Here is a 112312-nt window from a genome sequence, read left to right as displayed (position 1 = left end):
GGCTGATCATGGTCTGTTTCATCGGGAGGAAGCGGAAATTTGATGGGGAGTGCTTCCTGTTCTACTTCTTCTGGTACGGCATCGGCCGGACCTGGATCGAGGGCCTGCGCACCGACAGCTTGTACCTCTTCGGCTGGGAGCTGTTCGGCGCGCCCATCCGGGTGTCCCAGCTCTTCGCGTTGATCACCGCCGTGATCGCCGGCGGAACGCTGGCGGCGGCGATGTGGAAGTACAGGGGAAAGAAGCAGGAGCTGTTTGTGGACCGTCTGGCTGCCCGGGCGGCAGAAGAGACAGAGGAGGAATGAGCCATGGCGGCAGTTGTGATGGACGGAAAGGGCCTTGCGGCCAAGCTCAAGGAGACGGTCCGGCTCCAGGTGGAGCGGATGGAGCGCAGGCCGGGGCTGGCTGTGGTGCTGGTGGGGGATGACCCCGCCGCGCTGTCCTACGAGGCCGGCAAGCGGAAGGACTGCCAGCAGTGCGGCATCTACTACGACGCCTTCCGCCTGCCGGAGAACACCTCCCAGGCGGAGCTGATGGACGTGATCGGCATCCTCAACGGCCGGGCGGAGATCGACGGCATCCTGCTCCTGCTCCCCCTGCCCAGGCATCTGGATGGGCGGGCGGCGGTGCTGGCCATCCGGCCGGACAAGGATGTGGACTGTGTCCACCCGGTGAACATGGGGGACCTGGCGCTGGGGATGGAGTCCTTCCGGCCCTGTACCCCGGCGGGAGTGATGCGCCTGCTGGAGGAGTACCGCATCGATCCGGCGGGGAAGCGGTGCGTGGTGGTGGGCCGGTCCAACATTGTGGGCAAGCCCCAGGCCATGCTGCTGCTGCAGAAGCACGGCACCGTCACCATATGCCACACCAGGACTCCCGACCTGGAGGCGGAGTGCCGCCGGGCAGATATTCTGGTCAGCGCCGCCGGCCGCCCCGGTCTGATCACCGGGGATATGGTGAAGGAGGGGGCGGTGGTCATTGACGTGTCCATCAACCGGGACGCCCAGGGCCGGCTGCGGGGGGACGTGGACTACGCCGCAGCGGCGGAAAGGGCCGCGTATATCACTCCGGTCCCCGGCGGGACGGGTCCTGTCACACGGGCGGTGCTGATGGAAAACACGCTGGCTGCCGCCCTGCGGCACGGAAAAGGATGACCTGTGCGGCTCGGCCTCGGAGGAGGCGGAGCCGCAAAAAAATTTTTCGGGGGCCCTTGCGAACGGAAGGAAAATTTAGTATAATAATCCTGCCAGCTTTTATTTTAAGAAGGAGGTGTCCGCAATGTCAGCCATTGGAGCATTTATGAGCTACGGCAGCATGAGCGGTTACAATTCCATCTACCAGAATAGAAACGCCAATCAGAACCAGAACGTCCGCCCCACCAGCACCGAGCCGGTGAGCGCGGTGTCCCGGGCCCAGACCACTCCAGTGCCCCCGGTGGACCGGACGCCCACCGTTCAGCGGGGCGCGGACCAGACTATTCAGAAGGACAGTCCCTTCCTCTTCCCCACCATGCGGGAGGGAGCCGACCCCGCTGAAATGGCGGTGCGGTCCCGCATCCAGTACCTGGACAACAAGGTGGATGACCTGGAGCAGGAGCTGCTGGGCCTGAACCAGTCTGACGGGCTGGAGAAGCTGCTGAACAGGGCCCGGGAGCGGGACAGCCTGGAGTCCAATCCGGAACAGGACGTGGTGAAGACCGAGCAGGAGGAGGCCAAGTCCCCCCAGGAGGTCGTGGAGGAGTCTGAGTGCGAGACCTGCAAGAACCGCAAGTATCAGGACGGTTCCGACGACCCCGGCGTCTCCTTCAAGACCGCCACCAACGTGGACCCCGAGCAGGCGGCGGCCGCCGTCCGGGGCCATGAGCAGGAGCACGTGGTCCGGGAGCAGGCCAAGGCCGTGCGGGAGGACCGGAAGGTGGTCAGCCAGTCGGTGACCCTCCACACGGATATCTGTCCCGAGTGCGGGGACGTGTACGTCTCCGGCGGCACCACCCGTACCGTCACTAAGGCCAACCCCGCTCAGGAGCCCCAGCAGGACAACCGTCAGAAGTCCGGCTTTGAGGCGATGGCCTGATCCAATGACAGAACAGCGAACAGCCGGCCCAGCGGGCCGGTTGTTTATATATGGTACAAAAAGTCGCCGGAAAGAATGAAAATCGCCTCGGATTAAACTCCAGAGGCGATTATTTTTTCTCTTGCAATTATGAGCGTGTTCCGCTATAATATCATGGAATGATTATCGATTTGGCCCTCTGGAGCCAGACGGTACAGGAGAGTGTTTGCATTGAAGTACGATTTTACCGCCATTGAGAAGAAGTGGCAGACCAAATGGAAGGATGAAAAAACCTTCGCCTGCCAAAACGGCGACACCAGCAAGCCCAAGTTCTACGGCCTGGTGGAGTTTCCCTATCCATCCGGAGCGGGCCTGCACGTGGGCCATCCCCGGCCCTACACCGCCATGGACGTCATCGCCCGGAAGAAGCGGATGGACGGCTATAACGTCCTGTTCCCCATCGGCTACGACGCCTTCGGCCTGCCTACCGAGAACTTCGCCATCAAGAACCACATCCACCCCGCCGTCATCACCAAGCAGAACATCGAAAACTTCACCCGGCAGCTCCACATGCTGGGCTACTCCTTCGATTGGGACCGGTGCGTGGACACCACCGACCCCAGCTACTACAAGTGGACCCAGTGGATCTTCCTCCAGCTGTACAAGCACGGCCTGGCCTACAAGACCACCATGCCGGTGAACTGGTGTACCTCCTGCAAGTGCGTGCTGGCTAACGAGGAGGTGGTGGAGGGCGTCTGCGAGCGGTGCGGCGCTCCTGTAGTCCGCAAGGAAAAATCCCAGTGGATGCTGAAGATCACCGCCTACGCCCAGAAGCTCATCGACGGGCTGGACACCGTGGACTTTATCGACCGGGTCAAGACCCAGCAGCGCAACTGGATTGGCCGCTCCACCGGCGCGGAGGTCACCTTCAAGGCCACCACCGGGGACGACATCGTGGTGTTCACCACCCGGCCCGACACCCTCTTCGGCGCGACCTACATGGTCATTTCTCCGGAGCACCGCTTTGTGAAGGAGTGGAAGGACAAGCTGCAAAATTGGGACGAGGTGGCCGCCTACGTGGAGGAGGCAGGCCGCAAGTCCGACTTTGAGCGCACCGAGCTGGCCGCCGACAAGGAGAAGACCGGCGTGGAGCTGAAGGGCGTCCGGGCGGTCAACCCGGTGAACGGCCGGGAGATCCCCATCTTCATCTCCGACTATGTGCTGGCCTCCTACGGCACCGGGGCCATCATGGCCGTCCCCGCCCACGACACCCGCGACTGGGCCTTCGCCAAGAAGTTCGGCTGTGAGATCATCGAGGTGGTCTCCGGCGGCGAGGACGTGCAGAAGGAGGCATTCACCGCCAAGGACGACACCGGCATCATGGTCAACTCCGATTTTCTGGACGGCATGACGGTGAAGGACGCCATCCCCGCCATCACCAAATGGCTGGAGGAGAAGGGCATCGGCCATGAGCAGGTAAACTACAAGCTCCGGGACTGGGTGTTCTCCCGCCAGCGGTACTGGGGGGAGCCCATCCCCATGATCTGGTGCGACAAGTGCGGCTGGCAGCCCCTCGGCGAGGATCAGCTGCCCCTGCTGCTCCCCGAGGTGGCCAGCTACGAGCCCACCGACAACGGCGAGTCCCCCATCGCCAAGATGACCGACTGGGTGAACACCACCTGTCCCTGCTGCGGCGGTCCCGCCAAGCGGGAGACCGACACCATGCCCCAGTGGGCCGGGTCCAGCTGGTACTTTTTGCGGTATATGGACCCCCATAACGACAAGGCCCTGGCCTCCAAGAAGGCTCTGGACTACTGGGGCCAGGTGGACTGGTACAACGGCGGCATGGAGCACACCACCCTCCACCTGCTCTACTCCCGGTTCTGGAACAACTTCCTCCACGACATCGGGGTCATCCCCCACGCCGAGCCCTACGCCAAGCGCACCAGCCACGGCATGATTCTGGGCAAGAACCCCCACTATGTGGGCAATGTGGAGACGGAGGAGGAGAAGCAGGCCCTCATCGATAAATACGGCTCTCAGGCCATGCGCCCCTCGGTGAAGATGTCCAAGTCCCTGGGCAACGTGGTCAACCCGGATGACGTGATTCGGGACTACGGCGCGGACACCATGCGGCTGTATATCATGTTCATTGGCGACTTCGAGAAGACCGCCACCTGGTCGGACGAGTCGGTCCGGGGGTGTAAGAAGTTCCTGGACCGGGTGTGGAACCTGAACGAGAAGCTGAAGGACGGGGAGGGCTACTCCGCCGGAAACGAGAGCGCCATCCACAAGGCCATCAAGAAGGTGTCCAGCGACATTGAGGCCATGAAGTTCAATACTGCCATCGCCGCCCTCATGGCCCTGGTCAACGACTTCTACACCAAGGGGGCTGCCAAGGGAGACTACAAGGCTCTGCTGCTGATGCTGTCCCCCTTCGCCCCCCATCTGTGCGAGGAGCTGTGGGAGATGAACGGCTTCGGCGGACAGGTGTGCCTCCAGCCCTGGCCCGAGTACGACGAGAGCAAGACGGTGGCAGCCACCGCCAGGATGGCCGTTCAGGTGGGCGGCAAGGTGAAGGCCAATATCGTGGTGGACGCCGGCGCCTCCGACGAGGAGGTAGTGGCCGCCGCCCTGGCCGAGCCCAAGATTGCCAAGCTGGCCGAAGGGATGCAGCTGGTCAAGTCCATCGTGGTCAAGGGCAAGCTGGTCAGCCTGATCTTCAAGCCCCAGGCGTGATATAAAATGAAAACGTCAGGGCGGTGGATATCACCGTCCTGACGTTTTGCCAACATGGTTTTTCTTGACTTTGCGGTCCGAACATGGTATTTTTTATATGGGTACTGTCCAATACAGGCGAGGCGGTTCAGCTGCACCACCCGAAAGGGGGTGAGCGTATGCCAGTTACGGTGACATTTCATATCTTCGGTTTAACCGTGACGATACGTATTAAACGCTGAAAACCGCCACCCCGCAACGGTGACGGTTTTCTTTTGAAAATCCAAACCACGGGCTGAACCGTCTTGTGGACAGTACCCTTTATCATTAATATACCACTGCCTTGGTGTTTTGTCAAGTTGGTTCTGCTGTTTTGGAGGTTTCAGTATGATTGCCTACTCGGTGCTGATGTTTGTCATAGCGGCCTTATTCTTTGGAATAGCGGTCTCTATATCTAGAGGAAATATAAATTTGATTCATTCTTATCATTGGAAGCATGTGAAGGAAGTGGATCAGAAAGCCTATGGGAAATCATTTTCAAAAGGATTATTTGTGCTTGCTGCGTCGCTGATTTTGAGTGGAGTGGCTGCCTTGTTTGGAGAGACTGCGCCCGTTGTGATGATTTCACTGGGCGTTTTGCTGGTTGGAATGATAATCGCCTTCACCGTTCTTGCAAAGACGCAAACGAAATATAATAGCGGGTTCTAAGATTCACAGGCTGTTTACAAATCTACTCTTGACATTTGCGGGGAAAGGCCATATAATAACAATGTTAAAGCCATAAAAATGGCCCTTACGTGAGCGGGAACACCCCGCCGCGCGCGGAGGGAGGGAAATATAAATGTCGGAAGTCCGAGTGAGAGAAAACGAGTCTCTGGAAAGCGCCCTGAAGCGCTTCAAGCGCAGCTGCGCCAAGTCCGGAGTGCTGGCCGAGGTCCGCAAGCGTGAGCACTACGAGAGTCCCAGCGTCAAGCGCCGCAAGAAGTCTGAGGCTGCCCGCAAGAACCGCAAGAAGTTCTACTAAGTCATCAAATGCCGCCGGAGTTAGCGCTTCGGCGGCGTTTCATTCCAGTTTACAGAAGGAGGCTTGCCGGATGGAGCGGCGGGAAACCATCATCCGCCTCTGGTTCGACATGTGGCTGCAAGGTAAGGACGCGGGGATTTGGGATATCTTCGCGGAGGACGCGGTCTATGTGGAAAGCTGGGGACCGGAATACCGGGGCGCAGGGAACATCAAGCTGTGGTTCGACGAGTGGAACACCCGGGGAAGGGTGCAGCAATGGGAGATCCAGCAGTTCTTCCACCGGGAGGACCAGACGGTGGTCCAGTGGTACTTCCAAAACCGAATGAATCATGGAGCGGTGGAGGCATTCGACGGTATGTCGCTGGTGAAGTGGACGCAGGACGGTAAAATATCCTTTTTGCAGGAGTTTGGCTGCAATGTAAACCGCTACAATCCCTACCGGAACGGGAGCGTCCCCCAATTCCGGCAGGAACCGCCAATATGGTTTTAGGAGGACTGTGATGGACGTATCAAATTTCAGCTGGACGAGAGAGCCAGAGCGCTGCACCATCGGCCCCGAACGCATAGAGGTTGTCACCAGGCCCCGCACCGACCTGTGGCAGAGGACCTACTACCACTTCCAAAACGACAACGCCCCGGTCTTCCAAATGGAGACGGAGGAGAAGTTTTTCAGCTTTGTGGTCAGGACGGAGTTCCAGGACAGCTGCCGCCGCTTTGACCAGTGCGGGATCGTCATGTACCTGGACAGCGAAAATTGGCTGAAGGCTTCCGTTGAGTTTGAGAACGAGGCGTTTCAGCATTTGGGCAGCGTGGTGACCAACCATGGCTGGTCCGACTGGGCCACAACGGCGATTGACGCCTCGGTGAAGTCCATGTGGTACCGCCTCAGCCGCCGGGAGGACGACTATTGTATCGAGTGCTCCCCGGACGGGGAGATGTGGCGGCAGATGCGGGTGTGTCACATGCACGAGGGCGGGGGAAGGATACGTTTTGGGATCTACGCCTGTTCCCCGGAGGACTCCTCCTTCAAAGCGGTGTTCTCCCAGTTACAGCTTACGGACTGCCAGTGGAAGGCCCACAACGGGCAGCAGCCGGATTAAACAGAGGCAGGAGCGGCAACAGTGTGTGCCGCTCCTGCTTTTCAGGTTACGCCCAGGGCAGCCAGCTGCCGCTGCTGCGGGCGCTCATCATGTCCAGCGCGCCGTCCAGCATCTCGGCAGCGTCGGCCATGGTGAGGGTGTCGGCCAGCTGGACAGCTCCGGCGGTGTCCGCCCGGATGATCCCCGAGGCAGACAGATTCGCCGCCGCCTGGGCGGCCCAGTGGCCCTCATCCGGGGAGAAGACCGCCACCGGCACGTCGGTGATCTCCAGCAGGTTGTCCAGCATTACCGCCGCTTCCGCCCGGGAGATGCTGTCCCCCGCGCCGAAGATGGGCGCGCCGCTCGCATCCCGGGAGCCCTGAACCACCCCCGCCTTCAGGGCGGCGGAGACGGCCCCTTTGGCCCAGGTGGGGATGGCGTTGTCGTCGGAGAAGCCGGTGAGGGTGACCCCCTCCAGATCCTCCAGTCCGGCCACCGACATGGCCATGGTCAGAAACTGGGCCCGGGTGACGGTCTGGTCCGGGTCAAAGAAGTAGCGGCCGTCCACGTACCGGCCCACATAGATGCCCTCCTCCGCCAGACGGATGGCGGATTTCTGGATGGGATGGCCCTCCAGGTCGGAGTAGGTCACCTTGGTGTCCGGCTTGTCGATGCGCAGGGACACCTTGGCCTCGGGGGAGGTGTTGCCCGCCGGGTCGATGGCCACGTAGGTGAAGGAGTCGGAGCCCGTCTTGTTCTCATAGGGGGTGTAGACGAACTGGCTGGAGCCGTCCTCCGCCAGGGTGACCGCCCCGCGGGCGGGGGTGGAGGTGAGCTGGAAGGTAAGAGCGTCCCCCTCGCCGTCCACCGCATCGAAGTAGCCGGTGATGGCCACGTTTTTATAGGTGGTCAGCTCCATATTCCGGGCCACCGGCGGGTTGTTTTGCTGGGTGAGGAGATAGAGGGTGGCGGTAGCCTGGGGGACCTCCTGCACAGAGGCGAAGGACGGGGTGAACACCAGCGTGGTGGTGGTGACGGTTGGCCGCTGCGCGCTCTGGAAGCGCAGGCCGGACAGGGCGGTGGCGTCCACATAGGTCCCAATGGCCACAGGCATGTCACCCATGCACAGCGTACCCGCTCCAGGGTCGGGGAGCACGTCGATGGTGATGCCGCTGAGGGCGGTCTTGCCGTCGGGCTTAACGGCAAAGTCCCCGGCAGTAAAGGCGATGGTGGAGCCAATCAGGCCGTTTTTGGAAAAATCCGCCACATAGGGGTCCTCCGTCTTTTTGCTCCAGAAGAAGGCGGAGGTGGGGAGCGCCAGGGAGAACGCCAGAGCCAGCATGAGCAGCGGCGCAGCGGCCCGGCGGAGGGAAATGCGTTTCATGGGGATACCTCCTTTAAAATGAGTGTATCCCTATTGTGCTGCGGTTTCCGGAAAATTATGCGTTTGGATCGATGTACTCCTCCTCGCCGGCCAGCGACATGATGGACACCTCAAAGGCGGTGCGCTCCTGGGTCTGGCCGTCGATCTCCTTGGTGTAGATCCGGCTCTGGAGGCGGCCCTCCAGGGCCAGGCGGCCGCCCACCTCCATGGCCCCGCAGCGGTAGGCCAGACTGCCCCAGGCGATGCAGGGCAGATAGTCTGCCCGGCCATAACGGCGGTTGGCGGCCAAGATCATGTCGCAGATGGTGCGGCCAAGGGGGGTGGTCCGCAGGACGGGCGGCTTGCATATGGTTCCGGACAGCTCCAGATGGTTTTCGTCCTCACCCTCCTCCTGGGACAGGCTCCGGGCGAAGATGCTGATCACCAGCCGGCTGCCAACGCCGCTGCGGTTGTTGAAGGTGCGCACCTCTCCGGAGACGGTGAGGGGACTGCCGGCGTCCAGAGGGGGCAGGGCGCTCAGCTGTTCCCGGGAGGCGATCACGTGGAGGGTGTCCTCCGCCCCGGACAGGCGGCACACCGACAGGGGGAGCAGCATGTACTCCACTCCGTGGTTGGTGTGGGAGAGGGAGGGGGGAGCGGCCAGCCGCCCCCGGAGAAAAATTTTGTTGTTGTTTGTCTGCATGGAAGCAACACTCCTATCGTCAAACGACCAAGGGTCTGTTGCTTCCATCCTATGCGGCCTTCGGGCGGGGTATGTCCATAAACAGCAAAAAGGAAGGGAAAAAACCTCTCCCGGAGAGGGAGAGGTCAGGGGCGGTCCAGGATGGCCCGGACCTGCTCGCCGGGCAGCATTCCAATGGGAGTCAACGGGGCGGGCGGCACATCGCAGGGGGCGATGGCCTTCTCGAACCAGAGCAGGTCGATCCAGCGGCCGTTTTTGTAGCCCGCGTTCCGCTGGACGCCCATCACCCGGAAGCCCAGGGAGGCGTGAAGCCGCTCGCTGGCGGGGTTGGGGCTTGCCACCAGCCCGTAGACCGTCCGCACGCCCTGGAGCCGCAGCAGATCCATCAGCGCCCGGTACATCCGGGCGCCCAGCCCCTTTCCGGCGGCGCTGGGGTGGAGGTAAATGGAGAGTTCCGCCCCCCAGGCGTAGGCGGCCCGCTCCGCAATGCGGTGGGCATAGGCGTAGCCGGTCACAGCGCCCTCCTCCTCTGCGGCCAGATAGGGGTAGATGCGGGAGATGGAGTCCACCCGCCGGGCGAATTCCTCCACGGAGGGCAGCTCGTATTCAAAGGTGATGCTGGTGGGGATGGCGTGCTGGTAGACAGCCAGCAGGGCGGGGACGTCCCCCTGTCCGGCAAAGCGCAATGTCATGATGCGTTCTCCTCCTCCCGGAGCGCGGGGAGCACGGCGGTGATCCGGGTACCCACGTCGGGGCGGGACGCCACCTCAAACCAGCCGCCATGGCGCTCCACGATCCATTTTGCGATGGACAGCCCCAGGCCGGTGCCGCCGGTCTTCCGGTCCCGGGACAGATCGGTGCGGTAAAACCGGTCGAAAATGTGGGGGATGCCGTCCGGGGGGATGCCCATGCCCTCGTCCTGCACGGTGACCCGGACCTGCTCCCCGCTTCCCGACACCCGCAGATACACCCGGCCCTCGGCGGGACTGTACTTCAGGCTGTTGTCCATCAGGATGCGCAGGACCTGCTTGATCAGGCCGGGGTCAGCATATATGCTGACGGGGTCCTCCCCCCAGCGGGGGAGGAAGGTGCGCTCCGGATGGATCATCTCCTCCTCCCGCAGCACCTCGCCGGCCAGATCGGTGAGGTCCAGCCGCTCCATCTTCACCGGCTGGGAGTCGTTGTCCCCCCGGGCCAGGAAGAGCAGCTGCTCCACCAGCCGCTCCATGGAGGCGGCCTCCCCGCGGATGGCGTCGATGGACTCCTGCAGAGCCTCCGGATCGCTCTTTCCCCACCGGTCCAGCAGGGCGGAGTAACCCTGGATGACGGCGATGGGGGTGCGCAGCTCGTGGCTGGCGTCGGAGACAAAGCGCATCTGGGCGCTGTAGGCCTGGTTCACCCGGTCCATCATCTCATTGATGGACTGGGCCAGGGAGCGCAGCTCCTTCTGGGTGGGGGGCAGATCGATGCGGCTGTCCAGATGGGTGGCGTCGATCTTGTCCAGCTCCCCGGCCAGGCTCTCGATCTCCCGCTTGGACATGTGGGCCATGGAGTTCAGCCGGGCGGCGGCAGCGGCCAGGTCCTGAATGGGCCGCAGCACCTTGCGGATGGAGCGGCCTCCCCGGAACAGGTTAGAGATCAGAGACAGCCCCTGGCAGATCAGAATGACGACGCCCGCCCAGTACATGCTGGCAAAGATGCCGGAGGTGTCCACCGTGACGGCGTAGGGCTGACCGCCGTTGGGCATTTCGATGGTATAGTAGCTTGACACGTCCCAGGAGCGCAGGCCCGGCTCTGTCTCATAACGGGGCAGATAGGGGGGTTCCAGACCCTCCGGCTCCCGGTCCAGGGCGGTGATCGTGTAATCACTGGCCTCCATCCAGGCGATGGTGTCCGCAGAGGGGACCCCCCGGATGGCTACCAGGTTCACCACATCGGCGCAGCGGTTTTCAGCGTAGAGAAAGATCCCCAGCATGGCCAGCGTCAGCAGCAGCAGGTCCATCGCGATGAAAATGCCCAGCTGCCGCAGGAAAAATCCGATGTTCAGCCGCAGAGCCAGGGAGGAGTCCCGGGCGGCGGCGATGGGGTCCGCCGGGGGCGGGGTCTGAAAGCGGTGCTGAATGCGGGGCATAGGATTCACCTCCTGAAAGGCCCCCTTCGCAAAGGGGCGCCGCCCCCGGGGCGGTGGAGGGCTTCTCCTGCCGGGACGCATCTGTCTCCTCAGGGAAAACCCTCCGGCATTTGCTTCGCAATTGCCGCCTCCCTTTGCAAAGGGGGCTTTTATACGTTTTTCATCCAGTCTCTTATGGCCTCCAGGTTTTCGAAGGCCACATAGCTGCCGCCGTGGAGCAGGAAATCCAGATAGCGGTTCTCCTCCGGGGTGCGGCGGCTGCCCTTGTCCTGGAGGGCCTCCCGGGTGGACCGGGTGACCATGTTCACCATGCGGCGTTTCAGCCAGCCCACTTTTTTGGGCGCCCAGCCGCCTTGAAGGTAGAAGATAGGCGCGCCGGGGACATAGTTGGCTTTGGCCAGCGTCTCCAGCACCTGCTGGGAGGCGGGGGACATGCCCACGCCGCAGACCCCCTGGACGGCAAAGGCTTTGACCGCCTGGTCGATGCCGGAGATGTGGCCCGCCATCAGGGGGCCCATGTAGAAGACGGGCTCGCTGACCTTACCCGCCGCCCCGGCCAGGGGGAGAACCTTCATCTGCGCCGCCCTGCCCAGCATGGCGGCGTATTCCTGAGTAAAGCCGGTGTTGGAACGGTATACGATCACCATGGTTCGTTTTCTCCTTATTCCTCTTTGATCACGTAGCCTACGCCCCGGACAGTATGGATGAGCTTCAGCCCGAAGGCGTCGTCCAGCTTGGAGCGCAGGAAGCGGATGTAGACGTCCACCGAGTTGGTCTCCCCCACAAAGTCGAAGCCCCACACCGCGTCCAGCAGGCTCTCCCGGGTGAGCACCCGGTCCTTGTTCTCCAGCAGGCAGCGGAGCAGATCGAACTCCTTCTTGGTCAGCTCCACGTTCTGCCCCCGGACGGTGACCTGATGCTTGTCCACGTCCATGACCAGCGGTCCCGCTGCCAGGGGGACGCTGGGTCCGCTGGGACCGCTTTTGCCGCGCAGGGCGGCCCGGATGCGGGCCAGCAGCTCCTCAATGGCAAAGGGCTTTGTGATATAGTCGTCCGCGCCGGAGTCCAGTCCGGACACCTTATCCACCACGCTGTCCCGGGCCGTCAGCATGATGACCGGCACCTGGCTCTCCCGCCGCAGGCGGCGGAGCACCTCCATCCCGGACAGTTGGGGCAGCATGATGTCCAGCAACACCAGATCGAAGCCTCCGCTCAGGGCCAGCTCCAGTCCGCTCCGGCCGTCCAGCGCCTTTTTGACCTGATAGCCCTCGTAGCTCAGCTCCAGCTCCACCATCCGAGCCAGCTTTTCCTCGTCCTCCACCAAAAGAATGCGTTCCGCCATTTGTCCTCACCTCATGATTGTTTTACGGCTCGTCGGAGTGCCAGTCGTGCTTCAGCTCCTCCATGATCTTGTGCCCCAGGTCGGCGGCGGTGTTGGCCACAGACCCCATGGCGTTGTTGATGTCCTCCCGCTCCAGGTCCGGGCCGGAGAACCGGTAACGGATGCCGAACAGGAGGGCAAACAGCATCACCGGGAGGGTGAACCAGAAGGCGCAGAGCAGCAGCAGGAGCAGGATCAGCACCGGCAGCGCGGTGATGGGCTGGTCGCGGCGCCAGATCTCCAGCTCGTTGTCGATGAGCCAGCGGCGCAGGGTGGTGACAAAGCTCCGCCGGCCCTCCCGTCTGGTCCGGGGCGGCTTGCTTCCCTTCTGCTTTTTCTCTGCCGCCGGCTGAACGGCCAGCGGCTCCGGCGGGGGCGGAGGCGTCTCGCTCCGGGTGGAGTAGTAAGCCCCCTCATCCCTGGGGATGGCCCCCTTCTCCTCCAGATAAATCAGCGCGTCCAGCAGATTGCCGCCGCTGTACTCCAGCGCCTCTTTGGCCTGGCTGTAGCTGACCTTTGCCTTGTCCTTCAAACGTTCCACCATTTCCAATGTGATCTCCATCATAAGGCTCCTTTCTGCGGGCCGGATTCCATTTTGACACTGCTATCATAGCATTGCCGGGTTGAAAGACCGTTTAGCAAAGATTAAGATTTCCTTAAAAATAGAATCAAATAAAGCTGGACAGATAGGATTAGAGGGAAGTAGGCCCGTCAAAACTTACTTCCCTCTAGCCGATTTCGATGTTGCGATCGCCGGGGGCGACATTTGTTTTAATGGCAATGACCACATGTGGTGTAGCCTTGATTTAGTAACTTGCCTTCAGACAAATTAGATGTTGCATAGTTTTGAGGAGCTATTTTAGGGACATCCCGACAATTTGGATAATGTATTTTTTTTGTGCTGGTGTTTAATACCCACTGAGCGCTTGTTTGTTGCTGGTTTTGATTGTTATATGTGTTGAAATTATTTCCATTTCCCGATGATTGGTTGCCGGACGTTGTTTCGTTCACAGAAGGCAATGTCGCTGCCCCGTTGGAGTTTACCTTGTCGCTGGTGTTGGGCGATTGCGCAGGCCCGCTGGTCTGCTCGGACCCTCCGGTGTTGGGAGCCGGTTCCACTGGAGTCTGGGCGGGGGCGGACGGAGCCGCTTCCGGCTGGCTTGCGGCTGGCTGGGTGACGGCGGGAGCCGCCGGCTGCTGATCAAGTACGCTGGCTGGATTGGATGGCCACGTGGTGCTCAGCCAAATGATCGTGCCGTAGTCCTCCTGGACGTTCGGCCCCCGAGCGATTCCGGCGGCAGAAGCGCCCGCGGACTGCTGATTATCTGCGGCGGGCGGGCTCTGGACCGGCTGATCCGCGGTGCCATACACCACCCGCCCCACTCCAAAACCAGCGCCAAAGCCTCCAACGCTGATTGCCGCCGCTGTAACCACCGAAAGTAGGACCGGCAGAACGATGCCGCCGCCTTTCTCGGAGCCTTTTGCCATAAAAACAACCTCTTTCTCTCTATATTCCGAGTAGTTGCTGTTTCTTTAACTCAAAGTCACGCTATATACGATATATGCCCCCTTTCACCTTACTCATGTTATCATAAGTGATTCGCTTAGTAAAGAGAATAGGTCACAAAAATAGTGGTTCGCTTTTGCACAGCATACCAAATTAAAGTGAATCGCTTGATCCGTTTATAATGACAGTAAACCAAAAATGCCGCCGGGCCAGGCGCTTGCTCAAATGATTATACTATGTTATAATCAGAAGCACAACCGGAAGGGGGGAGTTTTATGGAGAAAAAACGCCGTCTTCTTCTGCTGCTGGCGGCGGCGGCGCTGTTTCTGGGCCTCTATCAGCCCATGCCCGCGTCGGCGGCCGCCATCTACTTCACTGGCGTCAACGACAGCGTGGTCCCGCTGACGTCGGACACCATGCCATGCTGGTCGGGGGGGACGCTCTATGTGCCCTACACGGTGTTCAACGCCAACACAAACGGAATCCGGGTGAGCCTGGGACTGGAGACCACCTACAACCGCAATACGAACACCGTCTCCATCTTCAATCTCCGTCAGATGCTCACCTTTGACCTGAATACCGGCATCTGCCGGAATGATATGACGGGAGCCACCTACACCGCCCGGGCCATCATGCGCAACGGAAAGCCCTACGTGGCCCTGAATATTGTGTGCTCTACCTTTGGGATGGAGTACAGCTACACCCAGTTGCCCTATATCTCCCAGGGCTATCTGGTGCGGATCAAGGGGCCTGACACGGTGCTGGATGACGCCACCTTTATCGATGCGGCCCAGCGCCTGCTCAACGACCGCCTGCGGGACTATACCCAGAGCCTCAGCCCTGCGGAGGCGGCCATCCCACCGGGGGGGTCGTCCACCCCCAATCCGGGGACCAGCGCTCCGGATGAGTTGGAGGGAGGCGGCGCCGCCGCATATCTGGCCTTCCGCTGTGAGAGCGCCGGCAGCCTGTCCGCTATCCTGAACACGTTGGACGGAGCCGGTCAGTACGCTCTGTTTTTCCTGTCCCCCCAGGTGATCGAGGAGGAGGGGGATCTGGTCCGCCGGGTGCTGGGCACCGGCCATCTGATCGGCGTTCTGGCCCAGGACGGAGAGGAGGAGACGCTGGAGCGGGGCCGTCTGGCGCTGGAGGAGCTGGTCCACACCCGCACCACCCTGGCCTATGTCCCGGACGGAGCCAGAGCCGGTCTGGAGGAGAAGGGCTGGGTGTGCTGGAAGGAGACGCTGCTCCTGGAGCCGGGGGACGGAGTGGGCGCTACCGCCTTTGCCGGCACGGCGCTGAGCCGTCTGGGGACCCGCCGCCGGGCCGTTTACCTCACCCTGGAGGGGAGCGGCAATACCGCCCGGGTGCTGTCCGCCCTGCTGCGGCAGCTGGAGAGCAGCTACTATACCGTGACGATCCCCCTGGAAACCAAGCTGTAACAAGACCGCCGGCCCTGCCGGCGGCTTTTTTTGGAATCCGCCTTGTCTTTTTCCGGATAAACTGGTATAATAGCTGGAACAATCAACCTAAAATGGGGAGGTGGGCCCTTGGAGGCACCCATTTACCACCTGGAAGGGGTGGTGAAGGCAAAGGAGGAGCACATGGAGGACTTTGTGGGTCCGCTGGACCTGATCCTCCACCTGCTGAGCAAAAACAAGCTGGAGATTAAGGACATCCAGATCGCCCTCATCCTGGACCAGTACATGGAGTGGATGAACCGGCGGAAGGAGCTGGACCTGGAGGTGGCCAGCGACTTTGTGACCATGGCCTCCCACCTGGTTTATATCAAGACCCGCATGCTCCTCTCCATCCACGACGAGGAGGCCATCAGCGAGATGGAGCAGCTCATCGCCACCCTGGAGGCCCACCAGCGCAATGAGAATTATTTGAAGATCAAGGCGGTGGCCCCCGCCCTGGACAGCCGCTACCAGATCGGCCGGGACTATCTGACCAAGCAGCCCGAGGCGGTCCAGCCCGATAAGATTTACCGCTACGTCCACGACCGGGCGGACCTGCTGAAGGCCATGGCCGCCGTGTTGGGCCGGCTGGACAACAAGCTGCCGCCGCCGGTGTCCGCCTTCCAGGGCATTGTGGGCCGGGAGCCATACCCCGTGGCCGATAAAGCGGGGGAGATCATCCACAAGCTGATTCAGTTCGGCGTCACCCGGTTCCGGGCCCTGTTCAAGGGCAGCCGCAGCCGGTCGGAGGTGGTAGCCACCTTCCTGGCGGTGCTGGAGCTGTGCAAGGCCCGCCGCCTGCTGCTGGCGGGGACGGAGTCGGACTGCACCGTCACCTGTACCCAGGAGGAGGGCGCGGTGGAGTTTACGTCGGAGAATTATTGAGTGTCAGGAGGTGCCCCTGCGTGGAAGTGAAAGAGTTGGAATCCGCTCTGGAAGGGGTGCTGTTTGCCGCCGGGGAGCCGGTGCCGGTGGAGCGGCTGTGTCTGGGCCTGGAGGTGGACCGGCCCACCCTGGACGCGGTGGCCCAGCGGCTGATGGACCGGTACAGCTATGACCGCCGGGGGATCCGGCTGGTGAGGCTGGATACCAGCTACCAGCTGTGCTCTGCACCGGAGTTCGCCGGATACATCCGAAAAACTCTGGAGAGCCGCAAGCCCGCCCGGCTGTCCCAGCCGGCGCTGGAGGTGCTGTCCATCATCGCCTACTACCAGCCCGTCACCCGGGCCTACGTGGACCAGGTGCGGGGAGTGGACAGCTCCTACACCATGGGCCTGCTGCTGGAGCGGGAGCTCATTGAAGAGGCGGGCCGTCTGGCGGTGCCTGGCCGGCCGGTGCAGTTCAAGACCACCAAAAATTTCCTGCGCTCCTTTGGTCTGTCCAGCCTGGAGGAGCTGCCCGAGCTGCCCAACCAGTCCCAGGAGGGCAGCCAGCTCACCCTGGAGCTGGAGGCCAGCCTGGCCCGCCTCCGGGGGGCGGAGACGCTGGAGGAGGACGAAGCTGTTCCTCCCTCTGAGCCGCCGGAGGAACCGGCGGAGGGGACGTGAAGGCCGTCTTTATCCTGGCTGTGATCCTCCTGGTCCTGCTCCTGCTGGGACAGGTCCGGGTGGGCGGCCGGGCGGAGTTTAACGCGGAGGGATTTTTCCTGTGGCTTCGCCTGGGGCGGTTCCGCATCAAAATCCTTCCGATGAAGCCAAGAGCGGAGCGGCCGGCAAAGCCCAGGAAAGCGAAAAAACCAAAACAGCCGGAGCCGGAAAAGCCCCCCGTGCCGCTGCCGGAGAAGCTGGGCGGCGCGCTGGAGTACGCAAAAGCTCTGCTGCCGGTGGCGCTGGAGGCGGCTGGCAGGATGTGGCGGGGCCTGCGGGTGGACGTTCTGGAGCTGGAGCTGACTGCCGGCGGGTCCGATCCGGCGGACGCGGCCATGCTCTACGGCTATGCCAACGCCGCGCTGGGCGGGCTGTGGTTCCCGCTGACCACCGCCTTCCGCGTGAAGGACGGCGCCGCCCGGGTGAAACTGGACTTCGACGCCCCGGGTATGACGGTGTACGGCACAGCGGAGCTGTCCATCAAGATCGGGACGGCGGTATGGACCGGCCTGCGGGCCGGCTGGAACGCATTGTTCAGGGTTCTTGCCGCAAAGAAGCGGCTGAAATTAAAACGACGGCAGAGAAAGGCGGCATGACCGATGGAACAGGAGAAGAAAAATTCCCTGGGCGAGCTGATGAAGATCACCATGGAGCATATCAAGACGATGGCGGACGCCAACACCATTATCGGGACCCCGATTCACGCCGAGGGGGTCACGCTGATCCCCGTGTCCCGCATGTCCTTTGGCATGGGGGGCGGCGGCAGCGAGTTCACCACCAAGGCAGGCGCCCCGAAGGAGAACTTCGGCGGCGGCAGCGCGGCCAGCGCCAAGCTGGAGCCGGTGGCCTTTCTGGTGGTCCGGGAGGACGGCAGCGTAAAGCTGCTCCCCGTCTTCCCGCCCGCCGCCACCACGGTGGACCGGGTCATTGAGACGGTGCCCGAGGTTGTGGACAAGGTGACCGGATTTATCGAGAAGCAGCAGGAGAAGAAGGCTCGGAAGGAGCCGGAAGGGGATTTTGCAGAATAAAAAATTCCCTGGAAACAAAGGTCAAAAGCCGCTCCATACTATTGCTATCTACGAAAAAGAAGGTGGCAGTGTTGAAGCGACTTTTTTCCGCGGCCCTGATTGGGGCGCTGCTGTGGTGGACTCCCCCCGCCGTCCGGGCGGAGGGGGCTCCTCCTGCGGTCTCCGCCGCCAGCGCCGTTCTGATGGACGGGGAGACCGGGCGGGTGCTCTGCGAAAAGGACGGCCGCACCCCCCGGCTCATCGCCAGCACCACCAAGCTGATGACCGCTCTGGTGGCGCTGGAGTGGGGATGCGATCTGGAGGAGCCGGTGGTTATCCTCCCGGAGTGGACGGGCATCGAGGGCTCCTCCGTCTATCTGCGCCCTGGGGAGGAGATCACCCTGGAGGCGCTGCTCTACGGCCTGCTCCTGCGCTCGGGCAACGACGCGGCTCTGGCCATTGCCGGGCACTGTGGCGGGACGGTGGAGCATTTTGTGGCCCGAATGAACCAAAAGGCCCGGGAACTGGGGATGACGGACAGCTCCTTTGCCAATCCCAACGGCCTGGACGCGGAGGGGCACTGCGCCAGCGCCTACGACATGGCTCTGCTGGCCCGGGCCTGTCTGGAAAACCAGGAGCTGGCCAAAATTGCCGCCACCAGATCCATCACCTTGGGTACCCGCACCTTTACCAATCATAACAAGCTGCTGTGGCGGTATGAGGGCTGTGTCGGCCTGAAGACGGGCTACACCGAGCATGCGGGCCGGACCCTGGTGTCCGCCGCCCGGCGGGACGGGGTCACGCTGATCTGCGTCACCCTCAACGCCCCCAGCGACTGGGCCGACCATACCGCCCTCTTCGACTGGGGCTTTTCCAGCTATGAGGCCCGTACCCTGGTCCAGGCGGGGGAGCGGGTGGGCCAGCTGCCGGTGTCCGGCGGGCTGATCCCCGTCTGCTCCGTCCAAACGGCGGAGGGGCGGACCGCCGCCCTGGCCCCCGGCGAGCCGGTGGAAGCGGCCTACGAGCTGACCGAACAGGTGCTCGCCGCGCCGGTGTCCGCCGGGACGCAGGTGGGGGAGGCGGTCTATTCGGTGAACGGGACCGAGCTTGCCCGGGTGCCGCTGGTGGCCGGAGAGCAAGTCCCGGACGCGTCAGCGCCCGAGAGAGGAGTACGCCTGTGGAGGAACGTCTTCAAAAACTGATTTCCGCCTGTGGTCTGGCCTCCCGCCGGGCGGCGGAGGGGTGGATCGCCGCTGGCCGGGTGACCGTCAACGGGGAGAAGGCCCACCTGGGGGACCGGGCGGACCTGGGCCGGGACACCGTCCTGGTGGACGGCAGGCCCCTGGAGCCGGGCGGCGGCCGGACCTACCTGATGCTGAACAAGCCCAGAGGATATGTCACCACCCTGTCCGACGAGAAGGGACGGAAGACAGTATCTGATCTGGTGGAGGGCTGTGGCGTCCGGGTGTGGCCGGTGGGACGGCTGGATATGGATTCCGAGGGCCTGCTCCTGCTCACCGACGACGGCGCCCTCACCCATCAGCTCCTCCACCCCAGCCATGAGGTGGAGAAGGAGTATCTGGTGTGGGTGTCGGGCAATGTGAACAAGGCCCTCCCCATCCTGTCCGCCCCCATGACGCTGGACGGCGAACGGCTGGCACCCGCCAGGGTGCGGCGGGGCCGGGACAGCGGCGGGGTGCACCAGCTTTCGGTCACCATCTGCCAGGGAAAGAACCGGCAGGTGCGGCGGATGTGCGCCCAGGCGGGGCTGGAAGTCCTGCGGCTCAAGCGCATCCGGGAGGGGACCCTCCCCCTGGACCGGGGACTGAAAGCGGGCCAGTGGCGGCCTCTCACCCGGGAGGAGCTGCTGGCGCTCACCGGGCCGTTAAGCGACACCTGAGCGCCCTTGGGGAACAGGATACGAAGCCCCTTGGAAAATCTCTTGCATTTTGCCCGGAAATCGGGTATGATGATGGGTGTTGATATGACTGGGAGGGGACGCGCCATGAACCGAGATATTTTGACCGTCATACAGGAAAATGTGCATGCCTTTTCCAAGGGCCAGCGGAAGATCGCCAGCTTTATCCTGGAGTCCTACGACAAGGCCGCCTTTATGACCGCCAGCCGTCTGGGCAAGCGGGTGGGGGTGAGCGAATCCACCGTGGTCCGCTTCGCCTTTGAGCTGGGCTACGACGGCTATCCGGACATGCAGCGGTCCCTCCAGAAGATGATCCGCAACCGGCTGACCACCGTTCAGCGCATCGAGGTGACCAACGACCGGCTGGGCGACCGGGACCTGCTGTCCATGGTGCTCCAGTCGGACATCGAAAAAATCCGGCAGACCCTGGAGGAGCTGGACCGGGAGAGCTTCGACCGGGCGGTGGAGGCCATCGTGTCCGCCCGGAAAATCTATGTGATCGGGGTGCGTTCCTCCGCGTCCATCGCCTCTTTCCTGTATTTTTATTGCAATCTGATCTTTGAAAATGTGGTGCTGGTCTCGGCCAACACCGCCAGCGAGATCTTTGAGAGCCTGCTCCGGGTGGGGGAGGGCGACGTGGTGGTGGGGATCAGCTTTCCCCGGTACTCCAGCCGCACCGTTCAGGCCATGAGCTTTGCGCGGGACCGGGGAGCCACCACTGTGGCCATTACCGACAGCGAATCCTCCCCTCTGGCCCCTATTTCCAGCTATACCCTGATGGCCCGCAGTGACATGGCCTCCTTTGTGGACTCCCTGGTGGCCCCGCTGTCCCTGGTGAACGCCCTGCTGGTGGCGGTAAGCCAGCGGAAAAATGAGGATGTGGCCCACACGTTCCATACGCTGGAGAAGATCTGGGACGAGTACAACGTCTACGAGAAGGTGCCCGAATGAAGCGCCCTGATATCGTGGTAGTGGGGGGCGGAGCCGCCGGCATGATGGCGGCCATCTGCGCCGCCCGGCAGGGGGCGTCTGTCACGCTGGTCGAGCGCAACCAGAAGGTGGGCCGCAAGCTGTACATCACCGGCAAGGGCCGGTGCAACGTGACCAACCACTGTTCCCCCGAGGAGGTGCGCGCCGCCACGCCCCGGAACGGGAAGTTTCTCTGCAGCGCCCTGGAGCGCACCCCTCCCGCCTGGGTGGAGGCGTTCTTTGAGGAACTGGGGGTTAAGCTGAAGGTGGAGCGGGGCAGTCGGGTCTTTCCCGCCTCCGACAAGTCCGCCGATATCATCGACGCGCTGTTTTTCGAGCTGAAGCGGCTGAACGTGTCCATCGTCCATGACAGGGTATCGGGCCTCTGCCTCCAGGACGGCAGAGTGCGCGCCGTGGAGATGGGGGAAGGCAGGGAGCTAAGCGGCATCCCCTGCAAGGTGGTCATCCTGGCCACCGGCGGGCTGTCCTACCCCGCCACCGGCTCCACCGGCGACGGCCTGTGGATGGCGGAGGAGCTGGGCCACACCTTGGTTGACATAAAGCCCTCCCTGGCGCCCCTGGAGTCCCCCGACCCTTTCTGCGCCCAGATGCAGGGCCTGGCCCTGAAAAACGTGGTGCTGACCGTCAAAAATCAGAAAAAAAAGACGGTTTTTCAGGAGCAGGGGGAGCTGCTGTTCACCCACTTCGGCCTGTCCGGGCCGCTGGTGCTGTCGGCCAGCGCCCATATGCGGAATTTTGACAAGGAGCAGTACACCTGCGCCATCGACTTGAAGCCCGCCCTGGACGAGGCCACCCTGGACGCCCGCCTGGTGCGGGAGCTGTCCGCCGGGGCCAACAAGGACATGGACAATCTCCTGGGCGCGCTGGCACCCCGCCTGCTGGTGCCCGTCCTGCTGGAGCGGGCGGATATCCCAGGAAATAAAAAGGCTCACGACCTGACAAAACAGGAGCGCCGCCGGCTGCTGGAGCTGTTTAAGTGTTTCCCCGTGGCGGTGTCCGGCCCCAGGCCGATAGACGAGGCTATCATCACCTCCGGAGGGGTGAAGGTGTCCGAGGTGGACCCCAAAACCATGCAGTCCAAAAACGTCCCTGGCCTGTTCTTCGCTGGGGAGATGCTGGATGTGGACGCCTACACCGGCGGGTTTAACCTGCAGATCGCCTGGGCCACCGGCCGGGCGGCGGGGGAGGGCGCGGTCAAGTATTTGGAGGAGACCCATGGAGCAAAGGAATTCTGATGTGAAGCTGGGCCGGTTTTTGAGCCTGGTCCTGCGCCACGACCCCGGCGCGGCGGGGATCACTCTGGATGAGCACGGCTGGGCGGATGTGAATGAGCTGCTGGCCGGGGTGAACCGGACCGGACGGCGCATCGACCTGCCCACCCTGGAGCGCATCGTCCGGGAGAACAACAAGCGGCGCTACGCCTTCAGCGAGGACCACACCAAGATCCGGGCGAATCAGGGCCACTCCATTCCGGTGGATGTGGAGCTGAGGGAGGAGAAGCCGCCCCGGTATCTGTACCACGGCACCGCCACCCGGTTCCTCCCCGCCATCCAGGGGGAGGGCATCCGGCGCATGGGCCGCCAGTATGTCCACCTCTCCGGGGACTTTGAAACTGCTATGGCGGTGGGAAAGCGCCACGGCATCCCTGTGGTCATTACCATCGACGCGGCGGCGATGGCCCGGGACGGCGTGACCTTCTACCGTTCTGAAAACGGCGTCTGGTTGTGCGAGCATGTGCCCGCCCGGTATTTTTTGACGTAGGGCGGTTCTGGAATGGCGGTACATCCATTGGAATCTAACGTTTCAGTGGCTGAGAGGACTTTTTATGGATACAAGCGTGCCGCTTGAGGTATACGTATTCGCCGGTTCTTCCGGCGTGACCACCCACTGCCTGCTGGGCCGGAACGAGGCATCAGCGGGGCGCGAAGGAAGGCTTAGGAAACGGAGCGGTCATCATGAAGGTTAAGAGCATTGCCATCGACGGGCCCGCCGGGGCGGGGAAGAGCACCCTGGCCCGGAGGCTGGCAGAAAAGCTGGGCTATATCTATGTGGACACCGGGGCCATCTACCGCACGGTGGCGCTGAAAGTGCTGTGGGAGAAGGCGGACCCCGCTGATCCGGCCCAGGTGGTCCCTCTGCTGGAGGGGCTGGAGATTCACGTGGGCTACGAGGACGGGGTGCAGAAGATGTACCTGGAGGGGGAGGACGTGAGCGGGGCCATCCGGCGGCACAAGGTGTCCGGGGCGGCCTCCCAGGTCTCCGCCATCCCGGAGGTGCGCTCCTTCCTGTTGGAGTTCCAGCGGAAGCTGGCCCGGGAGAGCAGCGTGGTCATGGACGGCCGGGACATTGGTACGGTGGTGCTGCCCAATGCCGATGTAAAGATCTTCCTTACCGCCGCCCCGGAGGCCCGGGCCCGCCGCCGCCTGCTGGAGCTGGAGCAGCGGGGAGAGCCGGCGGACTATGAGTCCATCCTCCGCGACATCCGGGCGCGGGACTATCAGGACGAGCACCGCCCCATCGCCCCCCTGAAACAGGCGGCGGACGCCGTCCTGCTGGACACCACCCGGCTGAATCTGGACCAAAGCCTGGATAGGCTGCTGTCCCTGGTAAAGGAGAAGATTGCCCTGTGAGCGAAGAGACAACGGTTCAAAAGGCCGCGCCCAAGGAGACGCCTGAGCAGCGGAAGAGGCGGATGGACTGGTTTTTCCACTTTTTGTACATTATCATCTGGCCCTACTTCCGCCTGATCCACCCGGTTCACGCGGTGGGCCGGGAGAACATCCCGGAGGGCGCGGCGGTGGTCTGTCCCAACCACACCACCGCCGGAGACCCCTTCTATGCCGTCTTCGCCTTCGGCTACAGGTGGCCCATGCGGGCCATGGCCAAGGTCCAGATCATGCGGGTGCCCTTCATCGGCTGGATCTTGAGCAAGGCGGGGGTTTTTGGCGTGGACCGGGACACCACCGATGTGCGGGCGGTGCGCACCGCCATGAAGTTCCTGAAGGAGGGCGACAAGCTGCTTATGTTCCCCGAGGGCACCCGGGTCCACGACGGAGAGGACGTCCAGGCCAAGGTGGGGGCGGCCCTGTTTGCCACCCGGACGGGCGTGCCCCTGCTGCCGGTGTACATACAGCGAAAAAAAAAGCGGTTCCGGCGTAATACCGTGGTGATTGGGGAACCCTATTATCCGAAGTATGAGGGCCGTAAGCCCTCGGCAGAGGAGCTCCAGGTCATGGCACAGGAGCTGATGGACCGGGTCCAGGCCCTTGGGGAGGGCGTGGGATGAGGAAAATCGTGCTGGCCAAGTCTGCCGGCTTCTGCTACGGCGTCCGCCGGGCGGTGGAGCTGGCGGAGGAGAAGGCCGCCCAGGGCATTCCCTGCGTCATGCTGGGCCCCATCATCCACAACAGGGATGTGATCGACCGTCTGGCCGCCCAGGGGCTGCGGGTGGTGGACCGTCCGGAGCAGGTTCCCGACGGCTCCGCCGTCATTATCCGCTCCCACGGGGAGAGCCGGGCCGTCCACGAGCATTTCGCATGGCGGTGGATCGAGGTCTTCGACGCCACCTGTCCCAACGTCACCCACATCCATCAGATTGTGGAGGAGGCGGAACTCCGGGGCCGTCAGCCTGTGATCGTGGGCACGCCGGACCATCCGGAGGTGCTGGCCATCGCGGGATGGTGTAAGGCGCCAGTGGTACTTTCCGGAGAAAAAGATCTGGAAAAATGGCTGGAAAGTGGGGAAAACCGCAACAATTTACCCCTTACGTTTGTTTCTCAAACCACATCCACTCAGAAAATTTGGGAAAATTGCGTGAAAAAAGCAAAAAAACTATGTACAAACGCGGAATTTTTTGATACAATATGCGGAGCGACGTCCAAACGCCAGGAGGAGGCCCGCCAGCTGGCCGCGCAATGCGGCCTGATGGTAGTGGTGGGCGACAGGCAGAGCTCCAACACCAAACGGCTCGGGGAGATCTGCCGGGAGTCCTGTCCCGAGGTCCTGCTGATTGAGCGGGCCGGGGACATTGAACTTGACCGGCTGCCTCAAGCGGATATGGTCGGCATCACGGCGGGCGCATCTACGCCTGCGTGGATAATAAAGGAGGTCTTTGACAAAATGAGCGAAGAAATTTTAGAGATGGACAAATCTTTCCAGGAGATGCTGGAGGAGTCGTTCAAAACTTTGAATAATGGAGATAAGGTTACCGGCACCGTTGTGGCCATCACGCCCACCGAAGTCCAGGTGGAGCTGGGCATCAAGTACCCCGGCTACATTGCCCTGACCGAGCTGAGCGACGATCCCACCGTGAAGGTCGAGGACATCGTGAAGGTGGGCGACGAGATCGAGTCCATCGTCATGCAGGTCAGCGACCGGGACTGCATGGTCAAGCTGTCCAAGCGCCGCCTGGACATCAACAAGGGCTGGGAGGAAATCGAGGCCGCCCGGGAGAACGAGACCGTGGTGGAGGGCTTCGTCACCGAGGACAACAAGGGCGGCGTGGTCGTGTCTGTCAAGGGCGTGCGGGTGTTCGTCCCCGCCTCCCAGACCGGTCTGCCCCGTGAGACTCCCATGAGCGCGCTGCTCAAGCAGAAGGTCCGCCTGGTCATCACCGAGGTTAACCGGGCCCGCCGCCGGGTGGTGGGCTCCATCAGCCGGGTCACCCGTGCCGAGCGGGCCGCCGCCGCCGAGAAGGTCTGGGCCGAGATCGAGGACGGCAAGCGCTACACCGGCACCGTGAAGTCGCTGACTTCCTACGGCGCTTTCGTAGACATCGGCGGCGTGGACGGTATGGTCCACATCTCTGAGCTGTCCTGGAGCCGCATCAAGCACCCCTCCGAGGTGGTCAAGGTGGGCGACACCGTGGATGTGTACGTCATCTCTGCCGACAAGGAGAAGAAGAAGATTTCCCTGGGCATGAAGGACCACAGCCAGGACCCCTGGACCGTGTTTACCACCACCTATCAGGTCGGCGACACCGCCAATGTGCGGGTGGTCAAGCTGATGACCTTCGGCGCCTTTGCCGAGGTGGTCCCCGGTGTGGACGGCCTGATTCACATCTCCCAGCTGGCGGACCACCGGGTGGAGAAGCCCGGCGACGTGGTGGCCGAGGGGGACAAGGTGGACGTGAAGATCACCGATGTGGATATGGAGAACAAGAAGATCTCCCTGTCCATCCGCGCCCTGCTGGAGCCCTCCTACGATGAGGAGGGTGAGGAGCCTTCCATCGAGGAGTAAGCCGGCCCTTTCGCGCAATGATCGACAATAAAGCCCTCAGCACCGAAGCGGCCCGAGCCGCTTTCTGGTGTTGAGGGCTTTTCGTATCAGCTCAGGCGTTTTGGTTCGAGCCGAAGGACAGAACGTCCTCCAGTTCCGCCTGAAACAGTGCTGTTCTGTGAAGGCGGCTGGAAATTAGCGGAAAAAATTTTGGAAATCGTTTGTTTTTCTCTTGCAAAAACAGGATAAAATTGTTATAATGTAACTGGATTCATATAGACAGAACTGGAAAAAGCCGAGAGTCGGATGAGAGAAAGTGAGGTAAGAGGTGTTCCAGATCGGGGATAAGGTGGTCCATCCCATGTATGGGGGCGGCGTTGTGGAGAGTATCGTCCAGAAGACGGTGGATAATGTGGTGCGGGATTATTACATCCTCCAGCTGCCCAACCGGTCTATGGTGGTGATGGTCCCCACAGAGAATTGCGAGGAGATTGGTGTGCGTCCGGTGGTGGATGAGGAGCAGGCGGATAAGGTCCTGGCCGCCATCCCAGAGATTCAGGTGGAGATGACAGCGAACTGGAACCATCGTTACCGGGAAAATATGGAGCGCATGAAGAGCGGCGACCTGTTTGAGGTGGCCCGGGTGATCAAGGGCCTGACCATCCGGGACCAGAACCGGGGCCTTTCCACCGGGGAGCGGAAGATGCTTCACTCCGCCAAGCAGATCCTGATCTCAGAGCTGGTGCTGTCCAAGAGCGCCAGCTACGAGTCGGTGGAGGAAGAGCTGAATACTGCGCTGGCATAAATATGCGAACAGATCCGGGCGGCCATTTGTTCCGAATTGGAATAAAATGGCCGCTCTGTTTTAGTTGTTTCGCCTGCCGCGTCTGTGCTATAATGGATGCAGAGACGGAAATTGTCGGATAAGGAGCGAGGATCATGGGGCTGTTGTCTCGATTCAGACGGAAGAAAACGGAGGAGGAGGCCAGGTGCTCGGCGGTGATTGTCTCCGCCGGACTGGCCCGGAGGATGGGCGGCATCGACAAGGTGCTGGCCCCCCTGGGGGAGCTGCCGGTGCTGGCGCACACCCTGTACGCCTTTCAGGACTGCGCCGTGATCCACGAGATCATTGTGGTGGCCAGGGAGGACCTGGTGGTGGAAGTCGGACGGCTGTGCAGGGAGTTTGACCTGAACAAGGTGAGAAAGGTGGTAGTAGGCGGGAAGGAGCGCATCCATTCCGTCCAGGCCGGCCTGCAGGAGGTGGACCCGGAGGCCGAGCTGATCGCCATCCATGACGGGGCCCGGCCGCTGGTGACCCAGGCGGTCATCCGGGACGCCGTGACTCGGGCTATGCTGACCGGCGCCGCCGCCCCTGCGCTCCCGCTTACGGACACCATCAAGCGCACCGAGGACGGCCTGGTGGTGGAGACGGTGGACCGCTCCCAGCTGTGGGCGGTCCAGACCCCCCAGGTCTTTGAGGCCGGACTGATACGGGCGGCCACCCAGAAGGCCGTTGAGGACGGGGAGCTGCTCACCGACGACTGCGGCGCGGTGGAGCGGTTGGGCATGAAGGTCACCCTCACCAGCGGCAGCCCGGAGAACATCAAGATCACCACCCCTCTGGATCTGATCCTGGGGGAGGCCATCCTCCAGGCCAGGGTGGACGAGAGCCTGTGGAGGTGCAAGGAATGAGGATCGGCCACGGTTACGACGTCCACCGGCTGACCGAGGGCAGAAGGCTGATCCTGGGCGGGGTGGAAATTCCCTGGGAAAAAGGTCTGCTGGGCCACTCGGACGCCGATGTGCTCACCCATGCCGTGATGGACGCCCTGCTGGGGGCGGCGGGCCTGGGGGATATCGGACGGCATTTTCCCGATACCGATCCCGCCTATGCCGGGGCGGACAGCCTGAAGCTGCTGGCCCATGTGATGGAGCTGCTAGGGGAGCGGGGGTTTTCCGTGGGCAATGTGGACGCCGCCATCCTGGCCCAGCGGCCCAAGCTGGCCCCCTACCTCGCCCAGATGGGGGAAAACCTGGCCCAGGTCATGGGAGTTTCCCCTGACCGGGTCAACGTAAAGGCTACCACCGAGGAGGGGCTGGGCTTCACCGGCTCCGGGGAGGGCATGGCGGTCCATGCGGTGTGCCTGCTGGAGGAGTAGGATCGTGCCCGGCGCCTGCGCGCCGGGCATTGCGCTGCCGGTGTCAACCGCCGGGGCGGCTGCATAAGCTGGTTACGAGAGGGGAACGCCGAGCTCCCCTCCCGGCTATTTCTGCGGGGCGGAACAGTCCCGTCCCAGGAAAGGAACCATGCCATGCTCTATTATCTGATTGTATGCCGCTCGCTGACCTACGCCCAGCGCACCGCCGCGGCGCTGGAGCGGGCGGGCATCACCGCCCGGGTCCTGCGTTCCCCCAAGAGCATCTCGGGAGAGGGGTGCAGTCACTCGGTAAAGATATCCCAGCGCAATCTTCCGGACTCCCTGCGCATCCTCCAGCGGGTGGGCCTGACGCCCAAGCGCATCTTCATCACCGCCGGGGATGGCAGCTACCAGGAGGTGGCGCTGTGATCTATCTGGACAGTGCCGCTACCACCCTGCAAAAGCCCGCCTCAGTAGCCACGGCCAGCGCCTGGGCCATTAACCATCTGGCCAGTCCCGGCCGGGGGGGACACCGTCCCGCTATGGCCGCGGCGGCCAAAGCCTTCGCATGCCGGGAGGCGGCGGCCCGGCTGTTCCATGTGGAAACCCCGGAGCAGGTGGTGTTTACCAGCAACGCTACCCACGGGCTGAACATCGCCATCAAGACCCTGGCCCGGCCAGGGAGCCGGGTGGTGATCTCCGGCTATGAGCACAACGCCGTTACCCGCCCCCTCAACGCCCTGGATGTATCCCTGCGGGTGGCCCGCGGCCCCCTCTTCCAGTGGGAGGCCGTTCTGGAGTCCTTCCGCCGGGAGCTGGACCGGGGCGCCGATCTGGCGGTTTGTACCCACGTGTCCAATGTCTTCGGCTTCATCCTGCCCATTGAGGAGATCGCCCGGCTGTGCCGGGAGCGGGAGGTGCCCCTGATCGTGGACGCCTCCCAGTCCGCCGGCGTTCTGCCGCTGGACTTTACCGCCCTGGGCGCGGCCTTTGCCGCCATGCCGGGACATAAGGGGCTGTACGGCCCTCAGGGGACCGGCCTCCTGCTGTGCGGAGTGGACCCGGCCCCCCTGCTGGAGGGAGGGACCGGGAGCGAATCCAAGCGCCAGTCCATGCCCGAGTTCCTCCCCGACCGGCTGGAGGCAGGCACCCATAACATCGCCGGCATTGCCGGACTGCTGGAGGGCCTGCGCTTCCTGGAGCGCCGGGGGGTGGAGGAGATCGCCGCCCACGAGGCCCGGCTCATCCGCCGCATGGGGGCGGGACTGGGCGAGATCCCCGGAGCGGAGCCCTTCCTGTCCCCGGACCCGGCGGTCCAGGCGGGGGTGCTCTCCTTCCGGCTGGCGGGCCGGGACTGCGAGGAGGTGGGAGAGCTTCTGGGCAGCCGGGGGATGGCCCTCCGGGCGGGACTCCACTGCGCCCCCCTGGCCCATGAGACCGCAGGTACGCTGGAGACCGGCACCCTGCGGGCCAGCGTCTCCGCCTTCAACACCGGCCGGGAAATCGACCGTTTCCTCCAGGCTGTCCAGGAGCTTGCAAGCCGGTAGCGCTTCCCAGCCTCCCTCCTTGAGGGAGGCTTTTTCAGGGAATCTGTTCATAAAATTTTCATCTTGGAATTTGTCTTTTCGGTTGCCAAACCGTTGGAAATATCGTATAATACCATGATGAAGTATTTTGCGCACCAAACGCGGAAATGAGGTGAGTCCATGTGACAGAACTGATCCACAGCTTTCAAATGTTCTGGCAGTCTACCTTCCCGCTGCTGCAGATTCAGCTGACCGACCTTCTGGATATCGCCATTTTGGCCTTTATCATCTACAAACTGCTCTGGATGCTGCGCAAGACCAGCTCCGGCCGGGTGCTGCGGGGCGTGTTGATCCTGCTGGGGGCAATGTTTGTCTCCTCCAATTACGTACTGTCCCTCACCGCCACCAGCTTTTTGCTGGACCGGGTGATTCAGTGGGGAGTTTTGGTGCTGGTGGTGCTGTTTCAGCCCGAGATCCGCCGCTTTTTGGAGCGGATGGGCAGCAGCCGCCTGGGTCTGGTGTTTGCCTCCAGCCGGGCGAACGGGGAGGAGATGGACACCGCCATCAACCAGACCTGCGAGGCTTACGCCGACCTGTCCCGGGACAAGGTGGGGGCGCTGATGGTCTTTGAGCGGCAGAACCTGCTGGACGATGTGATCAAAACGGGCACCGCTCTGGACTGCAGCGTGTCCAGTGAGCTGCTGAAGAACCTGTTTTGGAATAAGGCCCCCCTCCATGACGGGGCGGTCATCGTCCGGGGCGGCCGGATCGTGGGCGCGGGCTGCATGCTGCCCCTGTCGGGCAACGTGAACCTGAGCCGGGACCTGGGCATGCGCCATCGGGCAGGCATCGGCATGAGCGAGCACTCGGACGCCGTGGTGGTCATCGTCTCAGAGGAGACCGGGTCCATCTCCGCCGCCGTGGGGGGGATGCTCAAGCGGCATCTGGCCCCGGAGACGCTGGAGCGCCTTCTGCGCAACGAGCTGCTCAACGACAAGCAGGAGGAGAAGCGAAGCGGACAGCTCCCCCTGGTGGGGCTTCTGCTGGGCGGAAGCAAGAAGGAAGAGGGTGACCCGCTGTGATGGCACGGCTGAAAGAGAGCCGGTGGGTGTACATTCTGCTGTCCATTGTGCTGGCCATTGTATTCTGGGTCTACGTGCGGGCGTCGGTGGACCCCAACGGGGTGACCTCCATCCACAACGTGCGGGTGGAGACCACCGGGACCAGCGTCCTCGCCAGCCAGGGGCTGATCATCTCGGACATCTCCCCCCAGATGGTGGAGCTGCCGGTGGAGGGGCCCACCAGCGCCCGCGCCGAGTTGCTGCGCAACCGGAGCGGCCTGTGTGTGCGGGTGGACGTCTCCAGCTGCTCGGAGGGGGAGAACACCCTGCGCTACCGGGAGGTGTGGCCCGAGGGCATCAACTCGGACGACCTGACGGCCAAGACCTCTACCCTGGTGGTGACGGTGGAGAAGCTGTATACGAAGTCCTTTGACGTCCAGTTCCAGCTGAACGGACGGGTGGCCCAGGGCTACCAGATGGGCACGCCAGCCATTGAGCCGGTCTCCGTGGTGGTGGGCGGCCCGGTGGAGCAGGTGAATCAGGTGGACAAGGTGGCGGCCATTCTGGAGAGTGGGGAGCTGAGCGAGCGTTTCGCCGGCGACCTGCCGCTGGTCCTGCTGGACAAGCAGGGCAATTCCCTCACCAATCTGGAGGTCACCCTCAGTACCAACACCGCCTATGTGGTGGTGCCGGTGGTGGTAGTCAAGGAGGTGCCCCTCACGGTGAACCTGGTGCCCGGCGGCGGCGCCGCCGTGGACGACGCCAAGCAGGAGATCGACCCGCCGTCCATCGTTGTCTCCGGCGTGGAGGCGGATATGGCGGGCCTGGAGGAGATCTCCCTGGGCAGCATCAATCTGTCCAATGTGGAGGGGACCAAGCCCTTCACCTTCCCCATCACGCTGGACCCCAGCCTGACCAACGAGAGCGGCTTGACCACCGCTACCGTCACTGTGACGGTGGAGGGGCTGGACACAGAGGTGTTCGCCGTGAGCAATATCCGGACGACCCCGCCGCCCAGCGGCTATGAGGCGGACGTGGTCACCCAGAGCGTTCTGGTGACCGTCCGGGGGCCGGCGGAGGACCTGGATAAGGTGGACGCCAGCCAGATCCGCATTGTGGCGGACCTGTCCAATGTGACCACTTTGGGAACCAGCGTGGTTCCCGTCCGGGTCTATCTGGATGGGATCGATACAGTGGGTGTGATTGGGACCTACTCGATCGTGGTAAATATGAGCAGATAAGTGAGGATCCCTATGGTTCAAAATGCAATTGTGAAAAAAATTATTCGGGAGGGGGTGGCGGAGGTCTCTCTTCTGCGTCAGATGGAGTGCGGCCTGCACTGCGACGGCGCCTGCGCCGGCTGCTCCGCCAAGCCGCCCCAGGAGATTCTGGCCCTGGCCTCCAACGGGATCGGGGCCAAGCCCGGCGACTTTGTGGAGGTGGAGCCGGCCAGCGGAGGCAATTACAGCACCTCAGTGGCGGTGTTTCTTCTGCCCTGCGTGGGTCTGGGCCTGGGCTACGGCCTGGGGATGGGGGCGCTCCACCTCAGCGAGATCACCGCTCTGGCGACGGCCTTCCTGGGACTGGCCGCGGGGTTTGTGCCCGCCCTTCTGATGGACCGGGCCATCACCCGGAGGAACGCCCCGGAGTTTGCCATTTTGAAGCAGCTGCGCTGAGGACGGACGGATGTTCGGCTATGTGCGCCCCTTCCGTCCGGAGCTGAAATGCAAGGACTTTGATCTGTACCGGGCCACCTACTGCGGCTTGTGCCGGTGCCTGCGGCGGCGGTACGGGCTGGCGGCCCCCATGCTCCTCAACTTTGACTTCACCTTTCTGGCCCTGCTCCTGTGGGAACCGGAGGACCGTTTCCATCCCTGCCGGGGCCGGTGCCACGCCAATCCGCTGCGCCGGCTGCCCATGTGTCCCGACAGCGGGGCGCTGGAGCTGGCTGCGGACGAGAGCGTGATCCTGGCCTGGTGGAAGCTGCGGGATTCGGTCCAGGACGAGGGCTTTGGGAGGGGTCTGCCCGCCCGGGCACTGTCCGTCCTGCTGCGGCCCGCCTACCGGAAAGCGGCCCGCCGCTGTCCCGGCTTCGACCGGACAGCGGAGCGTTGTCTGAAGGAGCTGGCTGTGCTGGAGCGGGAGCGGTGCACCTCGCTGGACCGGACGGCGGATGCCTTTGCCCGTCTGCTTCAGGCCGCCGCGCCCCAGGAGGGGGAGCGGGGACGTGTGCTGTCTCAGCTGCTGTACCATCTGGGGCGCTGGATCTACCTGGCCGACGCCCGGGACGACTGGGAGGAGGACAGGCTGGCCGGCCGCTACAACCCGGCGGCGGCCCGGTATGGCCCCGATGGGGACGACGAAGCCCTGCGGCAGACCATGGACCACTCCCTGGCGCAGATCGGGGCCGCCCTTCAGCTGGGGGACTTCGGCTGCCGGACGGCGCTGCTGGAAAATATCGTGTATCTTGGCCTGCCTCTGGTGGAGAAGGCCGTGTTTGATGGGACCTGGAAGGATATAAAAAAACAAAAGATTTGGAGAAACGACACATGAGAGACCCGTACAGTGTTTTGGGAGTCAGCCAGAACGCCAGCGACGACGAGGTGAAAAAAGCCTACCGGGAGCTGGCCCGGAAGTATCATCCGGACAACTACCAGAATAACCCCCTGGCCGACCTGGCAGAGGAGAAAATGAAGGAGATCAACGAGGCTTACGACACCATCACCAAGCAGCGTGCCGGCGGCTATTCGGGGAGCTTCTCCGGCGCTCCCGGCGGCCAGCGGAACGGCTATGCCTCGGCGTCCGCCCATCCCTCCTATATCCGAATCCGCAACCTGATCAACGGGGGCGATCTGATGCAGGCGGAGCAGCTGCTTTACGAGGTGGGGCAGAAGGACGGGGAGTGGTATTTCCTCGCCGGCAGCATCGCCTACCGCAAGGGCTGGATGGACGAGGCTATGCAGAACTATACCCGGGCCGTCCAGATGGACCCCAACAATGTGGAGTACCGTCAAGCCCTGACCATTATGCAGCGGGGGTCCATGGGCGGATACCGGCCTGCGGGCTACTCCACGGGGATGGACGCCATGGACTGCTGTACCACGTTGATGTGCCTCAACTGTCTGTGCGGAGGAGGCCGTTGTTAAATGGCGTGGACAGATCGAACCCGGCGCAGCCATACCGCGCTGGGCGGCGTACTGGCGGCTGGCAGCCTGGTGCTGCTGTGGCTGGCCTGCACGGCTCCCTCGGGCCGGTTGGGACTGACTGCGGCGGCCGGACTGTTCCCCATGGCCGCCGCTCTGTATGCCGGCCGGCCGGCGGGGTATCTGTGCTGGGCGGCGGCGTCCCTTCTTGGTCTGATCCTGCTGCCGGATAAGGGCGTCGCGGTGATGTTTCTGGCCTTCCTGGGGTTGTACCCGGTGGTCAAGGGCCGTTTGGAGTCCCTGGACCGGCGGTGGCTGGAGTGGTGCCTGAAGCTGGCGCTGTTTGGCGGGGAGCTTACTTTGTTCTGGTTTTTCCTGAAAGCTTTGTTTATGCCGGAGCCCCCTGGGTGGCTGGCAGACCATACGCTCCTCCTCTACCTGGGGGGCTATGGGGTCTTTGTGATTTACGATATTGGGTTATCCCGACTTATTACCCTTTTGCGCATTCGGCTTGGCCGTGCGAAAGGACATTAAGGAGAGTGAACGATATGGTCAAAAGCATGACCGGGTACGGCCGGGCGGAGGAGACCTTCAACGGCTGTACCATTACTGTGGAGCTTCGCTCCGTGAACAACCGCTATCTGGACTGCAGTGTCCGCATACCCCGGCTGTACCTCTTTGCGGAGGACGCCATCAAGACCCAGGTGCAAGGGGCAATCTCCAGGGGAAAGGTGGACGTTTTCGTCACCCTGGACAGCTCCAGCGCCGGCAAGGTGCAGGTGTCTGTAAACCGGCCGGTGGCGGATGGCTATTTCACCGCGCTGAAGCAGCTGTCGGAGGACTACGGGCTGTCGGGAGAGATCTCTGTCTCCCTGCTGTCCCGGTTCCCGGAGGTCCTCCTGGCCGAGAAGGCCGAGGAGGATGTGGAAGAGATGGCGCGGGATATCTGCTCCGTTCTGGACCAGGCTCTGGTCGATTTCGACCAGATGCGCACCCGGGAAGGAGAGCGGATGAAGGAGGACATCCTGTCCAGGGCTGCCGCCATCGAAGAAAAGGTGGCCGTCGTGGAGAAGCGGTCCCCCCAGACAGTGGCGGAGTACCGTGCCAAGCTGGAGGCCCGGATGAACGAGGTCCTGGCCAGCACCCAGATCGACCCCGCCCGCATCCTTACCGAGGCGGCTGTTTTTGCCGACAAGGTGGCGGTGGACGAGGAGACCGTCCGCCTGCGCAGCCACATCGGCCAGCTGCGGGAGATGCTCTCCAAGGGGGGGGCTACCGGGCGGAAGCTGGACTTCCTCATCCAGGAGTTTAACCGGGAGGCCAACACCATCGGCTCCAAGTGCAGCGACATCGAAATCTCCGGCCAGGTGGTGGACATCAAGGCGGAGATCGAAAAGATCCGGGAGCAGGTCCAGAACATTGAGTAAGGGGGAGGCGCCGTTGAAGCTCATCAACATCGGCTTTGGCAGTCTGGTCTCTGCCGGCCGGCTGGTGGCGGTGGTCAGCCCCGAGTCCGCTCCCATCAAGCGCATGACCCAGGAGGCCAGGGAACGGGGCATCCTCATTGACGCGACCTATGGCCGCAAGACCAAGGCGGTCCTGGTTATGGACAACGACCATCTGGTGCTGTCCGCCCTCTCCCCGGAGGTGATCGCGGGCCGTCTAGGGGATGAGACGCGGGACGGAGGAGAGGAGGAGCCATGAAAAAGGAGAAGGGACAATTGATCGTGCTGTCCGGGCCGTCGGGCGTGGGCAAGAGCACGGTGATCGCGGAGCTGTTCGGCCAGCGGGAGAACATCTACTTTTCGGTTTCCTACACCACCCGGCAGCCCCGGGTGGGCGAGCAGGATGGGGTGAATTACAACTTTGTCGTCCGGGAGGAGTTTGAGCGGATGATCGCCGCCGACGAGCTGCTGGAGTACGCCGAGTACGTGAACAACTACTACGGCACCTCGCTGAAGGCCATCCAGGACAAGCTGAACGCGGGGGTGGACGTGCTGCTGGACATCGAGGTCCAGGGGGCGGCCAAGGTGCGGGCCCGGTGCCCGGACGCTTTGTTTATCTTCATTATCCCCCCCTCCTTTGAGGAGCTGTCCCGGCGGCTCCACCGGCGAAACACCGACAGCGAGGATGTCATTGCCGGCCGGCTGGAGAAGGCCAAAATCGAGTTTAAGGAGATCCCCAGCTACGACTACCTGGTCATCAACGACAAGGTGTCGGGGGCTGTGGCGGAGATCGAGGCCATCCTGAAGGCCGCAGAGTGCAGAGTGGAGAATCGAAAGTCTATTCTGGCGCAGTTTGCGTAACAATAGTATTATATGACATGAAGGAGTCTTTGCTATGATGCTGTATCCCGCGATGAAGGACCTGCTGGAAAAGGTGCCCAGCCGCTATGAGCTGGTGAATGTGGTGGCCTGTCAGGCCCGCCGCATTGCCCGCGACGCCGAAATGTCCGGCGAACCCCTGGCCGAGAAGCCGGTGAGCATTGCCATTCAGGCGGTGGCCGACGGCAAGCTGGAGGTCCAGCCCGAGGTCTCGGAACAGGAATAAGCAGGGGGGCGGCGCCCTTGCCGCCCCGTTTTATTGGATTACTCCGATAAAGCGGGCTGCCAGGGCGCCGGCCTTTATCTTTTTGCGAGAGGTGACAGCCTTGGGACGGAAAATTGCAAAGGTGGCTGTTGCAAAGGCTGTTTATGCCATTGACCGCCCCTACGACTATCTGGTCCCCGCCGGGTTGGAGGACCATGTGGTTCCCGGGATGCGGGTGCTGGTGCCCTTCGCCGCCGGCAACCGGGGGTCGGACGGGCTGGTGCTGTCCGTTTCTGAGGCCCCCTCCGCCGGACAGCCGCTGAAGAGCATTCAAGCGGCGCTGGACGAGGAGCCGGTGCTGGACGAAAAGGCGGTCCAGCTGGCCCTGTGGATGCGGGAGCGGTATTTCTGCACCGTCTACGACTGCGTCAAAGCCATGCTGCCGGCGGGGCTGTACTTCTCCCTGCGGGACTGCGTGGCCATCAAGCCGGGCGTGGACCGGGCGCGGGCCTACGCCGCCGCCGGGGACGCGCCTGCGGCCGTCCAGCTGCTGGACCTGCTGTGGAGCTGGGGCGGGAAGGGGGACATGGAGCAGATCCGCCTGGCCTTCGGGACCCGGGACCCCAACCCCGCCATCCGCCGGCTTACCGAGGCGGGAGCGGCCGTTGTGGAGACCGCCGCCCAGCGGGCGGTAGGGGACAAGACGGAGAAGCTGGCGGTGCTGGCCGTCCCGGTGGAGGACGCCATGGCGATGGTGGCCCCCCGGCGGAAGACCGCCCCCCTGCGCTACGCGGTAACAGAGCTGCTGTGCGCGCTTGGGGCGGCGTCGGCCAAGGACCTATGTTACTTTACCGGGGCGTCTCCCCAGACGCTCAAGTCGCTGGAAAAAAGCGGGATTCTCACTCTGGAGATGCAGGAGGTGCTGCGCCGGACCCCTCTGGAGGATGTGGAGCCGGCCCTGCCGCCTGTACTCAACGGGGAACAGCAGGCGGCCTTCGAGGGGCTGGACGCCCTGGCCCGGCAGGAGGGACCCGCCGCCGCCCTGCTCTACGGCGTGACGGGCAGCGGCAAGACCCAGGTGTACATCCGTCTGATCCAGGAGACGCTGGACCGGGGCCGGACCGCTCTGGTGCTGGTGCCCGAGATCGTGCTGACCCCCCAGCTGCTGCGGAGCTTCGCCGCCCATTTCGGCAGTCAGGTGGCGGTGCTCCACAGCTCCCTCCGGGCGGGGGAGCGGTACGACGAGTGGAAGCGGGCCCACCGGGGCGAGGCCCAGGTGGTGATCGGAACCCGGTCGGCGGTGTTCGCACCCCTGAAAGACCTGGGCCTTATCATCCTGGATGAGGAGCAGGAGGGCAGCTACAAGTCGGAAAATGTTCCCCGCTACCACGCCCGGGACGTGGCCAAATACCGCTGTGTCCAGAACAACGCCCTGCTGGTGCTGGGCTCGGCCACCCCGTCGGTGGAGACCATGTACCAGGCCAGGGAGGGCCAGATCGGGCTGTTCCGGCTGAAGAACCGGTATAACCAGAGGGCTCTGCCCCAGGTGCTCATCGCGGACCTGAAGGAGGAGCTGCGCCAGGGCAATGCCGGCTCCATCAGCTCGGTCCTGCACCAGGAGCTGGCAGAGACCCTGAAGCGGGAGGAGCAGGCCATCCTGTTCCTCAACCGCCGGGGGGCCAGCCGGATGGTGCTCTGCGGGGAGTGCGGCCAGGCTCCGGAGTGTCCCCGCTGCTCGGTCAAGCTGACCTACCATTCGGTCAACAGCCGGCTGATGTGCCACCACTGCGGCTATTCCCAAAAGCTGCCTCCGGCGTGTCCCTCCTGCGGGGGACTGCTGAGCTTTGTGGGCACCGGCACCCAGCGGGTCCAGGAGGAGCTCCGGGACCAGTTCCCCTGGGCGGAGGTGCTGCGGATGGACACGGATACGGTGTCCGCCGCCCACCCTCACGAGGAGCTGCTGGAGCGGTTCCGCCGGGAGAGAATCCCCATCCTGGTGGGCACCCAGATGGTGGCCAAGGGGCTGGATTTTGAGAACGTGACCCTGGTGGGGGCGGTCGCCCCTGATCTGTCCCTCTATGTGGACGACTTCCGGGCGGCGGAGCGGACCTTTTCCCTCCTCACCCAGGTGGTGGGCCGGGCGGGACGGGGGGAGAAGCAGGGGAGAGCGGTCATTCAGACCTTCACCCCGGACAACGACGTAATCCGCTGTGCCGCCCGCCAGGACTATGACTGCTTCTACGAACAGGAGATTGAGCTGCGGCGTCTGCGTCTGGACCCGCCCTTTGCCCAGCACGTGGTAGTCACTGCCTCCGGTCTGGAGGAGGGGGCCGTTTTGCGGGGCTGTACCCGCCTGCGCCAGGCGCTGGAGGCGGAGCTGCCCAGCCTCCCCGGACCGTGGCAGCTGCTGGGACCGGCTCCTGCGGCCATCGCCAAGGTGAACAACCGCTACCGCTACCGCCTTACCCTCACTGGCCAGCCCGAGAAAGCCTTTCGGAACCTGCTGTCCTATCTGCTCCGGGCGGCCCAAAAGGATAAAGAAAACAAGGGCGTCTCCATCTATGCGGATGTGGACCCCTATAACAGCTAGAAGGAGAAAAGAGTATGTCGATCCGAACGATTTTGACCCAGGATGACCCGGCACTGAGCAAGGTGTGCCACCCAGTGACCAAGTTTGACGGCAAGCTGGCCGATCTGCTGGACGATCTGAAGGAGACCCTGTCGGATGCCAACGGCGCTGGTTTGGCAGCCCCCCAGATCGGTATCCTTCGCCGGGCGGTGATTGTGGTGCCTGACCCGGAGCTGGATGAGATGATCGAGCTTGTCAACCCGGAGCTGCTGGCCCAGGAGGGGGAGCAGGACGGCTGGGAGGGCTGCCTGTCCCTGCCCGGCATGTGGGGCAAGGTGAAACGGCCCAATTGGGTCCGGGTGCGGGCTCAGGACCGGTATGGCAACTGGTTCGAAATCGAGGGGACCGAGATGGCCGCCCGGTGCTACTGCCACGAGCTGGAGCACCTGGAGGGCCATATGTACGCCGAGCACACTGACCGCCTTTATACCGCCGAGGAGCTGGACGAGATCATGTCCCAGGAGGAGAAAGAGGAGAACGCCAGGCGGCGCAGGAGGAGAAGAAGATGAGAATCGTTTTCATGGGGACTCCTGAATTTGCCGTCCCCTCTCTGAAGGCGCTGATCCAGGAGCACCAGGTGGTTGGGGTGTTCTGCCAGCCGGACAAGCCGGTGGGGCGGCACCAGAACAAGCTCCAGTCCCCGCCGGTGAAGGTGTGCGCCCAGACCCACAGTATTCCGGTATACCAGCCGGAAAAGCTGCGGGATGGGGCCGCCCTGACTATTTTGCGGGAGTTGGCTCCGGAGCTGATTGTGGTGGCGGCCTACGGCCGTATCCTCCCTGACGAGATTCTGGCGTTGCCTCTCAAGGGGTGCATCAACGTCCACTCCTCCCTGCTGCCCAAGTACCGGGGGGCCGCCCCCATCAACTGGGCCATCCTCAACGGGGAGGTGGAAACCGGCGTCACCATCATGCACATGGCCTCCGAGCTGGATGCAGGGGACGTGATCCTCCAGCAGTCCACGCCCATCCATCCCGAAGAAACGGCGGAGATGCTCTACGGCCGCTTGGCGGAGCTGGGTGGGAAGATGATTTTGGAGGCGGTGGCCCAAATCGAGGCCGGGACCGCCTCCCGCATCCCCCAGGACCACGAACAGGCCACCCTGGCCCCCATGCTGTCCAAGGCGCTGTCCCCCGTCGACTGGACCCGAAGCGCCTGGGAGATTCATAATCAAATCCGAGGGCTGGTTCCGTGGCCGTCAGCCACCACCGACGTGATTACCGGGGACACGATGAAGCTTCACCGCTCCTGCCTGCCCGGAACGAAGTCATCCGCCTGCCCCGGCGTCATTGTGGCGGCAGGGAAGGAGGGCATCGACATCGCCTGCGGCGATGGCCAGGTCCTGCGTATTTTAGAGCTCCAGGCCCCCGGTAAAAAGAAGATGTCTGCTGCCGCCTACCTGGCAGGGAATCCGATTCAGGTGAAGTGATGCAGGATTTTTCCAGCTATGGCCAGGCGATTGCCCCCAACTTGATTATAGAGCGTTTCCGTGACCGCTATGTGGACCGAAAACGGATGACCCGCGTCATACTGATGTGGAACTCATTTTTGCCTCAATATAAGCCCCGCTGCCTGCCAACCGAAGAATTGTCACACTTGAATATCCCAGGAGATAAGCGAGTGGTTTTTTACCGGGAACCAGAAAATCTTTTGTACGGAACCACGTTTTCTGCGGTTGTGGAGTATGTTTGTCAGTTAGAACCCTGGGAAAGTGTTGACGCTTATGTGTTTGACGGAACTATGGACTGGGTCATTGCAATTACCCATGAGGATGCGATTCTCTGTCTGGGGCTGTAGAGAAAAAACGAAGTTTTTTCCAAAGTTTTCTTTTGCTTCTTTTCTTTTTCAAAAGAAAAGAAGAGGAAAGGCCGGTGAGAAGTATGGACGCCCGGGAAGTATCGCTGCTGGCGCTGAACGACTGCCAGCGGCAGGGGGGATGGTCGGACGCCATCCTGAAAAAGCGGCTGGCCGCCGCCGGACTGGACAGCCGGGACGGGGCGCTGGCCACCCAGCTGTGCTTCGGCGTGCTCCAAAACCGGCTGCTGCTGGACTTTTATCTGTCACACTTTTCCAGCCTTCCCCTGAAACGGATGGAGGGCAAGGTGGTGGAGGCCCTGCGGCTGGGGGCCTACCAGATGCTGTTTCTGGAAAAAATCCCCCACAGCGCGGCGGTGAACACCTCGGTGGAGCTGACCCGGAAGCACTGTAAGAACCCCCGGGCGGCGGGGATGGTCAACGGCATCCTGCGCAGTCTGGAGCGCAGCCTGGAGCGCCTGCCCGCCATCCCGCAGACCGACCCGGTGAGCGATCTGTCCACCCGCTACTCCCATCCGGAGTGGCTGGTGCGGGAGCTGCTCGCCACCCTGGGCGGCGGTGAGACGGCCAAGCTGCTGGCGGCCAACAACAGCCAGCCCCCTATCACCGCCCAGGGGAATACGACGAAGACAACCCTGGAGCAGCTGGCCCAGATGCTAGAGGAGGAGGGAATCCAAACCCAGCCCCACCCCTGGCTGGCGGACTGCCTGATCCTGTCCAAGCCGGGCAATCTGGAGCGGCTGGCCGCCTTTCAGCAGGGCCTGTTTTACGTTCAGGACCCGGCCAGCAAGCTGGCGGCGCTGGCCCTGGACCCTCGGCCGGGGATGCGGGTGCTGGACTGCTGCGCCGCCCCCGGCGGCAAAAGCTTTGCCTGCGCCATTCAGATGGAGGGCCGGGGAGAGGTGATTTCCTGCGACCTCCACCCCCACAAGAAAAGGCTGATTCAGGCCGGCGCGGACCGGCTGGGTCTGACCAATCTTTCCCCTGTGACCGCCGACGGCAAGGCGTTTCGTCCGGAGTGGGAGGCTGCCTTCGACCGGGTGCTGGTGGACGCCCCCTGCTCCGGCCTGGGGGTGATCCGGAAGAAGCCGGACATCCGCTACAAGGACCCGGCCCCGCTGACTGGCCTGCCCGGCGTCCAGCGAGCCATTCTGGACAACGCCGCCCGCTATGTGAAGCCCGGCGGGGTGTTGGTCTACTCCACCTGCACCGTCCTCCGCCGGGAGAATGAGGATGTGGTCCGGGGCTTTTTATCGGACCACCCGGAATACAGGACGGAGGCGTTCCGTCTGCCCGAGCACGTGGCGGACGGGGGAGGGGGGATGGTCACCCTCTGGCCCCACCGCCAGGGGACGGACGGATTTTTCATCAGTAAACTGCGCAAAGAGGAGTGAACTCTTTGGTTGATATAAAATCAATGACCCTGGAGGAACTCACCGCTTGGCTTCAGGGCCAGGGGGAGCCCGCCTTCCGGGCCAAGCAGATATTTCAGTGGCTGTACCGGGGGGTCACCTCCTTCGAGGAGATGACCAACCTATCCAAAGCCCTGCGGCAGAGGCTGGGGGAGACCGCCCTGCTGGCCCCGCCCGCCGTGGCCCGGAGGCAGGAGTCCCGGCAGGACGGCACCATCAAGTATCTGTGGCGGCTGGCCGATGGCAACTGCGTGGAGTCGGTGCTCATGCGCTACCAGCACGGCAATACGGTGTGTATCTCCTGCCAGGTGGGCTGCCGGATGGGCTGTGCCTTCTGCGCCTCCACCATCGCAGGGAAGGTCCGGGACCTGACCCCGGCAGAAATGATCGATCAGGTGTTGTTTACCCAAATTGACAGCGGAGCGCCCATTTCCAACATCGTTTTGATGGGGATCGGGGAGCCGCTGGACAATTTTGACACGGTCCTGCGCTTTTTGACCCTGGTGAACCACCCTGACGGGCTGAACATCGGGATGCGGCACATTTCCCTGTCCACCTGCGGTTTAGTGGACGAAATTGACAAACTGGCCCAGTATGGGTTACAATTGACTTTATCGGTATCCCTCCACGCGCCCGATGATGAGACCCGGTCCCGGATTATGCCTGTGAACCGGAGCGTGGGGGTGGAGCGGCTGATGGAAACCTGCCGCCGGTATTTTGAGACCACCGGGCGGCGCATCTCCTATGAATACGCCATGATCGACGGGGTGAATGATTCCGACTGGCAGGCGGATCTGCTGGCCAGACGGCTGAAGGGCGCTCCGGCCCATGTGAATCTCATTCCCCTCAACGAGGTGGAGGAGAGCCCTCTGAAGCCCAGCCGCCGGGTGGCGGCCTTTCAGAAGCGGCTGGAGGGGCACGGCGTGACGGCAACCGTCCGGCGAAAGCTGGGCGGTGACATCGACGCCTCCTGTGGACAGCTTCGCCGCAAGGCGATGAAAGAAGAGACATAAGCCGGCTTTTCGGCGGAAACGAGGTTGAACGCTATGCAGGTATGGGGAGTGACCGACCGCGGCGCGGTACGCCAACAGAATCAGGACGCCTACGCGGCCAGAGTGCTGGAGGACGGCAGGGTGATCGCCCTGGTGTGCGACGGCATGGGCGGAGCGCGGGCAGGCAACGTAGCCAGCACCATGGCCGTGGAGCGGTTCATGGAGGAATTTTTCAAACCGGGCCAGGACGGCCCGGTGGAGGAGCGGATTGGCCATGCCGCCTCGGTGGCCAATCAGGAGATCTTTGCCCGCTCCATTCACGACGAGGCCTGCACCGGCATGGGCACCACCCTGGTGGCGGTGCTGGCCGGGGAGCGGGAGGCGGTGATCCTCAATGAGGGAGACAGCCGGTGCTACCACATCAACGCCGAGGGGATCATTCTGGTCACCCGGGATCACTCCCTGGTGGAGGACCTGGTGGAGCGGGGCGAGCTGACCCGGGAGCAGGCCCGCACTCACCCCCACAAGAACCTGATCACCCGGGCTTTGGGGGCGGAACCCGTCCTGATGGCCGACTGCTTCCGCCAGGCACTGGAGGAGGGGGACTATCTCCTGCTGTGCAGCGACGGGCTGAGCAACGTGGTCAATGAGCAGGAGATGCTCTATGAGGTGATCCACGGCGGAGAAGATGGGCAGTGCTGCCAGCGGCTGCTGGACATCGCCCTCAGCCGGGGCGCGCCGGACAACGTGACGGCAGTGTTAGTCAAACGCTGATAGACCGCCCCCCTTCGGAGACGGGATATCCTGAATGATAAGGAGGATATTTACCATGGATCATTACATCGGTAAATTACTCGACAACCGATATGAGATACTGGAGCTGGTGGGGACCGGCGGCATGGCCAAGGTGTACAAAGCCCGGTGCCACCGGCTGAACCGGCTGGTGGCCATCAAGATTCTGCGGGAGGACCTGTCCCAGGACGCCGAGTTCCGCCGCCGCTTCCATGACGAGTCACAGGCCGTCGCCATGCTGTCCCATCCCAATATTGTGGCCGTATATGATGTGAGCCGCTCCTCCGAGCTGGAGTACATCGTGATGGAACTCATTGACGGCATCACCCTGAAGCAGTACATGCAGAAAAAGGGCAACCGCCTGAACTGGCGGGAGGCGCTTCATTTCATCATCCAGATCACCAAAGCCCTGGGTCACGCCCACAGCCGGGGGATCATCCACCGGGACATCAAGCCCCACAACGTGATGGTCCTGCGGGACGGCAGCGTGAAGGTGGCCGACTTCGGCATCGCCCGGGTGGCCTCCGGCGGGCACAGCACCCTGACCCAGGAGGCCCTGGGCTCGGTCCACTACATCTCCCCGGAGCAGGCCCGGGGCAGCCACATCGACAGCCGCTCCGACCTGTACTCCGCCGGGGTGGTGCTCTACGAGATGATCACCGGACGGCTCCCCTTCGAGGGGGATACCCCGGTGTCGGTGGCCATCCAGCACATCAATTCCATCCCCCTGTCCCCCCGGGAGCTGGACCCCTCCATCCCGGAGGCGCTGGAGGCCATCACTATGAAGGCCATGGCGCCCAACCCAGACGACCGCTATCTCTCTGCCGACGATATGCTGGCCGACCTGGAGGAGTTTCGGAAAAACCCCAACATCAATTTTGACTACAACTCCTCCGATTTCGACCCCGAGGAGGTCCCAGAGGAGGAATATACCCAGGTCCGCCCTGTCCACCAGCCGGTCCGGCAGGCCCCAGACCGCCGCTATGAGGACAGCTACGAGGAGGACTATCCCCCTCCGCGCCGCCGGTCCGGCCGCCGGTACGAGGACGAGGAGGAGGACTACCCCCCTCAGCGCCGCCGGTATGAGGATGACGAGCCGGTCCGCCGCCGGGGGTCCGTTTGGCCCATTTTCCTGGCGGTGGCCGCTGTGCTGCTCTTTGTAGGGCTGGTGGCCTACTTCCTGTGGAACACCCTCTTTGCCGGAGTGTTTGCTCCGCCTGAGACCCATTCCGTCCCGAATCTGGTGGGCAGGATGTATGAGGATGTCAAGGACGACACCGAGCTGCTGGCAGGGTTCACCCTGATTGAGGGGGACACCATCGCTGACGACGCTGACCCCGGCACCATCATCGACCAGGACCCCAAGGAGGATAAGGAGGTGGGGGAGACCATCACCGAGATCAAGGTCACCATCAGCGGCGGGCCGGAGATCATACCGGTGCCCCACCTGGACGGCATGAACTTCCAGGACGCATCCACCACTCTGCGCAACATTGGCTTGAAGGCCGCCGTGCCCGATTATGAGTTCTCTGAGACGGTCGAGCAGGGCTATGTCATCTCTTACACGCCCACGGAGGGCGTGGAGCTGCCCCCAGGGACAGAGGTCCACATGGTGGTGAGCAAGGGTCCGGAGGATAAGCCCTTCCCCATGCCAGGGCTGGTGGGGATGACTAAGGCCAGAGCGTTGGCCGAGATCGACAATAAGAATTTGCAGCAGGGCAATGTGGAGCAGGAGGAGTATGACGACGAGATCGAGGAGGGCAAGGTCATCAGCCAGTACCCCCTGGAGGGTTCCGAGGTGACAGAGGGCACCGAGGTCAACCTGGTCATCAGCAAGGGCCCCGACCCCGCCACCCAGCCGCCCGATCCTCCCGTCCCCTCCAGCGGTACCAAGTACGTTACGGTGGATCAGCTGGACCGCTTTGAGGGGACCATCACCGTGCAGCTGTTTATGGACGGCGGCGAGATCGGCAGAGAGACGGTGGACACCAATATGGATACGGCGGTGACCTTCCAGGTCAGCGGGACGGGCTCCAAGACCCTGACCTACTATATCAACGGCGTAGCGACAGGCACCATCCCTGTAAACTTCGACGAATGAGGGAGGGCATGATCCGAAAGGCCCTCAGCGGCTTTTACTATGTGGACGACGGGGCGTCCGTCGTGACCTGCCGGGCGAGGGGAAAGCACCGCCACGCCCGGCTCACCCCCCTGGTGGGAGACCGGGTGCGCTTTACCCCCCTGGAGGACGGTTCCGGTGCGCTGGACGAGATCCTGCCCCGGAGGAACGAGTTTTACCGCCCCGCAGTGGCCAACATCGACCTGCTGGTCGTGGTGGCCTCCCAGGCGATTCCCGTGACCGACCCCTTCCTTATCGACCGGGTGGCGGCGATTGCCCGGAGCCGGGACTGTGAGACGCTGGTCTGCATCAACAAGTGCGACCTGGAGCCAGGGGAGGAGCTGGCGGCGATCTATGAGAAGGCCGGCTTTCCCACCCTCCGGGTGAGCGCGGAGACCGGGGAGGGGATCGAGGCCCTGCGCCTCGAGCTGGCCGGAAAGGTGTGCGCCTTTACCGGCAACTCGGGGGTGGGCAAGTCCAGCCTGCTGAACGCGCTGGAGCCGGACTTCTCCCTGCCCACCGGCGGGATCAGCGAAAAGCTGGGCCGGGGACGGCACACCACCCGTCATGTGGAGCTGTTCCGCCTGTCCTGCGGCGCGCTGGCGGCGGACACGCCGGGCTTTTCCTCCTTCGAGGTGGACCGGAGGGAGCTGGCCCGGAAGGAGGAGCTGCAATATGCCTTTCGGGAGTTCGCCCCCTATCTGGGCCAGTGCCAGTTCCAGGACTGCGCCCATGTGAAAGAGCGGGGGTGTGCCGTTCTGGCGGCGGTCCGGTCGGGGGCGGTCTCTTCGACCCGCCATCAGAGCTATGTCCGCCTGTATGAGCAGGCGAAAGCCATCCCGGATTGGGAGCGAAACGAAACATAAGAGGGGTAACTATGAACGAAATGATCCTCCTCAAGCTGGGCGAGATGGTCCTGAAGGGCCTGAACCGCCGCAGCTTTGAGGATAAGCTTCAGGCCAACATCTACCGCCGCCTGAATAACCTGGGCCAGTTCCGGGTGTACACCCGCCAGTCCACCACCTATGTAGAACCTATGGACGGCGGGTGTGACATGGACGGGGCCTGGGAGGCGCTGACCAAGGTCTTCGGGGTGGTGGGCCTGTCCCGGGCCAGGGCCTGCGAGAAGGACAAGGACGCCATCCTGTCCGCCGCCCGGGAGTATTTGGACGATAAGCTGTCCGCCGCCAGGACCTTCAAGGTGGAGACCAAGCGGGCGGACAAGACCTTTCCCATGACTTCCATCCAGCTCAGCCAGTATGTGGGCGGCGAGCTGGACGAGCTCTACCCCGATTTGAAGGTGGACGTCCACCACCCGGAGCTCACCGTCCATGTGGAGATCCGGGACTACGCCGCCTTTGTCCACGCCGATCCGGAGCCGGGGGCGGGAGGACTGCCGGTGGGCATCAACGGCCGGGCGGTGTCTCTGCTGTCCGGCGGCATCGACTCCCCGGTGGCCTCCTGGATGATCGCCAAGCGGGGGGTGGCCCTGGAGATGGTCCACTTTTTCTCCTACCCCTACACCTCCAACGAGGCCAAGGAGAAGGTCCTCGACCTGGCCCGGCTGCTCACCCCCTGGTGCGGACGGCTCACCGTCCATGTGGTGCCCTTCACCGCCATCCAGGAGGAGCTGCGCCGGTCGGTCCCCCAGGAGCTGTTCACCCTGGTCATGCGCCGGTTTATGATGCGGATCTCCGCGCAGGTGGCCCGGCGGTGCGGAGCCAAGGCCCTGGTCACCGGCGAGTGCCTGGGCCAGGTGGCCAGCCAGACCATGGAGGCCATGGCTGTCACTGGCGCAGTGGTGGACCTGCCCATCCTCCGCCCGGTGGTGGGGATGGACAAGGAGGACATCGTCAAGCTTTCACGAAAGATCGGCACCTATGACACCTCCATCCTCCCCTATGAGGACTGCTGCACCGTGTTTACCCCCCGCCATCCTCGGCTGCGTCCCACGCTGGAGGAGCTGGAGGCGGCGGAGCAGGCGCTGGACATCGAGGGGATGGTCCGGGCCGCTGTGGACGGCATTGAGCGCGTTCAGGTATAACAAAAGGCGGCAGCCGGCCGCAGCGCCCGTGTGTCGAACAACCAAAAATCCCTGGCAGGAAATCGCAATAAGCGTCCTGCCAGGGATTTTTTTGAAGGATAGCTCCCCTACTGGGGACCTCCAGCCAGCGAAGGGATGCGCCGGGTGACGCTATCTCCGTCCAAAGCCGCCGCCTCGGGAGCTGCCGCCGCCGGAGAAGCCTCCTCCGCTCCTGCCTCCGCCGGAGAACCCGCCGCCCCGGCTGCCGCCGAAGGAGCCGCCAGAGAAGCCTCCGCCCCTGGGGCCGCTGGAGAAGCCGCCTCCCCGGGAGCCGCCGGAGAAGCCTCCGCCTCTGGGACCGCTGGAGAAGCCTCCGCTGGAGCTGCCCCCCTTGGGACCGCCGAAGCCAGTGAAGTGATTACCTCCGCCGGGACGGCTGCCGGGGCCAGGTCCCGGACCGGGACCCGGTCCTCTGGGCGGGGGCGGAGGAGGGGGCTGCCGCCAGTTCCGCCGGAACCAGAGGGAACCCGGAGCGTGCCAGAAGAAAATGGGCCGGAACATCACCGGGGGATTGACTACGCCGTAGTACTGCTGGCGGTAGGTGTTGTAGCGGATGCGGTCGATGGCGTTGACAACGATCACGATGGCGATGAGAATAAAGATGAGCATTACAACGCCTGCAAAGGTGTTCCCGCCGTAGATCCCACCGGGCGCAGGAGAGGTGTTGTTGTCCAGATAGCCCAGGCCGTAGTTGTCCACGTAATACTGATTCAGGCTGAGGAACAGATTCTGAATGCCGGTCCCGTAGTCCTTGGACTGGACGTAGGGATACAGCTCGTTGTCCATATGGGAGGTGATCTGACCGTCGGTGAGGGGATAGTCGGGTCCCACCGCCAGGTAGGCGTCCTTGGCGGAGGTGTCAATGACCAAAATGCCGTCCGCCGACGCCAGCTCAATCTCTTCGCCCAGGTCGTAGGCGTAGTCGTCGAGACTGCCGCTGACGGATCTCACCGCCGCCACGGCAATGATACTGTCATACCGCTGGGCCCAGTTGGCGTTGTAGAGGCAGATCGCCTCCTCTTCCTTGGAGGACAGCACGCCCGCCTCGTCCCAGATATAGTCGGCAAATTGCTTGGTGGACAAGCTGGTGTCCAGTCCGAGGTCCGCCGCCGGCGTGGAGGGGGAGGCTGCGGGGGCGGAGGGCTTAGCCCGTCCGATGGCCACCGCTCCCACAATCATGACTGCGGTGAGCAGCCAGGCCACCCAGGTTTTCTGCAAAAATTTCATAGCGTTCTCCTAAACTCAGCCCCGCAGCTCCAGCAGCTTCTGCTTCAGCTCGCCCTCAATGCGGCCCAGCTCGGCTTCGGCCTCTTTCCGCTTCTGAGCGCCTTCGGTCTGGATCTTCATCACCTCATCCAGGGTGGTGATCAGCTGCTGGTTGGTGTGCTGGAGGGTCTCGATGGAGACCACGCTCCGCTCGGCCTCCCGGGCGGTCTCGATGGTGCCCATCTTCAGCATGTCGGCGTTCTTCTGGAGGAGCTGGTTGGTCATATCGGTGACGGCGGACTGGGCCGCAGTGGCCTGACGGCCGTGCTCCAGGCCAAGGGCCAGCACCATCTGGCTCTTCCACAGGGGGATGGTGTTCACCAGAGAGGACTGGATCTTTTCCAGCATCTGGGTGTCGTTGTTCTGGAGCAGGCGGGTCTGGGGACCCATCTGGATGGAAATCATCCGGGTGAGCTCCAGGTCGTGGAGCTTCTTCTCAAAGCGGCTGCACAGGTTGGCGAAGTCGTTGTAGGCCTGGGCGTCCTCCTGGGCGCCGGTGGTCTCCGCCTTCTGCTTCAGCTCCGCCAGGTCGTGGGTGCGCAGGTACTCCAGCCGCTTTTTGCCGGCCAGAATGTACATGGTGAGCTCCTTGTAATATTTGGTATTCAGCTCATACATCTGGTCGAACAGGGCGATGTCCTTCATCAGGGTGACCTGGTGGTTCTCCAGCACCTTGACGATTTTTTCCACGTTCGTCTCCGCCTTGGAGTAGCTGGCCTTCAGAGCCTCCAGCTCGTTTTTCTTTTTTTGGAAGAAGCCGCCGATGCCCTTCTTCTCTGGCTGGCCGAAGGTCTTCAGCTCCACCACCAGGGAGGACAGGGCCTCGCCCACCTCGCCCAGGTCCTTGGTCTTGACGTTGTTCAGGGCGCTTTCGGAGAAGGCGGCGATGTTCTTCTGGGCGGCGGAGCCGTAGTTGAGCACCAAACTGCTGTCGGTGATGTCGATCTTCTGGGCAAAGTCGTCCACCATCTTTTTTTCCGCCTCGCTGAGCATGGACTCGTCCAGCTTGACGGCGTTGGCGTCCCGGGCGGCCTGAGCCGCCTGGGGAGCCGCAGGGGCCTCCGGGGCGGAGGGGGTGAGGGTCAGCGCCGGGGCCTCCACCGCCTGGGCTGCGGAGGGCTCGAAGGTCAGCTCGGGGGTGGTGTTCAGATTCAGTTCGTCACTCATGATTTTGTTCCTCCTGTTGTTTTTTGGTATAGGTGATCCACCAAAGGACCGCGTTAAAGGCGAAAAGCACGGATCCGTAGGGGCGGCCTGTGGCCGCCCGTTGGAATTTGCGGGTTGGAGAGGGGCGGGCCGGGTCGTCCCGCCCTACAGCTCCAGCTTGGGTCCGTCCGTCCCGCCGGTGGGTTTGGAGGGGCCGGACAGCCCCTCCTGAGCCAGCAGGTTTTCCATGACGGTGATGTCGGTGGAGATATCCAGAGCCTCGTCCCCGAAGAGGGAATCCAGCTGCTTGTCAAAGGCGGCGCACAGGGTGTCCAGCATCTGCTCCACCTTGGCCTTGGTGGCGCTGATGTTGCTGCCCGACACCCCGGCGGAGTCCATCCGGTCATAGGCGTTGAGCAGCTTCAGGGTGGTGGGCAGAAAGTAGTCCAGGAAACGAGAAATCTGCGGCTTCGATTCCGGCTTCTCGATAACGTGGTCGATGATCTTCCCGGTGACCTCCTCCAGGTGGTCAATCTGGGCGGAAATCTTCGGGTCCGGGATGGCGTCGTTCAGGCGGCGCAGCTCGGACACCGCCCGATCCCGCTCCGTTCGGAGGGCGGCTACCTGGGGATCGGCTGGTTCTTCCTTCTTGGACTCGGTTTTTTTGGCCTCCGTCTTGGGGGCATCAGGGGTCTGATAGACCTTGTCCGGCCAGATGGCCTTGCCGATGGTGTAAACCACCAGAGACAGCCCGGCGCACAGCGCATAGTGGAGCGGAGCGCGCAGGGGGAAGAGCAGGGCATAGCCCAGCCATGCAAAGCCCACCAAGTAGATGGGCAAAACGGACACTTTTTTCTGGGTGGTCATGACGTACCTCCGCATAGAATATATCCTCTGTATTGTACCCCCAAACGCCTGGAAGTGTCAAGGAAATTGGAACAGTTTGCAAATTGAGGCGAGGTGGGGTATAATAAAAAGCGCCCGGCTGCGGGCGCAGGAGGTTTTTTATGAAGACAGGACTGGTTCTGGAGGGCGGGGCCCTCCGGGCGATCTATTCCAGCGGCGTATGTGACGGCCTGCTGGACGGCGGAGTTATGACGGACTATGTGATCGGCGTGTCAGCGGGGATTGCCTACGGGGTAAGCTATGTATCCCGCCAGCCCCGGCGCAACCTGGAGGTGGTCACCCGGTTTGCTCCGGATAAGCGGTACATGGGCTGGCGCAATTTGGCGGACAAGGAAAACCGCAGCTACTTTGGCCGGAAATTTGCCTATGACATCATCCCCAATCAGTTGGTGCCCTTCGACTATGATACCTTCGCGGCCTTCCCCGGAGAGGTGGAGGCGGTGGTTACGAACCTGAACACCGGGAGGGCGGACTATCTGCCCGTCCCCCGGAGGGACAAAGAGTCCACCGTCCTTCAGGCGAGCTGCGCCATGCCTCTGCTGTTTCCGGTGTTTGAGATCAACGGTCAGCCCTACCTGGACGGCGGCATTGGGGACGCCATCCCCTGGCGGCGGGCGCTGAGCAAGTGCGAACGGGTCATTGTGGTGTTGACCCGTCCGCGGAGCTACCGCCGCAAGCCGGACAAGGGGATGAAGCTGGTCCGGAGGCGGTATAAGGATTACCCTGTATTTCTGGAGGTCATGGAGCGGCGGGCGGAGGTCTACAACCAGGACCGGGAGCAGCTGTTCCAGGCGGAGCGGGAGGGGAGACTTTTGGTGCTTGCGCCGGAGTCCACCCTGGGCGTGGCCCGGACGGAGCGGGATACCGAAAAGCTGCGCCTGCTGTGGGCCGCAGGCTATCAGGCGGCGGTGGACCGCCTGGAGGAGATCAGAGGGTTTCTCCAAGGTTGATGGCGGAGGTGACGGCGGCACTGGCCGGCGTCCCGTTCTGAGCGGCGGCCGTGCCGGGCTGAGCGGGCTCCAGCGCATAGAGGGCCAGGGTATCCCCAACGATGGTAAAAAAGGCGCCCAGCTTGGCCAGCTGGGCCTGGTCCAGACCCTGTGACAGCGCGGCGGAAAAGGCTACCGCTATGGTGAGCAGCTGTCCACTGTTGGCGTTATACAAAGACAATAGGACCACCCCTGGATTATCCTATGCGGGATAGCATTCCATGGGTACGGAGAAAAGGAGTTTTGCCGGTGAAACTTGTAGTGATCGACGGTCAGGGCGGCCGGCTGGGCAGTCTGCTGGTGGAAGGACTCCGGAAGCGGCTGCCCCAGGCCCAGATCTGCGCGCTGGGGACCAATGCTGTGGCCACTGCCGCCATGCTGAAGGCGGGGGCGGACGTTGGCGCGACCGGAGAGAATCCGGTGGTCCGCAATGTTATGGATGCGGACGGCGTACTGGGTCCGGTGGGGATCGTAGTGGCCAACGCCATCTTGGGGGAGGTCACCCCCGCCATGGCGGAGGCGGTGGGCAGCTGCCGGGGGAAGAAATATCTGGTGCCGGTGAACAGCTGCGGCGTAGTGGTGGCCGGCGTGGAGGAGCTGCCCCTGCCCGCCTACGCGGCGCAGGCGGTAGAGGCGCTGGCGGCGGAGCTGGACCTGTAAAAATCAGAGGAGAATCCTCCCAAGGCGATTGACTTTTGGGGAAGATTCCTGTATGATGTATGTTATGGGATAAGCGCCTGTGATGGAATTGGTAGACATGCGAGATTTAGGTTCTCGTGCGGAAACGCGTGTGGGTTCGAGTCCCTTCAGGCGTACCAAACCCATATAGTCCGAACCTGTTTCCGATTGGGGATGGGTTCGGATTATTGGTTTTCTTTGACCGTTATGAGAGTACATACTTCGTAAATATGGTAAACGATACAATGCAGACCGCCCGGTGGGTCTATGACCTGCCGGGCGGCTTTTGTGGTTTCCTGCGGCCAGGAAACCACCAGTACAGAGGAGATAGGCAACCCGGTCTATCGCAATATGCACCATATCTGCGGCGTCATGCGGTTTCGGGCGTCATCCCGTCAAGGGACCGTTACAGGCTGGCTCCGCCGCCCCAAACTTGGGACTGTGTGATTGTCAGAACGGTTTCAGTGGGAATACCGGCAATCTCGCTGCCGAAAATCTCCCGCAGGTTCCCGCCCGTCAGCATGGCGGCAAGCTGGGACCTGGCCGCAGCGGACGCGGCCAGCTGGTCAGCCTGGATGTGCCGCTGAATTTGCTTTTCCACCGCCAGCTTCATAAACTCGGCGTGGCGGGCTATACGCAAATCCCACCAGCTTTCTTCATCGTCAGAACCGCTCTTGGAATAGGTGATCTCGCCGCCCGCGCTGGAGGAACAGGCGTTGCAGATGTTCCCGTCCTCCCCGATGGCGACGGCCTGGGACATCCCCGCCGTGCTTCCGGGGATGATGGCCTCGTTCCGCGCTACGTCAAAAGCAAACCATGTGTCGATCTTCGCAAAGATCTCCTGGGCGTAGGCCGGGTCCTGCTCCATGCGCTCCTGCACCTTGGGATGAATGACCACGGCCTTGCTTCCAGGCGGGACGTTGCCCAGGGCGTGAATCTCCTTGGGAGCGGTGAACCGGCCGTCGATGGAGCCGTAGAAGGGGTTGGCCCCGGTGGGTTGCCAATTCTCCAGCGTTTCCTTTGCTTTGTCCCCGTCCTGGTACAACAGGTAGTGGGGGTAGTCGTTCCGGGTGCGCCAATAACCGCTGCTGGCGTCAAAGACGTGGTAGTGGATGTTGGGATACTTGGCTTTCAGCATGGTTTCCAGAGAGGGGGCCTCTACCGCCTCCGTTCCTGCGGCCTGCACCTGTCCGCCGGAGCGAACCGCCAGATCCATCATCAGGCTGGTGGGCATCGCCGCCATGCCTGCCAGACCGCCCAGGCCGGTGGTGAACGTGTCGGCCCTGCTTCTGCTGGCCTGTGCCGCCATATCCATGAAGCTGCTGCCCTGCGTCCCGGTCTGCCTTGCTTCACGGGCCTTTGTGGGGGTACTGTATGTCTGCGCCCCGTAACTCGGCTGAATCGTATTGCTCATGATATATCCTCCCTTAAAGCAGACCCATCAAAAGTTCTGCGGCACTGACGGAACCGCCGTTCATGCGGAGCTTCATCATCAGCCGCCGCTTTGCTGCGGCTTCCTCGGCAAGTTCCATATATTTTTTATGACGTTCCATGCGCTGTTCCCAAAAGCTGCCTTTTGCGCGTGAATGAAATTCAGAATCATTACTAACAGGCCATGAATCGGCTCTGTATTGATTGAGGTCTGTTCCAACAGTAATCAGAATAGAACAATTTCTTGGGGCAAAAGAAGCCCCCAAATCCCTTTGAAGCAAAGAGAGAACCTGTGCCCTATATTCTGGATCATCTTTCATCGCTTGAAATGCTGCGTCCGATATATTGACAGCCGCATTACTTACTGTTGGATTGCAGATTATTTTCGACAAGTCCTCATAAAACTCTTTCTTAAAGAGCTGCATTTCCTCTGCTTTCGATAACTCCGCTTTCTGCTGGGTGACCTCTGTTCCGTTGATCTCAGATACATCATTTTTCTTTTCACTGGCCCGCGCCGCCATATCCATGAAGCTGCTGCCCTGCGTCCCGGTCTGCCTTGCTTCACGGGCCTTTGTAGGGGAGCTGTATGTTCGCATCCCGTAACCCGGTTGAATCGTATTGCTCATTGTATCACCCTTCCCGACATTACATATTGAGGAAAAACATATTTGCTCCTGCTGGTAAAGAAATCTCCGGCGTGATAGCGGGGGCGGATACCATCCGCGTTTTCAGCAAATCACCGATATTGGAAAAGGATTTTTCCAGCGCCTCGGCCTGTGCGGTACGCTCCCACATGGCCCTACGCCGTGCCGCGGCCGCCGCAGACTGCTCCTGATACTGCCGCTGCTGTTCCGCTTTTTTCTTGGCCTTTTCAGCGTTGATTCTGTTTACCTCGGCCACACGCTCCGGGGAATCACTGCACCCGCAAATATAAGTCACGGTTCCGTCCTCATGGACTACCACTCCGCAAGGCTCAAAAACCAAGCCCTGTGCGGCACAAATCGCATTTCCTTGGGGGATAACGGTGTTGAAAAAATAGTCGATTTTTTGCTCATAATAGAGTGCTTTTTTCACGTCACCCGCCATTTCTTTCAGGATATTGGGTGCAATCACAACATCGTTGCCGCTCATGCGCTTGCCAGCTTTTTCAAGGCTTGCCTGATCCTTCCCAATGCTTTCGATTGTCACCCGCCCATATTTCTTTTTCAAATGCTCCAGATAGGCGTCCACATTCGACGTTTCATCCGTTTCGGAAACTTCCAGCTTACCGCTGACCTCCAGCACATCAGCCGTGCCTCTGCCAGCCCTCGAAGCCATGTCCAGAAAGCTGGACGTCCGCGCCGCCGTACTCCGAACGTTGCGGTTTTCGGGCAGGGGACGATACATCCTGTTCAAATATCCGCAATCAATCATGCTGCTCATAAACTACTCCCTTCCTGCAATAGAACCGTTGCGGAAAATTCCCGCTGAACTGCTTTCAGCTCCAATTCTCCCATATACTTCTCCACCTCCCGGCGCACGTTGGCAAGACCGATGCCGTGCATGGAGGCGTCCTCCTGTTTCGTTGTGGCAGGCAAGCCGTCCTGCCCGAATACCACCTCACCTACAAAAGAGTTTTTGACCTCGATCAGAAAGAAACGTCCTTTTCTCTTTCCAGTCAGCACGATAAACCGCTCACCCTCGCTGACCTTCTCGCAAGCCTCCACCGCGTTTTGCAGAAGGTTTTGGAGGATGATACCCATGTCGAAAGCATCATAGGCCCCCGGCTCCGGGTAATGGAACTCCGCCTGGAACCGGATGCCCAGGGCCTCGCTCCGCCGCCGGGCGTCGTTGACGATCACATCCGTGACCGGGTTGCCTGTCTGGAGCGTCAGCTCAAAGCCGCTCATGCTCTCGTCCATCCGGGCGATGTAGTCCGTCAGACTGGCGTACTCGCCGCTCTGCGCCAGACCTTTGATGTTGGTCAGGTGGCCCCGCATGTCATGCTTCAGCTGGCGGATGCGGGCATAGAACTGTTCCGCCTCATGGATACGCGCCCGGATCGCCTGGGTCTGCTGGTATTCCATGTAGTGAGTGGCCTGTTCCTCCCGGAGTGCGGCCATACCCTGCTGAAACGCGATGGTCAGATAGGCCCCGGCGTAGAACAGCAGGGCCAGCACCGGGATTACCGCCAAAAACGCCGGATGCCGCTCATAGAGTTGGAGCAGAACGCCGTCCTTGAACTCAATCAGCAGCCGGGAGATCACCTGTCCGAACAGAATCCCCGCTGTTGGCACCAGGGCGAGATAGCACAGCTCCCGCCGGTGGAGCGTCATTTTTTGCTTTCGCATTTGCCGTTGGAGGGCATAGAGCATGACGGCCAGCATGGAGGCGTGGGACAGCAGGAACAGCGTGACCAGCAGGACGGCGCGGAGAAAGACCGCCTCTGGCGGTTCCAGGCGGTAGGGGACTGACCGCTCCACGATAAAATACAGACTTTGCACCATCAGGCCACTGGAAATTCTGGCGTTGAAATAGAGCAGCGTCAGAAGGAACACAAACGGCTTTTCCAGGCCGATCCACTTGGATACCGCCAGCAGCATCGCCATCAGGATCAGCCCGAAGGAGCCTTGGGGCAGCGCCGCCCGGCTGCAGACGATCTCAAACAGAATGTAGACGGAAAAAACAAGGGGCAGACCGCGCCGCCGTTTGTCCTGGGGAACGAAAGGCCGGAAAAAGGCAGTGAGCAGGGTGGCGTATGTCAATTCCGCCCCAGTGGAAAATACCTGATTGAATATCCGAAATCCTGTTTCACTCATAGACCGGCCCCCCTTTTCACAAAGCGGAGGTAGGCTTTCACGAAGTCCTGATACTTGTATTTGGAGATCAACAGCTTTTCCCCATTGGTCAGCGTTAGCTCCGTCTTGCTGTACCCCTCCACATAGGCGAGATTAACAAGATAACCCTTGTGGATGCGGAAGAACTGATCGCCCAGCTCCGCCTCCAAATCCCGGATTTTCGCGTAGCAGGAAAATTCCCCGTCTTTCAAACGCAACACAACCTTATGATTGCTGCTTTCGATGTAATAAATGCTGTCCAGCGGTACGGTTCGGCTGGTGCCAGCAGATTGAAGCGTGAGCGCATGGGAAAGCTGCGGCTGAACACGGCCCGCCTCAATCTGTTCCACGGCGCGGGCAAAGACCTGGGCAAACTTTTCTTCGTCCACCGGCTTCAGTAGATACTGGAACGCCCCCACATCAAAGGCGTCGAACACGTACCGCTGGTGGCCGGTCACGAAGATCATGACCGGCTGTGTCCCGGAGGACCGCTCCCGGATGGTCCGGGCCAGGGCCATGCCGTCCAGGCCGGAACCGGAGGGGGCCAGCTCTATGTCCAGAAAAAGCAGGTCGAGCTCCCGGCGGTCGGCCAGGCAGGCGCTGGCGGAAGGGTACTCCACAATCTCACAGGGGCAGGACTGCGCCCGGATCAGGGACGTGAGGTAGGCGCGGATGCTGGCTTCATCATCACAAATGGCAATTCTTATCATGTTACGCTTCCTCTGTGTATTTCTTCGTTCAAATGGGCGCTGAGGAAAAGCCGGTTGACGTGACTGGACGGTTTAAGAGCGTGACTGGACCGTGAGGAGGTTGTCTGATAGTATATCACACTTATGAAACCATGCCCCTCCTGTGACAAAAAGCTATGGACGGCGCTGGCAGGCGCCGTCCATAGCTTACATATCCTTTGCGGGCTTCAAATGTGCAGGCGGCGGCGCAGCTCCTTGACTCGGTCCCGGCCAATGGGCAGGGGACTGGAGGAGCCCCGGACCCGCAGGGCAAAGCTGCTGTTGTTCCAGGGAAAAATGTCCTGGATGTATTTCAGCCGGACCAGGCAGGTCTTGTGGATGCGGTAGAAGCCCCGGCCCTCCAGACGGCTCTCATACTCAGACATGGGGGAGTTGCCGGTGTACTCCTCCCCGGACAGGGTGTGAAGAAGGCAGCCCCGGCCGGAGCCGTCCGTCTCAATGTAGGCGATGTCGTCCACGTCCAGGAGGATGGTGTGCCGGTTGCTGCTGATGGCCAGCCGGTCCTCGCTGCGGAGGGGAGAGGGGGAAGCGGTCTGGCTGTACTGCTCCAGCACCTGACGGATTCGGGCGGGGTCGAAGGGTTTTAAAATATAGTTGTCCACACCCAGCTCGAAGGCGGTGACCGCATACTCGGAGTATGCGGTGGCGAAGACGATCTTTGCCTCCGGCATGAGCCGCCGGGCCAGGGCGGCCACGGTGGTCCCCTCCATGTCCCCCAGATGGATGTCGATGAACAGAATGTGAAACGTCTCCTTCTCCAGCAGGGCCATGGCCTGGACCCCGTTGCCCGCCTCCTGGATCTCCGCCTGGGGCAGGCACTGGCGGATCTGGTGGATCAGCTCCACCCGGGAATATTTTTCGTCGTCGATCACGGCGATGCGCATGGGACGTCACTCCTTTGCATAGAGATCCCCGTCCGGGCCGGGGGAGACAGGGGGAGGGAGAAGGAGACCGTGGAGCCGGAGGGGGTGCTTTGGATGGAGAAGGGGCAGTGGTCCCCGTAGATGCTCCGAAGCCGCTTGCGGACGTTAAACAGTCCGGTGTAGCTGGGGTCGTCCGGGTCCTGGAGCTTTTCCAGCACTTGGGTGGGGAAGCCCTTCCCCTGGTCGGACACCTGGATGTAAGCCCGCTCCTCGTCCTGCTGGATCTGGATGTGGACCCGGCGGTCGTCCACCGCCACGCCCCCGTGGCGCACTGCGTTTTCCACAATGGGCTGGAGGATCAGCGGAGGCAGACGCAGCCGGGTCAGGTCGCCGGGCAGCTCCTTGGTGACATGGATGGCGTCCTCGAACCGGGCCTCCGTGAGGAAGAGGTAGTTGTCCACATTGTCCAGCTCCTGTTCCAGGGTGACGAAGGGCTCGTTGATGGACAGGGTCTGGCGGAAGTAGTTGGCCAGCACCAGGATGGTCTCCCGGGCCCGGTTGGGGTCAGTGAGGCACAGGGCGGAGATGGTGTTCAGGGCGTTGAAGAGGAAGTGGGGGTTGATTTGGGACTGGAGGGCTTTCAGCTCCGCCTGCTGGCGCAGCTCCACCTGGTGTTGGAGCTCCCCCAGCTCGAGCATGGAGGAGAACAGCTGGGCCAGGCTTTCAGCGGTGCGCCGCTCCGCCTCCAGGATCAGGTTGGGTCCCAGCCGGACGGCCAGGATCAGGGTGCCCACCGCCCGCTCGTCCCAGACCAGCGGGGCGGCAATGGAGGCGGCGCCGGAGGGGCGGAGGGGCCAGGAGCCGTCCTGGATCACCACGGGCCGCTTCTCCTCCGCAGCCTGGCGGGCGAAGGGGGGCAGGGGCTGGCCGGTCAGCTCCCCGCCGCTGGCGGCCAGTACCTCCTCCAAATCGGTGATGGCCACCTGGACAGCGGACAGCTTGCCGCGGACGATCTCCACCGCCTGACGGAGGGCGGAGCGGCTGCCCAGCCCCTCCCGGAGGTAGGGCAGGCAGGTCTGAGCGATGAAGAGGGCCATGGCCTGCTGCTCCACCAGCTCGATGGTCAGGCTGCGGTTCAGCCGGTCCAGGGTGGCCATAAAGGCCACCAGCCCCAGGGAGTTGACCACGATCTTTGGCAGAAGGATGGCCTTTTCCAGGGCCACTGCGGCCTCGAAGGGGCGGGACAGGGCCAGGATCAGCGCGCACTGGAGCAGCTCGGCCGCTAAGGTGAGACCCACCAGCGCCCAGTTCCGTCTGGCGGTGAGGACGGAGAACCACCGGTGGCATACCGCCCCCAGTACCCCGAAGGAGGCGGTGCCCAGGCCGCAGGACAGGGCGGTGAAGCCCCCGGGAGCGTAGCAGTAGCGGTGCAGGCCGCTGAGCGCTCCGGCGGACACCCCGGTGAGGGGGCCGCCCACCAGCCCGGCGGCCAGGGTGCTGATGGTCCGGGTGTTGACGATGGCCCCCTGAAAATTCAGCCCGGTGTAGGTGCTGGCGATGGACAGCAACCCAAAAATCAGCCCCAGGAGCAGCTGATTGGGGACGGACCGGTCCTGCTGCTTCAGCGCGGTGCGCAGAGGGCGCAGCTCGGTGAGCATGGTAGCGGCCAGCAGGAGCAGGCCGGCGTTGGTCAGCAGATAAAACAGCAGATCGTCCTGAATGATGGTCAAAGCGGCGGCCTCCCCCTGGAAATGAAGATATCGGTGCTGCCACCAGTGTAACACGACTGGCTGCCGATTGCAAGGCGGGAGGTCCCGTTGACCCTCGATTTTTCACCGTTCTCCCATCTATTTCTACCGTACTCCCCGATTTTATTGACGTACGGCTGGAAAAGGGATAAAATGTCAGCCGAACAGGAATGGACCGATCTCTGACCAGGCCCGTTCCCGCAGCATTCCTATTGCACCCGCAAGCTTTGATTGAAAGAAAGGAAGAACGAGAATGAAGAAGATCCTTGCACTGACCCTCGCTCTCGCGATGAGCCTGTCCCTGACCGCCTGCGGCGGAGGCACCGGAGCCGCCAGCAGCAAGCCTGCAGCCAGCAGCCCTTCCACCTCCGGCGCTGATTCCGGCAGCCAGACCGGCGGCGAGACCAAGGGCCTGACGGAGGCTGAGCGCGCCAAGGAGTTCATTACCGTGGGCACCGGTCCCACCTCCGGCGTGTACTACCCCATCGGCGGCGCCTTTGCCACCGCCCTGAACGACTGGGGCTACCAGACCTCCGCTGAGGCCACCAACGCCAGCGGCCAGAACATCACCAACATCCTCAACGGCGACTGCGAGATCGCCATCGCCATGCAGGACGTGTGCATGCAGGCCTACACCGGCACTGACGCCTATGCCGACCAGACTCCCGCCGCCGGCCTGCGGGCCATGATGCGCCTGTGGCCCAACTACGTGCAGCTGGTCACCACCGCCAACACCGGCATCACCTCCGTGGAGGACCTGCGGGGCAAGCGCGTAGGCGTAGGCGCTGCCAACTCCGGCGTTGAAGTCAACGCCCGCACCATCCTGGCCGCCTACGGCATCACCTATGACGACATTACCCCCGACTACCTGGCCTACGGTGAGGCCATCGACAACATGAAGAACGGCCAGTGTGACGCCGTGTTCGTCACCTCCGGCCTGCCCAACGCCACCGTGATGGAGCTGGGCGTGTCCTACGACATGGTGGTGGTGCCCATCGACGGGGCCGGCCGCGACAAGCTGATTTCCGAGAACCCCATCTATGCCGCCTCCGCCATCCCTGCCAACACCTATAACAACACCGAGGATGTGGAGTCCGTTTTCGTGTACAACATCATGCTGGTGCGTGAGGACCTGAGCGACGAGATGGTCTACGACATGCTGGAGGGCATCTTTGCCAACATCAGCACCATCAAGAACTCCCACAACACCGCCAACGAGAACATCGACATCACCTTCGGCGTGGACGACATCACCCTGCCCCTGCACCCCGGCGCCGAGGCCTTCTGGAGAGACAACGGCTACCTCGACTAATTTTACAGCTGTACGATTTTGACCCTGAGCCGGAGCGGTGCGGGCGGCGGCACACCGTCCCCGCGCCGCTCCTGTGTGTAAGTGAGAGAGTTTTTTTGTATGAGAATCAAACGAAACCGCGTGTGTTTGGCCGCCGCGCTGCTGGCGCTGGCGGCGGGGGTTGTCTGGTGGGGCTTTCTGGCTCCGTCCGGCGCCTGGTTTCAGCTGTATGACCGGGACAGCGGTCAGGTGGTGCTCTCGGTTCCCATTCAGGCCGGAGACCAGCTTCAGCTGGAGATCGAGCACTCCGCGGAGCATTTCCCCTGGCTGGAGTTCTACACAGTCACAGGTGATCTGCAGTTTAATTTGGACACCATCGCCGTAGGCGGCTACGGCGCCGGCGTGCCGGCTGAGATGAGCGTCCCCACCCGGATCGAGGACGGCCTGGTCTGGATGGAGGACATCAACAGCCTGTTCCCCTATTTCAGCTGGATCACATCCAACAAGTATATGAAGGGCTTCTCCATCAACGGAGTGGAGGTGTTCGATTTCCGGACCCTGCCCGACGCCAGCAGGATTCGGGGAGAAATCATCACAACGAGGGGGTATCTGTTCCGTGGCTGAACAAGAAAAAAAAGTGACTTCCATCCCTGACAGCGCGGCTCCGCTGGACGCCGCCAAGGGCGAGGAGATCATGAAAAAATACGAGAAGGAGTCCAATACCCGCACATTTGACAGCGAGCTTTTGAAAAAAGTGGTCTATGTGCTGTGTCTCTTCTTCACGCTGTACCATCTGGCCTACGCCTCCGGCATCCGGATGGTCCAGCTGATCAACCTGAAGCACTACGCCATCCATGTGGGCCTGATCCTGGTGCTGGGCTTTATCTACTTCCCCGCCTTCAAGAAGGCCAGCCGCAGGCGCATTCCCTGGTATGACTGCATTCTGGTCCTTCTGTCTGCCAGCATGCCGGTGTATGTGTTTGCCCGCTACAACACCTTTATCTCCACTGGCTTCCAGGGGGAGATGATCGACATCGTGATGGGCACCCTCCTGATCCTCCTGGTGATGGAGTGTTCCCGCCGGGTCTGTGGTCCCGCGCTGTCCATCCTGTCCGCCGTCTTCCTGTTCTACGGCCTCTTCGGCCGCTATTTCCCCTGGGTGTTCATGCACCGGGGCTATACCTGGAACCGGATCGTGGTCTACCTGACCACCGACATCTACGGCATCTACGGCACCTCGATCTCCACGTCGGCCACCTACATCGTGCTGTTCATCATCTTTGGTGAGGTCATGAACAAGTGCGGCATGGGCCAGTTCTTCAATGACATCGCCAATGCCCTGGCCGGTCACACCAAGGGCGGTCCCGCCAAGGTGGCGGTGCTGGCCTCCGGCTTCCTGGGCTCCATCAACGGCTCCGCCGTAGCCAACGTGGTCACCACCGGCGCCTTTACCATCCCCTTGATGAAGAAGACCGGCTACTCCAAGGAATTTGCCGGCTCGGTGGAGGCCACTGCCTCGGTGGGCGGCCAGTTGCTGCCCCCTATTATGGGCGCCGCCGCCTTCGTTATGGCGGAGACCTTGGGCGTCAAGTACGGGGTGGTTATTAAGGCGGCGATCATCCCGGCCCTGATCTACTACCTGGGCATCATCATCCAGGTGCAGATGCGGGCCGTGAAGGACCAGCTGCATGGCATCCCCAAGGACCAGCTGCCCAAGGTGGGCCAGGTGATGAAGGAGCGGGGCCACCTGCTCATCCCCATCATCTTCCTGCTGTACATGCTGATCTGGAGCGGCAAGACGGTCATCGCCAGCGCCTTCTGGACCATCCTGGTCACCATCGTAGTGGCGGAGCTGCGGCCCATCAGCCGCATGTCCCTGAAGGACATCTGCGACGCCTTCGCCAACGCCGCCAAGTCCATGATCTCGGTGGGGATCGCCTGCGCCTGTGTGGGCATCGTGGTGGGCGTCTGCGGCCAGACCGGCTTTGCCCTGAACGTGGCCCGGGCCATCATCAGCATCGGCAAGACCCACCTGATGCTGACCCTGTTCTTCACCATGGTCACCTGTATGGTCCTGGGCATGGGCCTGCCCTCCATCCCCTCCTACCTGATCACCGCCACCATCGCGGCCCCCGCCCTGGTGGAGTTGGGGATTCCCGACATTGCGGCCCATATGTTCTGCTTCTACTTTGCCATGTTTGCCAACCTGACTCCCCCGGTGGCTCTGGCTTCCTTTGCGGCGGCCGGTCTGTCCGGAGGCGACCCCATGAAGACGGGCTGGCAGTCGGTGCGGCTGGCCCTGGCCGGGTTCATCGTGCCCTTTATGTTCATCTACAACCCCCAGCTTCTGCTGGAGAATGTGACCATCCTCAGCGGGATCCAGGTGGTGCTCACCTCCTGCATCGGCGTGGTGCTCATCGCGGCCTTTGTGGAAGGCTACCTCTTTGGGCGGATGCATGTCGTTCTGAGGCTTGTCTCCGCTGCGGGCGCGCTGCTGCTCATCGACAGCCGTCCCATCACCGACGTGATCGGCATCGCCTGTCTGGTCATCATCATACTGGCCCAGAAGCTGGTCTTCCACCGGCACGACGGCCCGTCCCCCTCGGCGGCCTGACAGAAGCGAGGACCCGCTTCCGCTGATCTGCATTGAAATCAAGGGATGATCATGGAAGGAATAAGCGGCCGCTTTCAGTTTTGAAAGCGGCCGCCTTTTGCGGAAAAAGCCGTTGTCCGGTCCGGTCTTACTTGTAGGAGTCGGCCAGGGCCTGGAACTTGGGCAGAGCCCGGCGGATGGTCTCGGTTTGGACGCAGTAAGAGATGCGTACATGTCCGGGCGCGCCGGAGCCGCTGCCGGGCACGATCAGCAGGTCCAGCTTTTTGGCCCGCTCACTGAAGGCTCTGTCGTCGGGTTCCAGGGTGCGGGGGAACAGATAAAAGGCTCCGCCCGGTTCCACCACGTGGTAGCCCATCTCCCGGAGGGAGGACACCAGCAGGTTGCGGTTTTCCTCGTAGACCCGGATGTCGGAGGTCATGTCGCAGCACAGGGAGGTCACCTGCTGGAACAGGCTGGGGGCGCACACGTAGCCCAGGGAGCGGCCCGCTCCCGCCACGGCGGCGTAGACGTCGTCCCCCTCGGTCACCTCCTGGGGTACCAGCACGTATCCGGCCCGCTCGCCGGGGAGGGACAAGGACTTGGAGAAGGAGTAGCATACGATGGTGTCCCGGTAGATGTGGGGGACCCAGGGGACCTCCACCCCGGTGTAGACGATCTCCCGGTAGGGCTCGTCCGAGATGAGGTAGATGGGGTGGCCGTATTCCCGGCTCTTCTCGGTGAGGATGGCGGCCAGCCGCTCCAGAGTTTTTTTGGAGTACACCACGCCGGAGGGGTTGTTGGGGCTGTTCACCAGGACGCCTTTGGTGTGGGGGGTGACGGCCTGCTGGAAGGCGTCGAAGTTAATCTGGAAGGCGTCGATCTCGGGAGGGATGAGGACCATTGTGGCTCCGGCCCCCTCGATGAACACCTTGTACTCGGGGAAGTAGGGGGCGAAGACCACAAACTCGTCCCCGGGGCAGGACAGGCCGTTGAGCACACAGCACAGCGAGGCAGCGGCCCCCACGGTGAGGTAGAAGCGGTCGGCGGTGTAGTGGGCACCAAAGCGGCGGTTCAGGGAGTCAGCGAAACGCTGGCGGGCGTCCTGAGCGCCCTGGGCGCTGGTGTAGGCGTGGATCAGATCGGGCTGCTCCCGGAGCAGGCGGATGGCCGTCTCATTGACGGCGGCGGGGGAGGGGACGCTGGGATTGCCGATGGAGAAGTCAAAGACGTTTTCCGCACCCACCTGGGCGGCGCGGACCTTGCCGTACTCAAACAGCTCGCGGATTACGGAGCGGGCGGTGCCCAGCCCCTTCATTCGTTCAGAAACCATGCAAAAACCTCCTACAATAAACTTGCTCTATTATATCACAGCGGTTTATTGGAGTAAAGCGGGAAAATTGCCGTCCGGAGCAGGAACCCCCACAAAATTTGCTAAATATTGTAAAAGAAGGTGAACGCACCAAAGAAATCTTATACAAACATAACAAATTTGGAAAAATCTGACCTTTACAAAGGAAACGGTCGGGGCTATAATCGTTTCAAACTTACCGGACCAGCGTTTGGAAAGGGGGCGGCGAAATGCAGGTGCTGAAAGGAAAGGCCATCATGGAGCAGATCGTAGCCGGCCGGCTGTGCTTCTACCGACGGCCCACGCCCCAGGTTCAGCTGTACACCCAGGGGGACTGGCGGCAGGAGGTCAACCGCTTTCACCGGGCCCAGCAGACCGCCATCCTGGAGCTGACCACCCTCTATCAGCGGGCGCTGCACCAGGTGGGGGATGGAGTGGCCTCCATCTTCCTGATCCACGCCATGCTGCTGGAGGACCACGATTATGTGGAGACCGTCCGCGGGCTGATCAACGGCCAGGGGGCCACAGCGGAATACGCCGTCCAGATGGCGGAGATCAGTTTTTCCGCCGCCTTCGCCGCCATGGACAGCCCCTATATGCGGGCCAGGGCGGTGGATATCCGGGACATCTCCCAGCGGGTGCTCCGGGCGCTGATGGGCGGGCGGCAGACCCTGCTGATGGATGAACCCGCCATCCTGGTGTCCGACGAGTATCTGCCCAGTGAGGTGATGGACTTTGACCAGCACCGCCTATTGGGCCTCATCACCCGGAAGGGCAGCCTGGACAGCCACACCGCCATGCTGGTGCGGGCCTACCACATCCCCGCCATTGTAGAGGTGAACGTTACCCCCAAGTGCGAGGGGCGGCTGGCCCTGATGGACGGCTACACCGGCGACGTGTACATAGACCCGGACCAGGAGCAGCTGGACCAGCTGCGGGAGCTCTATCAGGCCAACGGACGGCCTAAAAGCTTGGCCTTCAGCATAAAATAAGGAAAAAGGCCCTTGGCTCAGCCAAGGGCCTTTGCTATAGTCAGCTTCCCTGGGTAATGGGACATACGGGATGAAACTGGTGGACGTCCTCCTCGCCCCGGAGGATGCGCAGACCGCCCAGGGCCAGGGCCTCCATCTCGTTCTCGCCGGGGATCACCACCACCCGGCACAGGCTGTGGAGGTACTCCATGACCTTTCCGGTGAGCAGCTTGGAGTTGGCCAGCCCGCCGGTGAGGATGACCGCGTCGATCAGACCGGTGAAGCAGGCCAGCATGGTGCCCACCCCTTTGGCGATCTGAAGGGCCTGGGCCTGATAGACCAGAGCGGCCCACTCGTCTCCGGCGGCGATGCGCCGTTCCACCTCCTGGCAGTCGTGGGTGCCCAGCAGGGCGGACATGCCCCCCTCGCCCCGGAGCTTTTTCAGCATCTCCGCCTTGGTGTATTTTCCCGAGTAGCACAGGTCCAGCACGTAGAGCATGTTCAGGCTGCCGCCCCGGTCGGGGGAGAAGGGTCCCGCGTCGTCGGACACGGAGTCGATGATCCGCCCGTGGCTGTGGGCGGACACCGAGATGCCGCCCCCCAGGTGGGCCACCACCAGGTTCATCTCCTCATACCGCCGTCCCATGGCCTGGGCGTACTTGTGGCCGGTAGCCCTGGCGTTGAGGACATGACAGAAGCTGGTGCGGGTGACCTCTTTGAAGCCGGTGACCCGGGCCTCGGGGAGGAGCTCGTCGCTGGTGACGGCGTCGTAGATGTAGGCAGGGATGTTCAGCGGCTGGGCGAACTCCCGGGCCATCAGGCCCCCCAGATTGGAGGCGTGGTCAAAGACGGTGTGGTGGAGCAGGCAGTCGGCCAGGGCGCTGTCCACCAGATAGCCCCCAGATACGATGTTGGGGATGATGCCGCCCCGGCCCACTACGGCGGACAGCTGAGACAGGTCGTAGCCCTCCAGAGCCAGCCAGCTGCGCACCATGCCCACCCGGTAGTCCAGCTGATCGTTGAGGGCGGGGTAGGGGGCCAGGTCCTGGTTGGTGTGGACCATGCTGCGTGTTTTCAGCAGGCGCTCGTCCCGGTATACCGCCGCCTTGGTGCTGGTGGAGCCGGGATTCAGCACTAACAGATCAAAGGACATAAAAACCTCCTAATTCATGGCCACGCAGATCAGGATGGACCAGTATTTTTCCTCCGCCGCAGCGCCTCTGGAGTTGACCGTGATGGGCGCCTGCGCGCCCAGGACCACTCCGGCCATCTCGCCCCCGGCCAGCCCGTACAGGGATTTTCCAAGCAGGTTGCCCGCCGCGATGGAGGGGGCCAGCAGGATGTCGGCGTCCCCGGCTACCGGGCTGTGGTAGCCCTTGACCTGGGCGGCCTGGGCGTCGGTGGCCAGGTCCAGGGCGATGGGTCCCTCCACCAAACAGGGGCCGAAATCTCCCCGCTCCCCCTCGGCCTTCAGAGCGGCGGCGTCCGCCGTCTCAGGCATGGAGGGGGTCACCGTCTCCACGGCGCACAGGGCCGCGGCCTTGGGGCAGTCATACCCCAAGAACCGGCAGAAGTCCACCGCGTTTCTCAAAATGTGCCGCTTCTGCTCCAGATCGGGAGCCACCACCATGCCGCCGTCGGTGACGTAGAGCAGCTTGTGGTAGCTGGGCACGTCCAAAATGGCTACGTGGGACATCACCGCGCTGGCCCGGATTCCCGTCTCCTTGTTGACCACCGCCTTCAGCAGAGTGCCCGTTTGGAGCATTCCCTTGATGAGCATAGCCCCCTCTCCCGAGCGGATGAGGGCCACCGACCTGGCGGCGCAGGCCCCATCGTCCGGGGCGTCTACCACTTGGGCGGGGTCCAGCTCCTCGTTCAGGTCCCGGGCCAGAGCCAGGATCTTCTCCCGGCGTCCTACCAGAATGGGACGGATCAGTCCGTCCCGTCGGGCGGCGAAGACCGCCTGAAGGGTGTGCTCGTCGTGAGCGGCCGCCACCACAGCTGTCTTGGGCGGGAGGTTGTGAAGGCGGGACTTTAATTGGGAAAAGCCGACAATGGCCATAGAATATCCCCTTTTCTGTTTGGTGTTCATTTCATTCTATCATTGATGCCGAAAAAAGTATAGCAGAAAATTGCTCACTTCCCTCTTGACGTATGGGCCTGGTTTCGGTATAATATCAATTACTGTGCTGGTGCAGCCCAATGGCGGAGCATCTGAACAGCATACTAGTGTGGTTCAATGGCAGGGCACATCACGTGTAATGATGGGAGTGCTGGCTGTTGATAAGGGTAAAAAACAGGATCATGGCATACGGCCACTCCTCATAAGATGCTGCTGTGGCTCAGTCGGTAGAGCAGCTGATTCGTAATCAGCAGGTCGCCGGTTCAAATCCGGCCAGCAGCTCCAAAACCCGCAGGAATTTAAAGATTCCTGCGGGTTTTTTGGTTTAAATGTACTTGACACGTAAGAATGTATGTAAAGAGTGTTCATATCCATCATCATTTGCAGCAGCCTGGAGTCCAATCTGCTGCCAAGGTGATGGCAAAGGAGAAACCTGTTTATGAAGGGCCTAGCCACCGGCCGCGACCAGACTTATGAGAAATTCGGCGTCGATTACAACCTGCTGGCCCTCCTGGCGCGCCGCGCGCTGGACGAGAAAAGGAAATGTCCGATCCGCTGGGGCGAGCAGGTGAAGGAATAAAACAAGAATTATTTAATGATTATCATTAAATAATTCTTGACAAATGCGAATAGTGATGCTATGATCAATCTGAGGTGATACACGATGAAATTTGTTCAAAAATTGACAAATGAACGATTCGCAAAATCTGCCGCCCGGTTTATGAAACTTATATGCTACCTTGTCATGTGCTTTTATGCCCTATGCACGATTCTTAGTTTTATGGGGCGTCAAACATTTTTCCTGCATACAAAATCGGGAACCTTTGAGCGTGCAATTTATGCAGAAGAAAATCACAATTCCCATTCCCGCAGTATGACAGTTTACATGGGTGATGATATTCATGTCTGGACAAACAGCGATGACCAAATTGATTTGACAATCCAGGTTGGACTATCGCTTATGTATGCTGTCACCACGATTCCAATGATTTGTGCGTTCTGGTTTCTGAGCCGTGTATTTTCAAACATACGGAGAGGAGAAATCTTCACAGAACAAAATGCAGCTTATCTGCTTTATTATGGGCTGCTTCAGTGTTCGGCCGCCGTGCTTGTGCCCTTTCTCAAATTGATGATTTGCGGGCTTACCAACCTTGTGTCTGATGGTCGAATGTCTATTGCCACAGGACAGGCTATGTTCAATATGCTGATTCCCAGTATTGCATTTATTGTAGCCGCATACATCATCCAGTACGGAGTGCATTTGCAGGACGAGGCGGATCATACATTATGATTATTATTCGGCTCGACCGGGTGCTGGCGGACAGAAAAATGCGGTTGAATGACCTTGCAGCTCAAGTTGGCATATCAAACGTCAATCTCTCTTACTTAAAGACCGGAAAAGTCAAAGCCGTCCGATTCAGCACGTTAGACGCCATCTGCAAGGTTTTGAAGTGCCAGCCAGGAGATATTCTTGAGTATGTTGAGGATGAAGAGCAGCCCAATTAAGCAAGTTTTCTATCATCCAACAAAGAAATATTACGTTACCGATAGGAACTTGTGGCCAGAAGAACCTGATCGTTCCCATTTCCCTGATTTGAGCGCAGGAGGGCGGCGCAGACGGGAGCGTGGCGCAAGGGTAACAGGCTTGCGGAGCGAGGCCGGGGAGTGCTATTCTTCCTGGCCTCGTTGGACGGCGGGCGTTTACGGGGGAGTGTCAATAAGAAGTGGTAGTTTTGTGCTAATCAACTATCTGTCCCTTAAAGGCAGGGTCATACAGCGAGTTTTGCTTGTTAAATGTATCAAGATATGTTTTTCTATAATGCGAATCATTGATAGAAAAGGTCACATAATCTACATAAATGCCATAAAGTGCGGCAACTAAGCCTTCCCATTCTCCCAAAGCAGTGATTTCATAGTTATTTAATTTCTGGGCCAGATTAGGCGTTTCGATTAGTGCAATCTGTTTTCCCCGTGTTGCCGTTTTCTTAAACTCCCCCTCAAAAACGGGGAATTTTATGCCTTCACTCCCAAAGCCGACTGTACCCATGGTATAGAATTGATCGTTCATCTGCATCACATAGGTTCCGTTGGAATATTTACAAAGTTCGCCACATTTGATGTCATCTTGAAAGAAATAACATATTGCGTTACCCAAAGGACTCCAAAATTTGAGCCCATTTTTCCACCTAAACCATAACGAAGTCATGTATTTCATACGAATGTGGTAATCCAAAAATTCAACTTCAAAGCCCGTAAATCCATTATTTCCTTTTTGAAGCCGCACAGCATTTCCGATATTTTCTCCACTACTTTTCCGAATTGCAAAAACAGCTTCTTTATACGGTTGTGTTTGAATTATTTCATACCGCATATTCACTCATTCCCCCTTAACTGTTGCTTGTATACAGTCTACCACAACGATCGTCATTTTTCCACCATCATTAACCAAAGAATTTCAAAACATCAACCTCGCTCCTGCCAAAAAATGATATGCTCCCTCTATAAGAGACAGAGAAAAAGCAAACTGTCGCTTATAGGGGGAGCATATCAAACCGGCGGGAGCATTTTTCATCGAAACCGCCCATCCAGCACAGTGGGGCGGCGCAGACGAGAGCCGGAACGGGGGCGGGGCGCAAGGGTAACGGGCTTGCGCCCCGTCCCTTGCTTTTGTGATAATCGGCAAGACCGCCCTGCCGGTAAAAGTATGGGAAACGGAGTGTGCCAAGCTGACCGCCGAAAGGGAAACGCTCAACCGGCGGTATCTCGCACTGAAAGGGGAAGTGAAAGAAGCCGAGCAAATCCGCAGGAGCGTTTACAACATCTTGCGGCAGGAACAGCGGGAGCAGCAGCCCCGCAGGGCGCAGGATATGGAGCGATAACAGTAGGGCGGCGGGATAGTTAATGCCTGTCACCGCCGCCCTGTTTTAGTTTTTTGTTTGCCCGACAAACAGGAAAACGATCATCGGTCAAACAGCGAACCTGTACCGCTAAACGAACTTCCATCATCTTCTGTATAAGTTTGGATGAAACGGGGTTCACGCTTTGTGCAGGAATAAAACCGCATTAGAATATCTACAACATCTGCATTTTTTTCAATTCCCAAAAAGTCTGCCAATTTCTGTTGTGTTTCAGGCAGACTAACCCCATTTTCCTGAAAACTTTCTCTAAGCCTCTCATAGTTTTCTTTTGCAAACTCGCCCAGTCGTTCTCTATCCTGATATGCTTCCTCGCGAAGATAATCCTGCCAATATGGGCAACGTATCACAAATTCAAAGAAGTCATGTAGGCTATCCGCAATCCTACCACACGCTCCCTCGCTTCCCCAGTAGCCTATGGAGCCATCTTCCAGCAAAATATATTCCCGGATACCGCTGTGTTCTCAAAAATGGGCGGCTTTAGCCCTCCGTTTTCCATGCGTTTCAATTCTTTTTCTGTCAGTTTTCGTTCGCCTTTATCCATACTGAATTCCTACAAAGATGAGATCAGTTATTTCCTAATTCAGTCAGCGCCTTCAGTGTGCCATCCAGGTTTTCCTTGTGCCAGTTTTTGAAGAAACCGGAATAAATACTGGCGTAGATGCCGGAACTCCGCAGGTCGCTCAGCTCTGCCTGCTGGGTGGTCAGACGGATGGTGTCCGACTCGGTGCGGATGGTGATGACCGTGTTGAGCATATCGTCTTTCAGCTCCACCCACTGGATGTCCCCATAGGGAAGGACCAGGGATACATCTTTACGCAGATTGCCCCATGTGGTGTTGAAGGGGAGCAGGATGATTTCGTGTTCACACATCTGGAGAACATAAAATTCCGAGTTAAAAAATGCCGTAATTTGTTCGCTCAGGTTTTCCGGGGCGTATTTGACGATGATACAGCGGTCCTCCAGCGGCTTGTATCCCGCCGCCTGGGTGAATTTCTGGACTTCTGTTGCCATGGTTATGTGCCTCCTACATCGTTGAACTTTATGGTTGGCGCGGGCGGGCGGGATGAATTCGTGTTTTCCGAATTGGATGGATTCGTTCAGTTTATGGGGGTGACGATGGGCTTGCCGTCCGCGTTCACCAGCACGGTCATCCCCGTGCCGCTTGCTTTATTGTGGGAGCCCAGCACATAATTCACGCCGGTTTCTGTATCGACGACGACTTTCATCACATTCACAATGCCCTGGTTATAGACCTCCACAAAGCGCTCCTTTGCCATTGCGTTTCCCTCCTTTCTCGTCCCGCCTGTCCGCGAAGAAGAGCATACCACTGCCCGGCCACGCCGGGGGCCGAATTTCCCAAACGGCACAAATTCTTCCTGAGCGGCAAAAGTAAAGAGGGAGCCTCAAACGCTCCCTCTCAATTTCTTCTTCAATTCCGCCTTTCCGGTTCGGGACAGCAAACATATTCTGCCCCCGACCCGGACCTGATTTCCCTTACCATCCACTGTCTCAATTTTGTCCCATGCCGCCAGAAAGGACCGGTGGACCCGGACAAACCGTCCGCCCAGTTCCTTTTCCAGCTCGTTCAGACTGCCCACGAAATCCAGACGGCTGTCCGCCGTATGAAGATATACGTGGTGAGCTTTGGGAGCGGCCTCAAAAAACAGAATGTCGGCCAGGGGAATGTGGCGAGTTTCATCACCTGTTCGTAAAGAGAACATCTCTGCCGGGTCATGGCGCTCGTCCAGCAAGCGGGCGTGGACCGCCTCCAGGCAGCGGGCAACGGCAGGGCCGGTCTGTTCTCCCTCCTTCACGATGTAGTCAAATGCCTCCAAATGGTACTGGAAGGTTTTCCAGGCCAGATCGCCATAGCTGGTAATGTAGATCAGCGTGCCATGAGGGTCCCGCCGCCGCAGCTCCCGCCCCAGCGTAAAGCCGTCCCACGCTCCGTCCTTCAAATCCACATCCAGGAAGTAGACGCCCCGGCGGCTGTCCTGCGCCGCGTCCAGAAGCGCCTGGGCGGTGGAGGCGGCGCAAACCACCTTCATGTCGTAGTTTTCCACGAAAATTTTCCACTCCAGGGCGGTTTTGAGCTGGTGACGAACACTTTCCTCATCATCACAAAGATAAATTGCAATCATGCTTTTTCTTCCACCACCAATTCCTGGACAAACACGCCATTGGCCCAGCTTGTGGACGCGACCGTATGGGGATAGTCCCTCAAAATCCGCTGATAGCTGGGCAGTCCCAATCCCCGGCGCTCTCCCTTGGTGGAAAAGCCCTCCGTCCAGATTCGATCCGGGTCGATGGCACCATTGTAGGGGTTGGACACCCGCAGAGACAGCCTGTCCTGTTGAGACAGCAGGACAATCTCCACCCAGGGCGTTTCCGCTTCCAAAGCGGCCTCGGCGGCGTTGTCCAGCAGAATGCCCAGACAGCGGGTAAAGTCCCACGGGTCCATTCCGATACGCTCCACAGGGTAGAGCGCCTCCAGGCGGCAGTCGATTTTCTTTTCTCTCATGGCTGCCAGCTTGGACAGCAGGAGGCTGCGCACCTGGGGGACTCTCACATTGCCCAGATGGACGGAGGCCTGTATCCTCTCTCCGATGTGCTGGTCAAAGCCCGCGTCCAGTTGGGACAAGGAGGCCCGAAGTTCATCCAATTCTCCTTTCCCGGCCTGTTCAGACAGCCCTGCCAGCAAATTCTTGTAGTCGTGACGGAACGCCCGCACCTCCCGCTGAATCGCCTCCAAATCCCGCTCGTAGAGCTGCTGCTGGGCAATGACGTCCCGCTGGACTTCCATCTTCCGGGAGGCGTCCAGCCGCTGGGACAGGTAAATGACCAGCCCCACCGCCAGCCCCGCCATCACCAGCACAAGCGCGTAGTAGGGAACCAGATATTCCGGCTGGATTCCCTCCTGTAAAAGAGAGAATGCCTCCATAGCCGCCTCCAGGCCAAAGAAGAACAGGGCCATGCGGCGCTGGACGGAGCTGTCCTCCAGCAGAAGGCGGAACCAGCGCCCGAAGCGGAGCCGGCGCAGCAGCGCGGCGGAGACCAGCGCCACAGCGCCATAGACGGCGATCAACACCGTGTACGGGATCTCGCTGTCCAGAAGCAATATCTGAGCCAGGCCGGACGCGGCCACCTGGAACATGCCCGCCATGCACGCGGCGGCAAAGGCGTGCCAGAACCCGATCCGCCACGCCCACCGAATCCACAGGGTACACATCAGCAGGATGGCGCAGGAGAACGCACAATAGCGGAACACATAGTGGTCGGGAAAGCGCGCATACAAGACCGCATCCAGCAGGGTGGCCAGCAGCGGGGAGAGCAGCAGGGCGGGCAGCTTTCTCACCACCCGTCGGCCCCGCGCGTCCATAATCACAAACAGATAGACCACCAGGACGGCATGGGAGATCAGGGATACTGTAAATTGAAACAGATAATCCTCCAGTGTGAGCATAGCGGGCGCCTCCTTTCTGCGGGCTATCATACCACATGGAGGGAATTTTGTCCATGACAAGCCATATCATCTGCCCCATCAACGGCGTTCCTCCTTGTAACTTTTTTGAATTCGCTTTTTTGCTCCCACTTTCTACTAGGATACACGATATCGCGTACCCTTTGCACATCCATAAATAAGCATAATAGAAGGCCACAAACAAACCATTGTCTGTGGCCTGAACATCGGTGAAATGCTTGAAACGGAGATCCCCATTCCGGCGGGCGAAGTCCTCCAGCATAATTGTTTGGCATCAGTTTGATGAGGAGTACTCAAAGCTGGCATTGGGGGCCATATGCTGAAACAGGAGGTGGTCCCCGTGCCAGAAGCGGTAGCGCACCTCTGCGCAGAGGCTCTCGTGGATGGTGCGCTCCATGCGGCCCTCCACCGGGGCACGCAGAGGTTGCCGCCGTTCGTTCAGCAGTTCTGCCTCCAGGCGGTACTTCCCCTGGCGGATCACCGTACCGGAGGAGGACCACGTTTCAATCCTGACGCCCCGATAGGTGGCCAGCCGGTATTCCTGGCCTTCATAAAGGACGGAGCAGATGCAGCCGGTGAAACCGCCCACAGCCAGAGGGATCGTCGCGATGGCAAGCATCAGACTGCCAGGTTCCGGCCCACCCCAGACGCACTGCGTCCAGAGGTACTTGCTGGGAAAGGAGCGGCCCCGGTCCGTCTCGATATAGCCGATTCCGTCCGAGAAATCCAGGCGCTCGCTGTTCAACTCCAGCGTTCCGCTCAGAGAATGGCCCATGCTGATGACGCCGTGGGAGCATTGCATCCCGGCGAAGAAACGGAACGGCCCCATGATGTCGGAGCGGAGGACTGTAAAGGCGCCGCAGCGCAGGGCGCCCTGGAGGGAGAGGCCGCCCCGTTGGATATGGAGGTCAATCCCCTGCTCACCGAAACTGGACTGTCCGATCTGTACCTGAAAGGGTTGCCGGGAGATTTGAAGCTGTGATGCCGGGTACTCCAGCCACCAAGTCTGATTGTTTGAAATAACCTGGAGAGAGGCGGTACGGCGTCTTTCTCTGTCCATATGGAATGCGGGAATCAGCGCCAAGGTCTGCCCCTGCGGATTCTGGTGCTTAAAGTACCAGCCCTCAAAATAGGGGCCCGTCCTGTTTGTGCCGTGGAAAAAACATGTCATTTTTATCACCCCGGATTCAGTTTTCCCTGAATCTGGGATTTTATATAGGATTACTCTCGACCGGAAGAAAGCCTGTTTTTGTCCCCAATCTTGACGGTATATCTCATGAACAGTTACAGTATATAAACAATCAAGGAAGGATGATCTCTATCCCACCAACGAAAAAAATACATATTTTTTCGGTCGATGTATCGATCGCTTACCCTAAGCCATAGTCCCTTTGCGTTCGGCTTCCTTGCTTTTTGTGCGATATCGTGCCATAACCCTTCATCTTAATTCGATCCGTCCCAGTTCTGAACCGGTCGGCTTACAGCACAAGATTGGCAAACAATGTGATCAGGGGGATGGCGATCAAAGTCCGCTCCATGAAAATCAGGAACAGCTTCCACAGGTTCAGAGGTATCTCGCTCTTGATCACGATGGCGCCCACCTCGGTCATATAGATAATCTGCACCAGAGAAAGCACACCAATGATGAATTTGGTCTTGACAGAGGTGGTTCCGGCGATCAGCAGGGCGGGGACAAACATGTCGGTAAAGCCGATCAGGGTGGCGGGGGCCACGGCAAAGGCTTCCTCCACGCCAAAGAGTTGAAGGTACATCCCCATGGGGTAGGAGATCCAGGTGAACAGCGGGGTATAGGTGGCGATAATCAGCACGATGGTGCCCCAAGAGATGACGATGGGAATCAGATCAAAGTACATCCCCATTAGAACCTCCATGCCGCCGGAGACCACGTTTTTCAGCTGAAAGCTCTCCGCCCGCCTGCAACTGCTCTCCAGGGCGTAGGACATCAGGCTGGTCTGCTGGGGCACGTCCTCGTTGATCTGTTTGCCCGTCTGCTCCTGATAGGTATCAGGGAGGGTGCAGATGGGGGGCAGCCGGGCAATGATGACCGCTAGAACAATGCCCACCACGCAGATACACAGGTAGAAGGGCGGGAACAGGCTGGAGATGCCCACCGTGTTGGCGATGAGCAGGCAGAACGGGATAGACACGATGGAGAAGTTGGTCATGATGTAACCGGCCTCCCGCTTGGTGTAGAAGCCCTTCATATACTGCTCCCGGGTGAGGATCACGGCGGCGTTAGAGGCCCCGAACCAGGAGGCAATCAAGTCGATGGAGGCCCGGCCAGGCACATGGAACAGAGGCCGCACCACCGGCCGGAGCAGAACGCCCAGAAATTCCATGATGCCGCAGTCGGTGAGGAAGGGCAGGAAGAAGCTGAAGCCCAGCACGATGCAGAACAGGGTGGCGCACAGGTCCGCCATGGTGGCCCCGGTGTCCGCCGATGTGATATACTCCGGACCCACATGGAACACGATCATCACGATGAACACCGCGCCCAGAACCTTGGAGACCAGATACAGCGGGGTGGAGCAGAAGGCTTTGCTCAGATAGTGGTTTTTCCGGATCCAGTCCGGCTTGCAGATAAAGTCATACACCGTCAAAATGGCGGAGCCTGCGATGATGACCACCAGAATATAGTTCAGGCTGGCGCCGAACAGGTCCTTCAAAAAGGATTTTACAAAGTCCAGCAGGGTGGTGAAGGAGTCCCCCTGGGGGATGGGCGCCAGAAACATCAGAATACCCAGGGCGGAGCCCAGAATGAATTTCAAAAGGTTTTTGCGGTTGACACAGCTTTCTGTCATATGATTTCCCTCTCTCTTTCGCGCAGATTCAAAGCGCTTCCACGGCCTCCATGGCCTGATAGATCATATCCTCGCTTATGGGGTAGGGGATGTGTTCCATGTCCGGCCCGGTGACCGTCTCATGGAGCACAGCCTTCAGATGCTCCCGCTCCAGGGGAACCCCCATCCCGGCCAGCGTGGTGGGGATGTCCAGCTTTTGCAGAAAGACCTTCAACTCCCGAGCCCGGTCCCAGTCCCGGTCCACCGCCAGCTGAACCAGAACGCCGTAGGCCACCACATTGCCGTGCAGGTGCTTCTCCTCGAAGCCGGGCAGCAGGACCAGTCCATAGTACACCGAGTGAGCGACAGCGCAGTTGTACTGGTCCAGCACCAGCAGGGACACCAGCCCCGTGCTGACGATGATGGCCAGCGCCGCCTGCTCCAGCGCGAAGCCGGCCCGGTGCTCCCGGCAGTCGGCCAGGGCCTGGACCCCGTGCTCCACCAGGGGGGCGTAGCACATATTGCTGATCTCCCTGCCCAGGGCGGAGCTGTGGGCCAGCTTGTCCCCCCGGGCGGCGAAATGGCACTCGAAAAACTTGCCGATTGTGTCCCCCATCCCCGCCTGGAGGTACTGCCAGGGGGCATGGGCCAGAATGTCCAGGTTGATAAAGCAGTGCCGGGCGGGCCGGGGGTAGAAGGCAAACCGGTCAAAGGAGCCGTCCTCCCGATAGACCACCGACAGGGCGGTGGTCCCGGCGCAGGTGGCGGCGATGGTGGGGAAGGTGAACACCGGCAGTCCGGCGGCGAAGGCCGCGCCCTTGGCGGTGTCCAGAGCTTTCCCGCCTCCCGCGCCGAAAATCATGTCCACCTCCAGTTCCCGGGCGCGCCCGGCCAAGCGGTCTATATTGGCCTGGGTGCAGTCGCCGCCGAAGGGGCGCGCCTCCACAATGCTCAGGCCGCTGTCCAGCAGGGCCGCCTCCAGCCCCGGCAGAGCGGCCGCCATAGCCCTTTCCCCGCCAATGAGCAGAACCCTGCTGCCGAAGGGACGGCAGAACTCCGGCACAAGACTGTATACGTCCGTTCCGACAGAGTAGCCGCAGAAACATACCGATCTTGTCTCCATCATTTCAGCAGCTCCGTCAGCTTGGACAGGCGGGACAGCGCCTCGTCAATGGTGGATTCCTCCCGTGCGAAGTGGAGGCGGATCAGGTGGTTGACCTCCTCCTTAAAGAAGCTGGAGCCGGGCACGGCGGCCACGCCGATATTGACGATCATCCACTCGCAGAACTCCAGGTCGGTCCAGCCCTTGAACTGGGGCAGGTCCAGGAAGTCCTGGATATCGATGAGGACGAAATAGGTCCCCTGGGGAACGTTGTGCTTCAGGCCGATGCGGTCCAGCCCGTCCAGGAAATACTGGCGCTTTTTGGTGTAGACAGCCAGCAGCTGGTCGTAGTAGTTCTCGGGGAATTCCAGGCCGGTGACAGCGGCCTCCTGGAGGGGGGCGGCGGCCCCCACGGTGAGGAAATCGTGGACCTTCTTGGCCCCCTCCACCACCTCTTCCGGCCCCACCAGATAACCCAGCCGCCAGCCGGTGATGGAGTAGGTCTTGGACAGGGAGTTGCAGGTGATGGTGTGGTCGAACATGCCGGGCAGGGAGGCCATGCAGATGTGCCTGCGGGGGGCGTAGACCATGTGCTCATAGACCTCGTCGGTGACCACAAAGGCGTCGTATTTCAGAGCCAGCTCCCCGATGCCCAGCAACTCCTCCCGGGAAAACACCTTTCCGCAGGGGTTGGAGGGATTGCAGACGATGATGGCCTTGGCCCCCTGCCGGAAGCCGGCCTCCACCAACTCCATGTCGAAGCCGTACTCCGGCGGGACCAGGGGGATGTAGATGGGGTCGGCGCCGGACAGGATTGCGTCCGCCCCGTAGTTCTCATAAAAGGGGGAGAACACCATCACCTTGTCCCCGGGATTGCAGATGGTCATCATGGCGCACATCATGGCCTCGGTTCCGCCGCAGGTGACCACGATTTCGGTTTCCGGGTCGATCTCCCGGCCGATGGCCCGGCTCTGCTTTCTGGCCAGGGCCTGGCGGAAATTCTCCGCGCCGAAGGTGATAGAATACTGGTGTGGGCCGGCATGGGCCGCCTTGGCCAGGGCGTCCAGAATCTCACGGGGCGGATTAAAGTCCGGAAACCCCTGGGACAGATTGATGGCGCCATGCTCATCGCTGATGCGGGTCATGCGGCGGATGACAGAATCGGTGAAGGTCTGCACCCGGTTGCTCAGACTTGGCATTGTATAAAACCTCTTTTCCTCCTCAACTGAGGATCTTGTCTGTTTATCATACAAAAAACACGCCCCGCGGTCAAGGGCAAAATGAATAAACATACGAACAGACGGATGCTGGTTGACAGCATGAAAACCCGCTGGACATCGGGCAGCAGATCAACCGGGAAACCCGGAGCTTATATGACCCTAAGCCGGGAGCGGCGCGCGAAGAGAGGCCCCGGTTCCCTTTCCGAGAACCGGGGCCTCCTCATTTCCGGCGTCAGGCCGCTTTTTTGCCCACTTTGCGCGCATCCAGAATAAATGGTGCACACACAGAAGCCACCATTAGAAGGAAGAGTACTACGCAGATGGGGCGGGTGGTCATGGAGAGGAGTGTGTTATACAGGGAGTTGCCGTTGAGCAGCATCGCCTGAGACAGTCCCGCCTCCGCAATGGGACCCAGAATCAGGCCGAGCACGATTGGCACCACATTATACCTATACAGCTTCAAAAGGCAGCCAATCACCCCGAACACCATCATCACAACCACGTCTTTCAGATTCCCGCGCACCGCATAGGTCCCCATAACGCTCAGGGACAGAACAAAAGCACTGAGGACATTCTTGGGCGTCAGGGTGACCTTAGCGAAGTGCTTCGCCCCGAACATACCGATGAACAGCATCAGCAGATTCGCGATAAACAGCGCGCAGATGAAGGGGTATGTGACCTGCTTTTCGCTGGTAAACAGGCCGTAGCCGGGGGTCAGGCCCTGGATGGTCAGTCCGGAGAGCAACACCGCAGTCGTGGCGTTCCCAGGGACGCCCAGAGTCAGCGTGGGGATCAGCGTGCCGCCGGTGACAGCGTTATTGGCCGACTCACAGCAGGCCACGCCCTCCCGGGCGCCGTGGCCGAAGTCCTCCTCCTTGCTGAACACCTTACCCACGTTGTGGGAGACATAAGAGGCCACATCCCCGCCAGTCCCGGGGATAATCCCCACCACAATACCGATCACAGCGGAGCGGAGATAGGTCACCGGGTAGCGGACCAGGTCCTTCCAGTGGAGCCTGGCCGCCCTGAACTGGGCGATCATGTCCCTGTCCGCTAGTTGAACTGGGTCCTTCAACGTGGTAAAAATCTGAGATACGCTGAACAGACCGATAACGGCGGGGATCATGGTGATGCCACCCATCAGGAAGGTGCTTCCAAAGGTAAAGCGGGACTGACCCAGAATGGGGTCCATGCCAATGCAGGCGGCGGCCAGACCCACACAACCCATCATTAGCCCCTTCAGCACATCCTTTGTGGATAGGGACGCGATGATGGTCAGCCCGAACAGGGCCATCATAAACCGCTCCTGAGGACCAAACTGGAAGGCGAAGCGGGCCAGCGGCGGAGCCAGGAAGATCAGCGCCAGCACGCTGACAATACCGCCCCAGAAGGAGGCCACCGACGCTTCCACCAGCGCGCCATGGGCCTCGCCCTTCAGCGTGAGCGCGTGGCCGTCCATAGCGGTGGCCGCCGCGGCGCTGGTGCCGGGGGTGTTGATCAGGATGGCGGAGATGGAGCCGCCGAACATGGAACCGCAGTAGATGGCCCCCAGAAAGACCAGGGCGGTGGTGGCATCCATGGTATAGGTGATGGGAATCAGAACAGCAATGCCCATGGTGGGTGTAAAGCCGGGCAGGGCCCCCACCGTAATGCCAACTACCGTCCCCAGCAGAGCGAACAGAAGATTGACTGGAGAGAATGCAGTCAGAACATACCCTAAAATCTCATTCATAGCCGCCCCTCCCTACATCAAGAGCCCTTTGGGGAAGTGGATGCCCAACAGGGTAAACAGGCCATAGATCAACACAGCAAAAATCAGCGTTATGATGATATCCCGGACAATGTGCCTTCCATCCTTGATCGGCTCGAAGGCCAGCACAATGGCTCCGGTTGCCAGGACAGAGATAACCAGATAGCCCAGCCGGGGAATGAGGAAGATCCAGACCCCGGAGATGGCCAGCAGGATCAAAACATTTTTGAGCTGGGGCAGGGAGAGGGGCAGTACCTTGCCGTCCTCCCGGGTCCGGGCCCACTGGACGCCGGCCACGGCCGCGTTGACAGCCGACAGAACCCCGCCCGCGACGCAGATCAGCTTGGGCCAGTAGGATGCCCCCGCCTTCAGCTGAACGGCCTGGAAATAGAAGAAAACGAAGAACGCCAGGACAATCAGACTGCTGGTGAAGTTTCTTTTATTCAAATCGGTCACCTCATATCCAAAAGGGTGTCAGTCGGCCGTCGGCATGTCCCTTTTCTCGGGGACATGCCGACAGGACCGGAGGTTTGTTACGCGAGGCTCTCCAGAATGGGAGCGGCCAGCGCGGCGGTATTCTGAACGGCGGCGGTAAAGCCGGCGGAATCGACATAGCTGTAGCCGAAGCTGGCCTCGGCCGCGGCGGCCTGGAACTCAGGGTCGTTGAGGGTGGTCTCCACGGCGGCATCAAAGGCCTCAACAATGGCGCTGTCCACTCCTTTCATATAGTAGAAGCCGGCGAAGGTGTCTGTGGCATAGCCGGGATAGCCCAACTCCTCCAAGGTGGGGATGTTGGTAAAGCCCTCAGCAGTGGACTTGGTGCCCAGATTGATGAGCACATTGTAGTCTGTACGGCCCACCAGATCGGGTTCGCTGACGGCGTGGCCCATCACATGGCCGCCCATCACGGCGGTGTAGCAGTCAGCCGTGCCGCCGGTGAAGGGGACGCTCAGGGCGTCCAGATCCTCGCCGTGGAGAAAGGAGGCAAAGGCCAGGTGGGCAATGCCGCCGTTGCCAGCGTTGGCATAGGTGAAGGCGCCGGGGTTATTCTTGATGTAGTCCAGCACAGAAGCGCCGTCGGTAAAGTTTTTGTTCTCCGCGGAGACGGCCAGATAGAACGGAGAGGAGGAGGTTTGGGAGACCGGGATCAGGTCGTCCACTGTATACTCCGTCTCGCCGCCGGCGGGCTTATAGACCGTGGGGGTGGGCAGACTGAAGAGAATATTGTTCCCGTCGGCAACCTTGGTCAGGAATTCGGTAGTGCCGATCACGCCGGAAGCACCGCCGACGTTGACGATCACAGTATTGACGCCTAGGTGCTTTTCCAGATAGGGCTGGATAAAGCGGATCTGGCTGTCGGTATTGCTGCCGGCGTTGAAGGGGACGGTGATCGTAATCGTGTCGGAGAAGGTATATCCCTCGACGGGCTGAGAGGCGGAGACGTTGTTGGAGCCGCTGCCGGAGACGCTAGGGGCGTTGTTGGAGCCTGCGGAGCTGCCCGACTGGCTCCCGTTCTGCCCGCAGGCGGCAAGAGACAGGATCATTGCGGAGGCAAGAACGGCGGCAAAAAGCTTTCTCATTGAAATATCCTCCAAATTCAATTTATTTTTGATCGTTGTTGGTGTAGCGCTTGCGGAAGAGCTTCTTAATTTCGGCAATGGGGGCATCCCGCTCGATCAACTTCCGCATCACGATCTCATCGGCCAGGATCTCCTGGCACTCCTTCAGTACGTAGGCGGCATGCTGCGGAGGAACGGCGCAGATGCCCGAGTCGTCCGCGATAATCAGATCGCCGGGGTTGATCTGAACATTGCATAGCACCACGGGGCCGTTGATCTCAATCGCCTCGATCCGGCATTTTCCGGTTTTGGGGGTGACGCCCCGGCACCAGGTGGGCACGCCGTACTTGCGGATCTCGCCCACATCCCGGACCGCGCCGTCAATGACAACGCCCTCCAGCCCCCTGAGTTTGGCCGAGACAAAGGACTGTCCTCCCATGCTGCTCATTTCAGTCATTCCTCCGGCGTCGCCCACCAGCACATCCCCCGGTTCGGCCAGATAATTGACCTCCCGGGAGGCCATCTTAATAAAATCGTGGTCATGCAGGCCCTGCGTGGTGGTCTTTTCGATGGGAATGCTGCGCAGCGTCACGGCAGTGCCCACAATCATATGCCCCGGCTCAATGGGGGGCAGCAGGTTGGCGGGGATCACCTTGTTGTAGCCCAGGGTGTCCAGAATATCGCTGACCGTGCCGGTCAGGTCATCCTCCAGCGCCTTGAAGCCGTCCACAATTTCTTTGGGGACGCGGGGGAATTTGATCATCTTGATATTCTCCTTGTCGATCACGCCCCAGATGCGCCCGGCAGCTTTATACTCCTCATATTCCGCTTCTACCTTTGGGTTCATCATAGCAATGTAAGCCTTCTTTCAAACATGTAATCTGCCGCAAATTATTTGTAGCGGGCACGGAACAGGGGCCGCAGTTCGGAGATGGGGGCCTTGCTCTCGATAAGCTGGCGCATCCGCTCCTCGGCGGCGGCGATCTTCAAGCACTCCTCCAATATAGGCTCAGCCAGCTCATAGGGGACAATGCACACGCCGGAGTCATCCGCCACCATCAGGTCGCCGGGGATAACCAGTTTGCCGCACAGGGTAATGGGACCGTTCATCTCCACGCACTCCATGCGATATTTGCCAGTAATCTGCGTGGTGCCGCAGGAAAACACGGGGTAGTCATACTCCCGGATAGAGGACACATCCCGGCAGCAGCCGTTGATGATGTTGCCGGCAAAGCCACAGCTTTTGCCCACGGTGCAACTCTGGCCGCCCATGTTGGACACATCCAAATTGCCGCCGAAGTCAGAGACCAGCACATCGCCAGGCTCGCCGATGTAGTAGATATCCCGGGTGGACATGGCGATAAAATCGTGGTCGTGGGCGCCCTGGGTGGGGGTTTTGCGCACTGGGATGTTGCGGATGGTCACGGCGGGACCGCAAATTTTGCTGCCAGGGATGACGGGCTTCAGGTAAGAGGTTGGGATCGCACCGTCAATACCGTAGGAGTCCAGAACATCCGAGACCGTGGTGGACATATCCTCCATGGACAGGTAGCCGTCAATGATCTCCTTCCTCACCCGAGGGAATTTGATCTTGGTGATCCGCTCGCGGGGAACCAGCCCCCAGATGCGGCCCGCCGCCTCATACTCCGCATAGTCCGCGTCCCGTTGAGCCCGCTGCTCAGCGACTTCCTTATTATAGGCCTCAACCTGACTGATATCCATATTGTAGCACTCCTTGTTGTTTTTGAGGTTTCCGATAAGGAAACTTAATTCATTGATATATTAGCACATTTCCTCCGATTCCGCAAGCTTTTCCGAAAAAATCAATTATTTTTAGATATTCAAACATAATTTTGCCGTCGTTTTAATTAAAAATGACGGCAAAGTTTTCTGTCAGAGAATTTTCGATTTTCATGTTTCTTCTTACGGCGATGTTCCAATCGTCCCCCGCATCAGGTCCTGAGACATCTCTTCCGCAAGCTCCTTCACCAGGAAGATGTACCGCTCCTTTTTGACCTCATCCACCCGCATCCGGGGCGCACCGATGGAAATTGCCGCCCAGACGCTGCCAGCCTCGTCCCGAATGGGCGCGCCGATGCCAATCGTCTCAATATTCAGTTCGCCGTTGCTGATCGCATAGCCTTGCTCCCGGATCCTGGCATACTCCTTCAAAAGGGCGCCGGGTGAGGTGATGGTCTGCTCGGTAAAGACGGTCAGCGGCTCCTCCATCAGGCGTTTCCGGATCACTTCGTCATCCTGAAAGGCCCCCAGAACCTTTCCAGTGGCGCCAGCGTGAAGGGGGCGCTCCTGGCCCACGCTTCCCGCCACCCGAACCAGCTGCAGGCTCTCCTCCCGATACACCAGGTTTGCCTTTCCGTTAATCAGCATGCTGAACGAGGCATTTTCCCCTGTCAGGTCCCTCAGCCGGACCAGATATGGCTTGATCATTTTGGACAGGCCGATCTTATCCTCATAGGTCTTCCCTAAAATGTAGATAACCGGCCCCAGGGTGTACTTATGGCCGACCGTTTGCGCGGCCAGGCCGCTCTGGACCAGGGCCGCCAGAATTTTAAAGGTACCGCTCTTGGTACACTCAATTTTCTCTCCCAGATCCGTAACACCATGGATGTAGGGCGCTTGTCCAAGTGCCTTCAGCAGCGCGGCCGTCTTTTCAGAAGCGTTCATATTTTATCCCTCACACAACAGAAGTATCTTATATTGTATGGGTGTTTCCAGCCGATTGTCAAGATATATCATCAGGAAACTTACCGCGTGGCCTCTGACACGTCGAAAGCAGTCAAGTAAAAAGGGCCAAATGGGGGTGAGGCAGTCTTTTTGTACTCGCCTCAGGTTGATTTTGTCGATAATGTACTCACGGGTAAGAGGGCTCAGTCTCTCTTTTTTCAGCCGCTCAAAGGGAATCTCGTTGGTGGTGGCGTGGACTTTCCCATTGACCTTATTGCACCAGGCCAGGGCCTGTCCGTTCAAGTCCGCCAGGCTGTTGTACTGGATCCCCACCATAAAATTATCTCTGACAAACTGAACCGTCCGCTCTACTTTCCCCTTCGTCTGACCCCGGTAGGGCCGGCACAGAATTGGCTTGAACCCATAGAATCCCGCGAAGTCCTCAAACTGCCGGTTTAGCGTGGAGTCCTCCTGCTTCAAAAGCCACTTGATGACTACCTGCTTTTGGATGGCTCTTAGCGGCTTTGCCGCTTAGAGCCATCGCATCCCCCTTGCGGGGACATGTTATCGTACAGAATCTCCTCCGGGTAGCCTCCGAAATACCGAAACGCGTTCTGATGGCACCGTATCAACGTGTTTGTGCTCATATCCGTTACGAACTCGATGTACCGCATCCGCGAATACCCCAGAATCATGAGAAAGCAATACAGCTTCTTCCACTTTCCGTCCTCGTACACCAGGTGATCCTCGAAAAATCCCCAGTCCATCTGCCCTTGCTTTCCGGGCATCGTCTCAAACCGCACCGTTGCTTTCTCATTCAAGTCCATCTTCCGGCTGCTCACATACGCCTTGACAATACTGTAACCTCCGTCAAACCCCATCTCCCGCAGCTTCTCCAGTATCCGCAGCGCCGAATACGGCGCCTCCTCCAGCCACTCGTCCACGATCTGCTTGTACGGGTCCATCTTTGTGGGCTTCGGTTCGCTCAATGTGTACTCCGGCTTCTGCGGCGATTCCGCGTACCGCTTTGCTGTTCGCGGGTCCATGTGGTACTTCCGGCCCAGCTCCACATAGCTCAGCCCTTTTTGTCTGTCGCTTCGGATTTCCATCCACTGTGCTCCTTTCATTTCCTGACTCCCTTTCCGGGCTCTTTTTCGCCCTGATTGGGAGTCTATCTTTTTTCCCTCCTCTCCGCCACAAAACTACATTTTTTCCTCGGCGTTTTTTTACATTTTATCACTGGCGCTGACAATGTTCGAGGACGCACAGACGACCGTTGAAAACATGGGAAAGGTTGTCGTGAACAGCGTTTCAATGGACCTTGAACGTTTCCCGAATTTATCCGTTTCGTTGTTAAACCGCCTGACGGCCAGCGCGTCCGGCGGTTTTTCAAATACCAAAAATCCAACAGAGCAGAAAAGGAGCGAAGAAGTCATGGACGGAATCAAAGATATTAAGACCCCGGAGGGATTGCGGGCGGCGTTCCCCGATTTGGTAAAGCAGATCGAGGACGCGGCGACCGCCGCGGAGCGCAAGCGGATTCAGGACATCGAGGGCGTGGCGCTGGCGGGATTTGAAACCATTGTGAACGCCGCAAAGTTTGAAAAGCCTGTTTCCGCCGGAGACGTTGCGACGCAGATTGTCGCGGCGCAGAAGAAGCAGAGCGCGGACTATATCGCCGCCCGAAATGACGACGCGCAGGACAGCGGCGCGGGCGACGTGGGAACCGGCGGAAAGATCGAGGGCGCGGCAGGCGGCGGCGGGACAAGCGAGATCGACGCGGCGATTGACCGGCTTTTCCCTGAAACGAAGTAAAGGAGGAAACGACCATGTATGAAATCAAGCGCGACGAACTGACCCGCAAAAATGTTTTTGCGGGCGACTTCCCCATTGCAAAGGAAGTGGGCGAGGTTGCGGAGGGCGAAACCGTCCGGCAGTATGCCCCGGTCATCAAGACCGCGGGCGGATTCAAAGAAGCGACCGCCGCCGGGCTGGACGAACTGTACGGAATCGCCGCCGACGATTCTACGGACGGCGGCGTTGTCTGTATGCTGACCGGCGAATTTTTCGCCGATGGGCTGACCTTGCCGGAGGGTGTGACAGCGGAAGCCCTGAAACCCGCTTTCCGCAAGCTGGGAATCTTTTTGAAGTAAAGGGAGGAAAAAGAAATGGCTATTGAAACCGATATTTACACACCGCGCACGTTGGGGAAGCTGGTTCGCCGGTTGCCGCCGGTTCGGACGTTCTTCCTTGACACGTTCTTTCGGAATAAAAGGACGTTCTATACGAAGAGCGTCGAAGTGGATTTCAAAAAGGGCGGTCGCGCCCTTGCCCCGTTTGTTCACCCGAAAGTGGGCGGAAAGACCGTTCCGAACGCGGGCTATCAGACCGTAAGCTACACGCCGACGCTGGTTGCCCCGAACAAGATTACGACCGTAGACGACCTGCTGGAGCGGTCCGCGGGCGAAAATCCGTACAGCGGGAAAAAGCCCGCTGACCGCGCCGTGGAAAAGCTGGCGGAGGATTTACGGGAGCTGAAAGAAATGATCGTGCGCCGCCGGGAGTGGATGGCGGCAACGGCGATCTTCACCGGGAAAATTCCCATTATCGGCGAAGGGCTGAACGAAGAGATTGACTTTGGTTTTGATAATATCGAAACCATTGTAACAGACGCGTTGAAATGGACTTCCCCAACGTCCCACCCTCTTGCGGACATTGAGCGGTGGCGCAAAAAGGTTCAGAAAACCGGGTTTGTGAACTGTAATATTTGCATTATGGCAAGCGACGTTTCCGCGGCCTTTGTCAGCCACCCGGAGGTCATGAAACAGTTGGACGTTAAAAGTTATGACCTTGCGGCGATCAAACCGCGGGAAATGCCTGACGGGACAACCTACATCGGGACCATTCGGAAGTTGGGGATGGACATTTACGAATACAACGAATGGTATCTTGACGACTGGACAAACCCCGCCGCCCCGGATGAATACCCGCTTGTTCCCGACGGCGCACTGGCGCTTTTGAGTACGCGGGCGGACTACTCCGAATATTACGGAGCAATCACGATGATTCCGGAAGATGGGAAACGGACAATTACCGTCGAGGGCGACATGGTGCCGCAGACGTGGGTGGAGCGCCGCCCGGACCGCCGCTTTTTGCAGATCAACAGCAAACCTCTTCCCGTTCCGCATGAGGTCAACAGTTGGTTTGTCGCCCACGTGCTGTAATGCTGAACTTCAAAGCACAGCTTGACCGGGACTTGGAAACCGTCTTTCACAACAGCGCGGAACACGCCGACGTTGTGGAATTCTGGATTGACGGGACCCGGTACAAAGGGCCGGTCATCATCGACGACGGCGGCGCACAGGACAGAACCAAACCGGCGACAGATCACGTTGACGGTTTGGTTCTTGTCGATTTAGTCATGTATGTTCCGCTGTCATTGCTGGGGCAGACCCCGAAAAAGGGGTTGACCGTGGAGATCGGCGACGACCTGTACGAAATCACAAAGGTTCACCCGGAAGCCGGGGAAATCGTGCTTTATTTGGAGATGTTGACCGAATGATTCAGATTACAAACGATCAGATCGAGCGGGTGAACCTGATTCTTTCCGGCATACCGGGCGGCGCGCAAAAGGCGATTTCAAGCGTTATCCGCCGGGCGAACAGTACGGTCAAGGCCGAAACCGTCCGGCAGATCACGGGAACGTATGCTATTTCCGCACAGCGCGTCCGGGCCGGGGGGAATATCCGCACACAGGTCCAGAAAGCCGACGGCGGCGTTGTGGGAACCGTGACTTTCGCGGGCTATAAGTTGCCGCTGTACCGCTTCAACGTAACGCCGACATTGCCGATTCAGCGGGCGGAAGTGAAAGCGGCGGTCATGCGGGGGAACGGTCAAACGCCGTTCGTCCATGCCTTTATTGCCCGGATGAAGAGCGGTCACACAGGAATGTTTGAGCGCGAAACGGGGCGTTCTTTCCCGGTAACTGAATTCATGGCACAGTCAACCGCGCAAATGGCGGGGAATGAGGAAGTGCTGGAACAGGTTTCGGAAAAGGCACAGGAAACCGTAAACAAGCGCATTGAACACGAAATAACCCGCATTCTGAACGGCTACGGAGGGTAAACAATGACACCTTTGGAACTTTTGGACGCGCTGAAAGCCTACATCGAGAACGAAACAAGGGATTTGCTTTTGCCCGTCCGGGTGGACCGAAAGAGCGGGAAGAACAACGAACGCCCGGCGGAGGTTCATAAAATGGCGATTCCGACGAAAAAAGCGGAAGTTGAGCGGATTCCCTACGTCCTTTTGCAGTTTTTGACCAGCAAGGACGAACAGGAGCCGGGAGAGTACCCGGAAAGCAGTTGCAAGATTCGCATTGTCGCCGCGACCTATTCGGAGGACAAAGCGGAGGGGTCCTTGTGCCTTTTGAATCTGCTTACCCGGATTCGGCTGGCATTTCTACGCGACGGGAGCATTCAGGACCGCTATTTGCTGAAAATGCCCCTTGAAATGATTATCTACCCGGATAATACGGCCCCGTACTATTTGGGGGAAATCATGTCGGAATGGACGTTGCCGACGATCAACACAGAATGCGGGATTCCGGGGCCGTATCTGGAAAACAGAACACCAACAGTTGAAAGTGAGGTTGAACAAAGATGGTAGAATTCAAAACCGGCATGAAAAAGGAAGAGTTGCTGGACGTTGCCGCCGCAAACGGTATCGCCGCCGATGACAGCATGACGAAAACGCAGATCATTGAGGCTCTGAACGCCCACAACGCGAAGGAAACCGCCGGGAAGCCCGCAGAGGGGGCCACGGAGGGCGCAGAGAACGCCGCGGGCGGCGAAGGGGGCGGAGATACCAGCCCCGGCGAGAAGCCCGCAGAACGGCCCACAGAGGGCGAAGAGGACACCGGCGGGAGCGGGACCGGCGACGGCGGCGGAGAACAGCCCGCGGAGGAAGCCACAGAGGGCGCAGGAAGCGACGGAACCGGCGGTGGGGGTAACGATACCACCGGCGGAGAAAAGCCCGCAGAACGGCCCACAGAGGGCGCGGAGGGATACGACACGTTCGTATATTGCGGGCCGTCCATTCCCCGCGGGCGGCTGAAAGAAAACGCCGTGTTCCGCGGGACCCTTGCGGACGTGCTGAACTACCTTGCGGACGTAATCGAGGATTACCCGCAGATTCCGCGGCTGATTGTTCCGACGAACCGGCTGGCGGCGTTTTCCGTCAAGGTCAAGACCCCCGGCAATATCGCGCACAAGTATTACACCGACATTGTTTCGGCAATGAAAATGAAGAAGAACAGTAAGGAGGGATAAGCGGTGGCGAACTATTATCACGGCGTATCGACGCGACAGGTTGACACGTCGGTTTCGACCCCCGTTGAAGCGGATTCCGGGATTGCGTTTGTCGTGGGCGCGGCCCCGGTACATACCGTCGGCGGGCCGGTAAACGAACCCGTCATGTGCTACACCTACCAGGAAGCCGTATCCGCGTTCGGGTTCTCCGACGATTGGGAGAAATACCCGCTTTGCGAAATGATCTATTCGCAATTCCAGCTTTACGGCGTTGCCCCCGTGGTGCTGGTGAACGTGCTTGACCCGGAAAAGCACAAGAAACCCGTTGCGGAACAGAACTATCCCGTCACGGACGGCAAGGTTTATCTTCCGCTGGAAGCGATTCAGGCCAGCGTAACGGTAAAGAACAACGCCGCGGCGGAGGGACAGCCGGGCAACTACACCGCCGGGACCGATTACGACACCCTGTACGACGGGGAAAACCTGATCGTCGAAGTGCTGGAGGGCGGAGCAATCCCGGCGAACGCGGGAGAACTGACAATTTCTTTCAATGCGGTGGACCCCGCCGCCGTGACAAAGAAAGAGATCATCGGCGGATTTGACCCGAACACAAAGACGAATTCCGGGCTTGAACTGCTGGATTCCGTCTTTCCGAAATACGGCATTGTCGCCGATTTGGTGCTTGCCCCCGGCTGGTCCCACGATTCGGAGGTTGCCGCGATCATGTCGGCAAAGGTCCAGTCGATTAACGGCGTGTTCGAGGGGAAAGCCCTTTGCGACATTGACACGAACGACGTTCGGCATTACGCCGACGCGCCCGCATGGAAGAAGAAAAAGAACATCAATTCCAAATATCAGCTTATTTGCTGGCCGCTCTTCAAGCTTGGGGAGCGGGTTTTTCATGCTTCCGTACAGGCGGCGGGCCGAATGGGGTTGACCGATTCGGACAACGGCGGTTGCCCGGCGGAAAGCCCGTCGAACAAGCTTTTGCAGATCGACAGCGCGGTTCTTGCCGATGGGACGGAGGTTCTGCTGGACCTCCAGCAAGCCAACTATCTGAACAGCAATGGCATTGTTACCGCGCTGAACTTCATCGGCGGCTATGTCCTTTGGGGCGACGAAACCGCCTGCTTCCCCGCCGATACGGACGTAAAGAATTATTTCATTTGCGTTTCCCGTATGTTCGGCTGGGTTGCGAACTCCCTTGTTCTGACCTATTGGAGCAAGGTTGACAAGAAAATGACGCGGCGGCTGATTGACAGCATTGTTGATTCCGTAAATATCTGGCTGAACAGCCTTGTTGCGGAAGAGAAATTGCTGGGCGGGCGGGTTGAATTCCGGGAAGAGGAAAACCCCGTTACTTCCCTGATGGCGGGCAAGGCGACGTTCCATATCTTCCTGACCCCGCCCAGCCCCATGCGTGAATGTGAATTCGTGCTGGAATACGACGTGGAATATGTTTCCGCGGCGCTGACGGCGTAAGGAGGGATGAACCGTGAAAGTTGAAAACGGCGTGACTAACTTTGCCGTGTATGAGGACGCAACGGAATATTACGGCATGGCAGAAGTTACCTTGCCGGAAATCTCTTCCTTGACGGAAGAGGTCAAGGGAGCGGGGATTTCCGGCACATTCAACGGCGCGTTTGTGGGCCACGTCGAAGCTATGACCCTGACGTTGAATTTCCGTTCGGTAACGAAAGACGCGATCAAGCTTTTGGAGCCGCGGAATCACCAGATCGACCTCCGCGCGGCCCAGCAAATGTGGGACAGCGGCGCGGGCCGGTACAAACATACTCACGTCAAGCACATTTTGATGGTAACACCCACAAAATTCAGCCCCGGCAAGCTTGCGCCCGCGTCGCCCGCGGAAGCGTCCGGCGAATACGCGGTGACGTATTTTGCCACCTACATCGGCGGCGTTAAGGTTCTGGAAATCGACATTCTGAACTTTATTTTCTTTGTGAACGGCATTGACTATCTGGCGGACGTTCGCAAGGCGCTGGGCAAGTAAGAGATCGACCCCCGGCGGGCATGGACCCGCCGGGGGATTTTGCGCCCGCTTTCTGTATTTCAAATTTGTAAAAATATCGGAGGAATTGAACCATGAGCGATCAGATCAAGAACAACCCCACAAAGGCCGCAGAGAACGCCACAGGAGCGCCGGAAGCCGCCACCCATGAAATGACACAGCCCGCCGCGGAAAACGCCGTACAGGACGCGGAGAGCGGCGACGTGGGCGTTTATAAGCACACGTTCAAGAAGCCGTTCGAGTATGAGGGCAAGACCTATGAGGAATTGACCTTTGATTTCGGGCGGCTGAAAGGCCGGGACATGGTGGCAATCGAAAACGAAATGCAGGGCATGAGCGAATACGCCCTTGCCCCGGAGATTTCCACCAGCTTCCAGAGCAAGATGGCGGCGCGGGCCGCGGGAATCGGAAGCGACGTGCTGGAAGCTATGCCCCTGAAAGATTTCAACAAGATCACGGGGGCCGCGCGCCGTTTTTTGCTGGATTCGGGCTATTAAAGCAGAACCCCGCGCAATGGTGGCGGCGTGAAACCTACAAGATGGCGCAAGCGTCTTTCACCGGCGTTCCGTTTTGGCTGAACATGACCGTTTCGGAATTCGCCGCGTGGATTGAGGACGCAAACGCCGTCGAGAAAGAGCGAAAAGAGAAAAAATGATAATGTATTGACTTCTCCGAAAAACAAAATTATAATTTGTTTGTGTTAAAGATAAGATTTTCTGACGCTTTGACATAATACAAGAAAAGGAGAAGTAACTATGTTTGACGAAAAATGCAACAAAAAGATACTAAGCGCAGAAATATTTAACCTTGCAAGAGCGTTTGAGGGAACAGAGGAAAGCGCCAGCATTTATGGCAGATTAGGGCGGTTCTTTCAGGAAAACGACTTGCCTACTTGTGCGGTCATAGCGTTTTCGGAAGCGGTAAAACGCGGGAATACATCAAGCGAGATAAAAGCATTCCTCAAAAAAGTGAAATCCAGCCCATTCTACGAAAAAACGTTTGTGATTACGGGCGTTCTTTCCAAAATGGAACGGGAAGAAGCATTGCTTGAAATCCGCAAATACGGGGGCCTCACATCGGATAATCCGGTAAGCAGGATGGATTATCTTGTTTTGGGGTATCAAGAGTGGTCCGAATTAAACGGCGGCGTTGCGTCGCGGAAAGTAACTAAGGCAATGGAATTGCAGAAAAAGGGAAAAGACGTTAAAATAATTTCCGAGGACGAACTATACGCAATGCTGGAAAATGCTTCCGGGCAAGAAAACGGATAAAAAGTAGATTTACATTGTAGGGAACCACCCGGCGCGGGTGGTTCCCTTTCTTATACCCAAAATCAGGGGGTGAGAGTTTGGCTGGTTCGAGAAAAGAGTATGAACTACTCTTCAAACTGCAAGCGGCTTTGGGCGGGAACTTCAATGCGGCGTTCAAAGGGGCGATCAATACCACCCGGCAACTGCAAAATACCATGCAAAAGCTAAATTCTACCACTGGCAAGATTGAAGCGTTCAAGAAACAGTCAACCGCCCTTGAATCGAACCGGCAAAAGCTGGAACGGCTGACCGCGGAGCATGACCGTTTACAGCGGGAATTGAGCCAGACAGAACAGCCGTCGGAGAAATTACGGGCCGCTATGGAGCGGAACGAACGGCAGATTGCCGACACCACCGCAAAGATCGAAGCGCAGGAAGCCCGCTTGCGGACGCTGGGCGACGAACTTTCCGACGCGGGCGTTGATACGTCCCGCCTGACGGAAGAAACCGAACGGCTGGCAAAGAGTTATAACAGACTGAAAAACAGTCAAGAGGAAATGGCGCGCTTAAATGCGGCTATTGACAAGAACGGCGAAGCCCTTTCTAAAGCGAAAGGACAATTCGCCGGAACCATAGGCACGATTGCGGCGCTGGGAGCGGCAATTTACGCCGGGCCAGTGCAAAAATCAATGGAATTTCAAACAGCAATGGCGAAAGTGGGGACGATTGCTGACACAAATACCGTCCCTCTTTCAAAAATGCAGAAAGAAATTATTAACCTTTCAAATGCGCTGGGAGTAAACGCAAGCACCGTCGCGGAGGACGTTTACAACGCAATTTCGGCGGGTCAAGATACGGCAAATGCGGTGGGGTTTGTTGAACAGGCGACGAAGCTTGCAAAGGGCGGTTTTGCTGAAACCGGGCAGGCATTAGACGTGCTGACTACGATTCTAAATGCCTATGGGCTGGAATCGTCGAAAACCGAACAAGTTTCTAATATGCTGATTGCGACGCAAAACCGCGGCAAAGTAACCGTTGCGGAATTGTCGTCGGTCATGGGTAAGGTGATTCCCACAGCGAACGCGAACAATGTTGCGTTGGAACAGCTATGCGCCGGGTATTCCATTATGACGGCCCGCGGAATTGCCGCCGCAGAAACGACAACATACATGAACAGTATGTTGAACGAATTGGGAAAGAGTGGGACAACGGCAAACAAAGCCTTAAAGCAAGCGGCGGGCGCAAGCTTCAGCGAACTAATGGCGCAGGGGAAAAGCCTTGCGGACGTACTGGAAATTTTGCAGGGGGAAGCAAATAGGAGCGGGAAAACCCTTGCGGATATGTTCGGAAGCGCAGAAGCCGGAAAAGCGGCAATTTCGCTTATGTCAAACGGCGTGGCAGGGTTCAATGATGAAGTTTCCGCAATGGTTAACAGCACAGGGGCCGCGCAAGCGGCCTACCAAAAAATGATGGAAACCACGGAGGAAAAGATCAAAAAGGCAAAAACTGCTTTGTCGAACCTTGGAATCGTGCTGGGAGATACATTCTTGCCCTACGTAACCACGGCGGCGGAAAAACTGTCTGTTCTGATTACAAACTTTTCCGCATGGGCGCAGGAAAACCCGAAATTGCTTTCAACGCTTGTAAAAGTGGGCGGCGCAGTTTTGGGACTGAAAGCCGCAGGGCAGGCCGCAAAAATCGGATTTTTAGAGTTGAACGGCGCAAGATTGACAATTCAAAAAGGATTTGAGGGAATCCGAACCATTTTCAACCTTGCAAGGATTGATTCGGCGGGCTTTTCCGGCGCGCTGAAAGGCGTTGCAAAAAACGTGATCGGCTATTTCGGCGGAATCGGGAACGCGGCGGGCGGCGTGGGCCGCGCATTTACCGGCCTGTTCAGCGGAACGAAGATCGGGAATCTGTTTTCCGGTATCGGCGGAGCCGCGGGCGGGCTATTCTCTAAAGCGTTTTCCGGTATCGGCGGGCTGGCGACAGGGGCCGCAGGCAAGGTGACAGGCATTTTCGCAAGAGCGGGAAGCAAAATCGCCGCCGGGCCGCTGGGCAAGATCGGCGGCGTTGTCGGAAAGGGGTTCAGCAAACTAACGACCATGATTGCGCCGCTCCAAAAGCTGGGCGGGGCGATTTTGGGGCCGTTCGGCGGTATTGCCGGAAAGATTCTGCCCGTTGTCGGCGTGATCGGCCTGATTATTGCCGCCGTTCAGATATTCCGGGACCACTTGGACGACATACGGGCCGGGGTTGAAAAGGTATTCGGCCCGGCGGGGGTTGCCGTCTTTGACAATATCGTGGGCGTGATTACCAACATAGGCAACACGATCAAGGGTATTTTCAGCGACGGGAACCTTGCAAGCGCGCGTGAATTCATCAACGGAATTTTCGGCGAACAGGGCGTTGCCGTGTTCGACACGTTCGTTTCTATCATGCAGACGGTGGGCGGCGTGATCGGACAGTTTATTTCGTTCATTGACACCAGCGTAAAACCGATTATTGAAGAACTGTTCGCGTTCATCGTTACGACCGTACTTCCGCAAATCGCGCAGACCTTTGTTGAATGGGGACCCACGATCACGGGGGTTATTCAAAGCATTTGGGAAATCTTTCAAACGGTGGCAACCGCCGTCATGGGGATAATTCAAGCCCTTATGCCTACGATTCAATCACTGATCGGAACATACCTTGAAGCTATCCGGTCCGTGATCGGCGGCGTACTGACCGCAATTCAGGGCCTTTTGAACGTGTTTGCCGGGATTTTTACCGGCGATTGGTCCCGCGTTTGGGAGGGAGTGAAAGGCATTTTCTCCGGCGTTTGGGAAGCGATCAAGGGCATTGCAAAGGGCGCAATGAACGGAATTATCGACATTATAAACGGGTTGATTGGAGGGCTGAACAAGCTAAAAATTCCCGATTGGGTCCCCGGTGTTGGCGGAAAGGGTATCAACATTCCGTTGATTCCGAAATTCGCAAAAGGCACGCCCCGGACACCTGACACGTTCATAGCGGGCGAAAAGGGCGCGGAACTTATCACCAACGCCCGGAACCGAACTGTTTTCAAGGCGGCGGAAACCGGGCAGATTTTCACGAACCTTGCAGGAATGGCAAAGACCCTGACGGGCAACGGCGGATTTCAGCAGTACCGGCTGGCCAACGTGGGAGCGGAAGCCCCGGACGTGAACCCGCCGACGCTTTCGACGGCTGACCGTCAAAGATCGGTTGTCATTCATAGCGCGCCGGTTTTCCATGTGGGGAACGACGCGCAGGCACAGGACATTGAAGAAATCTTGCGGAAGCACGACGAAGAACTTTTGCAGGAAATCGACGAACGGGACCGCCAGCGGGCGGACGACGAAAGGCGGCGGGCCTATGACTAAATATACGACCATTGCCGGGGATATGTGGGACGGTATCGCCTACAAGACGCTGGGCGACGAAACATACACCGACAAGATCATAAAGGCAAACCCGGAATTCCGCCGCCTTTTCGTTTTCCCGGCGGGAATCGTGCTGAATATCCCTGACCCCGAACCGCGGGTTGCTGGCGGCTTGCCGCCGTGGAAAAGGGGGCAGGGATGAACGCACGAAGAGCGGAAATCAAGCTGTTTCTGGACGGCGCAGACGTGACCGCAGATATTAACCGGGACTTGCTTTCCATGACCTACACGGACAACGAAGAGGACAAAGCGGACGATTTGCAACTTTCCCTTGCAGATCGTGAATGGATTTGGCTGGGAAACTGGCTGAACAACGCGACGGCGGGAAAATCCGCGGAGGTTTCCGCCGTCATCATTCAAAAGAATTGGGAATCGGCGGGGGACCGGGTGCTGGATTGCGGGACGTTCGAGGTTGACACCGTGGAGGGGTCCGGCCCCCCGGCGAAAGTGAATATCAAGGCCGGGTCAATCCCATATAAGACCGCCGCCCGAACGCAGAAAAAAACAAAGGCATGGGAGAAAATCAAGCTTTCGGCGATTGCAAATGAAATCGCCGGTAAAAACGGGCTTGCCTGTATGTTTGAATCATCAACAGACCCGTTTTATGACCGAAAAGAGCAAATGCAGGAATCCGACATTACCTTTTTACAGCGCCTTTGTAAAAACGCGGGAATCAGCCTGAAAGTCACCGCAAAAATGATCGTTCTGTTTGACGCGGCGGACTATGAGCAAAAAGGCGCGGTCATGGTGATTCAGAAAGGAGCGGCGAACGTGTCGCGCTGGTCCTTTTCCACCAGCTTACACGACGCGGCCTTTAGTAGCTGTCACGTGTCCTATACGGACCCGAAAAAGCAAACGACGATTGAATACACCTATACGCCGCAGGGCGCGGATAAATCCGGGCAAGTGCTGGAGGTAAACGAAAAGGTTTCGACCCGCGAGGAAGCCCGCCAGCTTGCAATGAAGCGGCTACGGCAAAAAAACAAGTCGGAGTATAAAGCGTCGTTCGCTCTTTCCGGGGACACGCGGCTGGTTGCCGGGGTAACGGTGGAGGTTTCCGGCTATGGAGCCTTTGACGGGAAATACATCATCGAAACCGCGACGCACAGCATTTCTAAAAGCGGAGGTTACAAGACGGACATTACATTGCGCCGGGTGCTGGAGGGCTACTAATGGACGACCTGAATTTGAACGTATTAAAAAACATCGTGCGGACGGGCTGGGTTTCCTCTGTCAATGTGGAGGAACGGACCGCCCGCGTCATTTTCGAGGACAAGGGGGAAACGATTGTTTCCGGGGAATTAAAGGTGTTGAAAAATCCGCCTTGGATTCCCGAATATTACGCCCCATACCGAACGGAGTATGAAGCGGGCGGGAGCGGCTACCCGCAATTTGAAAGCCACAAGCACGATTTGATTGTAAAGCCGTGGTTGCCGCAGAAAGGCGAATTTGTGCTTTGCCTTTACATTCCACGGGACGACGGCGACGGTTTCGTGATAGGGGGGATTTGAACGAATGGCGATTATCGGAAGCTGGGGGGACATTACCTTTTCCGTTTCGCGGCAGACGGTCAAAACCTTTGACGGGCTGAAATGGGAAAGCGGGGTGAAATACTCCGCCCACGACCGGCACTTAAAAGAACCCCTTTTAGAATTCACGGGGCCAGACACGGAATCCATGTCTTTTTCCATGTTCTTTTCCGTGTTTTTGGGGGTGAAACCGATTGCGGAAGTTTCAAAGCTGTTAAAAGCTATGCGCCGGGGAGAGGTTCACCGGCTTGTGATCGGACCGAAAGCCTACGGCACTAATAAATGGGTTATCACGAAACTTTCAAACGCCCTTGAACGGTACGACAACCGGGGGAATCTGCTTGTCGCGTCGGTCAATGTCACGATGAATTCTTATGCGGCGCGATAGGGGGTGCGGCGGTATATGGCCTATGTGGTAAAGGCGTTCAGCCTGAAAAAGATAAACCTTGCGCCGGAATCCACGGTTGAAGAGGTTTTGCAGAATGTCGCAATGATTATTTCAACGCCGAAATTCTCTGTCCCCCTTGATCGGAATTTCGGGCTTGCACAACGGTTCATAGATAAGCCGATTCAGACGGCCCAGCCGGTCCTGATTTCAGAGGTTTTAGACGCTATCGAGGAATACGAACCGCGGGCGGAGGTTGAAAACGTGTTGTTCGCGCAGGGGGGCAGGCCGGGCGCGCTGATTCCGGTTGTGGAGGTGAACATACTTGACGGAGAACGTTAGACAATACCCGAATATTTCCTTTGTAGACACGGACACGGAAGCACTGACAAACAGCCTGATTCGGGCGTTTGAGCGGTTCGCCGGACGGACGCTGTACCCGGCGGACCCGGTACGGCTTTTCATTTTGTGGATTGCCGACATTATCATTCAAGAGCGGGTGAACATTGACTTTTCGGCAAAACAGAATTTGCCGCGGTACGCAGAGGGGGAATATTTAGATTCCCTTGCTGAACTCTTCAAGGACGTTTACAGGCTGGAGCCGGAAGCGGCCCGCACGACAATTCGGTTCACGCTGTCTATCGAGCGGGACACGGCGACCGTCATTCCGGCGGGAACCCGGTTATCGGCAGGGGAAGAAATCGTGTTTGCGACAATAGCCGCGCTGACAATTCCGGCGGGGAGACTGACCGGGGAAGTTGCGGCGGTATGCCAGACCGCCGGGGAGATCGGGAACGGCTTTATTCCGGGACAGATCACAAAACTTGTTGATATTTTCCCCTATTACGAAAAAGCGGAGAACATCACAGAAAGCGCGGGCGGCGCGGATTGGGAAAGCGACGCGGCCTTTTACGCCCGTATTCGTGAGAGTATGGAAACATTTTCGACCGCCGGACCGTTGGGGGGGTATGAGTATTACGCAAAGAGTGCGTCGGCGCTGATCGTGGACGTGAAAGCGACTTCCCCGGAGCCGGGGGAAGTAGACGTGCGGGTTCTGCTGGCGGGCGGAGAGTTGCCGGGGGAAGAAGCCTTGAAAGCCGTTTCGGAGGTTTTGAGCGCGGACAAGGTGCGCCCCCTGACCGATCACGTAACCGTCGCGGCCCCCGAAACGGTCCCGTATAACATCGACGTGACATACTACACGCAGACGGGCGGAGCGTTGGGGCCGGAAATGGTGGCACAGAACGTCGCCGCCGCCGTCGCGGAGTATCAACGGTGGCAGGCCGCAAAAATGGGGCGGGACGTGAACCCGTCGTATTTGACCAGCCTGCTTATGCAGACGGGCGCAAAGCGCGTTGAAGTACGGTCCCCCGTGTTCGCCCCCGTCGCCGACAACGCCGTGGCGGTGATCGGCGAAACGGAGGTTTTGAACGGGGGTGCGGAACGTGAATGAATACGATCTTTATTCCGTTGACTTCACCCGTTCGCTTCCTCCTACCCTGAAAGACGACCCGGAGATTAACGCGCTGGGACGGGCCATTGCCGGACAATTACAGATTACCGCACAGCAAATCCGGCGAAATATCATCTATGCCCGGATTGATGAACTGGACGAACAGACGCTTGATATTCTGGCCTATGATTTACACGTTGACTGGTACGACCATTCGTACCCGATAGAGGTAAAGCGGCAGACGATCAAGGACAGCGTAAAAATTCACAGGCGGCTGGGGACAAAGTACGCCGTAGAAACCGCGCTGGGGGCCGTATTTCCCGGAACGCGGGTTGAAGAGTGGTTCGAGTATGGGGGCGACCCGTACACGTTCCGGGTCATCATTAACGCCACAGAAAACGGAGTAACCGCGGCACAGCAAGCGGCGGTTTTGGAGCGGGTCATATTTTATAAAAATTTGCGGTCCCATTTGGAAGCTGTACGGTTCAAGATGGAGAAGAAAACGACGGTCCATGTCGGCGGCATTCACTCTATCGGGACCCGGCTGGAGGTTTGGCCGTATCTTGCGGAGAACATCGAAACGGGCGGAACTCTGTTCGTCGCCGGTTCTCTGTCCATTGCGCGCCGTCTGGAAATCCGCCCGTTCCTGACCCGGAATATGAGGGCGGAAGCGCGGTCCATGATCGGCGGATATACGCAGTGTGCCCAGCGGCTTGAAATCCGACCGAAACTTGTTGAAGAGGTCAACGCAGACGGGAAAACGCTGATCGGCGGATATGCACAGTACGCGCACAGAATCAAGATTGACCCGTTCTTAATTAACCATTTGACCGCGGGTGCGGGGGTGCTGACCGGCGCTTATACCCGGCATTTGTGGAAACTGGAAATTCAACCATTCAGAAAAGAGGGGTAAAAAATGCCTGACGAAAAGAAATTCGGAACCATTGTCACCGACCTTGGAACAATTCTGATTCGGGACGCGGTGCTGGAGGGAAAACAGATCAATTTGACGACCCTTGCCGTCGGCGACGGCGGCGGTTACTACTACCAGCCCACGGCGGACATGACGGAATTGAGGAATGAGCGGTGGAGCGGGAAAGTGAACAGCGTAACCGTCAACCCAGATTCCCCGAACATCATTGACGTTCTGGCGGTGATCCCGTCGGACGTAGGCGGCTGGACTATCCGGGAAATGTGCGTAAAGGATGAAGAGGGGAACATGATTGCCGTTTGCAATACCCCGGACACCGAAAAAGTCATTATCACCAGCGGCGCGGCGGGTGAAATTGAAATGCTTATGCACATTGAGATTTCCAATACCGGCGCAATAACCTTTATCGTGGACCCCTACGCGATCACCGCCACGAAAAAGGACTTGCGGGAACATGATGAATCGCAGACGGCCCACAAGACCGCCTTTGACAAAAAGGCCGATTTAACCGACCTGAATAATCACGTCAACAACAGCGATATTCACGTAAGCCACGCGAATATGGAGAACATCAACACCGCAATTTCCGGCCTGATTGCACACAAGGAGGACACCGACGTACATATTACACCGGCGGACCGGGAAGCGTGGGCCGCGGGCGCGGCACAGGCGGCACAGGCGGCGGCGGACGCGGCGGCGGCGCTTGCCGCGGTTGCAAGCCTTGAAAGCCGGGTTGCCCGCGTGGAGGACGGTATTTTTAACAATATCACCGGCAATCCGTATCTTGTGTCCTTTGATTCTCTGGACGGAATCGTTCTGACGAAGGGCATTTGGAACGCGGACAGGAAGCGGATTGAATGTTGACGGAATACGCGTGTACCCGGCGGGAATTATCCTGCCTGATCGGGAACCTGTTTACGGAAATAGAACCGCCTTGCGAACGGTGCGGGGCCGCTGACGTGCTGACGATCAGCGGGACCACCTACACCGGGAGCCGGGCGGTTCTTACCGTTACCGAACACGGGTTCACGTGGGAGGGCGACCCGGCGGAGGTTGAAGAAATCCGCGAAAGGCGGTGCTTACAATGGGGAATCCGCCCCGGAACGGGGAGCAAAACGAATTTATTTTAATCACAAAGGCGAAAGATTTAGTCAAGCACACGTTTTTAATGACGAATGACCGGCGATTTCCGAAAAAGTATCGGTTTACCGTCGTGAATCGCCTGCAAGACCTTGTGATTGATATTTTCCAGCACATACAGGAAGCGAACGAACTTGATCTATCCGACCCGCAGGAATTCAGGGAACGACGGTACGAACAGAAAAAGGCGCTTACAAAGTGTAAAACGGTTCTGTTTCTGATTGAAATTTCCTTTGAAAACAACCTGATTTCAAAAGAGCAATGCGAAGCATGGACAAATTACGTCGTCGAAGTAAAGCGGATGGCGGCAAGCTGGCGGAAGAAAGATCGGGAGCGGGTCACAACACAACGGAGAAACGCGCCACCCTATTAACGGGCGGGGCTTTTCTTGGGGTATGCTTTGTAGCGTCGAATTCGTACAACGTCCGCAACGTCAATTCCTCCGGCGCGATGAACTGGAACAACGCGTACAACGGCAACAGGGGCGCGCGCCCGCTTTGGTGGAACACCGCGAACGAGTAAGCCGAAAGGCCGAAAGCAGAGGACCACAATCAAAGGAAAGCATATCCCGCCGCCGCGGTGAGAGCGCGGGGGTAAATACAGGATTGGTGAAGCAAGGCCCACGGGAACCGGCTTCCGCCGCGCGGCGGGCGCGCCGCGTGGTCCGATGAAGAAGCGTTGTTGTGGCGCATTGCGCCCGACGCAACGCCGATTCTATACACGGCAAGGAGTTTCCATTTATGGAGCAAGCAAGCGATTTTCAAAGGGTGTACGATTTCGGGAACCTATACGCGGCGTTCCTGAAAGCCCGCAGGGGAAAGCGCGGGAAACCCAGCGTTGCAAAGTTTGAAGCAAATTTGCTGGAAGCACTTTCCCTATTATCTGAATTGCTGAAAACTAAAACGTACACCATGTCGGAATATTTCGTTTTCAAGGTGTATGAACCGAAAGAACGCATTGTAATGACAAATGCGTTCAAAGACAAGGTTGTTCAGCACTCTTTATGCGACAATGTTTTAGAACCCGCGTTTTCAAGAAGCTTCATTCGTGACAACTACGCTTCACAACGCGGGCGCGGGACCAATGACGGGCTTTACCGATTGGAAAGCTTCATGCGGTCCTATTACTTTTCCAGAAAAGCGCAGGCGGAGCAAGAAAGCCGGGAGGAGGGGTTGCCGCGGCTTTCGCCCGCCGAATACGCCGACGGGTGGGTTTTGAAATGTGATATTTCAAAATATTTCTATTCGATTCGGCATGAACCATTGAAAAGGATAGTCCGGCAGTACATCAAGGACCCGGACGTTTTGTGGCTGATCGGCTTAATCATTGACAGCACGCCGGACCCCGGAATACCTATCGGGAATCAGACTTCACAATGGTTCGCAGTTATGTATCTGTCCGGGTTAGATCATTTCATCAAAGAAAAGCTAAAAATCAAGTATTACGGGCGATATATGGACGATTTCTTTTTAATCCATGAGGACAAGGCGTATTTGCAGTATTGCCGGAAAGAGATTGAAAAGTATGTTGCCGGGCTGGGGCTTTCTTTGAACAATAAAACGAACATTTTCCCATTGCGGAACGGTATTGATTTCCTTGGATTCCATACCTACATCACCGACACCGGGAAAGTGATTCGGAAAGTTAGGAGGTCAAGCAAGAGCAATGAACAAAAGAAGTTGAAGAAACAACGGTATTTGCTGGATTCCGGGAAAATCACCTTGAAACAGGTTGAACAATCCTACGGAAGCTGGCGGAGCCACGCGGAAAAAGGCAACTGCTATCACCTTATTCGGGAAATGGACGAACTTTTTATGAACCTATTCCCGGAAATTTATTCAAAGGAGAGTGCGGCATAATGGCTAAAGCATTAAGCACGCTGGCCGTCGGCGCGCTTGTCAAGGACACCGGCACGCTTTACAACGGCAAACCGATCATTTGGAAGATTGCCGACAGGAACCACGCGGGCTATCCCGCAAATTCCGTCACCCTGATTACGGAACGCATTATTTCGCTGAAATGCTTTGACGCTATCGAGAGCGGCAACAGCGACAGCAACCGGCGTTCCTACGGAAATAACCGCTGGATTTACTCGAATATCCGGCGGTGGCTGAACAGTCAAGCGGCGGCGGGCAAATGGTACGCCGCCCAGCACAGCGCCGACGCGCCCCCGTCGAACGCTAACGTATGGAGCAATTACAACGAATACGACGGGGAAGCGGGATTCCTTGCGGGATTCTCCGCGAACTTCCTTGCGGCCTTGCTGAACACCACGCACACCGTCGGCAAAGCGTCGGTGGACGGCGGCGGAACGGAAACTTGCGTTGACAAAATCTTTTTCATGTCCAGTACGGAAGCGGGGTTGACCGGCGACGTGACGTGCGGGAGCAAGCTGGCCTTGTTCACGAACGACGCTTCCCGGCAGGCAAAGCCGACGGCGGAATGTGTGTCGAAAAGCGAGTACACGAACAGCAGTTTCAACGCAAATTCGTTTTGGTACTACTGGCTTTGCGACGCTTACGCGTCGAGTTCGTGCTACGTCCGCAGCGTCAATTCCTCCGGCGCGCTGTACTGGTACGGCGCGCACTACGGCTACTGGGGCGCGCGCCCGCTTTGTAATCTTAAATCTGAAATCTTGGTATCTGATAACCCGGATTCCGACGGCGCATATACAATCATTTGGAATCGTGCGCCGTCCGCCCCTGGAAGTATCAGCGTACCGACGCAGATTTTAAGCGGGCAGAGCGTCGCGGTCACGTGGGGCATTTCCACGGATGAAGATGGGAGCGTATCCGGGTACATTTTGGAGCGGAAAACGAACGACGGAAGCTGGACACAGGTTTACAAGGGAATCAACCGGGCTTACACCGACACCGCCAGCGCCAACTGGCAGAGCGTCGCATACCGGGTAAAGGCATACGACAACGCCGGAGCCGATTCCGCGTACACCACAAGCCCGGTCCGGGCCGTCACCCACAACACGCCGCCCGCGATCAGCGGAGCAAATACGAACCTCGGGGAGAAAACCGGGGCGTTTTCGCAGGCGTACACGGTCACCGATCAGGACAGCGGGCAAACGCTGACCGTAACGGAAAAGATCGACGGGACCGTAAAGCGGACCCACAACGTCACCAGCGGGCAGGCATATTCGTTCAGCGTGACGGCGGCGGAATGGGTGAAGCTTTCCAACGGGGCGCACACGCTGGAAATCACCGCGAACGACGGGACCGGCGGAACCGCCACCCGGACATACACGTTCAGCAAGAACGTGGCGGAAATCGAATTTCAGCTTGCGACCCCGCTTGCGACCGACGACGCGGTTACAAAGGCAATTATGAGCGTTGCCCGGCAGATTCCCGCGGGGGCGGAGTTTACCGTGGAAGCCTGCAACAACGGAAACGACGACGCGCCCACGTGGGAGGACGTGACGCAGGCCGTCAACAGCGGAAGCAAATTCTTTTTCAGCAACACCACAAAGACCGCCGCCGAATGGGGCTTCAACTTCCGTATCAAGGTAAAGCGGAACGGGGCCAGCGGCGATTGCTTTATTTCGTCCGTGGGGGGGAATTTTGAATGAGCGTACAGCACAGAAAAGACAGTATCCGGGGAATGCGGCTGGAGCGGCTGGGAATCCAGCCGCCCTCCGACTGGAACAACGTTGAACAGGTCCGCGCGGTGAAGAAACAGGAGATCGGCGCGGAGTGTTCCGCGGCAATTTACGCCGGGGTTGACGTGGGCGGGTCCCATTACAGTTTGACCGAACACGACCAAACCGAACTGCTGGCACAGGCGCAGGCGGTGAAGGAGGGGGCCGCGGCGGTTCCGTACCACGCCGACGGGGAACTTTGCCGAATGTATCCGGCGGAGGAATTCACCGCGCTGGCGCAGGCGGCAACGGCGCACGTGTTCTATCACCGAACCTACTGCAACCACGTAAACGCGTGGATTGCGCGGGCGGACCTTGCCGAACTGGATTCCATTAAGTACGGCGCGGAACTGCCCGCGGACCTTGCAAAGAGTATGGCGGCGATCATTGCCGCGGCGGGAGGGGGCGGCAAGGCGTGAAACGTGTTTTGACCATTTGGGCGATTTTGGGGGCGGCGTATGTCGCCCTTGAAACCGTGTTCCGCGGATACTCCCACCCGTCTATGCTGATTGTCGGCGGGCTTTGCGGGGTCCTTGTGGGGACAATCAACCAGCGGCCCGGATTCTTCCGCGCCCCGGTCATCGTGCAAGCGGTGATCGGGGCGTTGATCGTCCTTGCCGTGGAATTCGTTTCCGGGTGTATTCTGAACCTTTGGCTGGGGCTGGGGGTTTGGGATTACAGCAACCAGCCGGGGAATGTGCTGGGGCAGATTTGCCCGGCGTTCGGCCTTTTGTGGTTTTTCATTATGCCCTTTGCGATTTGGGCGGAGGACACAACACGGTGGACCATTTGGAACTATGAGTGCCTTGTGTACGGTTGGACAGAAAGCCCGCCGGAAGTGGCCCCGTATTCACTGAAAAGCATTTATAGAGAATTCTTTCACGGGAGGTAAACGACTATGAATGAAATTTTGCCGGTTATCAGCGTGATTTCTACGCTTTGCGCTATTGTGTTCGGATATGCGGCCTTTGCCCGGAACGGGAAAAAGGACACAGAGGACGAAGCGCGGGCCGACGCGACCGTTCTTACGGAAATTGGGTATATCAAGGCAAACACCGACGACATCAAGCGGAAGCAGGAAAAGCAGGACGAACAGTATTTGCGGATTGCGGAGCGTGTGACCGCCGTTGAATCGTCCGCAAAGCAGGCCCACCACAGGCTGGACCGCTTGGAACAGGCCGCGGACCATTCCGACGACTGACAGAAAGGCGGCGCGGCATGGGGTATCTATTCAGCATTGCCGCCGGGCTGATCGGCGGGGTTGCCGCCGTGTTGCTGATTGAGCGGCGGCGGAGCAATAAGCGCCGCCGGGCGCGGAGCCGGGCCGCGAACGCCGCAGGGGATGAAAAGAGGACCGCCGGAAAGATCGAGTTTTCAAAACTCTTTCTTTCGGCGGTTCTCTTGACCTATTTTGCCGGGTTCGGGCTGGGATTTTGGGTAGTGACAATCGACCCGTCGCAATTAGGGGTTCTGCTTGCCTACGTCGCCACGCCGACGGCGGTTGCAATCGGATTCTATTCGTGGAAAGCAAAGGCGGAAAACGTTGTGAAGATCAAAAAAGCGAACCCGGCGGAAACGGACGGAATGCCCGTTGACCTGAACAACATTCAGCCTTAAAGGAGATCGGAGCAATGGCAATCACAAAAGAACATCAAGAATTCATCGAGCGGGTGGGCGCGCTTGCCGCCGCCGACATGAAGAAAAGCGGCGTTCTTGCGTCGCTGACAATCGCACAGGCGATTCTTGAAAGCGGATGGGGAAAATCCGGCCTGACCGTCAAGGCAAACGCCCTTTTCGGAATCAAGGCAGGGAAAAGCTGGAAAGGAAAGGTTTACAGCGCACAGACACAGGAATGTTACGACGGCGCGACCTTTACCACGATTACGGCGCTTTTCCGCGCCTATGACAGCTGGGCGGAGAGCGTCGCCGATCATTCGGCCTTGCTGACCAGTGCGGCCCGGTATAAAGCCGTTATCGGAGAACGGGACTATAAAGCCGCTTGCCGGGCGATCAAGGCGGCAGGGTACGCCACAGACCCGCAATACGCGGACAAGCTGATTCAGATTGTCGAGAATTACAGCTTGACCGCCTACGACGGCGCAGGGAGCGCCACAGCGCCCGCAGGACGGCCCGGAGCGTCCGGCGGGTCAAATGATACGGGCGGGGCAGGAAGCCCCGCAGACGGGAAAGGAACGGGGAAAATGAACGCTTCTGAATTCATTAAGAAATTGCAGGACGTTGTGAACAATCACGCGACCCTGTACGTTATGGGGTGCTTTGGTGCGCCCCTGACCGGCGCGAACGTGTCCCGGTATTGCGGAAACCACAGTTACAACAAAAAGGCGGACAGAACCGCAATGATTCGCGCCGCGGCAAACAAGAAACCGCCTGTTTTCGGGTTCGATTGCGTTTGCTTAATCAAGGGGATTCTTTGGGGATGGACCGGCGACGCGTCCAAAACCTACGGCGGCGCAAAGTACACGTCGAACGGCGTTCCCGATATTGGGGCCGACAGTATGATTCGGGTTTGCAAGGACGTTTCAACCGATTTCGGGAAGATCATTCCCGGGGAAGCTGTCTGGCTTTCCGGTCATATCGGCGTTTACATCGGCGGCGGAAAGGTCATTGAATGTTCGCCCGCTTTCCTGAACCGCGTTCAAGTGACGGCGTGCCTGAATATAGGGAAAATTGCCGGTATGAACGGGCGCAAGTGGACGAAACACGGACGCTTGCCGTATATCACCTATGACATGACGGAAGAAACCCCCGCAGGGAGCGCCACAAAGCCCGCAGGACGGCCCGGAACGTCCGGGGGGTCCTCCGATACCTCCGCGCCGCTGGCGTTCAGCGTGGGCGACGTGGTGCGGTTTACGGGGTCCAAACACTACACCAGCGCGAACGCGGCGACCGGCCCCGCCTGCAAACCGGGAACGGCAAGAGTAATCGGGACATACAAGGGAAAACACCCGTACCAGCTTAAAGCGGAACCCGGCGGCGGGTCCACGGTTTACGGCTGGGTTGACGCGGCGGACGTGCAAGCCGTCGGCGGGACCTCCGCCGGGAGCGGAGCCGCGGCGAAAATGCGCGTCGGCGCGCGGGTCCGGTATTCCGGCCCCCTGTTCCGGGACAGCAACGGAAACGGGCAGGGAAAGACCGTGAACGGCGCGTTCACGGTGAAATATTACTATCCGGGCCGCAAGTGCGGCGTACACATTGACGGGCTGGGCTGGGTCCCTGAATCCGCCTGTTCCGTCATCGGCTGAAAGGAGAAAGCGACATGAAGATTATTGCGTTTCTGCTGGCGAATTGGGACAGCGTGCTGGTTGTCCTTGCGTTCCTTGCCCTGATCGTCGTTCTTATCAAGCGCGGCGAAACGGCGGTTCTGAACCGAATTCTTTTCGGCCTTGTGACAAAGGCAGAAAAGGAATTCGGCGACGGAACGGGCAAGTTGAAGCTTGCCGCCGTGTCTGATTGGATTTATCAGAGAATCCCCGCGGTGCTGAAACTGCTTTTCAGCGAAAAGGATATTGAAAAGCTGATCGAGAGCGCGCTGGAGGAAGCAAAAAAGGCGTGGGGGACGAACGGCAATCTTGCGGCGTACATCGAACCGGAATACGTTATTCGTATGACCCCGGCGGAAGCGGACGAAATCGCCGCGAAGCTGAACGCCGAACCCGGAACCATTGTGACGCTGGAAGAAAAATAAACTTGTCCGATTCGGACAGAATGAAAGCCCGCCGGGATTCGCCCCGGCGGGCTTTTTGTGTTGGAGGTTATAACTGCCCATTTATGGAAAAAATCGGGTTGTAACTCCTTTTTGCAGGGGAAAACCATTCGTATTCGGTTTCGCCGTCGTGATAAGTTTCGGCCCATTCCTTACTGTCACGGCCACGAAGAAGAACGGCCTTTTTAATTTTCTTGCTTGCGGATTTGCTGTGAATGATGAACGAAATTTCGCCACAATGAGCGTAAAAGCTTTCCTTGCTACCGCACTCAAGAAACTGCATTTCGGATTCAGGGACACGATCAACGGACAGGATTTCGACGGACCCGGCAACAGAACCGGCGCGCGGATATGCGGAAAAAATCAATTCGTACTTTTCGCCCGGTTGAAAAATCTTCATGTTTGCTTCCCCTTTCTTTTGTTCGTGCGGGCGGCGGATTCCGCCGCCCGCGGGTTTCTTTCAGGCCGGAACCGTGGAAACGTCGAGCCGGAAAGTTGCGTCAATGACCTTTTGCCGGATTGCGGCGTTTTGCTTCACGCCCCGTTCGAGCGTCGCCCGGACACCAGCGGGGGCAAGGGACAGGCCGTAAGCAATCAAGCGATCTTCCGCGGCTTTCAGATCGTCGCGGGCGGCGTTCAGCGCGCTTTCCAGACCGGCGGCA

At 59.7% G+C, this 112312-nt stretch carries 127 protein-coding genes and 2 tRNA genes (2 of these 129 cut by a window edge); 87 read left to right on the top strand and 42 right to left on the bottom strand.

Translation table 11 applies throughout. The annotated features are described in order from the left end of the window. From lgt to VV088_RS09020, 8 genes are all read left to right on the top strand, one after another. A protein-coding gene (gene lgt / locus VV088_RS09055) for a prolipoprotein diacylglyceryl transferase (protein WP_334600372.1) crosses the window boundary here: on the top strand, positions 1-305 show its final stretch. Its footprint begins 646 nt before the window's first position; the window shows 305 of its 951 coding nt (coding positions 647-951); its start codon lies off the left edge, out of view; its stop codon occupies positions 303-305. Between the two features lie 3 nt (positions 306-308). Beyond that, positions 309-1154 (top strand): bifunctional 5,10-methylenetetrahydrofolate dehydrogenase/5,10-methenyltetrahydrofolate cyclohydrolase, encoded by an 846-nt coding sequence (locus VV088_RS09050; protein ID WP_334600371.1) that lies wholly within the window; start codon positions 309-311, stop codon positions 1152-1154. Positions 1155-1278: 124 nt separating this feature from the next. Next, positions 1279-2073 carry a hypothetical protein gene (locus VV088_RS09045; protein ID WP_334600370.1) on the top strand — a complete coding sequence of 265 codons (795 nt, stop codon included), beginning with the start codon at positions 1279-1281 and terminating at the stop codon, positions 2071-2073. A 210-nt stretch (positions 2074-2283) separates the two neighbouring features. Next, positions 2284-4791, top strand: a complete 2508-nt coding sequence (gene leuS / locus VV088_RS09040) for a leucine--tRNA ligase (RefSeq protein ID WP_334600369.1) — start codon at positions 2284-2286, stop codon at positions 4789-4791. A gap of 366 nt (positions 4792-5157) precedes the next feature. Continuing rightward, positions 5158-5478 (top strand): hypothetical protein, encoded by a 321-nt coding sequence (locus VV088_RS09035; RefSeq protein ID WP_334600368.1) that lies wholly within the window; start codon positions 5158-5160, stop codon positions 5476-5478. Positions 5479-5611: 133 nt separating this feature from the next. Then, positions 5612-5794, top strand: a complete 183-nt coding sequence (gene rpsU, locus VV088_RS09030; RefSeq protein WP_023348912.1) for a 30S ribosomal protein S21 — start codon at positions 5612-5614, stop codon at positions 5792-5794. 70 nt (positions 5795-5864) lie between these two features. Further along, complete coding sequence (locus VV088_RS09025) at positions 5865-6284, top strand: nuclear transport factor 2 family protein (RefSeq protein ID WP_334600367.1); 420 nt, start codon at positions 5865-5867, stop codon at positions 6282-6284. Between the two features lie 10 nt (positions 6285-6294). Beyond that, positions 6295-6894 carry a DUF1349 domain-containing protein gene (locus VV088_RS09020; protein ID WP_334600366.1) on the top strand — a complete coding sequence of 200 codons (600 nt, stop codon included), beginning with the start codon at positions 6295-6297 and terminating at the stop codon, positions 6892-6894. Between the two features lie 46 nt (positions 6895-6940). Here the strand turns inward: VV088_RS09020 and VV088_RS09015 are convergent, their stop codons facing one another. The 8 genes from VV088_RS09015 to VV088_RS08980 form a co-directional block, all read right to left on the bottom strand. Next, on the bottom strand, positions 6941-8257 hold the full coding sequence (locus VV088_RS09015; RefSeq protein WP_334600365.1) for an Ig-like domain-containing protein: 1317 nt from the start codon (positions 8255-8257) through the stop codon (positions 6941-6943). Between the two features lie 55 nt (positions 8258-8312). Next, the gene (locus VV088_RS09010; protein ID WP_334600364.1) at positions 8313-8939 is read right to left on the bottom strand and encodes a single-stranded DNA-binding protein; all 627 of its coding nucleotides are present in this window, start codon (positions 8937-8939) and stop codon (positions 8313-8315) included. Between the two features lie 125 nt (positions 8940-9064). Next, positions 9065-9631, bottom strand: a complete 567-nt coding sequence (locus VV088_RS09005; RefSeq protein WP_334600363.1) for a GNAT family N-acetyltransferase — start codon at positions 9629-9631, stop codon at positions 9065-9067. Then, positions 9628-11070, bottom strand: a complete 1443-nt coding sequence (locus tag VV088_RS09000) for a sensor histidine kinase (protein ID WP_334600362.1) — start codon at positions 11068-11070, stop codon at positions 9628-9630. The genes VV088_RS09005 and VV088_RS09000 overlap by 4 nt, the downstream gene beginning before the upstream one ends. Before the next feature lie 149 nt (positions 11071-11219). Further along, positions 11220-11717, bottom strand: a complete 498-nt coding sequence (locus VV088_RS08995; RefSeq protein ID WP_334600361.1) for a hypothetical protein — start codon at positions 11715-11717, stop codon at positions 11220-11222. A 14-nt stretch (positions 11718-11731) separates the two neighbouring features. After that, a complete protein-coding gene (locus VV088_RS08990) occupies positions 11732-12412 on the bottom strand; it encodes a response regulator transcription factor (protein ID WP_334600360.1) in 681 nt (226 codons plus the stop codon). 22 nt (positions 12413-12434) lie between these two features. Then, positions 12435-13016, bottom strand: coding sequence for a hypothetical protein (locus VV088_RS08985; RefSeq protein ID WP_334600359.1), 582 nt, complete (start codon positions 13014-13016; stop codon positions 12435-12437). A 206-nt stretch (positions 13017-13222) separates the two neighbouring features. Further along, entirely contained in the window at positions 13223-13939 is a 717-nt protein-coding gene (locus tag VV088_RS08980) for a hypothetical protein (protein WP_334600358.1), read from the bottom strand. A gap of 294 nt (positions 13940-14233) precedes the next feature. Between VV088_RS08980 and VV088_RS08975 the strand changes: the two genes are divergently transcribed. The 38 genes from VV088_RS08975 to thiI all read left to right on the top strand — a co-directional run bounded on the left by VV088_RS08975 (position 14234) and on the right by thiI (position 48333). Then, the gene (locus VV088_RS08975; RefSeq protein WP_334600357.1) at positions 14234-15397 is read left to right on the top strand and encodes a hypothetical protein; all 1164 of its coding nucleotides are present in this window, start codon (positions 14234-14236) and stop codon (positions 15395-15397) included. A 108-nt stretch (positions 15398-15505) separates the two neighbouring features. Further along, positions 15506-16300 (top strand): segregation and condensation protein A, encoded by a 795-nt coding sequence (locus tag VV088_RS08970; RefSeq protein ID WP_334600356.1) that lies wholly within the window; start codon positions 15506-15508, stop codon positions 16298-16300. 20 nt (positions 16301-16320) lie between these two features. After that, the gene (gene scpB / locus VV088_RS08965; RefSeq protein ID WP_334600355.1) at positions 16321-16962 is read left to right on the top strand and encodes an SMC-Scp complex subunit ScpB; all 642 of its coding nucleotides are present in this window, start codon (positions 16321-16323) and stop codon (positions 16960-16962) included. Continuing rightward, positions 16959-17597: a DUF2953 domain-containing protein gene (locus tag VV088_RS08960; RefSeq protein WP_334600354.1), complete on the top strand. Its 639-nt coding sequence runs from the start codon at positions 16959-16961 to the stop codon at positions 17595-17597. Before scpB ends, VV088_RS08960 begins: the two co-directional genes overlap by 4 nt. A gap of 3 nt (positions 17598-17600) precedes the next feature. Further along, a complete protein-coding gene (locus VV088_RS08955) occupies positions 17601-18029 on the top strand; it encodes a GerW family sporulation protein (RefSeq protein ID WP_334600353.1) in 429 nt (142 codons plus the stop codon). Positions 18030-18100: 71 nt separating this feature from the next. Continuing rightward, complete coding sequence (locus VV088_RS08950) at positions 18101-19210, top strand: D-alanyl-D-alanine carboxypeptidase family protein (RefSeq protein ID WP_334600351.1); 1110 nt, start codon at positions 18101-18103, stop codon at positions 19208-19210. Continuing rightward, positions 19186-19908, top strand: a complete 723-nt coding sequence (locus VV088_RS08945) for a pseudouridine synthase (RefSeq protein WP_334600350.1) — start codon at positions 19186-19188, stop codon at positions 19906-19908. Before VV088_RS08950 ends, VV088_RS08945 begins: the two co-directional genes overlap by 25 nt. 105 nt (positions 19909-20013) lie before the next feature. Then, entirely contained in the window at positions 20014-20877 is an 864-nt protein-coding gene (locus VV088_RS08940; protein ID WP_334600349.1) for a MurR/RpiR family transcriptional regulator, read from the top strand. Next, positions 20874-22151 (top strand): NAD(P)/FAD-dependent oxidoreductase, encoded by a 1278-nt coding sequence (locus VV088_RS08935; RefSeq protein ID WP_334600348.1) that lies wholly within the window; start codon positions 20874-20876, stop codon positions 22149-22151. The genes VV088_RS08940 and VV088_RS08935 overlap by 4 nt, the downstream gene beginning before the upstream one ends. Continuing rightward, positions 22132-22677 carry an RNA 2'-phosphotransferase gene (locus tag VV088_RS08930; RefSeq protein ID WP_334600347.1) on the top strand — a complete coding sequence of 182 codons (546 nt, stop codon included), beginning with the start codon at positions 22132-22134 and terminating at the stop codon, positions 22675-22677. The genes VV088_RS08935 and VV088_RS08930 overlap by 20 nt, the downstream gene beginning before the upstream one ends. Before the next feature lie 194 nt (positions 22678-22871). Continuing rightward, positions 22872-23546, top strand: coding sequence for a (d)CMP kinase (cmk, locus tag VV088_RS08925; protein ID WP_334600346.1), 675 nt, complete (start codon positions 22872-22874; stop codon positions 23544-23546). Beyond that, a complete protein-coding gene (locus tag VV088_RS08920) occupies positions 23543-24202 on the top strand; it encodes a lysophospholipid acyltransferase family protein (RefSeq protein ID WP_334600345.1) in 660 nt (219 codons plus the stop codon). Before cmk ends, VV088_RS08920 begins: the two co-directional genes overlap by 4 nt. Further along, complete coding sequence (locus VV088_RS08915) at positions 24199-26154, top strand: bifunctional 4-hydroxy-3-methylbut-2-enyl diphosphate reductase/30S ribosomal protein S1 (RefSeq protein WP_334600344.1); 1956 nt, start codon at positions 24199-24201, stop codon at positions 26152-26154. Before VV088_RS08920 ends, VV088_RS08915 begins: the two co-directional genes overlap by 4 nt. Positions 26155-26461: 307 nt before the next feature. After that, positions 26462-26938 carry a CarD family transcriptional regulator gene (locus VV088_RS08910; protein WP_334600343.1) on the top strand — a complete coding sequence of 159 codons (477 nt, stop codon included), beginning with the start codon at positions 26462-26464 and terminating at the stop codon, positions 26936-26938. Between the two features lie 134 nt (positions 26939-27072). Continuing rightward, positions 27073-27825, top strand: a complete 753-nt coding sequence (gene ispD, locus VV088_RS08905) for a 2-C-methyl-D-erythritol 4-phosphate cytidylyltransferase (protein ID WP_334600342.1) — start codon at positions 27073-27075, stop codon at positions 27823-27825. Beyond that, entirely contained in the window at positions 27822-28292 is a 471-nt protein-coding gene (gene ispF / locus VV088_RS08900) for a 2-C-methyl-D-erythritol 2,4-cyclodiphosphate synthase (RefSeq protein WP_334600341.1), read from the top strand. Before ispD ends, ispF begins: the two co-directional genes overlap by 4 nt. Before the next feature lie 153 nt (positions 28293-28445). Then, positions 28446-28700, top strand: a complete 255-nt coding sequence (locus VV088_RS08895) for a DUF3343 domain-containing protein (protein WP_334600340.1) — start codon at positions 28446-28448, stop codon at positions 28698-28700. After that, positions 28697-29818, top strand: a complete 1122-nt coding sequence (locus tag VV088_RS08890; RefSeq protein ID WP_334600339.1) for an aminotransferase class V-fold PLP-dependent enzyme — start codon at positions 28697-28699, stop codon at positions 29816-29818. Before VV088_RS08895 ends, VV088_RS08890 begins: the two co-directional genes overlap by 4 nt. 161 nt (positions 29819-29979) lie before the next feature. Next, positions 29980-30879 (top strand): diadenylate cyclase CdaA, encoded by a 900-nt coding sequence (cdaA, locus tag VV088_RS08885; RefSeq protein WP_334600338.1) that lies wholly within the window; start codon positions 29980-29982, stop codon positions 30877-30879. Next, a complete protein-coding gene (locus tag VV088_RS08880; protein WP_334600337.1) occupies positions 30879-32099 on the top strand; it encodes a CdaR family protein in 1221 nt (406 codons plus the stop codon). Before cdaA ends, VV088_RS08880 begins: the two co-directional genes overlap by 1 nt. A gap of 12 nt (positions 32100-32111) precedes the next feature. Beyond that, complete coding sequence (locus VV088_RS08875) at positions 32112-32534, top strand: SoxR reducing system RseC family protein (RefSeq protein ID WP_334600336.1); 423 nt, start codon at positions 32112-32114, stop codon at positions 32532-32534. Positions 32535-32544: 10 nt separating this feature from the next. After that, positions 32545-33411: a DUF5685 family protein gene (locus VV088_RS08870; RefSeq protein ID WP_334600335.1), complete on the top strand. Its 867-nt coding sequence runs from the start codon at positions 32545-32547 to the stop codon at positions 33409-33411. Beyond that, positions 33408-34004 (top strand): J domain-containing protein, encoded by a 597-nt coding sequence (locus VV088_RS08865; protein WP_334600334.1) that lies wholly within the window; start codon positions 33408-33410, stop codon positions 34002-34004. The genes VV088_RS08870 and VV088_RS08865 overlap by 4 nt, the downstream gene beginning before the upstream one ends. After that, positions 34005-34535 carry a hypothetical protein gene (locus tag VV088_RS08860; protein ID WP_334600333.1) on the top strand — a complete coding sequence of 177 codons (531 nt, stop codon included), beginning with the start codon at positions 34005-34007 and terminating at the stop codon, positions 34533-34535. 14 nt (positions 34536-34549) lie between these two features. Further along, positions 34550-35428, top strand: a complete 879-nt coding sequence (locus tag VV088_RS08855; RefSeq protein WP_334600332.1) for a YicC/YloC family endoribonuclease — start codon at positions 34550-34552, stop codon at positions 35426-35428. A 13-nt stretch (positions 35429-35441) separates the two neighbouring features. After that, positions 35442-35705: a DUF370 domain-containing protein gene (locus tag VV088_RS08850; RefSeq protein ID WP_334600331.1), complete on the top strand. Its 264-nt coding sequence runs from the start codon at positions 35442-35444 to the stop codon at positions 35703-35705. Beyond that, a complete protein-coding gene (gene gmk, locus VV088_RS08845) occupies positions 35702-36307 on the top strand; it encodes a guanylate kinase (RefSeq protein WP_334600330.1) in 606 nt (201 codons plus the stop codon). Before VV088_RS08850 ends, gmk begins: the two co-directional genes overlap by 4 nt. A 34-nt stretch (positions 36308-36341) precedes the next feature. Then, a complete protein-coding gene (gene rpoZ / locus VV088_RS08840) occupies positions 36342-36551 on the top strand; it encodes a DNA-directed RNA polymerase subunit omega (protein WP_334600329.1) in 210 nt (69 codons plus the stop codon). 100 nt (positions 36552-36651) lie between these two features. Next, positions 36652-39120 (top strand): replication restart helicase PriA, encoded by a 2469-nt coding sequence (gene priA, locus VV088_RS08835; RefSeq protein ID WP_334600328.1) that lies wholly within the window; start codon positions 36652-36654, stop codon positions 39118-39120. Positions 39121-39134: 14 nt separating this feature from the next. After that, the gene (def, locus tag VV088_RS08830) at positions 39135-39668 is read left to right on the top strand and encodes a peptide deformylase (protein WP_334600327.1); all 534 of its coding nucleotides are present in this window, start codon (positions 39135-39137) and stop codon (positions 39666-39668) included. Beyond that, positions 39665-40588: a methionyl-tRNA formyltransferase gene (fmt, locus tag VV088_RS08825; protein WP_334600326.1), complete on the top strand. Its 924-nt coding sequence runs from the start codon at positions 39665-39667 to the stop codon at positions 40586-40588. The genes def and fmt overlap by 4 nt, the downstream gene beginning before the upstream one ends. After that, positions 40588-40956: a hypothetical protein gene (locus VV088_RS08820; protein WP_334600325.1), complete on the top strand. Its 369-nt coding sequence runs from the start codon at positions 40588-40590 to the stop codon at positions 40954-40956. The genes fmt and VV088_RS08820 overlap by 1 nt, the downstream gene beginning before the upstream one ends. 83 nt (positions 40957-41039) lie before the next feature. After that, on the top strand, positions 41040-42368 hold the full coding sequence (rsmB, locus tag VV088_RS08815) for a 16S rRNA (cytosine(967)-C(5))-methyltransferase RsmB (protein ID WP_334600478.1): 1329 nt from the start codon (positions 41040-41042) through the stop codon (positions 42366-42368). A gap of 5 nt (positions 42369-42373) precedes the next feature. Next, on the top strand, positions 42374-43399 hold the full coding sequence (gene rlmN, locus VV088_RS08810; protein ID WP_334600324.1) for a 23S rRNA (adenine(2503)-C(2))-methyltransferase RlmN: 1026 nt from the start codon (positions 42374-42376) through the stop codon (positions 43397-43399). A gap of 33 nt (positions 43400-43432) precedes the next feature. Next, complete coding sequence (locus VV088_RS08805) at positions 43433-44152, top strand: Stp1/IreP family PP2C-type Ser/Thr phosphatase (protein WP_334600323.1); 720 nt, start codon at positions 43433-43435, stop codon at positions 44150-44152. A 55-nt stretch (positions 44153-44207) separates the two neighbouring features. After that, positions 44208-46271 carry a Stk1 family PASTA domain-containing Ser/Thr kinase gene (gene pknB, locus VV088_RS08800; RefSeq protein ID WP_334600322.1) on the top strand — a complete coding sequence of 688 codons (2064 nt, stop codon included), beginning with the start codon at positions 44208-44210 and terminating at the stop codon, positions 46269-46271. A gap of 8 nt (positions 46272-46279) precedes the next feature. Next, positions 46280-47155: a ribosome small subunit-dependent GTPase A gene (rsgA, locus tag VV088_RS08795; protein WP_334600321.1), complete on the top strand. Its 876-nt coding sequence runs from the start codon at positions 46280-46282 to the stop codon at positions 47153-47155. 11 nt (positions 47156-47166) lie between these two features. After that, complete coding sequence (gene thiI / locus VV088_RS08790; RefSeq protein ID WP_334600320.1) at positions 47167-48333, top strand: tRNA uracil 4-sulfurtransferase ThiI; 1167 nt, start codon at positions 47167-47169, stop codon at positions 48331-48333. Positions 48334-48483: 150 nt separating this feature from the next. On the opposite strand, the gene VV088_RS08785 is transcribed toward thiI, so the two are convergent. The 3 genes from VV088_RS08785 to VV088_RS08775 form a co-directional block, all read right to left on the bottom strand. Beyond that, positions 48484-49599: a TPM domain-containing protein gene (locus tag VV088_RS08785; protein ID WP_334600318.1), complete on the bottom strand. Its 1116-nt coding sequence runs from the start codon at positions 49597-49599 to the stop codon at positions 48484-48486. Between the two features lie 15 nt (positions 49600-49614). Further along, positions 49615-50805 carry a toxic anion resistance protein gene (locus VV088_RS08780; protein WP_334600317.1) on the bottom strand — a complete coding sequence of 397 codons (1191 nt, stop codon included), beginning with the start codon at positions 50803-50805 and terminating at the stop codon, positions 49615-49617. Between the two features lie 144 nt (positions 50806-50949). Then, entirely contained in the window at positions 50950-51651 is a 702-nt protein-coding gene (locus tag VV088_RS08775; RefSeq protein ID WP_334600316.1) for a 5-bromo-4-chloroindolyl phosphate hydrolysis family protein, read from the bottom strand. 140 nt (positions 51652-51791) lie between these two features. On the opposite strand from VV088_RS08775, the gene VV088_RS08770 reads away from it, so the two are divergent. Beyond that, positions 51792-52640: a patatin-like phospholipase family protein gene (locus VV088_RS08770; protein ID WP_334600315.1), complete on the top strand. Its 849-nt coding sequence runs from the start codon at positions 51792-51794 to the stop codon at positions 52638-52640. Here the strand turns inward: VV088_RS08770 and VV088_RS08765 are convergent. Then, the gene (locus VV088_RS08765) at positions 52618-52860 is read right to left on the bottom strand and encodes a hypothetical protein (protein ID WP_334600314.1); all 243 of its coding nucleotides are present in this window, start codon (positions 52858-52860) and stop codon (positions 52618-52620) included. The genes VV088_RS08770 and VV088_RS08765 overlap by 23 nt on opposite strands. A gap of 68 nt (positions 52861-52928) precedes the next feature. Between VV088_RS08765 and VV088_RS08760 the strand changes: the two genes are divergently transcribed. Beyond that, the gene (locus VV088_RS08760; RefSeq protein ID WP_334600313.1) at positions 52929-53339 is read left to right on the top strand and encodes a DUF3842 family protein; all 411 of its coding nucleotides are present in this window, start codon (positions 52929-52931) and stop codon (positions 53337-53339) included. A 73-nt stretch (positions 53340-53412) separates the two neighbouring features. Beyond that, a tRNA-Leu gene (locus tag VV088_RS08755) sits at positions 53413-53497 on the top strand. A gap of 266 nt (positions 53498-53763) precedes the next feature. Here VV088_RS08755 and VV088_RS08750 read toward each other — a convergent pair. The 7 genes from VV088_RS08750 to VV088_RS08720 all read right to left on the bottom strand — a co-directional run bounded on the left by VV088_RS08750 (position 53764) and on the right by VV088_RS08720 (position 60946). Further along, on the bottom strand, positions 53764-54771 hold the full coding sequence (locus tag VV088_RS08750; RefSeq protein ID WP_334600312.1) for a hypothetical protein: 1008 nt from the start codon (positions 54769-54771) through the stop codon (positions 53764-53766). 13 nt (positions 54772-54784) lie between these two features. Beyond that, entirely contained in the window at positions 54785-55414 is a 630-nt protein-coding gene (locus VV088_RS08745; protein WP_334600311.1) for a hypothetical protein, read from the bottom strand. A 19-nt stretch (positions 55415-55433) separates the two neighbouring features. Continuing rightward, a complete protein-coding gene (locus VV088_RS08740) occupies positions 55434-56072 on the bottom strand; it encodes a DUF6033 family protein (RefSeq protein WP_334600310.1) in 639 nt (212 codons plus the stop codon). Between the two features lie 134 nt (positions 56073-56206). Then, positions 56207-57586: a GHKL domain-containing protein gene (locus VV088_RS08735; RefSeq protein ID WP_334600309.1), complete on the bottom strand. Its 1380-nt coding sequence runs from the start codon at positions 57584-57586 to the stop codon at positions 56207-56209. Then, positions 57583-58314 (bottom strand): LytR/AlgR family response regulator transcription factor, encoded by a 732-nt coding sequence (locus VV088_RS08730; protein ID WP_334600308.1) that lies wholly within the window; start codon positions 58312-58314, stop codon positions 57583-57585. Before VV088_RS08730 ends, VV088_RS08735 begins: the two co-directional genes overlap by 4 nt. A gap of 206 nt (positions 58315-58520) precedes the next feature. Further along, a complete protein-coding gene (locus VV088_RS08725; RefSeq protein ID WP_334600307.1) occupies positions 58521-59237 on the bottom strand; it encodes a LytR/AlgR family response regulator transcription factor in 717 nt (238 codons plus the stop codon). After that, positions 59222-60946: a LytS/YhcK type 5TM receptor domain-containing protein gene (locus VV088_RS08720; RefSeq protein ID WP_334600306.1), complete on the bottom strand. Its 1725-nt coding sequence runs from the start codon at positions 60944-60946 to the stop codon at positions 59222-59224. Before VV088_RS08720 ends, VV088_RS08725 begins: the two co-directional genes overlap by 16 nt. 271 nt (positions 60947-61217) lie before the next feature. Here VV088_RS08720 and VV088_RS08715 point away from each other — a divergent pair, with 271 nt between their 5' ends. From VV088_RS08715 to VV088_RS08705, 3 genes are all read left to right on the top strand, one after another. Next, positions 61218-62276 carry a TAXI family TRAP transporter solute-binding subunit gene (locus VV088_RS08715; RefSeq protein ID WP_334600305.1) on the top strand — a complete coding sequence of 353 codons (1059 nt, stop codon included), beginning with the start codon at positions 61218-61220 and terminating at the stop codon, positions 62274-62276. 99 nt (positions 62277-62375) lie between these two features. Beyond that, the gene (locus VV088_RS08710; RefSeq protein WP_334600304.1) at positions 62376-62879 is read left to right on the top strand and encodes a DUF1850 domain-containing protein; all 504 of its coding nucleotides are present in this window, start codon (positions 62376-62378) and stop codon (positions 62877-62879) included. Then, positions 62872-64869, top strand: coding sequence for a TRAP transporter permease (locus VV088_RS08705; RefSeq protein WP_334600303.1), 1998 nt, complete (start codon positions 62872-62874; stop codon positions 64867-64869). Before VV088_RS08710 ends, VV088_RS08705 begins: the two co-directional genes overlap by 8 nt. A gap of 127 nt (positions 64870-64996) precedes the next feature. Here the strand turns inward: VV088_RS08705 and VV088_RS08700 are convergent, their stop codons facing one another. After that, positions 64997-66178: a pyridoxal phosphate-dependent aminotransferase gene (locus tag VV088_RS08700; RefSeq protein WP_334600302.1), complete on the bottom strand. Its 1182-nt coding sequence runs from the start codon at positions 66176-66178 to the stop codon at positions 64997-64999. 248 nt (positions 66179-66426) lie between these two features. On the opposite strand from VV088_RS08700, the gene VV088_RS08695 reads away from it, so the two are divergent. Further along, positions 66427-67188, top strand: a complete 762-nt coding sequence (locus VV088_RS08695; RefSeq protein ID WP_334600301.1) for a phosphoenolpyruvate-utilizing N-terminal domain-containing protein — start codon at positions 66427-66429, stop codon at positions 67186-67188. Positions 67189-67228: 40 nt separating this feature from the next. Here VV088_RS08695 and buk read toward each other — a convergent pair whose 3' ends face one another. Continuing rightward, on the bottom strand, positions 67229-68320 hold the full coding sequence (gene buk, locus VV088_RS08690) for a butyrate kinase (RefSeq protein WP_334600300.1): 1092 nt from the start codon (positions 68318-68320) through the stop codon (positions 67229-67231). A 9-nt stretch (positions 68321-68329) separates the two neighbouring features. Beyond that, entirely contained in the window at positions 68330-69229 is a 900-nt protein-coding gene (locus VV088_RS08685) for a bifunctional enoyl-CoA hydratase/phosphate acetyltransferase (protein ID WP_334600299.1), read from the bottom strand. 269 nt (positions 69230-69498) lie between these two features. On the opposite strand from VV088_RS08685, the gene VV088_RS08680 reads away from it, so the two are divergent. From VV088_RS08680 to VV088_RS08665, 4 genes are all read left to right on the top strand, one after another. Further along, a tRNA-Thr gene (locus VV088_RS08680) sits at positions 69499-69574 on the top strand. A gap of 154 nt (positions 69575-69728) precedes the next feature. Next, complete coding sequence (locus VV088_RS08675; RefSeq protein ID WP_334600298.1) at positions 69729-69869, top strand: hypothetical protein; 141 nt, start codon at positions 69729-69731, stop codon at positions 69867-69869. Between the two features lie 84 nt (positions 69870-69953). After that, complete coding sequence (locus VV088_RS08670) at positions 69954-70580, top strand: DUF2975 domain-containing protein (RefSeq protein WP_334600297.1); 627 nt, start codon at positions 69954-69956, stop codon at positions 70578-70580. Beyond that, entirely contained in the window at positions 70574-70795 is a 222-nt protein-coding gene (locus VV088_RS08665; protein ID WP_334600477.1) for a helix-turn-helix domain-containing protein, read from the top strand. The genes VV088_RS08670 and VV088_RS08665 overlap by 7 nt, the downstream gene beginning before the upstream one ends. A 232-nt stretch (positions 70796-71027) precedes the next feature. On the opposite strand, the gene VV088_RS08660 is transcribed toward VV088_RS08665, so the two are convergent. From VV088_RS08660 to istA, 18 genes are all read right to left on the bottom strand, one after another. Then, on the bottom strand, positions 71028-71666 hold the full coding sequence (locus tag VV088_RS08660) for a hypothetical protein (protein WP_334600296.1): 639 nt from the start codon (positions 71664-71666) through the stop codon (positions 71028-71030). Between the two features lie 582 nt (positions 71667-72248). Beyond that, positions 72249-72641 (bottom strand): hypothetical protein, encoded by a 393-nt coding sequence (locus tag VV088_RS08655; protein ID WP_334600295.1) that lies wholly within the window; start codon positions 72639-72641, stop codon positions 72249-72251. 130 nt (positions 72642-72771) lie between these two features. Then, entirely contained in the window at positions 72772-73218 is a 447-nt protein-coding gene (locus VV088_RS08650; protein WP_334600294.1) for a hypothetical protein, read from the bottom strand. 86 nt (positions 73219-73304) lie between these two features. Further along, positions 73305-73484, bottom strand: coding sequence for a DUF6440 family protein (locus tag VV088_RS08645; RefSeq protein WP_334600293.1), 180 nt, complete (start codon positions 73482-73484; stop codon positions 73305-73307). 126 nt (positions 73485-73610) lie between these two features. After that, positions 73611-74348, bottom strand: a complete 738-nt coding sequence (locus VV088_RS08640) for a LytR/AlgR family response regulator transcription factor (protein ID WP_334600292.1) — start codon at positions 74346-74348, stop codon at positions 73611-73613. Further along, positions 74345-75670: a sensor histidine kinase gene (locus VV088_RS08635; protein WP_334600291.1), complete on the bottom strand. Its 1326-nt coding sequence runs from the start codon at positions 75668-75670 to the stop codon at positions 74345-74347. The genes VV088_RS08640 and VV088_RS08635 overlap by 4 nt, the downstream gene beginning before the upstream one ends. A gap of 292 nt (positions 75671-75962) precedes the next feature. Beyond that, a complete protein-coding gene (locus VV088_RS08630) occupies positions 75963-76859 on the bottom strand; it encodes a tocopherol cyclase family protein (RefSeq protein ID WP_334600290.1) in 897 nt (298 codons plus the stop codon). Positions 76860-77166: 307 nt separating this feature from the next. Continuing rightward, positions 77167-78510 carry a YjiH family protein gene (locus tag VV088_RS08625; protein WP_334600289.1) on the bottom strand — a complete coding sequence of 448 codons (1344 nt, stop codon included), beginning with the start codon at positions 78508-78510 and terminating at the stop codon, positions 77167-77169. A gap of 28 nt (positions 78511-78538) precedes the next feature. Further along, a complete protein-coding gene (locus VV088_RS08620; RefSeq protein WP_334600288.1) occupies positions 78539-79615 on the bottom strand; it encodes an iron-containing alcohol dehydrogenase family protein in 1077 nt (358 codons plus the stop codon). Continuing rightward, a complete protein-coding gene (locus tag VV088_RS08615) occupies positions 79612-80790 on the bottom strand; it encodes a pyridoxal phosphate-dependent aminotransferase (RefSeq protein WP_334600287.1) in 1179 nt (392 codons plus the stop codon). The genes VV088_RS08620 and VV088_RS08615 overlap by 4 nt, the downstream gene beginning before the upstream one ends. Positions 80791-81043: 253 nt before the next feature. Then, positions 81044-82543, bottom strand: coding sequence for a tripartite tricarboxylate transporter permease (locus tag VV088_RS08610; protein WP_334600286.1), 1500 nt, complete (start codon positions 82541-82543; stop codon positions 81044-81046). A 12-nt stretch (positions 82544-82555) separates the two neighbouring features. Further along, a complete protein-coding gene (locus VV088_RS08605; protein ID WP_334600285.1) occupies positions 82556-83008 on the bottom strand; it encodes a tripartite tricarboxylate transporter TctB family protein in 453 nt (150 codons plus the stop codon). A gap of 86 nt (positions 83009-83094) precedes the next feature. Next, the gene (locus VV088_RS08600; protein ID WP_334600284.1) at positions 83095-84141 is read right to left on the bottom strand and encodes a tripartite tricarboxylate transporter substrate binding protein; all 1047 of its coding nucleotides are present in this window, start codon (positions 84139-84141) and stop codon (positions 83095-83097) included. 22 nt (positions 84142-84163) lie between these two features. Further along, positions 84164-84970 (bottom strand): RraA family protein, encoded by an 807-nt coding sequence (locus tag VV088_RS08595; protein ID WP_334600283.1) that lies wholly within the window; start codon positions 84968-84970, stop codon positions 84164-84166. Positions 84971-85011: 41 nt separating this feature from the next. Further along, complete coding sequence (locus VV088_RS08590) at positions 85012-85842, bottom strand: RraA family protein (RefSeq protein ID WP_334600282.1); 831 nt, start codon at positions 85840-85842, stop codon at positions 85012-85014. Positions 85843-86043: 201 nt separating this feature from the next. Further along, positions 86044-86805 (bottom strand): IclR family transcriptional regulator, encoded by a 762-nt coding sequence (locus VV088_RS08585; protein WP_334600281.1) that lies wholly within the window; start codon positions 86803-86805, stop codon positions 86044-86046. Between the two features lie 3 nt (positions 86806-86808). Then, positions 86809-87285 carry a hypothetical protein gene (locus VV088_RS22740; protein WP_442913124.1) on the bottom strand — a complete coding sequence of 159 codons (477 nt, stop codon included), beginning with the start codon at positions 87283-87285 and terminating at the stop codon, positions 86809-86811. Positions 87286-87320: 35 nt separating this feature from the next. Continuing rightward, positions 87321-87932 (bottom strand): IS21 family transposase, encoded by a 612-nt coding sequence (gene istA / locus VV088_RS08575; protein WP_334598916.1) that lies wholly within the window; start codon positions 87930-87932, stop codon positions 87321-87323. Positions 87933-88239: 307 nt separating this feature from the next. On the opposite strand from istA, the gene VV088_RS08570 reads away from it, so the two are divergent. From VV088_RS08570 to VV088_RS08425, 30 genes are all read left to right on the top strand, one after another. After that, positions 88240-88620, top strand: a complete 381-nt coding sequence (locus VV088_RS08570) for a hypothetical protein (RefSeq protein WP_334600280.1) — start codon at positions 88240-88242, stop codon at positions 88618-88620. Between the two features lie 14 nt (positions 88621-88634). Next, positions 88635-88958, top strand: a complete 324-nt coding sequence (locus tag VV088_RS08565) for a hypothetical protein (RefSeq protein WP_334600279.1) — start codon at positions 88635-88637, stop codon at positions 88956-88958. Between the two features lie 15 nt (positions 88959-88973). Continuing rightward, the gene (locus VV088_RS08560; RefSeq protein ID WP_334600278.1) at positions 88974-90029 is read left to right on the top strand and encodes a major capsid protein; all 1056 of its coding nucleotides are present in this window, start codon (positions 88974-88976) and stop codon (positions 90027-90029) included. Continuing rightward, positions 90029-90367 carry a hypothetical protein gene (locus tag VV088_RS08555; protein WP_334600277.1) on the top strand — a complete coding sequence of 113 codons (339 nt, stop codon included), beginning with the start codon at positions 90029-90031 and terminating at the stop codon, positions 90365-90367. The genes VV088_RS08560 and VV088_RS08555 overlap by 1 nt, the downstream gene beginning before the upstream one ends. Continuing rightward, a complete protein-coding gene (locus VV088_RS08550) occupies positions 90364-90930 on the top strand; it encodes a hypothetical protein (protein WP_334600276.1) in 567 nt (188 codons plus the stop codon). Before VV088_RS08555 ends, VV088_RS08550 begins: the two co-directional genes overlap by 4 nt. Positions 90931-90951: 21 nt before the next feature. Beyond that, on the top strand, positions 90952-91473 hold the full coding sequence (locus VV088_RS08545; protein ID WP_334600275.1) for a hypothetical protein: 522 nt from the start codon (positions 90952-90954) through the stop codon (positions 91471-91473). Beyond that, a complete protein-coding gene (locus VV088_RS08540) occupies positions 91467-92135 on the top strand; it encodes a hypothetical protein (protein ID WP_334600274.1) in 669 nt (222 codons plus the stop codon). The genes VV088_RS08545 and VV088_RS08540 overlap by 7 nt, the downstream gene beginning before the upstream one ends. 3 nt (positions 92136-92138) lie before the next feature. Further along, the gene (locus VV088_RS08535) at positions 92139-93596 is read left to right on the top strand and encodes a phage tail sheath family protein (protein ID WP_334600273.1); all 1458 of its coding nucleotides are present in this window, start codon (positions 92139-92141) and stop codon (positions 93594-93596) included. A gap of 13 nt (positions 93597-93609) precedes the next feature. Beyond that, complete coding sequence (locus tag VV088_RS08530; protein WP_334600272.1) at positions 93610-94125, top strand: phage major tail tube protein; 516 nt, start codon at positions 93610-93612, stop codon at positions 94123-94125. Between the two features lie 92 nt (positions 94126-94217). Continuing rightward, a complete protein-coding gene (locus tag VV088_RS08525) occupies positions 94218-94640 on the top strand; it encodes a phage tail assembly protein (protein WP_334600271.1) in 423 nt (140 codons plus the stop codon). A 258-nt stretch (positions 94641-94898) separates the two neighbouring features. Next, complete coding sequence (locus tag VV088_RS08520) at positions 94899-95414, top strand: BRCT domain-containing protein (protein ID WP_334600270.1); 516 nt, start codon at positions 94899-94901, stop codon at positions 95412-95414. Positions 95415-95491: 77 nt separating this feature from the next. Then, positions 95492-98782 (top strand): phage tail tape measure protein, encoded by a 3291-nt coding sequence (locus tag VV088_RS08515; RefSeq protein ID WP_334600269.1) that lies wholly within the window; start codon positions 95492-95494, stop codon positions 98780-98782. Further along, positions 98775-98984 carry a tail protein X gene (locus tag VV088_RS08510; RefSeq protein ID WP_302619425.1) on the top strand — a complete coding sequence of 70 codons (210 nt, stop codon included), beginning with the start codon at positions 98775-98777 and terminating at the stop codon, positions 98982-98984. Before VV088_RS08515 ends, VV088_RS08510 begins: the two co-directional genes overlap by 8 nt. After that, entirely contained in the window at positions 98981-100015 is a 1035-nt protein-coding gene (locus VV088_RS08505) for a phage late control D family protein (protein ID WP_334600268.1), read from the top strand. Before VV088_RS08510 ends, VV088_RS08505 begins: the two co-directional genes overlap by 4 nt. Further along, the gene (locus VV088_RS08500) at positions 100015-100353 is read left to right on the top strand and encodes a hypothetical protein (RefSeq protein ID WP_302619423.1); all 339 of its coding nucleotides are present in this window, start codon (positions 100015-100017) and stop codon (positions 100351-100353) included. The genes VV088_RS08505 and VV088_RS08500 overlap by 1 nt, the downstream gene beginning before the upstream one ends. A gap of 4 nt (positions 100354-100357) precedes the next feature. Beyond that, the gene (locus VV088_RS08495; RefSeq protein WP_334600267.1) at positions 100358-100759 is read left to right on the top strand and encodes a phage tail protein; all 402 of its coding nucleotides are present in this window, start codon (positions 100358-100360) and stop codon (positions 100757-100759) included. A 15-nt stretch (positions 100760-100774) separates the two neighbouring features. After that, positions 100775-101098 (top strand): hypothetical protein, encoded by a 324-nt coding sequence (locus VV088_RS08490; RefSeq protein WP_334600266.1) that lies wholly within the window; start codon positions 100775-100777, stop codon positions 101096-101098. Further along, complete coding sequence (locus VV088_RS08485) at positions 101082-102209, top strand: baseplate assembly protein (RefSeq protein ID WP_334600265.1); 1128 nt, start codon at positions 101082-101084, stop codon at positions 102207-102209. The genes VV088_RS08490 and VV088_RS08485 overlap by 17 nt, the downstream gene beginning before the upstream one ends. Then, complete coding sequence (locus VV088_RS08480) at positions 102202-103122, top strand: phage tail protein I (RefSeq protein ID WP_334600264.1); 921 nt, start codon at positions 102202-102204, stop codon at positions 103120-103122. Before VV088_RS08485 ends, VV088_RS08480 begins: the two co-directional genes overlap by 8 nt. Before the next feature lie 3 nt (positions 103123-103125). Beyond that, positions 103126-104004 (top strand): phage tail protein, encoded by an 879-nt coding sequence (locus VV088_RS08475; protein WP_302619418.1) that lies wholly within the window; start codon positions 103126-103128, stop codon positions 104002-104004. After that, positions 103998-104270 carry a hypothetical protein gene (locus tag VV088_RS08470; protein WP_016323105.1) on the top strand — a complete coding sequence of 91 codons (273 nt, stop codon included), beginning with the start codon at positions 103998-104000 and terminating at the stop codon, positions 104268-104270. The genes VV088_RS08475 and VV088_RS08470 overlap by 7 nt, the downstream gene beginning before the upstream one ends. Before the next feature lie 280 nt (positions 104271-104550). After that, complete coding sequence (locus tag VV088_RS08465) at positions 104551-104802, top strand: hypothetical protein (protein WP_334600263.1); 252 nt, start codon at positions 104551-104553, stop codon at positions 104800-104802. Between the two features lie 218 nt (positions 104803-105020). After that, positions 105021-106139: an RNA-directed DNA polymerase gene (locus VV088_RS08460; RefSeq protein ID WP_334600262.1), complete on the top strand. Its 1119-nt coding sequence runs from the start codon at positions 105021-105023 to the stop codon at positions 106137-106139. Beyond that, complete coding sequence (locus tag VV088_RS08455) at positions 106139-107857, top strand: DUF6273 domain-containing protein (protein ID WP_334600261.1); 1719 nt, start codon at positions 106139-106141, stop codon at positions 107855-107857. Before VV088_RS08460 ends, VV088_RS08455 begins: the two co-directional genes overlap by 1 nt. Further along, positions 107854-108345 (top strand): DUF4376 domain-containing protein, encoded by a 492-nt coding sequence (locus tag VV088_RS08450; RefSeq protein ID WP_302619413.1) that lies wholly within the window; start codon positions 107854-107856, stop codon positions 108343-108345. Before VV088_RS08455 ends, VV088_RS08450 begins: the two co-directional genes overlap by 4 nt. After that, entirely contained in the window at positions 108342-108818 is a 477-nt protein-coding gene (locus VV088_RS08445; RefSeq protein ID WP_334600260.1) for a putative ABC transporter permease, read from the top strand. Before VV088_RS08450 ends, VV088_RS08445 begins: the two co-directional genes overlap by 4 nt. A gap of 6 nt (positions 108819-108824) precedes the next feature. Further along, complete coding sequence (locus VV088_RS08440) at positions 108825-109127, top strand: hypothetical protein (protein ID WP_300446994.1); 303 nt, start codon at positions 108825-108827, stop codon at positions 109125-109127. Between the two features lie 17 nt (positions 109128-109144). Next, a complete protein-coding gene (locus VV088_RS08435) occupies positions 109145-109543 on the top strand; it encodes a hypothetical protein (protein ID WP_300446997.1) in 399 nt (132 codons plus the stop codon). A 14-nt stretch (positions 109544-109557) separates the two neighbouring features. After that, complete coding sequence (locus tag VV088_RS08430; protein ID WP_334600259.1) at positions 109558-111189, top strand: glycoside hydrolase family 73 protein; 1632 nt, start codon at positions 109558-109560, stop codon at positions 111187-111189. A gap of 14 nt (positions 111190-111203) precedes the next feature. Next, complete coding sequence (locus VV088_RS08425) at positions 111204-111632, top strand: hypothetical protein (RefSeq protein ID WP_334600258.1); 429 nt, start codon at positions 111204-111206, stop codon at positions 111630-111632. 67 nt (positions 111633-111699) lie between these two features. Here VV088_RS08425 and VV088_RS08420 read toward each other — a convergent pair whose 3' ends face one another. Both VV088_RS08420 and VV088_RS08415 read right to left on the bottom strand, forming a co-directional pair. After that, complete coding sequence (locus tag VV088_RS08420) at positions 111700-112050, bottom strand: hypothetical protein (RefSeq protein WP_334600257.1); 351 nt, start codon at positions 112048-112050, stop codon at positions 111700-111702. Between the two features lie 60 nt (positions 112051-112110). Continuing rightward, on the bottom strand, positions 112111-112312 hold the end of the coding sequence (locus VV088_RS08415; RefSeq protein ID WP_334600256.1) for a hypothetical protein. Its footprint extends 212 nt past the window's final position; the window shows 202 of its 414 coding nt (coding positions 213-414); the start codon falls outside the window, past its right edge; the stop codon is at positions 112111-112113.

It is taken from the genome of Lawsonibacter sp. JLR.KK007, from assembly GCF_036941135.1.
Lineage (GTDB): Bacteria > Bacillota > Clostridia > Oscillospirales > Oscillospiraceae > Lawsonibacter.
The sequence above is the reverse complement of the archived record's forward strand: the minus strand, read 5'-3'. Positions and strand labels throughout refer to the sequence as shown.

Bases quoted from the DNA above. Each gene is read 5' to 3' on its own strand.
- VV088_RS08770 (WP_334600315.1), top strand. From the start codon at position 51,792: ATGAAGACAGGACTGGTTCTGGAGGGCGGGGCCCTCCGGGCGATCTAT.
- VV088_RS08555 (WP_334600277.1), top strand. From the start codon at position 90,029: ATGCTGAACTTCAAAGCACAGCTTGACCGGGACTTGGAAACCGTCTTT.
- VV088_RS08460 (WP_334600262.1), top strand. From the start codon at position 105,021: ATGGAGCAAGCAAGCGATTTTCAAAGGGTGTACGATTTCGGGAACCTA.
- VV088_RS08985 (WP_334600359.1), bottom strand. From the start codon at position 13,016: ATGATGGAGATCACATTGGAAATGGTGGAACGTTTGAAGGACAAGGCA.
- VV088_RS08490 (WP_334600266.1), top strand. From the start codon at position 100,775: ATGGCCTATGTGGTAAAGGCGTTCAGCCTGAAAAAGATAAACCTTGCG.
- VV088_RS08625 (WP_334600289.1), bottom strand. From the start codon at position 78,510: ATGACAGAAAGCTGTGTCAACCGCAAAAACCTTTTGAAATTCATTCTG.
- rsgA (WP_334600321.1), top strand. From the start codon at position 46,280: ATGATCCGAAAGGCCCTCAGCGGCTTTTACTATGTGGACGACGGGGCG.
- VV088_RS08600 (WP_334600284.1), bottom strand. From the start codon at position 84,141: ATGAGAAAGCTTTTTGCCGCCGTTCTTGCCTCCGCAATGATCCTGTCT.
- VV088_RS08895 (WP_334600340.1), top strand. From the start codon at position 28,446: ATGCTCTATTATCTGATTGTATGCCGCTCGCTGACCTACGCCCAGCGC.
- VV088_RS08940 (WP_334600349.1), top strand. From the start codon at position 20,014: ATGAACCGAGATATTTTGACCGTCATACAGGAAAATGTGCATGCCTTT.
- VV088_RS08425 (WP_334600258.1), top strand. From the start codon at position 111,204: ATGAAGATTATTGCGTTTCTGCTGGCGAATTGGGACAGCGTGCTGGTT.
- VV088_RS08935 (WP_334600348.1), top strand. From the start codon at position 20,874: ATGAAGCGCCCTGATATCGTGGTAGTGGGGGGCGGAGCCGCCGGCATG.
- VV088_RS08855 (WP_334600332.1), top strand. From the start codon at position 34,550: ATGGTCAAAAGCATGACCGGGTACGGCCGGGCGGAGGAGACCTTCAAC.
- gmk (WP_334600330.1), top strand. From the start codon at position 35,702: ATGAAAAAGGAGAAGGGACAATTGATCGTGCTGTCCGGGCCGTCGGGC.
- VV088_RS08635 (WP_334600291.1), bottom strand. From the start codon at position 75,670: ATGCTCACACTGGAGGATTATCTGTTTCAATTTACAGTATCCCTGATC.
- VV088_RS08450 (WP_302619413.1), top strand. From the start codon at position 107,854: ATGAGCGTACAGCACAGAAAAGACAGTATCCGGGGAATGCGGCTGGAG.
- VV088_RS08675 (WP_334600298.1), top strand. From the start codon at position 69,729: ATGAAGGGCCTAGCCACCGGCCGCGACCAGACTTATGAGAAATTCGGC.
- VV088_RS08585 (WP_334600281.1), bottom strand. From the start codon at position 86,805: ATGAACGCTTCTGAAAAGACGGCCGCGCTGCTGAAGGCACTTGGACAA.
- VV088_RS09000 (WP_334600362.1), bottom strand. From the start codon at position 11,070: ATGCCCCGCATTCAGCACCGCTTTCAGACCCCGCCCCCGGCGGACCCC.
- VV088_RS08980 (WP_334600358.1), bottom strand. From the start codon at position 13,939: ATGGCAAAAGGCTCCGAGAAAGGCGGCGGCATCGTTCTGCCGGTCCTA.
- istA (WP_334598916.1), bottom strand. From the start codon at position 87,932: ATGAAAGGAGCACAGTGGATGGAAATCCGAAGCGACAGACAAAAAGGG.
- VV088_RS08865 (WP_334600334.1), top strand. From the start codon at position 33,408: ATGAGAGACCCGTACAGTGTTTTGGGAGTCAGCCAGAACGCCAGCGAC.
- VV088_RS09035 (WP_334600368.1), top strand. From the start codon at position 5,158: ATGATTGCCTACTCGGTGCTGATGTTTGTCATAGCGGCCTTATTCTTT.
- VV088_RS08915 (WP_334600344.1), top strand. From the start codon at position 24,199: ATGAGGAAAATCGTGCTGGCCAAGTCTGCCGGCTTCTGCTACGGCGTC.
- rpsU (WP_023348912.1), top strand. From the start codon at position 5,612: ATGTCGGAAGTCCGAGTGAGAGAAAACGAGTCTCTGGAAAGCGCCCTG.
- VV088_RS08525 (WP_334600271.1), top strand. From the start codon at position 94,218: ATGAGCGATCAGATCAAGAACAACCCCACAAAGGCCGCAGAGAACGCC.
- VV088_RS09045 (WP_334600370.1), top strand. From the start codon at position 1,279: ATGTCAGCCATTGGAGCATTTATGAGCTACGGCAGCATGAGCGGTTAC.
- VV088_RS08610 (WP_334600286.1), bottom strand. From the start codon at position 82,543: ATGAATGAGATTTTAGGGTATGTTCTGACTGCATTCTCTCCAGTCAAT.
- VV088_RS08430 (WP_334600259.1), top strand. From the start codon at position 109,558: ATGGCAATCACAAAAGAACATCAAGAATTCATCGAGCGGGTGGGCGCG.
- VV088_RS08565 (WP_334600279.1), top strand. From the start codon at position 88,635: ATGTATGAAATCAAGCGCGACGAACTGACCCGCAAAAATGTTTTTGCG.
- buk (WP_334600300.1), bottom strand. From the start codon at position 68,320: ATGTCCTTTGATCTGTTAGTGCTGAATCCCGGCTCCACCAGCACCAAG.
- VV088_RS08975 (WP_334600357.1), top strand. From the start codon at position 14,234: ATGGAGAAAAAACGCCGTCTTCTTCTGCTGCTGGCGGCGGCGGCGCTG.
- ispF (WP_334600341.1), top strand. From the start codon at position 27,822: ATGAGGATCGGCCACGGTTACGACGTCCACCGGCTGACCGAGGGCAGA.
- rsmB (WP_334600478.1), top strand. From the start codon at position 41,040: ATGGACGCCCGGGAAGTATCGCTGCTGGCGCTGAACGACTGCCAGCGG.
- VV088_RS08615 (WP_334600287.1), bottom strand. From the start codon at position 80,790: ATGCCAAGTCTGAGCAACCGGGTGCAGACCTTCACCGATTCTGTCATC.
- VV088_RS08440 (WP_300446994.1), top strand. From the start codon at position 108,825: ATGAATGAAATTTTGCCGGTTATCAGCGTGATTTCTACGCTTTGCGCT.
- VV088_RS08640 (WP_334600292.1), bottom strand. From the start codon at position 74,348: ATGATTGCAATTTATCTTTGTGATGATGAGGAAAGTGTTCGTCACCAG.
- VV088_RS08745 (WP_334600311.1), bottom strand. From the start codon at position 55,414: ATGAGCAATACGATTCAACCGGGTTACGGGATGCGAACATACAGCTCC.
- VV088_RS08715 (WP_334600305.1), top strand. From the start codon at position 61,218: ATGAAGAAGATCCTTGCACTGACCCTCGCTCTCGCGATGAGCCTGTCC.
- VV088_RS08785 (WP_334600318.1), bottom strand. From the start codon at position 49,599: ATGAAATTTTTGCAGAAAACCTGGGTGGCCTGGCTGCTCACCGCAGTC.
- VV088_RS08775 (WP_334600316.1), bottom strand. From the start codon at position 51,651: ATGACCACCCAGAAAAAAGTGTCCGTTTTGCCCATCTACTTGGTGGGC.
- VV088_RS09010 (WP_334600364.1), bottom strand. From the start codon at position 8,939: ATGCAGACAAACAACAACAAAATTTTTCTCCGGGGGCGGCTGGCCGCT.
- VV088_RS08420 (WP_334600257.1), bottom strand. From the start codon at position 112,050: ATGAAGATTTTTCAACCGGGCGAAAAGTACGAATTGATTTTTTCCGCA.
- VV088_RS08470 (WP_016323105.1), top strand. From the start codon at position 103,998: ATGTTGACGGAATACGCGTGTACCCGGCGGGAATTATCCTGCCTGATC.
- VV088_RS08780 (WP_334600317.1), bottom strand. From the start codon at position 50,805: ATGAGTGACGAACTGAATCTGAACACCACCCCCGAGCTGACCTTCGAG.
- VV088_RS08595 (WP_334600283.1), bottom strand. From the start codon at position 84,970: ATGATGAACCCAAAGGTAGAAGCGGAATATGAGGAGTATAAAGCTGCC.
- VV088_RS08725 (WP_334600307.1), bottom strand. From the start codon at position 59,237: ATGCGCATCGCCGTGATCGACGACGAAAAATATTCCCGGGTGGAGCTG.
- VV088_RS08630 (WP_334600290.1), bottom strand. From the start codon at position 76,859: ATGACATGTTTTTTCCACGGCACAAACAGGACGGGCCCCTATTTTGAG.
- pknB (WP_334600322.1), top strand. From the start codon at position 44,208: ATGGATCATTACATCGGTAAATTACTCGACAACCGATATGAGATACTG.
- ispD (WP_334600342.1), top strand. From the start codon at position 27,073: ATGGGGCTGTTGTCTCGATTCAGACGGAAGAAAACGGAGGAGGAGGCC.
- cmk (WP_334600346.1), top strand. From the start codon at position 22,872: ATGAAGGTTAAGAGCATTGCCATCGACGGGCCCGCCGGGGCGGGGAAG.
- VV088_RS08475 (WP_302619418.1), top strand. From the start codon at position 103,126: ATGCCTGACGAAAAGAAATTCGGAACCATTGTCACCGACCTTGGAACA.
- VV088_RS08500 (WP_302619423.1), top strand. From the start codon at position 100,015: ATGGACGACCTGAATTTGAACGTATTAAAAAACATCGTGCGGACGGGC.
- VV088_RS08465 (WP_334600263.1), top strand. From the start codon at position 104,551: ATGGACAAATTACGTCGTCGAAGTAAAGCGGATGGCGGCAAGCTGGCG.
- VV088_RS08540 (WP_334600274.1), top strand. From the start codon at position 91,467: ATGGTAGAATTCAAAACCGGCATGAAAAAGGAAGAGTTGCTGGACGTT.
- VV088_RS09020 (WP_334600366.1), top strand. From the start codon at position 6,295: ATGGACGTATCAAATTTCAGCTGGACGAGAGAGCCAGAGCGCTGCACC.
- VV088_RS08560 (WP_334600278.1), top strand. From the start codon at position 88,974: ATGGCTATTGAAACCGATATTTACACACCGCGCACGTTGGGGAAGCTG.
- VV088_RS08570 (WP_334600280.1), top strand. From the start codon at position 88,240: ATGGACGGAATCAAAGATATTAAGACCCCGGAGGGATTGCGGGCGGCG.
- VV088_RS08955 (WP_334600353.1), top strand. From the start codon at position 17,601: ATGGAACAGGAGAAGAAAAATTCCCTGGGCGAGCTGATGAAGATCACC.
- VV088_RS08710 (WP_334600304.1), top strand. From the start codon at position 62,376: ATGAGAATCAAACGAAACCGCGTGTGTTTGGCCGCCGCGCTGCTGGCG.
- VV088_RS08805 (WP_334600323.1), top strand. From the start codon at position 43,433: ATGCAGGTATGGGGAGTGACCGACCGCGGCGCGGTACGCCAACAGAAT.
- thiI (WP_334600320.1), top strand. From the start codon at position 47,167: ATGAACGAAATGATCCTCCTCAAGCTGGGCGAGATGGTCCTGAAGGGC.
- VV088_RS08750 (WP_334600312.1), bottom strand. From the start codon at position 54,771: ATGAGCAATACGATTCAGCCGAGTTACGGGGCGCAGACATACAGTACC.
- VV088_RS09015 (WP_334600365.1), bottom strand. From the start codon at position 8,257: ATGAAACGCATTTCCCTCCGCCGGGCCGCTGCGCCGCTGCTCATGCTG.
- VV088_RS08700 (WP_334600302.1), bottom strand. From the start codon at position 66,178: ATGGTTTCTGAACGAATGAAGGGGCTGGGCACCGCCCGCTCCGTAATC.
- def (WP_334600327.1), top strand. From the start codon at position 39,135: ATGTCGATCCGAACGATTTTGACCCAGGATGACCCGGCACTGAGCAAG.
- VV088_RS08930 (WP_334600347.1), top strand. From the start codon at position 22,132: ATGGAGCAAAGGAATTCTGATGTGAAGCTGGGCCGGTTTTTGAGCCTG.
- VV088_RS08820 (WP_334600325.1), top strand. From the start codon at position 40,588: ATGCAGGATTTTTCCAGCTATGGCCAGGCGATTGCCCCCAACTTGATT.
- VV088_RS08495 (WP_334600267.1), top strand. From the start codon at position 100,358: ATGGCGATTATCGGAAGCTGGGGGGACATTACCTTTTCCGTTTCGCGG.
- fmt (WP_334600326.1), top strand. From the start codon at position 39,665: ATGAGAATCGTTTTCATGGGGACTCCTGAATTTGCCGTCCCCTCTCTG.
- VV088_RS09005 (WP_334600363.1), bottom strand. From the start codon at position 9,631: ATGACATTGCGCTTTGCCGGACAGGGGGACGTCCCCGCCCTGCTGGCT.
- VV088_RS09050 (WP_334600371.1), top strand. From the start codon at position 309: ATGGCGGCAGTTGTGATGGACGGAAAGGGCCTTGCGGCCAAGCTCAAG.
- VV088_RS08670 (WP_334600297.1), top strand. From the start codon at position 69,954: ATGAAATTTGTTCAAAAATTGACAAATGAACGATTCGCAAAATCTGCC.
- VV088_RS08880 (WP_334600337.1), top strand. From the start codon at position 30,879: ATGGCACGGCTGAAAGAGAGCCGGTGGGTGTACATTCTGCTGTCCATT.
- VV088_RS08685 (WP_334600299.1), bottom strand. From the start codon at position 69,229: ATGGCCATTGTCGGCTTTTCCCAATTAAAGTCCCGCCTTCACAACCTC.
- VV088_RS08590 (WP_334600282.1), bottom strand. From the start codon at position 85,842: ATGGATATCAGTCAGGTTGAGGCCTATAATAAGGAAGTCGCTGAGCAG.
- VV088_RS09025 (WP_334600367.1), top strand. From the start codon at position 5,865: ATGGAGCGGCGGGAAACCATCATCCGCCTCTGGTTCGACATGTGGCTG.
- VV088_RS08860 (WP_334600333.1), top strand. From the start codon at position 34,005: ATGGCGTGGACAGATCGAACCCGGCGCAGCCATACCGCGCTGGGCGGC.
- VV088_RS08650 (WP_334600294.1), bottom strand. From the start codon at position 73,218: ATGGCAACAGAAGTCCAGAAATTCACCCAGGCGGCGGGATACAAGCCG.
- VV088_RS08435 (WP_300446997.1), top strand. From the start codon at position 109,145: ATGGGGTATCTATTCAGCATTGCCGCCGGGCTGATCGGCGGGGTTGCC.
- VV088_RS08510 (WP_302619425.1), top strand. From the start codon at position 98,775: ATGACTAAATATACGACCATTGCCGGGGATATGTGGGACGGTATCGCC.
- VV088_RS08550 (WP_334600276.1), top strand. From the start codon at position 90,364: ATGATTCAGATTACAAACGATCAGATCGAGCGGGTGAACCTGATTCTT.
- VV088_RS08870 (WP_334600335.1), top strand. From the start codon at position 32,545: ATGTTCGGCTATGTGCGCCCCTTCCGTCCGGAGCTGAAATGCAAGGAC.
- VV088_RS08735 (WP_334600309.1), bottom strand. From the start codon at position 57,586: ATGAGTGAAACAGGATTTCGGATATTCAATCAGGTATTTTCCACTGGG.
- VV088_RS08730 (WP_334600308.1), bottom strand. From the start codon at position 58,314: ATGATAAGAATTGCCATTTGTGATGATGAAGCCAGCATCCGCGCCTAC.
- VV088_RS08990 (WP_334600360.1), bottom strand. From the start codon at position 12,412: ATGGCGGAACGCATTCTTTTGGTGGAGGACGAGGAAAAGCTGGCTCGG.
- VV088_RS08520 (WP_334600270.1), top strand. From the start codon at position 94,899: ATGTTTGACGAAAAATGCAACAAAAAGATACTAAGCGCAGAAATATTT.
- VV088_RS08455 (WP_334600261.1), top strand. From the start codon at position 106,139: ATGGCTAAAGCATTAAGCACGCTGGCCGTCGGCGCGCTTGTCAAGGAC.
- VV088_RS08505 (WP_334600268.1), top strand. From the start codon at position 98,981: ATGAACGCACGAAGAGCGGAAATCAAGCTGTTTCTGGACGGCGCAGAC.
- VV088_RS08645 (WP_334600293.1), bottom strand. From the start codon at position 73,484: ATGGCAAAGGAGCGCTTTGTGGAGGTCTATAACCAGGGCATTGTGAAT.
- VV088_RS08875 (WP_334600336.1), top strand. From the start codon at position 32,112: ATGGTTCAAAATGCAATTGTGAAAAAAATTATTCGGGAGGGGGTGGCG.
- VV088_RS08620 (WP_334600288.1), bottom strand. From the start codon at position 79,615: ATGATGGAGACAAGATCGGTATGTTTCTGCGGCTACTCTGTCGGAACG.
- VV088_RS08995 (WP_334600361.1), bottom strand. From the start codon at position 11,717: ATGGTGATCGTATACCGTTCCAACACCGGCTTTACTCAGGAATACGCC.
- VV088_RS08695 (WP_334600301.1), top strand. From the start codon at position 66,427: ATGCAGGTGCTGAAAGGAAAGGCCATCATGGAGCAGATCGTAGCCGGC.
- rpoZ (WP_334600329.1), top strand. From the start codon at position 36,342: ATGATGCTGTATCCCGCGATGAAGGACCTGCTGGAAAAGGTGCCCAGC.